Origin of the sequence: Streptomyces sp. NPDC017940 (assembly GCF_044328435.1) — a bacterium.
GTDB lineage: Bacteria > Actinomycetota > Actinomycetes > Streptomycetales > Streptomycetaceae > Streptomyces.
The window spans coordinates 1-113,007 of the sequence record NZ_JBIRHJ010000004.1; the positions used below are offsets into that span (position 1 = coordinate 1).

The following is a 113,007-nucleotide window of genomic DNA, read 5'->3' on the forward strand; positions in this document are numbered from 1 at the left end:
CCCCACCCACCCCCACCACACAAACCACCCACTAACCCCACCCACCAACCCGCATCCACCACAGGCCACAACACACAGACCACCACCCACCCACACCCCGCACTCCGCAACCACCCCCAGGCCGCGGCGCACGAGGGACGCCACGACCACCACACCAGCACCGCAGCACCACAGCACCACAGCACCACAGCACCACAGCACCACAGCACCGGCACCCGGCGGCCCCCACCCACACTGAGAACCGCCAAACACGTAACCACCACCAACAACCCAAACAACCACCCCCGGGCGGTCAACAACGCGCCCCTCCATTGCTCTTCCACCGAGGTCGGCCCGCGCGAATAGGCAGACATATACGTCACCTTTCGAGTGACACCGTGGAGGGACCCGTTTCTCACCCCCTAGCGCGGGCATCCCGTGATCGGCATGACATCGACCCGGGGGCTGGGCCCGTTGGTCCGGCGTCCAGTGCCAACAAGCCAGGCAGGAACAACAAGCCGGGCAGGAGGTGACGGGATGAGGATCGGCGAGAAGCGGCGACTCCGGCGAGACCCGCTGGCCTACCTCGACAACCTCAGTCGCCGCAGCACGACGGGCCTGATCCAGCTGCCCTGGGGCGGTTGGTGCGTCAGCGATCCCGTTCTGGCACAGACACTGCTGCGCAGCCCCGAATACCATGCGGGCAAGTCAGGCTTCTTCGGCGATCTGCTCCCCACCCGCAGTGCCCAGGTCGAGGTCGGACATGCGGTACGCAACCTTCTGCGGGCGGGCATGCCCCACTACCGCGCCGCCCTGACCCGGGCGGTAGCGGAACTCCCCACGGCCAGTCGATGGCCCGCCGCCGGTACCCGGCTGTTATACCGGTGCCTGGCAGACCTGTTGCTCCATCCCGGAACACCCGCCGAGACGCGCAAGTTGCTGCAACGATCCGCGTACGGGGGCGTAGCAGTCCACGCACCGCACGTGTGGCAGCGAGCGCGAGCGGAAGTCTTACGCGCACGACTGCTCGCTGCGGTGACCGAACAGGTGGGACGCCGCCGTAAAAACCCGGTCGGCGAACAGCGCGATGTCCTGGACGCCGTGCTCAGCGCATGCCCCGCCGGGACACCCGACCGGACCGTTGCCGAGCTGCACTTGATGATGTTCCGGGCGATCATGTCCCCCCTCAGCACTTCACTGGCATGGACGGTGTTGCTGGCCTGCCTGCACCACACAGCACCCACACCATGGCCATGGCCCGCGGATCACGTCGTGCGCGAGGCACTGAGGCACCGCCCGGTCGCCTGGATGGTCGGCCGAACCCTCCCCCGCCCCCTCGACTTCGGTGGCACCACCCTGCCGCCCGGTGTTCTCCTCTCCGTCAGCCCTTACCTGCTCCACCACGACGAACACCTGTGGAGCGCTCCCCAAGCGTTCCAACCCGAACGCTGGGCCACCACACGCGAACACGGTCCCTACGTCCCCTTCGGCATGGGTCCTTTCATCTGCGCGGGCGCGGCGGTGGCGCACACCCTGCTCGCCGAGTCACTGACCGCCCTATGCGACAGCGCCCGCCTCACCGTCACCGGTGGAGACCCCCGGCCCGTCATGGCCGAAAGCACAGTCCCCCGGCCATTCACCCTCCACCGCGCTCTGACATCACCGACCACCACATGACAGAACGATGTGACAGAAGAGGAGGTGAAAACCTATGACCGCGATGCGACGCATCTTCACCAACAAGCCGGCGAGGCGCTGGTACTGGTACTGAGAATGACGAGCACACGACCAGGGCCGGACGTCATACTGGACGTCCGGGCCTGACCTCAAGCAGCCCGCAGGCAAGGGAAACCCATCCCTCAGGACAGTGACCCCGCGGAATCCAGCCTTCCTAAATAAGCCCCCGCCGCTCGCTTACGACCAACGCAGCGGCGCGGCGACCAGAACATGTAGACGCCGGGCTGACCGGCCATCGTTGCAATTTGGTCGCGATGCCCAGGCGACGGCACCCAGGGCGAAGGTGCGTACGCATCGCCCCGGACGCCTCAGCGCCGCGCGTGGCGGACCTTCAGACGTCCGTACCCCATGGTCCCGGAGATGCGGATCGTCGGCCCGCCGGGGCCAGGGTTCCGCCGGGGCTTGTAGAGCGAGACCTTCCACTCGGTGCGCAGTTTCTCAAGATCAACGGTCGCGTTGCGAGGCACCGTGATCCTTGCCTTGCCGGTGCCGAGTTGCAGCTCGATGTCGATCACCGGGTACTCGATGACCGCTCGGGACAGGTCCAGGTGGGCGCTTCCGAATGCGGACTCGACCTTGAGGGTCCGGGGTACCCGCCACGCGCCGCGCCGCTTGATCCGTCCGCTGGCGGCGGCGATCGTGGACGTGGTGCTCGGCTTCTCCGGCGGAAGCGAGGCCAGGGTCGGCGCGAGTTCGCCGCGCGTCTTGGCGGTGAGCACCCGGTGGAGGCCTTCGTCCATCTCCTCGTGTGAGATGTGCCCTTCGGCGTACGCCTCCTTCAGGCGCTGCACAGCCGTGTCACGGTCCTGTTCGCTGATCGATGACGGCAAGTCCTTCGGCAGGGGGGTCACCGTTTCACTGTAGGCCGTGCGCGCGAGCTATCGCGCCGAATCCTGTGCGAGGACCTCCGGTGAGGAGGCTGCAAGTGCTTCGGCCTCGGGGGCCAGAAGTCCAGCACCGCGCGGTATCAGCCGTGCCACCAGTCTCCGTGAGTGGCACTCAGCGAAACAGATGCCGATCCCTTCTGGGTAGAGCGTTCGTTCGCCGAATGCTGTGATGAGCGCGTCCGCCTCCCAGAAAGGGGCGACTTCCTCGGCGGACAGCTGGGCCACTCCAGGAACTTGCCCTGCCCCAGGAACTTGCCATGTTCCAGAAAGTTGCCATGTTCCAGGAACTTGCCGTGTTCCATGCACTTGCGCTGTTCCGGGCAATTGCCGTGCTCCACGCAGTTGACGTGCTGCTGGCAGTTGCGTGACGAGCGGCGCGAGGGGTGTGGACAGTAGCAGCATCTCGGTGACCAGATCCCGGTTTGCGGTGTCCACACATCGGCCCCGGCCGCGATCAGTGCGTGGACGCTGTCCTCATCCCTGGTGCAGACCGCGTACCAAGGTGGACTGTGTCCTTGGTCATCATGCGGGTCGGCTTGCGCACCGTGGGCCAGCAGGGCGGTAATTGCTTCAGCGACTCCCCGCTCCGCGGCTCAGTGCAGTGGCGTGCCCCCTTCCCCTCCGATGCGCGCGTCAGGTGGTGCGCCCGCGTGGAGCCGGTCCGGATCAGTGTGGCGTCCTTCCAGTTGGAGTAACCGACCCGATCCGCTGACGCTGGGTCAAGGGTCGGGCCAGGAGCTGAGGAGGTCCGCATATCTCCATCCTGCTGAGGGAACTTGGCTGCTCGTACAGGTCCGTTGGCTTGATGCTCGGCCAGATCTCGACTGCTTTCGCTGACGCGGCGTGCAGTGCCTCAGTGTCGATCGGGGGTGCGTGTCTCGGCCACGTCCTCGTAGCAGGTCACGCAGCGGCCGTCGCTGAACAGCAGCCGACGCGCAGCTCGGAACGGAGTGAATCAGTCGACCGGCGGTCCGTACCAGGCAGCGTCCTCTCCTGGCGCGCCTATGCGGGCCAACTCGGTCCGCTCGCCGAGTAGTTCTTCCGGTAAGACCAGGCCGTCGAAGAATCCCATGTACCGATTGTGGCAGAAGGGTCTGACACTGCCCGCACACCGCCGGTCCGCACACGGCACGGTGCAACAGTGGCTGAACCGAGCCGGACGCGGGGGTCAGCGCAGCCGGTCCTGTGAGGCGCTCGTACGACCTCAGACGGTGCGGCGCAGGGCGGTCTCCACCGCGTCGATCAGCGGATCGCCCGCGGTACGTGGATGCCGTGCGACGCCGAGTTCGACGTCGGGGAGAGCGGGCAGGGCGTCCGGGTCGTGGCAGACCATGCCCGGTTCGAGGTTCGCGGGCATGAGGGCCGCCACGCCGAGTCCGGCCCGTACCGCGGCAAGCACACCGACCAGGCTGTTGCTTTCGAACGTGACGCGCCAGTGGCGTTCGGAGTGTTCCAGCGATGCCAGCACTGACGTACGCCAGGAGCACGTGTTGGAGAACAGCACCACCGGCAAGGGGTCGGCGGTCACGTCCACGCCCTGACCGACCGCCCAGACCAGCGGACGGCGTACCGTCCAGCGCGGTGGCCCGGGGATGTGCGGCACCTCGTCGAGCACGAGTTGGACGCGGCCCGCTTCGTAGGCCTCGCGCATCTCGGCATTGGAGCAGCTCAGCACCTCCAGCGTGGCGCCCGGGTGCAGCCGCGCGAGGTCTGCCAGGACCTGCGGAAGCTGGGAGGCCGCGAGGTCTTCGAGCAGGCCGATGCCGCAGCGGCCGGTCAGCGTGCGGCCGGTTTCGGTGAGTGCCTGGGCGCAGAGGGAGAGGATGCGTTCGGCGTAGGGCAGGAGTTCCTCGCCCGCCCGTGTCAGGGAGACGCCGGACGGCGAGCGGTACAGCAGCGGACGGCCGACTGCGCTTTCGAGTTTGCGCACCTGCTGGCTGAGTGCGGGCTGGGTGTGTCCGAGCGTCGCCGCGGCGCGACTGATGCTGCCCGCCCGCACGACGGCGACGAAAGACCGCAGCAGTGTGATCTCAAGGTCCCTGGCCATAAATTCTCATTATGTCAGCTCCAGTAAAACAACCACTACCTATGGCATGACGAGTGATCTAGCGTCACACGGGTGACCAGATATCGACAGGTGCTCGCACTGCCGGGGATGGCAGCGCTGCTGGGGGTTTCGCTGGTCGCCCGTACCGCGATCACGGCCGATGTGACGGCGTTGACGATGTACGTCGTGCTGGACCTCGACATGAGCTATGCGGCGGCCGGGGGTGTGACCGCGACTCTGACGGCCGGACTGGCGCTGGGCGGGCCGCTCCTGGGCCGCGTCATGGATGCGCGAGGCCTGCGTACGGTGCTGCTGGTGACTGTCGCACTTCAGGTCGTGTTCTGGCTGAGCGTGCCGGTCCTGCCGTACGGGATGCTACTGGGCGCGGCCTTCGTGGCGGGTCTGCTGATGGTGCCCGCTCAACCGGTGACCAGGCAGGCGATCACCGCGTTGACGCCGCCGTCACAGCGCAGGGCCGCGTTCGCGCTGGAGTCGGTGCAGGGCGAGTTGTCGTACATGCTGGGCCCCGCGGTGGTGATCCTGTGTGCCGCGATCCTGTCCCCCGGTGTGGTGGCGTGGGGGGTCGGTGCCGCGATCGTGGTCGGCGGAATCGGCATCGCCTTGCTCGATCCGCCGCTGCGCACCGAGGACGAGTCGCTCGCCGGGACGGCCGAACGGCCTCCGCCTCGGGAGTGGCTCGGCGCCCGCATGGCCGCAGTCCTGACAGTGGGGTTCGGTACCACGATGCTGCTCAGCGGCGTTGATCTCGCCATCGTCGCCACACTCGACGAAGCAGATCAGTTGTCCTGGGCTGCCATGGTCCTGGCCACCTTCGGCGTGGCTTCCGTCGTGGGCGGGCTGATGTATGGCGCGTCGCACCGGCCGCTGCCCTCGTGGCTGCTGCTGGGGCTGCTCGGAATGGTGACTCTGCCCGTTGGGCTCGCCCCTGACTGGCCGTGGTTGTGCGTGGCTGTCGTCGGCACCGGACTGCTCACGGCGCCGACTCTTTCCGCCGTGGCCGACGCGGTGAGCCGGTTGGCGCCCGCCGGGGTGCGGGGTGAGGCGACAGGCATGCAGTCCTCGGCGCAGAGCGCGGGCTTCGCGCTCGGAGCCCCGGCCGTCGGGGTGGCCATCGACGTCTCCGTGCCGGCGGGCGGCTTCGCCGCGGCCGGACTGGCCGGCCTCGCTGCCGCCCTGACCGGATACCTACTGTCCCGCCGCCCGCCCACCCGAAGGCGGCCTCTGCCCAGCGAACACGATCTGGCCGAGGCACCGGCCGGGCGGCCGGGCGGGGCCGGCACTCGGTCCGGTGCGTGAAGTGCCGGGGCGGTGCCCTGCGTCGGCGGCCTGATGGTTCCCTGACGAACACCTGCTCAACGCCTGGCCCGATCCCGTCGTGCCGCTGACCGATCGGCAGCCTCGCGACACTTTCGACGACGCGGACATCCGCGCCAGCTGGGCAGACAGTCGCGGCCGCGAGCATGAGCGCGCAGCCGGAGTGGCGATCCAATGGCGCCACTTGTCGCGCTCGTAGCCCGCACGGGGCTCGTCAACGACGGGCAGCGTGGTAAGGGCGGCGTCTCGGACGGGCAAGCGCACGGAGTCGCCGGGGGCGGCGTGGGCGGCGGTAGCGGGGGCGAGTTGGACGACGAGTGCGACCGGGACGGGGGCGGCACCGCGGTGCCGCCCCCGTCCCGTGACGTGATCGGCACCGACCCGCGGGACGCACCGCAGCAACGTGCCCTTCGGCTTCCAGTCGTACGGGTTCTGGCCGCACAGGCGGTCGTCCAGGCGTGTACACGCCGCACTTGACCGTAGGCGGTCTTGTCCTGACCACGCCCCCACCCCAACAATGCACATGACAATCCGAAAGACCTTCGGACACACAGTCATCAGAGGGGTCCCCCATGAACAAGCCTCTCGTCGCTGCCGGCCTCACCGCGCTGCTCCTCGGCGCGACGGCTCTGCCAGCGACCGCCGTCAGCAACGAAGCGCCGGGAGCAGGCCAGCGGACGGCGATTCCGGCCGAGGCGAAGGTCAAGGCCAAAGCCGTGACCTTCGCCGGTACCGTGGCGCTCAGCAACTGTTCCGGTTCCGTCGTCCGGGCGCCTTCGTCGCAGCCCACCGATCCCGCGCTCGTGCTGTCCAACGGACACTGCCTGGAGACCGGGTTCCCTGGCCCGGGGCAAGTCATCGTCGACCGCCCCTCGACCCGCAGCTTCACGCTCCTGAACGCGAGTGGCGGCAACGCGGGCACCGTACGCGCCAGCAAGATCGCGTACGGCACGATGACCGACACCGACGCCTCGCTGTACCGGCTCACCAGCACCTACAGGGACATAGAGACCCGCTACGGCATCAAGGCGCTCGATCTCGAGGCCGCACACCCGCAGGCGGGTCGGGCCATCACGGTCGCGTCCGGCTACTGGAAGCGGATGTACAAGTGCAGTGTCGACGGCTTCGCGTACCAGCTCAAGGAGGGGCGCTGGACCTGGAAGGACTCCCTCCGCTACACCTCGCCCTGCCAGGTCATCGGCGGCACCTCCGGCTCACCCGTGATCGACGACGCGACCGGCAAGGTCGTCGCTGTCAACAACACCATCAACGAGAGCGGGCAGCGCTGCACCGACAACAACCCCTGTGAGGTCGACCAGAACGGCAACGTCACCGTCCGCCGCAGCATCGGATACGCCCAGCAGACCTACACCCTCGTCCCGTGCATCGGCGCCGGCAACAACATCGACCTGAACCGGCCGGGTTGCACCCTGCCAAAGCCGGTGGCCGCCGAGAAGCACCGCTCCCCTGCTGCGCGGTAGGCAGCCTTCCCACACGCCCGGTGCCGTAGCGCGAGCCTTCCCGGCACCGGGCACCGGTCCTGCTACCGCAGGTACGAGGCGTCCTGCACCCATTGGAAGCCACGGCAGGTTCGCGAAACCGTGCCGAGATCGCAGCATCGGAGGTGCAGTTGCAGCTCTGACAACCCGTCTGTAGCCACACGGGACCACCCGCGGACGCAGGGCCGACCGGCCTCTAGGACTTATTCGGCCGATCATGGCGAGCCCTTCCGCCATCGCCTGAATCCGTGGTGCGACTGTCCCACCGGACACGTAGAGTCCCTCTGTTCACAGGGGAGGGAACGAAGTCCGATGCACATGAGAAGAACGGCCCGGGCGGCCATCACGGTAGGGCTCCTAGGGATTTTCGCGGGATGCGCGCCGGGCGGGTCCGAGGCGGGGGACGCCGCGCAGGACACGCAGGAACCGAAGAATGCCCGCCCGGAAACAGGTGCCGAGGTCCGCTACGCGTCCGCTGGGCGGCTACCCGAACACATCGCCTCGGACGGTACGACGATCGTGGTGGGAAATCCCTCAGCCCGTTCGACCGTGCACGTGTACGAGGACCCGCGTTGCCCCGTCGTTGAGGAGTACGAGCAGACCGGAGCCAAGGCAGTCCACAAGCTGGTGCGCGAGGGAGAGATCAAGACCGAGTACACCTTCGCTTCCTTCCGGGACGACCGAGTCGGCGGTGACGGATCGAAGCAAGCCGTGAACGCGCTGCGCGCTGCACTGGAGAAGAAGAAGTTCGTTGAGTACCACGCGGTGCTCTTCAAGAACCAGACTGTTGTCGAAAGCAGCGGCGGATTCACCACCGAGCGCCTTCTCGCACTTGCTGAGAAGGTTCCGGGACTTCGTGACGAAGCCTTCGACCGGGCTGTCAGGAGGATGACGTACCGGTCGTTCGTCACCGCATCCCAGCGGGCATACCAGCAGACTGGCGACGATCCGATCGGCCCCGGTACGCCCACCGTCGTCGTCAACGGCCACACCATCGACGACGGGCTGCAACACGTCAAATTCGACGAGTCCCTCCTCGACCTACTGGTGACAGACCTTCATGAGCGTCCCGGTATGTGGGACATGGCCTACAAGCCCCTCAGGGATGAGGTCGAGGACGAGTCCACGGCGCCCTGAACGAGCGAGGGCGAGCCGCCGGACTAGCCCTGGGCCCTGTCCGGCTGCTCAGGTTCCGGGGCGGGGGACCGAAGCTCGTAGGGGTAGGAACGGCTGATGCAGGGGCCGCACGAAGGATCTCGGAGGCGTCGGATGATGCACGGCAGGAAGCCGCACCGCAGCAAGCCCGTGCTGGTAGTGGTCGGTGGGCTTCCGGCCACGGGGAAGTCGACCGCGGCGCGCACCGTGTCGCGGGAACTCGACGCCAGCTACCTGCGGATCGACACGATCGAGCAGTCGCTTTCCCGGTTCTCCGCGTACGGCGCGGACACGGCCGCGCTGCGTCACGCCGTCAGTTGGGGGCTGGGCTACGAGGTCGCGTACGCCATGGCCGAGGACTTGCTTGCCCAGGGGTTATGCGTGTTCGCGGAGTGCGTGAACCCGATGAAGGTGACGCGGGACGCCTGGGCGGCGGTGGCCAAGCGAACCGAGGCCGATCTCTTCGAGGTCGAACTCGTCTGTTCCGACCCGGTGGAGCATCGGGGCAGGGCGACGTCACGCACCGTGGACATTGCCGATCTGGAGCTGCCGACTTGGCAGGACATCGTCGACCGGGACTATGAACCATGGGACCGCGACCACATCGTCGTGGACACCGCGGGCAAGTCGGTGGAGGAGACCATCGCGGAACTCCACGACGTTTTGGACATCAACCGCTGAAAGGGTCGGGGCGCGGCGCCCGGATCGGCAGTAGAGCCTGCCCGGGTACGGCGCGCAGGGGCGCTTGGCCGTCCCGGGGCCGGTGGGCGGCGTTCATGGGAGGTCCAGGCGTACGGGGTACTGCCGCAGCCAGGTGTCGAGGTCGAGGACGAGTTCCGCGGCGTAGCGCATGTCCTTGGGGTCGGTGGCGGGGGCCAGGGCTTCCTTGATGGCGGTGGTGTCGAGGAGGTCGTGGACGGGCGCGGTGTAGTCGTCGGCGACTGCGGCGAGAGTGGTGCGCAGGGTGGTGGTGTACTGCGGGTCCTGGATGGTGGGGTAGGGGTTCTTGGGGCGGGTGCGCACGGCGTCGGGCAGCAGGTCAGCGACAGCGGCGCGCAACAGGCTCTTCTCCTGGCCGTCGAAGGTCTTCATGCTCCAGGGGGTGTTGAAGACGTACTGGACCAGCCGGTGGTCGCAGAAGGGGACGCGTACCTCTAGGCCGGTGGCCATGCTCATGCGGTCCTTGCGGTCCAGGAGCAAGGGCAGGAAGCGGGTCAGGTGGAGGTGGACGGCCTCGCGCATCCGCTGTTCGACCGGGTCCGCGTGTTCGATGTGCGGTACGTCGGCCAGGGCCTGGCGGTAGCTTTCGTGCCGGTGGGCGGGCAGGTCCAGGGCGCGGACGAGGTCGGGGTTCAGGAGGCGGGTGGACATCGGGGCGTCACCGAAGCCGGCCTGGGCGTAGACGTCGATGGCGGCGCGCCAGGGGAAGGTGTCGGCGTTGACGGTGTTCGGGTCGTGGAACCAGAAGTATCCGCCGAAGAGCTCGTCGGCTCCTTCGCCGGACAGGGCGACGGTGAGGTGCCGGCGTACGGCACGAAAGAGCAGCAGGGCGGAGATGTCGAAGTCGCCCAGGCCGGAGGGGAGGTCGCGGGCGGTGAGGGCGGCGCGCCGGTTGCCGGCGTTCATCAGTCCGTCGGTGGCCACGGTGATGTCGGTGTGGTCGGTGTTCACGTGCTCGGCCAGGGCGCGCACGAAGGGTTCGTCGCAGTCGACGTGCATGAGGTCGGGGGTGAAGTCGCGTGCCTGGTTGTCGAAAGCCACGGAGAAGGACCGTACCGGCGCGTCGCTGGCGCGGGCGGCCAGGGCGGTGAGGGCGCTGGAGTCCAGGCCTCCGGAGAGCAGGGTGCCCAGGGGGACGTCGGCGTGGCTCTGCTGGGCGATGGCGTTCTCGAGCAGGCCGCGTACGGTGGCGATGGTGGTGGCCAGGTCGTCGGTGTGCTCGCTTGCCTGTAGGGCCCAGTAGCGGCTGGTGGCCAGTCCGCGGCGGCTGAAGGTGTTGATGTGGCCGGGGCGCACTTCGCACATGCCGCGGTAGACGGCGTGGCCCGGGGTCTTGGCCAGTGACAGCAGTTCGCGCAGGCCACCGGCGTCGACGCTCGCGGTGACATCGGGGTGGGCCAGCAGTGCCTTGGGCTCCGAGGCGAACAGCAGCGCATCCCCGACCTGACAGTAGTAAAGGGGTTTGATGCCGAGGCGGTCGCGGATGAGGAGCAGTTCCTCGGTACGGGTGTCCCACAGAGACATGGCGAACATGCCGTCGAGGCGGGTGGCGAGGTCCGGCCCCCACTGGAGGTAGGCGTGCAGGACGACCTCGGTGTCGCTGGCGGTGGAGAAGCGGTGGCCCAGGCCGCTCAACTCGCTGCGCAGTGCGCGGTAGTTGTAGATCTCACCGCTGAAGGTAATAACCGCCCGGATGCGCCCGTTCTCGCTGACGCTCATCGGCTGGCTGCCGCCGGGCAGGTCGATCACAGCCAGGCGGCGGTGCCCCAGCGCGGCCCGGCGGCTGACCCACTCGCCCCCGGCGTCAGGGCCGCGGCAGTCCATGGTGGCTGTCATCGCGGCGAGGGCGGCGCGCTGCCTGCCGCCGTCCAGGTCCTGGTCGTAGGCGATCCATCCGGTGATTCCACACATGATCTCTCCTAGAGGCCGGAAGGCGGTACCGGCTGCCGATGCGGGCCGCCACTCCACGGGACCCCGCCGGTGCGAACGGGCGCGGCCGCTTCCGCCGCGGGCGGGGTACGGCGAGCACCGCGTCTTCGGTGGGGTGCGGAGCGGTCAGGCGCGGGTGAAGACGAGCGCGGCGTTCTGGCCGCCGAAACCGAAGGAGTTGCTCAGCACCGTCTCCACCCGGTGCGGACGGGGGGCACCGGCGACGATGTCCAAGTCGATGCGCGGGTCGGGGCGGGAGAAGTTCGCCACCGGGGGGATGAGCTGATGCTCCAGCGTCAGGACGCTACAGGCCGCTTCGATGGCTCCGGCGGCGCCGATCCCGTGACCGAGCGAGCCCTTGTTGGCGGTGACCGGCGCGGGGCGTGGGAAGAGGCGGCTCAAGGTGGTCGCCTCGTACAGGTCGTTGAAGCCGGTGGAGGAGCCGTGGGCGTTGATGTGGTCGATGTCGTCGTGCCGCAGGCCCGCCTCGTCCAGGGCGGCGCCGATGGCGGCGGTGGCGCCCTTGCCCTCGGGGTCCGGGGTGGTGGGATGGTGGGCGTCGGCGGAGGCGCCGTACCCGGACAGCCAGGCCCGCACCCCCGCCCTGCGGGCCCGAGCGTGGTCGGCCTTCTCGAGCACCATGACCGCCGCTCCCTCGCCGAGGACGAAGCCGTCCCTGTCGGCGTCGAAGGGCCGTGAGGCACGTGCGGGGTCCTGGCCTCGGCGGGAGAGCACGGACATGCGCGAGAAGCACAGGGCGACCATCTGTGAGGCCCGCGGGGACTCGGCTCCGCCCGCCAGGACGACGTCACAGCGATCGGCGGCCAGCAGGTCCTTGGCGACCCCCAGCGCCGTGGCTCCCGAGGCACAGGCGGTGGAGACGACGAGGTTGGGTCCGGTGACGCCCAGGTCAAGCGCGATCTCGCCCGCGGCCATGTTGGGGATGGAGCGCGGCAGGGACAGCGGCGAGACAGCTCGCAGACGTCCTCGCAGCAGCTTCTCCGTCTCACCTGGCCAGTGCTCCATGCTGGCGGCTCCCACCCCCAGCACCACGCCGACCCGCCGGTGGTCGAAGCCTCCAGGGGACAGGGCGGAGTCGGCGAGCGCCATCCGGGCCGCGACCACGGCCATCTGCATGAAGCGGTTGGTGCGCCAGGCGATGGTCTTCACACTGTCTGTGTCGAAGTCGGGGACCTGGCAGGAGAAGTCGACCGGCATGCCCTCGAGCGCGTGGTCAAAGGCCGCGGTGGACCTGCCCTGGCACAGGCAGTCCCACAACGCGTCAGGGCCTTCGCCCGCGGGTGTCAGCAGGCCCAGTCCGGTGACGGCCACGGGCTCGCTCATACGAGCCCTCCGGCCCGCTGGGCGGCCGGGTGGGCGCCGGGCAGGACCTTTTCGAGTACGGCGCAGATGTCGGCCAGGGTGGAGGTGGTGCCGAGCTGCCCTTCCGCGACCTCCATCAGTTCCACGTCGTACTCGTCCTCGTAACGAGTGATCAGTTCCAGGAGGGCCAACGAGTCCAGGCCCAGATCTTCGATCGTCGCCTGCGCGGTGGCTGTCTCCCGGTCGACGTTGAACGACTTCACCAGTTCGTCGATCAGGTGCGGGAGGAGGCTACTGGTGGTCATCAGGGGTTCCTTTGGTCGGCGTCGGCAAGGTCTGCATGGGCAAGGTCGGCATCGGCAAGAGCAAGGGCGGGGCAGGACGGGGCGGCGTCGGCGGGCGTGCTGCGGCGGGCACGGCTTCGCGACGCCGCTGTGGAAGGGTTCGGCCAGGTGACCGGCAGCGTGCGCAGGCCGCGCACGGTGACGTTGTCCTGGTAGGTGCGGGGTTCGTCGCGCGACATCGGCGGGTCGACGGCAAGGACGGACAGGGCGTGCCGGGCGGTCAGCCGGGCCAGGGCCGCCCCCAGGCAGAAGTGCGCGCCTGCCCCCAGGGCCAGGTGTCTGGGTTGGGCACGGTCCGAGGTGTGGGTACGCAGATGGCGCTGGGGCCGAAAGACGTCGGGGTCCTCGTACACGGCCGGATCCCGGTTGGCGAAGGCGAGCACGGGCAGCACGATGGTCCCCCGGGACAGCGCCACGCCTTGCAGGTCGGTGTCGCGCACCACCGCGCGAGGAGTGATCTGTACCGGCGACTGCAAGCGCAAGACCTCCTCCACGACCGCGTCGGCCGTCCGTATGTCGCGTGCCAGATCCCACCCCTGCCCCGACCGGTCACCGGCCAGCTCAGCGACCGCGTGCGACAACAGGCTCACGGTCGTGTCGTATCCGGCGCTGAGCAGCAGACTGCACGTGGTCACCACTTCGCGGACTTCGGCCACAGTCCCGTCGGGCCGGTGCAGCAGCGTGCTGACGAGGTCATCCGTAGGGGCCGCGCGCCGCGCTTTGACCTGCTGGTGGAAGTAGCGCACGAAGCGGAAGCGGGCCCGAGCGGTGGCGCGTTCATCGGTGACGCGGGCCGGTTGGTCCAGCCCCTGCACGACCAGCCGGGCATCACGCTGGAAAGCAGGGCGGTCCTCGTCCGCCACCCCCAGGACATCGCTGATGACCGACATCGCCAACGGCTCGGCCACATCCGTCACGAAGTCCCCGGGGCCTTGCCGGCAGTCGGCCACCAGCGCGCGGACATGGGCGGCGACACTCTGTGCCAGACCCTGCACGCGGCGCACGCTGAAGTGCCGTGCGACCTGACCGCGCAGCCGGGTATGGCCCGGCGCGTCGAGTTGCAGGAAGGACCGCGCGGGCAGGCCCAGCAGGGTCATCTCATACAGCTCGCCCGCACCGTGGCCGAAGTGCGCACCACGCAGTACCTCGGAACAGGCGGTGTGTCCCAGCACGGCCACCGCCCCGCCGGGCAGACGATGCACCGGCCGGGCGCGCATCGCAGGCGTCACACACTGGTGGGGGTCGGCCAGAAAGCGGGGATCCTCGATGTCGGCGCCGAGGAAACGCGCCAGCTCGCGTACCGCAATCCGGATCGGCTCACCTTCATGACCGGCCACACGCACGCCCTTCAATGGGTTCCGCTGGTCTACCTCACCGTGCGCCGGCGCATCGGCTACCTGGCTCCCGTCCGGTGGCAGGAACAGCCACTGAGGCTGTACCCGCGCCTTCTGGGCATCCGTCCCGCCGCCACCGAGTTCGAGGTCCGCTTCGGCAGTCAGGACCGGTCGCCGGAGGAGGCCCGCATCCTGTCCGTGTGCTGGGACACCGCCCGCGAGCGTCCTCGACTCCTGACCGGTGAGCAGCGCCGTCTGCTGGAGACATACCTGCACTCCGAGGGCCGAGGGCGCCGCACGGGACTGAGGCGATGGGGAGGCGGTCCCTTACCGAGGCGATCCCGCACCGAGGCGATCCCGCATGGAGGCGATTCTCACCTGCTGGATGCAGGACCGCCAGGTCCGGCCCATGCTCCACGGCGCATGGGCCTCCTGCTCAGCCTTGCTGAAGCGACGTCAGTACTGAGGTGCAGCGCTGAGTTACAGCCCTGAAGCGCAGTGCTGAGGCGCCTGCCTGGACGCACCGGACAGAGACCATGAACGGTCGTGACGCGATGGGGTCAGTCGTTGACGCAGACGTTTCCGAAAGCCGGATTGAGCAGACCGACGACGTTCGTACTACCACCACACAGATTGACAGGAATGTGCACCGGGATCTGAACCAAACCGCCAGTCAGCACACCAGGTGAGTTGACGGCGGCACCCTGTGCACCAGCATCGGCAACCGCGCCGCCGACAGAGCCGAAAGCAGCCGTACAGGCGGCAGCGGCGGTGATGCCGCACTTGGTCGCAAGCCTCATTGGTGACTCCTCCACGCAGGGTCCAGGGTCGTTTCGCAAGGAAACAAGGATCAAAGGCGATAACGGCAGCCTCCCTGCCGGGACACGCTGAGTCACCCGGTCAGGCTCTGAGTCAGACTTACGCCAGGTGCTGCTCGCTTCCTGGAAAGGTTGCGAACTGGGCGCTTCTCCGCGTTCGACGGCTACGTTTCCTCCTGGCGCAATCTGCGCACCGGGACCGGCGTCGTCGCCGCCCCCTCGCCCTCGCCCTCGCCCTCGCCCTCGCCCTCGCCCAGCGCACCGCGGAGCGGCAGAGGCTGAGTCGACTACCTACCCCAGTTGAGTACCAACGCTCAGGCGCGCCGTCCCGGCCCGCTCGTACCGTCCAGCCCATGCACATAGACCACGCTCCCGAACCGGTGCGCCGCCGGGTGGGCATCACCGCGGTGGCCTCCTGCCTGCCGGAGCTCGAAGTGACGTCCCGGCAGTTGCAGGAACGGATCGCCGCGGCCTCCGGGCTGGCCCTGCCGCCGCGGATGCTCGAACGGGTCACCGGCATCGCTTCGCGGCGGGCGGCCGCTAAGGACGAGTACGCCTCGACGCTCGCGGTGCGGGCGGCGCGTACGGCGCTGGACCGGGCCGGGCTCGCCCCGTACGACGTGGACCTGCTGGTGTTCGCCTCCGCCACGCGGGACGTCGCCGAACCGGCGACCGCGCACATCGTCCAGGCCGAAATCGGTTCCCGGGCACACGCCTTGGACGTGACCAACGCGTGCAACAGCTTCGTCAACGGGATCGACATGGCACGGTCGATGATCCTCGCCGGCCGCGCCCGCCGGGCGTTGGTCGTCACCGGGGAGACCCCGAGCCGCGCGGTGCGGCAGGACCCCTCCGGCCTCGACCAACTGCGGGACGGGTTCGCGGGTTACACCTTCGGGGACGCTGGGGCCGCGGTCGTCCTGGAGGCGGTGGAGCGGGGCGGCATCCTCGACGTGGACACCGAGACCCACTCCGAGCACTGGCAGGTCGGCGGCATCCTCGGCGGCGGTTCGCGCCATCCCAGAGGCGACGAGCACACGTACTTCCACGGCGACGGCAGCGAACTGCGCGAGGTGTTCGAGAAGGTCGGCACGTCGGCGCTCGACCGGATGCGGCAGCGCACCGGTCTGGCGTGGAGCGACTTCCGGCACATCCTCGTACATCAGGTCACGGTGCCGTACCTGGAACGGTTCGTGGAGTTCACCGGCGTCCCGCAGGACCGGCTCGTCGTCACGGTCCCCGCGCTCGGGAACATGGCCAGCGCCACCCTGGGTGTCCAGCTCGACCGCGTCCATGAGGGCCTGCGGGCCGGTGACCGGGTCCTCTTCGTGGGCCTCGGCGGCGGCGTGAGCATCATGACCATGGTCTGGGAGAAGGCATGAGCTCCCTGTGGATCGTGGTGCCCGCGCACCAGGAGGAGGCGCGCATCGGCGCCACCCTGGACGCGCTCGTGGCGCAGCGCGACCGTGACTTCACCCTCGTCGTCGTGGACAACGCCTCCACCGACGGCACCGCCGCGCTGGCCCACGACTTCGCCCGCTGGGCGCCCTTTCCCGTGCACGTCCTCAGCGAACCGGAGAAGGGTGTGGGCTGCGCGGTGGACACTGGCTTCCGGTATGCGATCGAGCACGGCGCGACGCTGCTGGCCCGCACCGACGCCGACTGCCTCCCGCGCCCCGCCTGGACGGCCAGGGCACGCGCCGCACTGGCGCAGGGCGCGGGCCTGGTGTGCGGGCGCATCGACGCGCGCCGTGACGAGCACGGACCGCTCGGGCGGGCCGCCTTCCGCACGCTGGTCCGCGTCGCCGCGTTCTTCGGCCGGATACGCCCCGCCCACCACCGGCGGCACGGCTATCTCGCCCCCTACCGGATGCACGCGGGCAACAACATGGCCGTCACCGCCGCGCTGTACGAAGCCGTCGGCGGGATGCCGCGTCGGCCCTCCCCCACCGACCGGCTCTTCCTGAACCGTGTGCGCCGCCACACCACCGCCATCGTCCACGCCCGCGACATGGTCGTGGAGAACTCCACGCGACGGCTGAGCGCCTACGGCTTCGTCGGCACCGCCCGCTGGTACCTCGACAAGGGCCCGGGCCGGCACGGAGAGGACCCGCGCTGATGCTCGACACCCTCGCCCGCACCCTGCGCCGCCACCCCGAACGACCCGCCGTCCTTACCACCACCCGCACCGGGGCCGTACGCACCAAGGCCACCCACGGGGAGCTGGCCGACCTCGCCGACCGCTACACCACTGCCCTGCACCGACGGGGCGTCGGACGCGGCGGCACCGTGGGCGTCGCCGTACGGCCGGGGCCCCGCGCCCTGGCGGTGATGCTCGCCGTGCACCGGCTCGGCGCCCGGGCTGCGGTGCTCGACCCGGGTGCCGGGCCGGAGGTGCTGCGTGCCCGCCTCGCCCTGGCCGGTCCCGACGTCGTCCTGGCCGATGCGACCGCCCAGGCGGTCGCCGGATGGGCCCGGCCGCTCGCCCGCCGGGCCCGCCTGGCCCTGCCGGACCTGGCGGGACTGGGGCCGGTGGCCACGGTCGGGCCACGGCTGCCCGGCTGCGCCCCCGCCCTGGATGCCGATGTCCGGGCCGTACCGCTGCCGCCCCCGGTGGACGAGGACGGCGACGCGGTCATCGTGTTCACGTCGGGCACCACCGCGCAGCCCCGCGCGGTGGTGCACACCCGCGCCTCGCTGGCCGCCGGCATGGCCACGGTGGCCGAGCTGGTACGCCCCGAGGCCGGGCGGCCTGTCCTCGGCGGCACCTTCTTCGTCCTCGTACCGTCCCTGGCGTGCGGAGCGCCGGTCGCGCTGCCCGCTCGCTCCGCTCCCGTACTGGGACGGCAACTGCGCCGTCTCGCCCCGCAGGCCACGTATCTGACGCCCCCGCAGCTGCGGCGGCTGCTGGCGGAGGGCGGCCGCTTCCACGGGCGGGTGTGGACCGGGTCGGCTCCCGCGAGCGCCGAGCTGCTCACCCGGGTCAAGCGGGCGGGCGCCGAGGAGGCGTGGGGCGTCTACGCGCTGACCGAGCTGTTTCCCGCCGCCGCGGTGGAACAGGCCGACAAGGCCGCGTTCACCGGTGCGGGCGACCTGGTCGGCTCGCCCCTTCCCGGAGTCGTGGCGAAGACCGACTCGTCCGGGGAGCTGCTGCTGTCGGGCTCCGCCGTGCGGGACCGCTACCTGGGTGAGGACCCGGACCCGTGGGTCGTCACTGGTGACCGGGCACGCATCGAGGGTGGCCGGATCGTGCTGGAGGGCCGCAGCAAGGACATGGTCCTGCGGCACGCGGAGAACATCTACCCGGGGTTGTACGAGCCGTCGTTGCACCTGCCCGGCGTCGAACTGGCCCTGCTCGTAGCCGTACCGGACGGTGACGGCGACGAGCGCCTGGTCGCCGTGGTCCAGCCGAGTCCAGGGGCGGACCGCAACGCGCTGCGGACGGCCCTGGACAGACCGCTGGGGCGCATGGGCGCCGCCCGCCCGGACGCGGTGCTGCTCGCCGACATCCCGCTGTCCGGCCGCTCGCTGAAGCCCGACCGCGCCGCGACCGCGCGCCTCGCCGCCCGGCGCCTCGATGGACGGCACCTCGATGGACGGGGCCTCGATGGACGGCACCTCGATGGACGGAGCCGGGGGTGACCGCGTCCGGCAGCGCGCCGCTGCTGTGGGCCGTGGTGCCCGCCTACAACGAGGAGGCCGGGATCGGGGCGACCCTCGCCGCACTCGCCTCCCAGACCGACACCGGTTTCGCCCTCGCCGTCGTCGACAACGCCTCCACCGACGCGACCGCCGCCGTCGTACGCCGCTTCGCCGCCACCGCGCCTTTCCCCGTGCACCTCGTCCACGAGGAGGAGCGGGGCACCGGCGCCGCCGTCGACACCGGCTTCCGGTACGCCGTCGCGTGCGGTGCCGCGCTGCTCGTACGTACGGACGCGGACTGCCTGCCCGCCGCCGACTGGATCGCGGCGGCGCGCCGTGAGTTCGCGCGCGGGACGGAGCTGGCCTGCGGCCGCAGCCTGCCGCGCCACGACGAGCGGCCCTCGCCCGCCGAGCGGTACCTGCTTCCGGCGGTCGTCAGGGCGACCGCGCTGTACGGGCGCTACCGCGCCGAGCACCGGCACCCGCGCTACCGCGCGCCCTACGTGCTGTGCCACGGTCACAACGTCGCCATCACGGCCGACCTCTACCTGCGCTGCGGGGGCACGCCCCGCACTCCGCTCCAGGGCCCGCCCGAGGACGTCGCCCTCCTCAACCGGGCGCGCGAGCACAGCCACCGGGTCACACGGGCCGAGCGCATGGTGGTGCACAGCAGCCTGCGCCGGCTGCGGGCCTGGGGCGCCCGCCGTACCCTCCTGTGGTGCTGGGACCGCCGCTACCGGCCCGCCGACCCGAAGCAGGTGCACGTCAGGTGACCACGGTTCCCGCCGCACCCGCCCTCCGTGCCGCCCGGCGCCGCGACCGACGCGTGTACACCCGCTCCCACCCCCTGCTGTTCGCCCTCCTCGCCGCCACCCGCCGCCGCGCGGTCACCCGCATCGGCGGCGCGGTGCTGGTGCACGGCACCGAGCCCTACCGGCAGGCCCTCACCCGTGTCCCGCTGGACCGCACCGCCGCAGGCACCACCGGTGGCGCCGCACGGGAACTGTCCGCGGGCGGCGCACTGTTCGACGAGGACGGCACCGGACACCGCGCCACCCGGCGTGCCCTGGCCGACGAGCTCGGCGCGGCCGGAGTGGAGCGGCTGCGCCCGGTGTGGCAGGACGTCCTGGACCGCCGTCTGGCCCCGCTCGGCGCGGGCCGCGACATCGACCTCGTACCGCTGGCCCGTGAACTGGCCGGCGCCACCGTGCGCGCGCTGCTCGGTGCGACCGGCGACCCGGTGGCCATCGCCTCCGCGGCCGCCGCTGCGGCGGCCGCCGCTGTACGCGACCACCTGCCCGGTCCCCGCCCGCCGGGCACGGCACGTGCGGCCGCCGCGGCGACCACACGGCTGGAGGCGCTGCTCGCCCCGGCATCCGGCGCAACGGCCGAGTCGGCCCTGCGGGCCGTGCTCGCGGTCGCCGCCGTCAACACCACTGTCGCCGCCCTCCCGCGCGCTGTCGCCTGGTGCGCCGACGGGGAGCTCTGGGAGCAGGCGGCCGACGATAGGCTGCGCCCCGCCCTGGTGGGCGAACTGCTGCGGGTGATCGCTCCCTCGCCGCTGCTGCCCCGCGTGGCGGCGGCCGACGCGGAGCTCGACGGCTGCCCGGTACGGGCCGGGGACCGCCTGATCCTGATCGCTCGGCACGCCGCCCGGGCCCACGACCGACTGCCCGACGCCCGTCACCCCATTCCGTCCGCCGCCCAGCTCGTCTTTGGCGCCGGCCCCCACGTCTGTCCCGGCGCCCGCATGGCCCGGGCCCAGCTCGACGACACCCTCGCCGCGCTCGCTCCCCACCGCCCCACCGTCCTGCGCGCCCACGTCGACCGGGGCGCGGCCCTGCCGGGCTGGCGCTCCCTCACCGTCCGGGCGGCCGACGCCCGTCGATCGCAGGAGAATTGATGACCACGATCGCCGTCACCGGGGCGAGCGGCTTCTGCGGCTCCCACGTCGCCACCACAGCCGCCGCGCGCGGCGCCCGCGTCCTGTGCCTCGGCCGTCGCCCCGGCCCGGTCGGGCGGCACATCCCCTGGGACGCCGCACGCGAGGTGCCGGACCTGTCCGTCGCCGACCTCGTCGTGCACTGCGCGGCGGCCGTCGGCGACCCGGTGCCCGGCTCCCCCGCCGAGGCCGCGATGCACGCCGTCAACGTCGAGGGCACGGCCCGGTTGCTCGAGTCGGCTGCCGGCCGGCCGGTGGTGTGGGTGAGCAGCGCCAGCGTCTACGCTCCCGGCCCCGGGCGCTCCCGCGTCACCGAGGACCATCCGGTGCGCGGCCACCTGAACGCGTACGGGCGCACCAAGGCCGCCGGTGAGGCGCTGGCGCTCGCCGCGGGCGCCGTGGTGCTGCGGCCGCGGGCGGTCTACGGCACCGGGGATCCGCACCTGGTGCCCCGGCTTCTGTCCCGCGTCCGCCGCGGGCTGCTCGTGCTGCCGGGGCCCAGCGTCCGCCTCAGCCTGACAGCCGTGGAGAACCTCACCGACGCCTGCCTGCTGGCCGCCCGCTGGCCGCCGGGCGCGTACAACGTCGCCGACCCGGTGCCGTACGACCGGGACGAGGCGATCCGGACGGTCCTCCGCGCACACGGCGTACGGGCACGCGTCCGCCACGTCCCGTTGCCGATGGCCCGGGCCGCGGCGGGCGCCGCCGAGGCGCTGGGCCGACTGCGCCCGCACGCGGAGCCGCCGCTCACCCGCTACGCCGTCGACCAGCTCGCGCACTCCGTCGTCCTGGACGTGAGCAGGGCCGAGTCCCAAGGATGGGTGGCTCGTCGTACGCTCAAGGACTACGAGGGCTCCGCCGGGAAGCAGGGAACCCCGTGCCGCAGAGCCGCCTGAGCGCGACGGCGCGTCAGCGTCAGGGTCCACCGACGGGTCGGGCCGTGCGGCAGTCGCCCCAGCCCCTTGATGGTCGGCGGGACTGCCCTCAACCCGTGGGGGAACTCCGCCTCGCTCATGGACGAGCAGGCCTGTGGGAGAGCGGGCGCCGGGGATCGCGGGATTCGACCGTGCGGACGAGGGCACCTGGAACTCATAACGAGTAGTCAGGAGACGTCAGGTGGTCATGACCTCCCGCCCCGGCCCCCAAGAGATCAGAGCGAAGCGTTGGGCTTGGGGCACGCTGTCCGTGGCGCTCCTGCTGAATGCCCTGGCACGCATCATGGAGATCCACGGGTTGTGGTGGGTCATTCTGCGTACGATCGTGCTGGTCGTCTTCATCGTGACGATGTTGCTGTACGTGGTCCTGCACATCCGACGTCTCCGAGATGATCGTCGCAGCGGGCGGTCCCGCAGGAGCGACTCGATGGATGCGCGCTGAGGGTTGTCCCGTATGGGGCTCGGCTCTGCACGATGCCAGGCGGTCAGTGCACAGGGCGCGCTGTAGAGGTCGCTGTCAGCAGCACGGAGCCACGGCGGACGGTGGCTGGACGCGGGCCGAGGCCGGTGCGGGGCCGTGCCGGACCGGCGCCCCTCAGTGGTCGTGGATCACTCCGGCTCGGGAGCGTGCGGGCTCGTCGAGGGCGGCGCGGCCGGGCGTTCCCGGCCGCCGTCGTGACCGGACGCCACCACGATGAGCAACCCCACCACGACGGCTCCGGCGGCAACCCGGCCGCAGGCCCGCACCGTCCAGCCGGGCAGCGACACGCCTCGGCGCCGACCCGGTGCGCCGAGGCTCTGGGCCCGCCGAGCGGGCCGCAGCAGGCGCAGCAACAACAGCACGGCGACCGGGAGTTGCAGCAGCCACAGCACGGTGCGCGGCCACTCGCCGTACCAGACGTTGGTGCCGTACAGCAGGGTGTGCCACACGCTCAGCACGTACACGACGATCACGAAACGGTGCAGGCGGCGCCAGGTGTTCGCGCCGATGCGGTGCCGGATGTAGAACAGCAGACCGAGCGGAACGGCCAGGTAGAGGGCCCCCTGGCCGATGGGGATGGCGAACCGGCCGGTGCCGGAGTCGTACCAGCCGGGCACGAACGAGTCCGCGAATCCCGCCCACAGCCGTTCGGCCCACGCCAGCTCGGTCTCGTAGCGTACGAGTTCGGCCGCGAACATCAGCGCGTGCGCGAACATCAGGGCCATCGTGGTCAGGCTCGTGGTGCGGTGCCAGCGTTCCAGGACCTGTCGGGAGACCGGCAGCCGGGCGGGCCGCGGCCCCGAAAGCAGCAGACCGAGCATGACCGTGCCCCAGGCCCACAGCAGGCCCGACCAGCCGAACGCCTGGCTGAGCAGGTACATCCAGTACGTATGGGGGTCGTCCATGAACGGCATGACCGCGACCGTCGCCGAGTCACCCGATTCCATGCGGACGTACAGGAACGCGAAGACGCCCGCCGTGACCAGGACCGCCGCGGTCGCGTCGGGCAGCGCGGCCCGCAGATCGGCGCTCAGGGCGACGCGGTCGGCCGGACGCCTGTCACCGGCGGACTGCGGGGGCGTGCCGTCGTCCGCGGGCGTCGTCTCTGGCAGCATCCTGGGCCTTCCCGGGCGCGGGACACCGACGGGCGGTGTGCACGTGTGGTCGGGCAACAAGTGTGGCCGAGTTGGCCGGGCAATACTGAGGCCGTATTCAGCCAGAGTGGCGTATGGGGGCCAAGTGAGCATCATCGAACGCCAACTCTCGCTCAAGAACGATCGCTTTCGGACAACTGCGAAAGCGCCCCCTGCCGCAGCGGCGCGGACGGCCCTACGCTGACGCTTGCAGTCGGTTCGTGCCTCCTGTCCCCCGGACACCGGTGGTGCGACGCAAGAGGGAACCCGGTGGGAATCCGGGACTGTCCCGCAGCGGTGAGGGGAACGAAAGCCGTCAACAGCACTGGGCCCGTAGCTGGATGGGGCCGGGGAAGCGACGGCCGGTAGGTGCCCGCCGGATCTCCGGTGAGCGAGCCCACGAGTCCGAAGACCTGCCACTGCGCCCGCGCCTGACGTGCGGGTTGTGCACGGTGACCTCGAGGACTGGGTCGGCGGTACGGACGGCCGCAGGGCATGTGCTGCGCCGCGCCTCCTTCGCGGTCCTCTTCGGGCTCGGGACCAGAGGAGGGCATGTCCGTGACCACGCGTGTTCCTGTCATCCGTGTCGGATGCCGGTCGGCCTGTCCGTCGGCGGACCGGACGGGACGGTGCTGACACCCTCCGGGGAGCCCGGTGGGACGCGGCAGGGGCCGGGCCCCACCGTGTCAGGCGTCTGCCACGGCACTCTGGGTGAGCTCTACCAGGGCCCGCTGCGGGCGGGATCCGAGCCGGACATCGCGGTGGTGTCCTTTCCCGTGGACCGTCATTCCTGGGTGCACTTCACCCCGGGGACGGACACGCCGAACCGGCTGCCCCTCGGGGAGAAGTCCGCGACGGCGGCCCGGCTGTTCCTGGAGCACTTCGGGCTGACGCTGCCACCGGGCCACTGGGACGCCCACTCCGACCTGCGGGTGGGGGTGGGGATGGCGAGTTCCACCGCCGACATCGTGGCGACCCTGCGCTGCCTGTTCCGGCTCTTCGCCCTGCCGTACGACACGGACGTGGTCCTCGGGATCCTGACCGCGATCGAGCGGGCCGACAGCGTCTTCCTCGACGAGTTCGCGCTGTACCTCAGCGGTCGGCACCGCGTGCTCCGTCGCCTCGGCACGGACATCGGATTCCACACCGCCTACATCACCGAGCCCGGGACGGTGGACACCGCCGCCGTCACCGACCTTCTCCTCAAGCACTACCGGCGGCACGGGGAAGAGTACGAGCGCTGCCTGACAGATCTGCTCAAGGGCTTCGCATCCGGCGACCCGGCCGCCGTCGCACGGGCGTCCACCGTCAGCGCCGCCCTGTCGCAGCACGTGCTGCCCAAGGCGGCCTTCGACAGCATGCTCGCCCACCGCGAGCGGTTCGGCGCCGACGGCGTCTTCGTCGCCCACACCGGCTGCATGATCGGCTACCTCTTCCCCACCCGCCTCGACGCCGACGGCAAGTCGGACCTGTCCGCCTACTTCCACTCGCTCGGCCACCAGTGTTCCTTCGCCCAAGGAGGCTACGGGTGATCCACCCCCACATCGCCGACGCCTTGAAACTCCCCGACCTCGTACGGCTCACCGACGGCGTCGTCCTGATCCGGTTCGAGTCGATGAAGATCTACTCAGCGCTCGCCGCCGTCCGCCACCTCCTGGAACGGGGAACGATCCGCCCGGGACAAACCCTGATCGACAGCTCCAGCGGCATCTACGCCTACGCCCTGGCACTGGCCTGCCACCGCTACGGCATGCGCTGCCACATCGTCGCGTCCACCACCGTCGACACCAGCACACGCGCCCAGCTCGAGATCCTCGGTGCCACCGTGGACCAGGTCAGCCCCTCGAAGAACCTGAAGCTGGACCAGGAGTTGCGCGTGCGGCGCGTGCGGGAGATCCTCGCCGAGCACCCGGGCTGGCACTGGATGCGCCAGTACCACGACGACATCCACTACCTCGGCTACCACGAGGTCGCCGACCGGATCACGGCCACGTTTCCCGAGGCCGCGCTGACCGTCGTCGGAGGCGTGGGCTCCGGGGCCTCGACGGGTGGCCTGGTGGAACGCCTGCGCGCCACGGACCCCTCGGTACGGCTGGTCGGTGTGCAGCCCTTCGGGAGCGTCACCTTCGGCAGCCAGGACCACCGCGACCCCGAAGCGATCATCGCCGGCATCGGGTCGTCGATCGCCTTCGACAACGTCCGCCACCACCTCTACGACGCCCTCCACTGGCTGGACTTCACCCACGCCATGTCCGGCACGATCGCGCTGCTGCGCGAGCACGCCGTCTTCGCCGGTCTGTCGACCGGCGCCGGGTACCTGGCCGCGACGCACGAGGCGCGTCACCACCCCGACCGGCTGCACCTGGTGATCGGCGCCGACACCGGACACCGCTATGTCGAGCGCGTCTTCGCCAGGCACCCGGAGGCCCTGGACCCCGCCGCCCTGCGACCCGTCGAGGTATCAGGACCGCAGGAGATGACCATGCCCTGGTCCACGATGCCCTGGCGGCGCGCGGCCCGCCCGGCCGACCGGAAGGAGCACGCGGCATGAGCGTCGTCTGCCTGGAGTCCCTCACCTTCGGACTCGGACACCTGGTACGCGCCGCCGACGCGCTCGGCGAGCGACTGGTGCTGCTCACCCGAGACCCCGCGTACTACGCCTACGAGCTGGAGCGGCTCGCGCCGGACGCCCTCGACGTCGTGGAGATCGACACCTTCGACGTGCAGCAGGTGGAGGACCTGCTGCGCCGGACTCCCGGGGTGCGCGGTCTGATCAGCTCCACCGACACCTGGACGCTGGTCGGCGCCGAACTCACCGGACGTCTCGGCCTGCCCGGCCTCGATCCGGCCGTCCTGCGCCTGACCCGGGACAAGGCGGCCGTACGCAACCGTCTGTACGAGAGCGGGCTGACGCGCGGACGAGCGGTCGACGTCACCGGGCGCGGCACGGAGGAGGCGCTGCTCAAGGAGGTCGGTCTGCCCGCCGTCCTGAAGGACACGGCGGGTACCGGAAGCCAGAACGTCTGGCTGGTCCACGACGAGCCGGAGCTGGTGGCGGCCCTGGACGAGGCGGCCCGGCGGGAGCTGAAGGGACGACTGTTCGCGGAGCCGTACTTCAGCGGACCGGTGTACAGCGCCGAGACGCTCACCTGGGCGGACCGGACCCGGCTCCTCGGCGTCTCCAGTCGGCTGATGTCCCCGGAGCCCTACTTCCGGGAGGAGATCACCGCGTTCCCCGTCGCCTTCCCGGAGGCGCGGCGGCACGCCCTGGAGCGGTGGCTCGGTGAGGTGCTCGCGGCAGTCGGCTACACCGACCGCTTCGCGCACCTGGAGTTCGTCCTGACGACCGACGGCCCGGAGGTCGTCGAGATCAACCCGCGGATCGGTGGCGCCCTGGTCGGCGAGGGCATGTGCCGGGCGCTGGGTGTCAATGTGTACGAGGCGATGGTCGAGGCCGCGCTGGGCCGGCGTCCCCGTCTGATGGACGTGGACCTTCCCGGCGGTCCTGCCGTCGCCTTCGTCCTGGGCTATCCGGCCGCACCCGGGGTGTTCACGGGCGTCGCCGGCCTGGAGCGCCTGGTGGACATGCCGGGATCACCGGCCTGGTACCCGGTCAGGTCCGCCGGCGATCCCATCGAGCACCTGGCCGACAGCCGCGGTTACGCGGGCATCGTCTACGCGGAGGCCGAGACCGCCGAGCTGGCCACCCACCACGCGGTGGCCGCCGCCAACGCCGTGCGGGTGCTCACCGAGCCGCTTTCGCCGGGCGGCGCCCCCGAGCGCGAGGCGTCCGGTGGGTGACCGCGCAGGCGGAAAAGGCTTGCGGGCCGCGCTGTTCCCGCTCGACGGACCGCTGCGCTTCCTGCTGCTCAGTTCGTTCCTGATCCCACTCGGCAGCTTCATGGTCCTGCCGTTCATGTCGGTGTTCCTGCACGAACGGCTCGGGATGGGCCTCGCCACGGTCGGTGTCGTGCTGGCCGTGGCGTCCCTCGTGCAGTTCTCCGGAGGGGTCGTGGGCGGGGCCCTGGCGGACCGGATCGGGCTGCGCCGCGCGATGCTGTGTGCCCTGCTCATCCGCACCGCCGGTTTCGTCGGCCTCCTGCTGGCCCTCCGCTGGCCGCCCCTGGCCATCTGGGCGCTGATGCTGACGTGCTGCGGCGCCGCACTGTACCTGCCCGCCAACAAGGCCTACCTCGTGCACGGCGTGGAGGACGAGCGCCGCCCGGCGTTCCTGTCGGCGGGCAATGCCGCCCTCAACGCGGGCATGGCGGTGGGGCCGCTGGTCGCCGGGCCGTTCGTGCTGTCCTCGCCCGGCTGGCTGTTCGCGTCCGTCACCGCTCTGTTCGTCCTGGTCACCGCGGGGCACGCGCGACTGCCGCCGGCGGCCGGGGCCCCGGAGTCCGGCGCGCGGCCGGCTGGGCAGGGGCTGTTGACCGGGGTGGCTGCCCTGCCGTTCGCCGCCAACATGCTCGCCTTCTACCTGTACTTCCACTTCCAGCACTTCCTGGCGGTGTACGCCGTCGAGCGGGCGTCCAGCACGTTCTACAGCCTGGCCCTGCTGCTCTGCTTCACGCTGGTCATCGTCGTACAGCCGCTCGCGTCCGACCTGATCCGGCGCATGCCCTACGCGACGGCCCTCGCGGTCGGCTTCACGGGCCTGGCCGCCGGGCTGGCCGTCCTCTCACTCGGCAGCCGGGCCGCGCTCCTCGCGGGCGGGGCTCTGATCACCCTCGGCGACATCGTCCTGTTCCTCAAGAACGACTTGGAGGCGCTGCACCGCAGCCCACGCTCGGACGCCGTGGTCTTCGGCCAGCAGCGGCTGGCCGCGGGGCTCGGCGCCTGCGCGAGCGGAGTGCTCGGCGGACAAGTGTACGACCACACCGCACAGGCGGGGAACACCGGCTGGTTCTGGCTGCTGGCCGCCGCGCAGTGCGTGTTGCTGCCCCCGGTCCTGCTGGCGCTGCGCGAGCGCGCGGGCAAGACCCCCCACTCGCATGACGACGACGAAGGAGCACTGAGACCGCATGGCACGAACGGGCGGGTTCCAGGACGATGACTTCTGGACCGAGTTCTACGACTTCCTCTTCTCCGAGCAGCGCCACGTACAGGCCGAGGAGCTGCTCGACACCTCTCCCCTGCTGTCCATCCCGCCCGGAGCCCGGGTACTGGACCTGTGCTGCGGACCCGGTGTGTTCACCGTGCCGCTCGCCCGCCGCGGGTACGACGTCACCGGGGTGGACCTGAGCCCGGCCATGCTGGACCGGGCGCGCAAGCGTGCGGCCGACGCCGGCACCCGGGTGACGTACGTGCGGGCCGACGCGCGCGAGTACGAGGCCCCGGGTGCCTTCGACGTCGTCCTCAACATGTTCACCTCGTTCGGGTACTTCGAGGACCCGGCCGACAACGCCCGCGTGCTGCGCACCATGCACTCCTGTCTGGCCCCCGGCGGCACACTCGTCCTGGACCTCGCCGGAAAGGAACTGCTGGCCCGCAGGGTCACCCCGCCCAAGGTGGTGCGGCGGGGCGAGGACCTGGTGGTGCAGACCGACACCGTGCTGGACGACTGGGCGAGGATGCGCAGCGACTGGGTCCTGGTCCGGGGCGAGCAGGTGACGCGGGCCGATCTGGTGTGGTTCGTGTACAGCGCGGTCGAGCTGCGGCACATGGTGGAGGAGGCGGGCTTCGGCCGGGTGGAGGTCTTCGGCGGCTTCGACGGCCGCCCCTACGACGAGAACGCCGAACGGCTGGTGCTGCGGGCGACCCGCGAGGCGTGACGGCCCGGCTCGGGGCGTGCGGGGGCCACACGTCGGCCGGGCCCGCCGGGCCGCCGTCAGCGTTGGCGCCGCCCCGAGCACCGGTCGTAGGCTTCGGCGGCTGGGACTGTGGTGGCAGAGCACCACCGGTGACCTGTGGCTGGAAATCCGGTTCGACCGCGCCCGGCCGCCGACCGGTGACGAGGGCACCCTCACCCGCGTCGGCGGCGACCCCTTCGACAAGCGGCTGCGCCGTCTGGCCACCTCGTTCGCGGGCACGGCGGTGTCCGAACTCCGCGCTTCCTAGGGTTGACCACCGCACCAGTGGTGCTACTGCCCGAGTTCCGGACCGCCCTGGGTACGGGGCGCTGCTTTGCGGCACTTGGCGTGGGCTGCGCCCGGCCGGGTCACACCGTGCGGAAGGCCAGTACCACGTTGTGGCCGCCGAATCCGAAGGAGTTGTTGAGAGCGGCGATCCGGCCCTCGGGCAGAGCCCGCGGTCCACCGCGGACGATGTCCGCGTCCACCGCGGGATCCAGGGCGTCGATGTTGATGGTCGGAGGGGCAAGCCGGTCCCGCAGCGCGAGAATCGCGGCGACGGACTCGACACCGCCGGCCCCGCCCAGCAGATGCCCCGTCATGGACTTGGTCGCGGACACCGCGACATGGTCGACGTGGTCGCCGAAGACCGTGCGCAGCGCGAGGATCTCGGCGACGTCTCCCCTCGGTGTCGACGTCGCGTGCGCGTTGACGTGCACGATCTCGCACGGCTTCACGTCGTTGGTGTCCAGTAGGTGGGTCAGCGCGGCGGCGATGCCGCGGCCCGTCGGCTCGGGCTGCGTGATGTGGTGGCTGTCGGCGGACAGCCTCTGTCCGACCGCCTCCGCGTAGACCCGTACGCCGCGCCGGGCCGCGTGCTCGGCCGCTTCGAGCACGACGACCCCCGCGCCCTCGCCCATGACGAAGCCGTCCCGGTCGACGTCGTACGGACGGGAGGCCGCCGCCGGGTCGCCGTTGCGCTTGGACATCGCCATCATGTTGCCGAAGGCGGCCATGTTCAGCGCGCAGATGGCCGCCTCGGTGCCGCCCGCGAGGACGATGTCGGCCCGGCCGGTGCGGATCATCTCGACGCCGTAGCCGATGGACTCGGCGCCGGTGGCACAGGCGCTGACCGGTGTGTGCGCCCCGGCGCGGGCGTTGACGTCCCTTGCGACCGTGGCCGAGGGAGTGCTGGCCATCACCATCTGCATGGCATGCGGGGAGACGCCGCGGGGCCCCTGCTGTTTGAGCATCTCGTACTGGTCGAGCAGCGAGGTCATGCCGCCGATGGCGGAGGCGACGACCACGCCGAGCCGGTCCGGGGCCACCGCGGCGTCCGGACCGGCCCGGCCGGTGAACCCCGCGTCGGCCCACGCCTCGCGCGACGCGATGAGGGCGAACTGGGTCGCCCGGTCCAGGTTGCGGGTGTCGGACAGCACCTCCCTCGGCTCCACGGCGGCCTCGGCGGCGATGCGCACCTCCACGTCGGCGGTCCAGTCCTGCCGCAGGGGCCGGACACCGGAGCGGCCTGCCAGCAGGCCCTGCCAGGTCGCGGGGGCGTCACCGCCGAGTGGAGTGGTGGCGCCGAGGCCGGTGACGACCACGGTGCGCTCGATCGCCCTCACAGGAACTCCTCCACGTCCGGGTCGGTCAGGGGCCGGGCGGGAGCGCCCCGGAAGGTCAGGGCCACGTTGTGCCCGCCGAACCCGGCGGAGTTCTTCACCGCGATGTTCTGCTCGCCGTCCAGCTTGACCGGGCCGGTGCGCACCAGGTCGAGGGAGAGGCCCGTACCGAGGCGGGTGACATTGCGGGTCGACGGCACGATGCCGTGGTGCAGGGCGAGGACCGTGGCGATCGCCTCGATCGCGCCGGCCGCGCCGAGGCTGTGCCCGGTCATGGACTTGTTCGCCGTGACCGCGGGACCCCTGCCCGCGTCCCCGAAGACGGCCTGGATGCCGTGCGCCTCGGCCGCGTCGCCGGGAAGGGTGGATGTGCCGTTGGCGTTGAGGTGCGCCACGTTCCCGGGCAGGGTGCCCGCGTCGGCGAGCGCGGCGCGCACGGCCGTGGCTGTCCCGGCGCCGGTCGGGTCCGGCTGCACCATGTCGTACGCGTCGGAGGAGAAGCCCACACCGGCGAGTTCGGCGTAGACCCGAGCGCCACGCGCCCGGGCGTGCCCCTCCGATTCCAGGACGAGGATGCCCGACCCCTCACCGAGCACCATTCCGTCGCGCTCGGCATCGAACGGCCGGGAGGCCGATGCGGGGTCGTCCACTCGTTTCGACAGGGCGCGCATGGCACCGAAGGACGCCAGGACCAGGGGGTGCAGCGGTGCCTCGGTGCCCCCGGCGACCACGACGTCCGCCTCCGCACGGCGGATCAGCTCGGCCGCGACGGCCAGCGCCTGGGTGCCGGAGGAACAGGCGTTGACGGTGGCGTGCACTCCGGCGCGCGCGTCGACGAGCAGGGCGACGGCGGCGGCGGAGCCGTTGCCCATGGACATCGGTACGGTCAGCGGCGGGACCCGGTTCCACCCCCGGCTCTTCAGCGTCTCCCAGCCGTTGATGATCGCGTTCATGTCCCCCAGAGCGGCCGAGACGACCACGGCCACCCGTCCGGGGCGGATCGAGGCGGTGTCGAGGCCGGCATCGCTCCAGGCCTCGGCCGCGGCGGTCACGGCGAGCTGCGCGGCGCGGCTGAGCCGCCGGCGCTGCTTGTGCTCGAGCCCGGGTCCGGGTTCGACCTTGACGCGTCCGCCGATCACCGGCGGCATGTCCTTGGTCCACGGTTCGTCGTCCAGCAGGCGGATGCCGTTCTCACCGCGCACCATCGCCTCCCACGTGGTGGCGACGTCACCGCCGAGCGCGGTGGTCTCCCCCAGGCCGGTGACGACGACTTTCGTGCGGTCGTGCTGAGGAATGGTCCTCGACATGACGTTTCCTGTTCAGGTTGTGGGCGGAAAAGTGGGCGGACGGCCGGCTGTGCCGGTGGGGGTGCGCCAGGGGCCGTGCTTCCGGCGGGTGTCGGGGGTGCGGGCGGGCGCCCGTCAGGGCTGGTGCCGTGCCGTCTGCGCGAGTTGCTCGGCGAGCTTGCCGGAGTCCTTCTTGACCTGGCTGACGAGCACCTTCCTCAGCAGGGACTTCGGCATGATCCCGAAGAAGTCCCCGGGCTCCACGTCGAACGTCCACTGCACGCCGGTGGTGCCGTCCGCGCGCTCGGTGTAGTCGTAGGTGCCGGTGTAGCCGAACGGCCCGTCCACCACGTGGAACCTGGACCGGCGGCCCGGCTCGAACTCGGTGATCTCGACCGTGAAGGTCATCTTCTTGCCGATCAGCTGGAAGGTGATCTCATAACGGCAACCCGCGCGCGCCGCGCCGTCCAGCAGCCGCGTATCGGTGCAGGCGGACTGCCACTCGGGGTCCCGGGCCGGGTCCGACAGCCAGGCGAAGGCCTCCTTCGGGGCCACCGGAAGGTCGAATGCGTACTCAGCCCTGAGTGTCATCGCTGTGTGCTCCCATGTGTGGTGCGATCGCCTGTGCGGCGACGGCGGCGTGCGGCGGATACATGACGGAGTTGTGGTCGCCCGAGACGCCGACCACATGGAGTGACCCCTTGATCAGTGCCTCCCAGCCGAGCGCAGGGCCGTAGCCGACCGCCTCGTCCACCGCGCGGAGCAGCAGCAGGTCGAGGTCGCGCGGCTCGGGCAGGTAGGTCTGCAAGGCGATGCCGTTGGCGAGGTACGCCTCGAAGTAGCGCAGGATCTGCGCGCGGTCGGCGTCCTCGGCGAGGACGCCGATGGCGGCGGCGCGCCGCAGGATGTGGTCGAACGCGGCGTCCCCGCCCAGGGCACGCAGTTCCTCCGCGGGGATGTGGAGGGTCTTTCCGTAGGGCACCGCGAGGTCCCGTGCGAACCACGACAGGATCGTCGCGTCGTCCGCGGTGTCGGGGATGTTCTCCTCGATCGGGGCTCGGCTGTCGATGGCGGCGAGCAGTTCGATCTCTTCGCCGGCCGCCCGCAGTTGTCCGGCCACCTCGTACGCGATCACGCCGCCGAAGCACCACCCGCCCAGGGCGTAGGGACCGGACGGCTGGATGTGCCTGAGGTAGTCGATATAGCGGGCGGCCATGCTCTCCACGCTCACCTCGGCCTCGCCCACGTTCTCGATGCCGGGGGCCTCCACCGCAAGGACGGCCCGGCCCGCGGGCAGGTGGCGGGTCAGCTCGACGTAGCAGAACACGGTGCCGCCGAAGGGGTGGAACAGGAACAGCGGCCTGCTGCCCGGCTCCCCCTCGCGCAGGGTGACGATCGGCGCCCTGGGGGTCTCCTGGCCGCCGCGCCGGACGACGGTGGCGAGTTCGGCGATGGTGCCGCGGCGCAGCAGTTCGGAGATCCGGATCTCCACGTCCCACTCCTCGCGGACGGCGGCGCTGAGCCGCACGGCGAGCAGGGAGTGGCCGCCCAGGTCGAAGAAGTCGTCGTGGACGCCGACCTCGGGGATGCCGAGGAGGTCCGTCCACATCCGCGCCAGGGTGATCTCCGTGGCGTCGCGCGGCTTCTCGAACGTGGCGTCGGAGGTCGCGGTGGGTACCGGAAGGCGGGCCCGGTCCACCTTCTTGTTGGCCGTCAGGGGCAGCTCGTCCAAGAGGACGACGAGGGCCGGGACCATGTACGGGGGCAGGGAGAGGGCCGCCGCCGACTTCAGTTCGGTCGCCCCGAGTTCGGCTCCCGGTTCCGGGACCACGTACCCGACGAGCCGGTCGTCGCGTACCACGACGACGGCTGCGGACACCCCGTCCACCGCCTGGAGCACGGCTTCGACCTCGGCCGGCTCGATGCGGTACCCACGCAGTTTCACCTGGTTGTCCAGACGGCCGTGGTGCACGAGGCGTCCGTCGCTGGTCCAGCGCGCCCGGTCGCCCGTGCGGTACAGGCGCTCCCGCGGAGCGGCGGGGAGGCCCGTGACGAACCGCTCCGCCGTCAGCTCCGGCTGGTCCCAGTACCCGATGGCGAGACCGTCGCCGCCGATCCACAGCTCGCCGGTGAACCCGGGTTCGGCCCTCCGGCCCGCGGGATCCAGCACGTACACCTGCGTGTTGGCGAGGGGGCGGCCGATGTCGATGCCCCGGGCGGGGTCGACCGGGCCTGCGGTGGACCAGATGGTCGTCTCGGTCGGCCCGTACACGTTGTGCAGGCTCGCCACCCGGCCGGTGAGGAACTCGGCGAGGTCCAGCGGGAGTTCCTCGCCGCCGCACAGGACGTTCAGCCGCGGGCAGCCGTCCCAGCCCGCGTCCCGCAGCATGCGCCACGAGGTGGGGGTCGCCTGCATCCAGGTCGCGCCGGAGCCCTCGATCCGCGTGGCCAGGCGCAGGCCGTCGGCGGCGGTCTCGCTGTCGCACACGACGACCCGGCCGCCGGTCACCAGGGGCATGAACAGTTCGAGGCCGGCTATGTCGAAGGAGATGGTCGTCACCGCGAGCAGGCTGTCCGAGGCGGAGAAGCCGGTGCTCTCGCGCATCGACAGCAGCAGGTTGACCAGGGCGCTGTGCGGGATCGCCACGCCCTTGGGGCGGCCGGTGGAGCCGGATGTGTACAGGATGTATGCCAGGTCCGAAGGGGTCGGCCCCGGCGGGTCCGCCCTCTCGCCCCCCTGCGGCTGCCGTGCTGAAGTGGCGACGACACCGGCCGCCAGATCGTCCAGGTACAGCACGGCCGGCCCGACGAGGCGGCTCTCCTTCAGGCTCCGCTCGCCGAGCAGCAGCCGGGCCCGTGAGTCCTTGACCATGTAGGCGAGCCGCTCCACGGGCAGTCGGGGGTCCAGCGGGACGTAGGCCGCGTCGGCCTCCAGGACGCCGAGCAGGGCGGCCACGAGCGGCGCCCCGCGCTCGGCCAGCACCGCGACCCGGTCACCGGCGGCGATTCCGGCCGCGCGCAGGGCCGCCGCTGTCCGGTCGGTCTCCGCCAGGAGCCGGCGGTAGCTCCACTCCTCGCCCCCGGCGACGAGCGCGGTCGCCTCGGGGGTGCGCCGTGCCTGGTCCCGGAAGAGTTCCGGGAGCCTGGCCGGGGGCAGTGCGCGCACGGGCCCCGAGCCGCGGGCGGCGAGTCGCGCCAGCTGCCGCTCGTCGCCGCGGGGCAGCCGGTGCAGCGGTTCGTCGGGGTGACCGGCGAGGGTCTCCACCGTGGTCACGAAGGTGGCGGCCAGCTCCCGGGCCGTGCCCGGTTCGAAGATGTCGGTGTTGTAGCGCAGAACGCCCGCGTAGGCGCCCTCCCGCTCGCCTCCCATCTCGATCCACAGGTCCGTCTGCCCCTCCTGCTGCGGCAGCGGGTAGGGGCGCAGCGTGGCGCCCGCGACGCTCAGTTCGGTGTCCTGACCCTGACCCGGTCGCAGCAGGAAGAACGCGTCCATGTCCTTCAGGAACGGCAGCCTGTCCCAGGCGAACCCGGCCTGGTAGAGCGGTGTCCTACTCGGGTCGCGGAGCGGGGCGAGTTCCCGCACCAGCCAGGGGAAGGGGATTTCCTGCGCCCGCATCGCCTCGAGCGTCCTGGCTCGGGTGGAGGCGAGCAGCGCACGGTAGGTCGTGTCCTCGTCGACCTGGCCCCGTACGACGACGGTGTTGACGAAGTTCCCGATGGCGTCGCGGAACTGCCGCTGGACGCGTCCGGAGGTGGGGGTGCCGATGAGGATGTCCGACTGGCCGCTCAACCGGCTCAGCAGCACGAAGTAGGCGGACAGGAGGACCATGTACGGCGTCGCGGAGGCCTCGCGGGCCAGGTCGCGCACCGCTTCGGTCGCGGCGGTCGACAGCGCGAACGGCACCGAGCCCCCGTCGTAGGTCGGGGCAGGCGGCCGGGGCCGGTCGCCGTACAGGTGCAGAGCGGGTGGCGCGTCCGCGAGCCGTGCCGCCTCGTTGGCAGCCAGCGCCCGGGCCCTGTCGGTGGTCAGGAACGTCTGCTGCTGCTCGGCGTACGCCGCGAACGCGGTGCCGTCGAGGGTGAATCGGTGGGGTACGCCTTCGAGTCGGCTGCGCACCTCGGAGAGCAGCAGCGCCAACGACCAGAAGTCGGCCGCGATGTGGTGGACCACGGCGGCGAACACCCAGGTGCGCTCGGCGGTGCGGTAGAGGTGCAGGCGCCACAGCGGGGGCCGGGTCAGGTCGAACGGTCGCCTGGTGTCGGTCCTGACGCGGTCCCGCAGCGTCTCGGGGTCCAGGTCCCGCGCGTCGGTGTGCCGGATGTCGAGCGGCACGGCTTCCCCGATCCGTTGCGCCGCCCCGTCCTCGCCGGGCCCGAAGCAGACGCGCAGTGCGTCGTGCTCGCTCATCAGGTCGTCCAGGATCTCCCGTACGCGGGTGCCCAGTTGCGCCTCGGCGGTGACCTCGGCGGCGAAGACGATGTGGTAGGCGGAGCACTGCTCGTCGGTCTGGTGGATGAACCAGAGCCCGGCCTGCTGCGAGTTGACGAGGGGCCGGCCGGCCGCCGTGGGTGCGGTGGTTGTCGGTGTCCGGTTCGTCATCGTCGGCCGTCCCCGGTCGAAGGCACGGGCTCGGCGTTCATCAGTTCCCAGAGCGCCGCGGTCAGCGCGTCGACGGTCGGGTGGTCCCACAGCAGGTCCACGGGCAGATCGGTCAGTCCGCAGGCGTCCTCGACCTCCATGCCGACGGAGAGCGCGGCCATGGAGTCGAGGCCGTACGAGGTGAAGGGGTGGTCGGTGGAGAGTTCCTCGGCGGGTATGCCGGCCTCGGCAGCCACTGCCTTGGTCAGTACGTCCTTCACGTCGTCGAACGTCATGTCAGTGGTGTTCATCGCGGTGGTGGCCTTCCGGTGTTCCGATGGGCAGGGCGTCGTTCACGAGGCGGCGGGCGGCTGGTCGCCGGGGTGCGCCTCGTGCGCGCCCGGACGGGCCTGGCGCGTGGTGCGGATGGAGAAGAACTGGTGGTTCTCGCGCTGGGAGTTCATGCGGTCCACGAGCTGCCGGGCGGTGGCCGGGTCGAGGTCGCCGATCCGGTACTCGTGGACCTGTTCACGGGCCAGGGCGGCCTGGAGCCAGGCGCCGTCGGTGAAGAACTCCTCGTCGAGGTGGTCACGGTTGTGGAGCCAGATGCCGAGGGCGGACACCTTGGCGTGCAGGGCGCACAGTTCCTCCGCGAGCCGCAGCAGCCGGGGCGAGGTGGTCTTCGCGGAGGCCGACGGCGGGGCCGTCCGCGCCGGGGCGCGGCGCTCCTGGTGGAAGCGCTGGAACAGTGCGTCGAGCCGCTGCCGTAGGTCCCGGGATCCGGTGCGCAGCGCGGTGAGGCGCTCCTCGTCGCAGCCCCCGCCAGGGGTGAGTCGGGCGAGGCGGTCGATCAGCGACGGGAGGCTGGCGAAGGTCGCGTCCCTGCCGCGGCCGAACACGCTCACCCGGGCGGGCTGGAAGCGGGGCAGTTCGGCCCGCAGGTCGTACAGGCTGCTCCAGTCCTCGTCCCTGGGGCGTTCGTGGGACTTGGCGAGGGCGGCCAGTTGCAGGGTGATGCTGTCCAGGCACACCGGTTCGCTTCCGTCGAAGACCGACACGACGGCTCCGTCGCGCAGCATCTTCTGGAAGATTCCCGCGTGTTGCTGGGCCCGCAGGTAGTACCGGGCTCCCAGCGTGCGGGCCAGTGCCTTGCTGGTGAAGTCGACAAGGCGTGCCACTTGGACCTTGGAGACGTTGCCCCAGACGCTGAACTCCTCGGTGTACAGATGCAGTCCGCGCATCGCCACCAGGCTCTCGCACTCCGCGACCAGCAGGCTGAGGTAGGCGTTGGCGAGGGACTCGGCAACGTAGGGGATCTCGCTCGCCGGGCCGTCGTAGAGCGTCCGGTCGGCGAGGAACCCGGCCACCGTCCGCAGCATGGTGTCGCCCGTGCCGAGGGACAGGCCGGTGCACAGGGTGCGGGTGATCAGCAGGCCCCGCAGGGAGAGTTCGAGCCCTTCGCCCTCGGCGCCCAGTCGGGCGTCGGTCTCCACTCGGGCGTCGTCGAAGGCGACTCCGCTGATGTCACAGCCGCGCAGTCCGTACGTGGGGACGCGGGGCACACCGGTCACCTCCCCGGAGACGACCTGCGCTCTGTCCACGAGAAACATGGACTGCCTGCGTTTGGCCGGCACATCGTTCCCCGTGGTGCCGAGCAGCACCACGTGGGTCGAGGTCCGGCCCCGGTTGATGGGCCATTTCTCACCGGCGAGCACATACGAGCCGTTGTCCGGGGTGGCCGTGAAGTCGTTGGCGGCCAGGTCGGCGCCGTGGCCGGGTTCCGAGTAGGCGAGACAGGGGATGACCCCGCCGCGCAGCACCGTGTCCGCCCACCGCGCCCGCTGCTCGGCGTCGCCGCCGATCCAGGCCAGCATCATCCACACCTGGGTGCTCTCGCTCACCGCCACGTTCATGTCGCGGCGCGCGATCACGCGGGTGAGCATCAGCAGTTGCTCGGTGTTCCTGAGGTCACCGCCGAGCCAGTCGGGGACGAAGTACCGGTGGAAGCCGAAGGCCCGTATCCGCCCGATTCCCTCGGCGGGCAGTTCCTCGCGCTCGTCGAGCTCCAGAGCACGGGCATATGACATGGAGTTGGAATCCACTTCCGGATCGCCGAGCCACTCCTCCAGGGCCTCTGCCGCAGCGACGGCATCCATGGAAGTTGACGTTCCGTCCACCGGGTCGCGCATTTCTTTCACTAATTCGCGCATGGAGCACTTCCATTCCACACATGACAAAGTCGGATCACGCATGACGCGCCAACGGGCCGGCACCGTATACGCACGGCGGCAGCTCGTCATCGACAGACGTGAAAGGAGTTCAACCAGCCCAGGGCGGCGCACAGCGTGACGATGGACCGCGCCGCCGACTCAGGCAGGGACAGCGCCGCTACCGGATCGCGTACGCGACCACCGGGCGCCAGGAAAATGGAAAATGACAGAACAACGACCTCGGCGTCTGCCCTATCTACGGCGACTGCCGAACGGAATGTGAATCATCTGCACGCCCCCCGTGACGTACTTATTGGACTCGGCACAGATCAGCCGAAGCCCTCCCCCGTGAAAATTCCCCCGGACCAACCGGTGGCAGCCGCCGCCCGCTCCGGGGCGGATTTCGCGCTGCACCGAAACTCTAGCATTCGTCGGAGATCGAAAACCTAGAAGCCAGTCACCATTCTGTAACTGCCCTTACTGAACATTTGGCTCCGCCCGGACGGCTCCATTCATTCTTTCCCCGACTACGGTCTGACGGGCTGACCGGCTGACCGGCTGACGGGCCGACCGGCTGCCGGACTGCCGGACTGCCGGACTGCCGGGCCTCGCGGCCCTCTGCCCTCCGCACAGCAGCGCACGCATGCCCGGCCGGGGTGACCACGGCCGGGCATGCGTGCGCTGCTGTGCGCTGGTGGGTCAGGACGGCGCACCCACCGGCTCCGGCCGCACATCGCCCTCCTCGTCGAGGTCCGGCGGGATCGTCGAGAGCGCACTGGCGTGGAGGTCCTTGGTACGCAGCATGAGGAATCCGATCAGTGCCGCGACGAACCCGAGGAGCGCGCAGAGGGTCATGGCGCCGTGGAAGGCGGACATGAACGCGTCGCGGCCCGCGGCCTCCACCTGCTCCCGCAGTGCGCCCGTGTTCGCGGCGACGGCGTCGAAGGCCCCGGCGCTGATGCCGTGGGACGCCTCCTCGGCGGCACTGTCCCCCAACTGCTTGCCGACCGTGGAGGCAGCGAACTCGTCCGTCACGCGATTCTGGAAGAAGGCGCCCACACCCGCGATACCCACGGCGATGCCGACCTGCTGGAAGGTCTCGTTGATGCCGGAGGCGACACCCGACTTGGCAGGTTCCGCGACGCCGATGGCCAGCGCGGCCCGCGCCGGGTTGAAGGCCCCCATGCCGAAGCCGGCGACGACCAGGCTCGGGATGAGCACGGTCCACGCCGAGTCGGCCTCCGCCAGGTTCAGGAAGAGCAGGCCGATCGCCATCACGAGGGTCGAACCGCCGAGCAGCAGCCGGAAGGGGACCTTGCCGATGAGACCGCCGCCGATCGCTCCGGCCACGAACATCGCGGCCGTCAGCGGCAGGAACCGCAGACCCGCGTCCCAGGCGTCCATGCCCAGCATGTTCTGGAGGTAGCTGGTCTCGAAGAAGACCGATGGCAGGGCACCGGCGTTGCCGATCATGGCGACGAGGGAGATGCCGACGAAGGTGCGGTTGCGGAAGAACGACAGGTCTATCATGGCGCGCTCGCCCAGGCGTCGCTCGATGAGCAGGAACACCACCAGGAAGACGGCGCTGGCCGCGTACAGGCCGAGGGTGGCGGCGCTGGTCCAGCCCTCCTCGGGTGCCCTGATGGTGGCGAACACCAGGGCGCCCAGCGCGATACTGAAGGTGACCAGGCCCGCCCAATCGGTGGGATGGGCCCGCCGGTTGAGCGACTCACGCACGCGCAGCGCGCCGACCAGGACGGCTGCGATGCCGACCGGCACGTTGATGTAGAAGATCCAGCGCCAGGACAGCGAGTCGGTCAGCGAGCCGCCGATCAGCGGACCGGTGGCGACGGCGAGGCCGACCGCGGCACCGAACACGGTGAAGGCCGTCGCCCGCTCCTTGCCGTGGAACTCGTGGCTGAGCATGGCGGGACCGACCGCGAACATGATGGCCGCGCCCACGCCCTGCACGGCACGGTAGAGGCTCAGTGACGTCGCGTCGCCGGCCAGACCGCAGGCCAGCGAGGCGATGGTGAAGATGACGAAGCCCACCTGGAAGAGCCGTTTGCGGCCGAGCCGGTCGGCGAGGGAACCCGCTGCCACCAGGAAGATCGCGAGCGTGAGGGCATAGGCGTCGAACACCCATTGCAGGTCGGCGAAGCTGCTGTCCAGGGACTCGTGGATCTGCGGCAGCGCCACGGCGACCACGCTCAGGTCGAGCATCAGCATGAACGTGCCCAGCGCGACGATCCCCAGTGTCCACCACCTAGTGGGCGACGGTAAGCGTTCTGCGGGCATGGCGGGCATGGCAGGGCTCTCCTATCAACCAGGTTTCTAGATAATGGAAAACTAGATGATTGAGAAGCCCGGGGTCAACCTTTCTCGCGGGGCGGCGAGGCGCGCGGGCCGCGGCGGGCGCCGCGCATGTCGGCGGACGGCGCGCTTATCGGCGGACGGCCCGTATATCGGCGGACGCCATACACGCCGACAGCGAGCGGGCACAGGAAAAGGGCGGGCCCGAAGGACCCGCCCCGTACCGCAGTAGCCGCCGGTCAGTCGCTGCACACCGACGCCGGCCAGCGCCCCGCGAGGATCCGGTCGAGTGTCCCTCGGAGCACTCGGCGCTCGTCGTCGGCGAGCATGCCGAAGAAGGCCGACTCGACCTCGGTGGCCACAGCGTCCGCCTCCGCCAGTGCCGCACGGCCGGAGTCGGTGAGGATCAGGTTGTAGCGCCGCCGGTCGGCGGGGTTGCGCCTGCGCTCCACGTGCTGGTTGCGCTCCATAGCGTCGATGACCGTCACGACCGTCGTCGGGTCGAGGTTGAGCAGTCGGCTGAGGTCCTGCTGGGAGAGCTCGGGCCCACCGGCCAGGGAGGCCAGCACGAAGAAGTACCGGCTGCGCATGCCGACCGTACCCAGGGCCTTCTCCACATCCTCGACCAGCAGCAGCGCCGCCTTGTGGAGCAGGTACCCCGGACGCTCGGCGATCAGGAAGTCCTCGCGGGGCCGCTGAGGAGCCCCGCCCTGCCCGGCGTTGCCACTGCGCGCCATGAACCGACTCCCTTCGACCACCCGGACTTTCTACCGTCGAACATACCAATGCTTCGAAGTCCGGACGCGTCCGGTCCACGACGCGGCGACGGGGAGGCGGTGGTGGTCGAGGTCGCCGCGGAGGGCGGGCCTGGACCTGGACCCGCACCGGTACTTGGGCCAACATCGTTCCCGGCCACTACGCACCAAGGAGGAAGAAGCAATGCAGCGCATCGGCATCATCGGAGTGGGCGAGATCGGCCGGGCCATCGTGACGGGCCTGTGCGACGCGGGCGGCGAGTCGCCCCAGGTGTTCCTCTCACCCCGGGGAGCCCGCACGGCAGCGGAGCTGTCCGCTCGCTACGAGGGGGTGCGGGTGTGCGCGGACAACCAGGAAGTGGTCGACCGATCCGAGCTGGTGATCATCGCGGTACGCCGCGGCGACCTGCACGATGCGCTTGCCGACTTGCGGGTGGCCGACGACAGGCTGGTGGTCGACGTCATGGCCGGTGTCGGCATCGACGAGCTGCGCCGGGTACTCGCCACCGACGCCCCGGTGGTACGGGCCATCCCCCTGCCCACCGTACGAGAGCGCCGCTCCGTCACGGTGACGTGCCCGTCGCATCCGGTGGTGAACGCCTTCTTCGAGCACCTGGGCGGGGCGCTCCCGGTCGAGGACGAGGCGGCCTTCGACGTCTTCTCGGCCCTGACGGGAACGCTGACCACGCACTACGCCTACCTCGCCACCCTCGCCACATGGGCCGCGGACCACGGCATCCCCGCCGACGACGCGGACAGCTACGTACGCAGTCTCTTCGAGGGGGTCGGCCGCTCCCTGGGCGACGAGACGCGCTCCCTGCGACAGCTCACCGCCAATCACGAGACCCCTAAGGGAAACAACGAACGCATCCGCACCACGTGGTTCGACCCGGCCAACGCCGAAGCCCTCCGCAAGGCCCTCGACGGCCTCCTGGCCGATCTGGGGTAACGCGCGGTCCGGTGGACGCGGGTCCGGCCCGAACGATCGGCAACCCCCCACATCTTGGGATACTCCTCCGCCGCTCGCCCCGTCACTGTTGCGTCATGGGCCGCACCGGCGAAACGGCACGGTCCGACCGGCAAGGAAGCGTTTCGCCGAGCGGAGTGTCCCCGCGTGTGCGGGTCGGCTGTGGCCGAACCAGGGGAAGGTGACTTCAGATGTGCGCATCGTGGCATGAGTACAACATCGCGCCGGAACGCAGCGCCACCGACACCCGCGGCATCACCGCGGTGTCGCGGATCTCCAGCAGCATGGAGATCTGGTGGACCGGCATCAACCAATCGGTGGAAGGCGCCTACTGGTACGAGGGCGGGCAGTGGACGCGCCACCGGATCGCGCCCGACGGCAGCGCCTCCGTCAGCGGCGGCATGGCCGCGGTGTCGCGGATTCCCGGCAGCATGGAGCTGTGGTGGATCGGCGTCAACGGCTCTGTGGAGGGCGCCTACTGGTACGAGGGGGGCCAGTGGACCCGCTACCGCATCGCACCCGACGGCAGCGTGAACGGCGAAGGCAATCTCGCCGCTGTGTCACGCATCCCCGGCCACATGGAACTGTGGTGGATCGGCGCCAACGGGTCCGTGGAGGGCGCCCATTGGTACGAGGGAGGCCAGTGGACCCGCTACCGGATCGCACCCGACGGCAGCGCCGCCGTGCGGGGTGGGGTGGCCGCGGTGTCGCGCGTTCCCGGCAGCATGGAGCTGTGGTGGATCGGCGCGAACGGGTCCGTGGAGGGCGCCTACTGGTACGAGGGGGGCCAATGGACCCGCTACCAGATCGCCCGGGCCCGCAGCGCCTCGGTCAACGGCGGTGTGGCCGCGGTCTCGCGGGCGCCCGGCACCATGGAGATGTGGTGGATCGGCGACACCGGCAGCTCCGTCGGCTCGGTGGAGGGCGCGTACTGGTACGACGGCGGCCAGTGGACCCGCTACCGCATCGCACCGAACGCGGGCGCGTCCCCCGGTACCGGGATCGCCGCGGTGTCCCGGATCCCCGGCAGCATGGAGCTCTGGTGGGTCGGCCCCCAGCGCGAGGTGCGGGGCGCGTACTGGTACGAGGGCGGCATGTGGACCGCCTACCAGCACTCCGCTTTCGGCAGCGGCGCGGCCTACGGCGGTGTGGCCGCGGTGTCGCGGATTCCCGGCAGCTTGGAGACCTGGTGGATCGGCGGCGCCGGCGCGCCCAAGGGCCCGGGCTCCGTGCAGGGTGCCTATTGGTACGAGACCGGGGACGAAGCGGGCTGACACCCCGCACAGCATGGCAGCCACCCTCGACCCCGGCCTGCCACGGCACCGCCGTCGACTCCGCTACCGGGCAGGCGAGATGACGCCGGGAGAAGGCTCGGCGGCCGCCGCGGCCCGCTGGCGCACCACGCGGTAGCGGAGGTAGGCGACGTTCGAGCCGAAGGTGCGCGTCTCGGCGAGTTCGAGGTCCACGCGGCGCTCGCACCGGGGAAAGAACGGGGTGCCGCCGCCGACGAGTACCGGGTGGACCACGGCCCTGTACTCGTCGATGAGACCCGCCGCGGCCGCCTCGGCGGCGAGAGTCGCACCGCCGATCGCGATCTCGCCCTCCCCCGGCTCGGCCCGCAACCGCTCGATCTCCTCCACCAAACCGCCGGAGGCCAGGCGGGCATTGCCCTGCACCTCGGACAGCGTCGTGGAGAACACCACCTTGGGAAGTGGCTTCCAGAGCGCGGTCCACTCGCGCGTGGCGTCGTCGAGCGAGGGGTCCTGGTCGGCGGTCTCCCAGTACAGCATCGTCTCATACAGCCGTCGCCCCAGCAGATGGACACCGACCTGACGGATGTCGTCGATCCAGAAGCGGAAGACCTCATCGTCGGGCTCCGTCCAGTCGAAGGTGCCGTCCGGCCCGACGATGTAGCCGTCGAGTGAGACGCCCATCGAATAGGTCACGCTGCGCATCGGGGGTCCTCCTCGGTGACGGGTTCGCCAGTACGGCGGCCGGACGTTGCTGGGCTCGTCGCGGCTCACGGGGGCCGGTCCCCCCGTCCCCGGGCAGGATCCTCCTGGGAACGGTGCCGACCCTACCGATTGGCGGCCAGCACTGCCGCTAGACCCTCTTGCAGATCTTTGACGAAGTACTCGGGAACCTCCAGCGACGGGAAGTGACCCCCGACTTCGGGCGTCCTCCATCGCACGATCTGTCGATACCGCTCCTGCGCCCAGGGGCGCGGGCACTTCTCGACGTCGCGGGGATACATGCTGAGCGCTGACGGGACGTCGACACGGAGGTCGGGGTCCAGCGAGTTGTGGCTCTCGTAGTAGATGCGGGCAGCCGACGCGCCGGTCCGCGTCAGCCAGTACAGGGTGACGTCGTCGAGGACCCTGTCCATGGAGATCTTTTCGAACGGGCTGTCTTCGGTGTCCGACCACTCGGCGAACTTGTCGAGGATCCAGGCGAGGAGCCCGACCGGGGAGTCGACGAGCGCGTAGCCGATGGTCTGCGGCCGGGTCGCCTGCTGCTTCGCGTACGCCGCACGGTGGCGCCAGAAGTCGCGGGTTTCCTCGGCCCACTCGCGCTCGGCCGCCGTCAGCCCGTCCGTGGTCAGGCCGGGCGGCGCCTCCGCGAACGTCGTGTGGATGCCGAGGACGTGCGCCGGGAACCTGCCGCCGAGGACCGTGGTGATGTTGCCTCCCCAGTCGCCGCCGTGGGCTGCGAACTTGCTGTACCCGAGCCTCCCCATCAGCTCCACCCAGGCGGCGGCGATCCTTTCCGTTCCCCAGCCGGTGGTGGTCGGCTTGTCGCTGTAACCGAAGCCCGGGAGCGACGGGACCACGACGTGGAACGCCGGCGCGTCCGCATCCCCCGGATCCGCCAACTCGTCCACGACATCGATGAACCGGACGATGCTGTCAGGCCAGCCGTGCGTCAGGATCAGAGGAGTGGCGTCCGCCCGCGCTGATCGGCGGTGCAGGAAGTGGATCCCCAGATCATCGATGGTCGTGCGGAACTGACCGATCCGGTTGAGGCGCTCTTCGAACGACCGCCAGTTGTACGCGGTGCGCCAGTGGTTCACGACATCGACGAGGTCGGCGAGCGGCACACCCTGTTCCCACCGGCGAGGGTCGGGCGCGGGGCGATGGACCGTCTCGGCCTCCGGCAGCCGCGCCGCGGCCAGCCGCGCACGCAGATCCTCCAGGTCGGCGTCAGTTGCACGGGTTTCACATGCGTGCACGTCGTCGCTCGTCGGACGGGACATGAGACCTCCTGGCCGTCGCGGAACCGGCTCCAGCCTGTCGTGAACCGGCTTAGACGGTTCTAGCAGTTCCCCGAGGCGCGCCGCAACCGGCTAAGGTGGTTCCATGTGTGCCGCGTTTCCTGATTTCCGCCTCGGCAGCGTGCTGGCGACCAGCTTCACGGGGACCCTGTCGGAGCGTCACGGCACGGCCGTGGAGCGCATTCCCACGCCGCACCGGCTCGTCGACTGGCTGACGGTGAGCGGCCTGGCCGTGGACTCCTGCACCACGGCCCAGCTCGACCTCGCCAAGGAACTGAGGGAGTCGATCCACGCCGCCGCGACAGCGGCCGCGACCCAGGAAGCTCTCCCTGCGTCCGCTGTCCACGTCATCAATGAGCGCAGCGCGCACGGTCGCGCGGCGGCCATCCTGACGTCCGAGGGCAAGCGGCAGTGGCGGCTCGGCTCGGCTTCCCGCGTGGAGGACGCCCTCGGCGTGATCGCCGCCGACGCGATCAGCATCATCGCGGGCGAACGAGACGGAAAGTTGGCCTTGTGCGCCTCACCGACCTGCCGAGCAGCGTTCTTCGACACCAGCCAGAGCCGTACCCGCAAGTGGTGTGACATGAATACGTGCGGGAATCGCCAGAAGAAGGCGCGCTTCAACGCCAACCAGCGCAAGGGCTCGAGTTCAGCGGGGTGATGGTGCCTCGGCGGTCGGCCCTGGTCGGGCGTGTGCTGGGGCTGTTGCGCCTTCCGCAAGATCATCCAGCAGCGTGAAGCCACCGGTAGCGGGCCGCACGGCGGCGGGCCGTCTGTGACATGTCGGCAAGGACGCCGGCGCCCACGCCCGGGGTCTCGTTCCAGGCACGGATCTTCTCCGCGACCCGCATCAGACGTGGGTCGCCGGGGCGGACATGGAGGTAGAACAAGGCCTCGTAGGGGCGGCGGTCGTCCCCGCCCCACCGGACAATGCCCTCCGTGTCGGCGAGGATGTCCCGGATGATCAGTAACTGACCCGGGGTGAAGCCCTCCCGTACGCTCGGCGGGTAGGAGCCGGGCCGGATCGCCACGGCGGTGCCCGATGCCTGGTTGGACTCCGGAAGCCTGCTGTCACGGACGTCCGACGGAGATGTCCAGCCTCTGACCGGGTCGGGCTCACCGGGTCGGCCGAGGGCGTCGATGTCGTAGTGGAAGCGGCGGATCACATGCACCAGTACCGCTTCCGGGGCACCTGTGCGCACGGCGACGTACAGGCCGGTGCCAGGCACGGGGCAGGTCGCGAGGGACATTCCGGTGTCGATGGCCTTGTGCATCTCCCAGCCGTTGGCGGAAGGGCGGCCGGTGAGGACACGGCGCCGACGGGCGTGGAGGCTCCGCATGGCTGCGTCCGGCTGCGGGCCCGTGGACTTCGGTACGGCTGCGGTGGCCCGGGCGGGGGGAGCGAGCAGGGTGGCAGCAGTGGATCCGGCCAGGGCGGTGCCCACGGCGAGGCCCACTCCCTGAGCCATGAGTCTGCGACGGGGTATGACGGTACCGGTCATAGTGGTTTTCCCTCTCCTTGAGGTGACGTACTACGACGGCGCTGCCGCGTGCGGAGGATGACTGAAGCGCCGCCGACTGCGAGTGCGGCGAGGAGCAAGGCGGCCATGGACGGGTTGAGGTAGCCGGGGACGACGGCGTCGAAGCCGGGCGCGCCTTTCGGCATGTGACACGTGAACCGCAAAGGGATGTAGCCCCCGACATAGGCGTCCACCTGTTTCGCCCGCTCGAAGCCGCCGGCCTTCTCGCACTCCTCGAACTTGTACTGGTCATCGAGGGAGGTCAGCAGGATCTGGGCACATCCCCACAGATAGAGGGTCAGCGCCCCCGTGCAGAAGGAGATGGCTACATCACGGCAGACCGTGGCCGGTGTGTACGCGGTACGCCGACTTCGCGTGAACGAGGACAGCAGATAGACGCCCAGCCCGAACAGCGCGGCCGTGCCGCATATCAGGATGGCCAGAAGCGCCCCGGAGTCATGGCTCTCGAGCGTGGTCGACGCTGAACTGATCATGCCGGTCAGGCCTCTCGGATGACGCGGGCGTACTTCTCGAAGATCGCGTACAACGTCATCCGCTTCCGCGCGTGCCTTTCGGCCATCTCGCCGAATCCCTGGTAGCGGCGCAAAATCTCGAACTTCTCGTCGTCGGTGTAGTCCAGAGCAGGGCGTCGCATCTTCGTCTCTTCGTGGCCGCTCACGTCACCCTTCTTGCCGTCCGCGCACCACAGCTGCACCCATGCCACGGTGCGGACGTTGAAGGGGTTGTCGGAGCGCAACCTGTCCCACATGGTGAAAATGTCGGCATCCTTGGCAGTATCCCGGATCTCTCCCCGGGTGAGGCCCGATCGGATGGCGTTGTTCCAGGCGACGATGCCGGTGTGTCCGAATATCTTGCCGATACCGGTACTGCTGTCCCGGACTTTGTTGATCCCGGGGAGGTCCTTGGCCCAATCCGGGATGAACCCCTTGTGGTAGTACCACACGCCTGCGGCACCCATGTGATCCACGTTGTTGTAGTGACAGAATTCCCAGTACGCCGTCGTCTGGATCAGGGCCTTGCGCATGCGGAGCCTACGGGCCATGGACGTGATGGCCTCGTCCTGACGCAGGACCTCATCCAGGCATAACTGCCTGCTGTACATGAGCTTGTCCTTGTCGCTCTCCATGGCGGATTCCATGAAGCTGACCGCTTCCGCCCGGAGGCTCTCCAAGTAGCTCAGGTGGAACCCGATGTCGAGCCTCTCAGCCGGAGTGGGGAGGAAGTCACCCTGGCCGGTGTCGCGTCCGGAGGCGATGTTGTTGTCGATCTCGATGGCGCCACTTCCGGAGCCGATCGTCTTTGTGACGATCTGGTCGAAGGCCCAGTTCTCCGGCATCGCGTACCCCAGGTTTCCAGAGAAACCGGAGGACATGTTGGATACAAAACTAGCATCCGCGTATCCCCCACTGGCGACGCGGGAGCACACATTTCGGGGCCCGTAGATGCCGACCTCGAAGGGATTTCCCAACTGGTGCATCTTCTCCGAGATGCTCCGGAAGTACGGCAGGATGTGTGAGGTGACCTCATCGTTGACCGCGTCGTAGTCGACGGCGAAGTAGATCCTGGTCCCGGTCCTGAACCCGTGATCCTCAGCCTTGGCCGCAGCGTTCAGGCAGTCCACGACGCCCTGTCGGGGGCTGTAGTAGTCGACAGACCGTGCCCATGTCTGGTAGATCGGAAAGCAACGCAGACCGTACTCCTTGAGGGTCGCCAGCTCGCCCGGCTGGATCTCCTTCTCCGGCAAACTGGTGCCGGAGTTGTACAGGTAGCGGCCTATGTACTTGATGCCGGCGTCCTTCAGCGTCTGCGCACGAGCGGGAGTGATCTTCGTGACGCCGTCGCACGCCTCTCCCTTGCGGGACTGATCACCGTAGGACACGAGCAGGGAGGACCAGGTCTGGAAGTCGCCCTTCCCGGTGACAGGCAGTTTGAGAAAAGACTGCAATTCCTTGGCCGCATTGGCATGTGCGGATGTGAAAGCGGTCGAGAAGGACACGGAGCGCCTATTGAGCACCATGGCCGCGGAGAAGAGCTGCACCCAGACGCCGGAGGACCCGGTAGACAGTGTGTGGCTCTTCAACCCGTTCTGCGTTCCGGGCCCGAAGACCCCGTTGGCGACACCGTCAGCCATGCCCAGTTCGTACTGGATTGCCAACAGCATCGACTTGGCCACGTCACGTGAGTGGTGTCCGTCGCACGGGATTGCGTAGTAGTCCTTCCGCAGGAGATAGCGGCCGTTGAGCCACTGCTGTATGGAACGGACGGTCTCCGAGCCCTCGTTGACGGTGACGTAGGCGTCCATGTTGAACAGGCCCTTGACCACCTTCGGCCAGAGAGAACTGCCCGGGTAGACCTTGTCCACGCCCATGTTCTCGTGCAACTTCACCACCGCGGCCTTGACCCGGGAGTTGTACTTGCCGTCGATCTCACCACCGTCGTAGCCCTTGCAGTACAGCGCGGACTGGATGATCCGGCAGAAGATCGCCGATGGAATCGTGCTCTCGTCCAGCTTGCCGTACTTCTCCTGGAGCGCGGCCAAGGTGCCTGGGCCGAAGTTGTTGGAGAGGCTGTCGATACCCAACTCGTACTGGAGCGCGCGGGTAAGGGCATACATGACCGTCCAACTGGTCCGGCCGTCCTCCTCGAGCTTGGGAATGCCGAGCGTGGCACCGTCGCCGTAGGTGGTGTTGATGAACCTCTGGGCGCGACGTACCAACTCGTCAGCCATGGAACTCTCCTCGCAGGTCGATGCAGGGGCGACGGACCACGCCGTGCACGGGCAAGTGCGGCCACAGGTCACCGGCCGTCGAAGAGCCCGCTCCCTGTTCTCCTGACTGAGCATCATCCCCGGCCGACGACTGCGGCGATCCCCTGTGCACCTGATGACTCTATGCGTGACATCAACCTTTGCGACTGTGCATTACGAAGATCACGTAGGACTGGCTCGAAAGTCGCACCGAGAGTGGAACGGCTTGCTTATGAGAATGTGACTGCCCGGTGCTGCGTGGCGTTCGCACGGGTACCTGGAAACGGAATCGTGCACAACTAGTCCTGGGCCGCAGTGGTTTGGCTGGTCTGCGATGGTCAGCCAGCCACTCCGCAGCCGGGGCGGGAGCAACCGTCGGGATCGAGCGCGCGTGCCGGGCGACCAGATCGACCACCAAGCCCGGGCTGGGGGTCGAACGGACCTCACCAGGCACGTTATCCAGCCATTGTCAGCAGGGCGGAGTCCCCCACTCCCACCTCCGCTTCCAGGCATGCACGCAATCTCGACCTGTACATTTGCTCCTCATATCCCGGGAGCAAATCATTCCGATCCCGGTGAGACTCTGAAGCCATCCATGCCCAACCTTTTCCATGAGCAGTCACAAAGAGCTGGACCGTGCTTAGAGTCATCCGGTGACCGCGCCCTGAAGCCACCGACGGAGTCCTGTCCCTCGGTCAGATCAGGACCTGCTCCGTCCACGCCGTCCGGCCGGGCTCCACACCACGGGCCACGTCCCGCTCCGTCGGGGCTCCCTGCCCACCCATCACTTGCGGAGGATCACCGTGCGCATACGCACTCGCATAGCCGTGTCCACTTCGGCCCTCGGTCTCACTCTGAGCGGTGTTGCCACAGCACCCGCCTACGGCGACGACACCGTCCCCGATGTTCCCAGTGCCGTCACCGGGACCCTCAGCCCGGAGGAAGAGGAGGAAGTACACCGCGAGTTGGACGACGCTCCCAAGGTGGACATGTGGCTCAACGGCCAGAAGGTGGACCCTTCCTCGGAAGACCTCCATGGCGCGGAGGTCTGCGCCGAAGTCTCGGAGGACGGCACCATGGAATGCTTCGACACCCCGGAGGCGTCCAACACGTACCTGGCACGGCACGCCCCTACGGAAGCGTCGAGACGGGGAGCTGCCGAAGCTGCGACCGCCCGTCGCTATCAGGACTGCCCCAGCGACTGGGTGTGCCTGTGGCAGCACGCCGATTACAAGGGGCGACGTCTTCAGTGGCCCACCTACCCGTCGGCGAAGACCCGCCACCTCGACCAGTACAGTCCCAGTTTCCGGGACAAGGCCTCGTCGGCCTACGTCAATCGCATGCAGCGCGGTGTGACGCTCTACGACTTCCGTACCGCCAGGCCGGATCCGAAGCTCATCCTCGCCTCCGGGCGCACTCTGTGGTCGAACTTCAAGAACTACGATTACGCCTACGGCGGCAACTGGAACGACAAGGCCGACGCCATCAAGTTCTGACCTCGCTCGCTCCGTGCCTCGGGCGCGGGGGTGGGGCGTATCCCGGCAAGGAGATGTGGCAGATGCGTACACAGTTCACCCGCCCTGTGACCGCGGCACTCGGCGCGTTTCTCGCCGTCGGCCTCGCCGTCGGTTGCTCATGGACGGAGAGCGAACCCGACGCCACATCCGTCGTGCCGTCGGCCTTACCCGACGACACGGACAAGTCCCAGTCGAAGAGGAACGCGGAACGGTTCCGCTCGTGGGTCGACGCCCATGGAACGAAGAGCCAGCGGGCGGCGGCGGCCCGTGTCGAGCGGGTCATCCGCGAAGGGGACGGCGGGTCCGGCAAGACGTACATCGCCACCGACATCAATGGTGGGCCCACTCCGGTGGAGGACGGCATGGCAACGGCCGACGACCTTGCCGCGGCCTTCGGCAAGTGGAAGGCATCCGAGGAGGGGGTCGTCTCGGTGTACGACGTCAACGGGAACGTCCTAGTCGCCAAGCGCGCCTGACGACGAAACCCGTACCGAGCCCGGGAGCGCTCGGCAGGCCTCCGGGCCCGTTCGGCTCGGGCCGTCGGGGGACAGTGCACCCCGCGTCGCAGAACGTCCGCACGAAGTGCCGCCGACCGTCAGTGGGGGGCGGCTCGGGCCCGCAACGGGTCGCGCCGCCCCCCGACCGCCCTCGGGCACCGTATCGACGCGGTGCCCGAGTGCGGTCGGTGCGAACCGGAGCGGCTCAGTGCTCGTGACCGCCCGTGGGCGGCTTCGCGTCCGGTGTCCACTTCTTCGCCGTCTTGCCGTTGAGGTCCCAGACCACCTGGCCCGCGCGGACGGTGAGCTCCGCGGTCAGCTTCTGCGTGCCGTCGATCCGGAAGCCGAAGCTGTCCACGTACCCGAACGTGCCCTGCTGGCGGGCGAGCACCGCGATGTCAGCGGGCGCTCCCACCGAGAGGTTGCCCAGGTCGGTGCGCTTGATCGCCTTCGCCGGCTTCCACGTCGAGGCGTTGATGACGTCCTTCAGCGGCATGTTGAGGGCGAGGAACTTGGACATGACGTTCGTCTGGTCCTTCATGCCCGAGTTCATGCTGCTGATGTGCAGGTCCGTGGAGATGGCGTCGGGCGTGAACCCTGCCTTCAGCGCCGGGACGGCGACCCTCCAGCCGAAGCTGCCGCCGCCGTGGCCGACGTCGTAGAGGACACCGCGGTCACGTCCCTGCTGCATCGCCGGGTTGAGCTTGCCGTCCTCGCCCAGCTCACCGCGGTTTCCGGAGTAGGCGTGCGAGTAGATGTCACCGGGGCGCAGCTTCTCGGTGAGCAGCGTCTTCAGGGGGCGCTCGGGGCGGGGCTCACCGAAGTCCACGAGGACCGGGACGTTGGCGTCCTTTCCGGCCTGGAGGGAGTTGTCGACCGGCGTCCATTCCGGTCCCTCGTAGTGCGCCGTCTTGATGCCGACGATCGTGTCGGGGTGCTGCCGGGCCTTCGCGACGGCCGGGCCCGGCTTCATGTCGCTGAGGTCCTGCTCCGCGGGGTTGCCCGCCATGCCCTTGCCCACGATGTTGAGGAAGGCCAGTACGCGGGTCTTGGAGCGGTCGATGGTGTTCTTCTTGAAGAGGTCGAAGTTCGCTGCGCCGGCGGATCCCGCGTCCACCGCGGTGGTGACGCCGGAGCGGAAGGTGAATCCGTCGGGGGCGACGCCGTTCTTGCCGTTCGCGTACGCGTCCTCGGGGCCGGTGAAGAGGTGGGCGTGCAGGTCGATCAGGCCGGGCGTGACGAAGTTGCCCTCCGCGTCGACGACCTGCTTGGTAGCCGCGGTGTCGATGTACGCGGCGACCTTGGCGATCTTCCCGTCCTTGACGGCGACGTCACGCAGGTCGTCGATGCCGTTCTTGGGGTCGATGACGTGACCGCGCCGGATGACGAGGTCGTACGCCTCCGCGGTGTCCGCCTTCGTGCCGGAGGACGCGCCGGTGGAGGGGGTGGCGCCGACGGTGGCGCCGAGGACCAGGGCGATCGCTGCGGGCAGAAGGAGTCGGTTGAGCCGGTGTCTCGTGGGCATGCGGATTCCCATCTCAGCTGACGGCGATGCGGTCGAGGCAAACGTGTCCAACAGGGAGCGAGTCAATCCGTGTTGAGGCCACCTAGGTTCGTGTTCCCGCACGAGACCACGCGATTCCGGCCACAACAGGAGGGATGCTGAAACACGGGTGCCGTGCTTTCGGACGGTGACTGTGTTCGGCATTCCAGGCCTCTTCGTGCCGTGCAGTCACGAAAGGTGAGCACCGGGTAGTCCTTGCAGGACATCAGCCGGTTCCCGTAGCGGATCCGACGCGACCGGGCATGAATGACAGCCTCGTTCGCTGCCGATGTCCAGCCGTCGTTGAACGCTCAACTCCCCCTTTGAGCATGGCTGTTGCCCGCCGGTTGCTGCCACGGACGCGACCGTCCGGCTAAAGCCACGCTATTGCATCCTGTGCACTTGACGGCTTTTCCCACACCTGGCTATTGCACCCTCTGCACCCGACAGCTTCTCCATCTCTCGGCTGTTGCATCCTCTGCACTCGGCGCCCAATGAATTCTGACCGGAAACACACAGCTCTCCCACAGGACCGAGGAGCGGCCTCGCCGTCGCTGCCGGTACCACCGCCCCGACGACAGCGAAGCCCACCGACGGCCGGACTCTCGTACACCGACTGTGACGGCGACCCGAGTGTGTCCCGGGCGTCGCGGCGTATGACGCATATGGGTACGAAGCGGAACCGGCGGCCCGGAGGTGGCACTTGCGGTGGCGCGCGCGTCAGCGCACCCACCCGGACGGCGCTTCGGGGCTGCGGCGAGTCACCTGCCGCAACCCCTTAACAATTCCGCCGACGTTTCTGTGAAATGTTGCCCCCGGTAAGCGTCTTGCGAGTCAGTGACGCGCCGAGTGATAGTTCCGGACACGGCGAGACCCCACACTCCCGTCAGGCAAGGGCCACCCCTCAGCGAGGCGGAGTCTGTGCATTCGCGCAACTCCATCGCGGGTTCCTGTCTGCTATTTGGAAGGAATGAACGTGCGCAATTCCCGTAAATTCGGCATCGCCGCGGTAGGCGTCGTCCTCTCGGCCTCCGCGGTCCTCGGGACCCAGACCGTGGCACAGGCGCAGGACTCGGTGTCCACTCCGCGCTACCAGCCCGAGATGGTACGGGCGCTCGCTGCTTCCCTCGGTGTCAGCGAAGAGGCCGCGATCGACCGCCTGGACCGGCAGGACGCACAGCAGGACAAGCTCGACGGTCTGCGGAAGAGAGGCATATCCGACGACGGGGCGTTCTTCGACGCCGCCGGCAAGCTGACCGTCAACGCCACCGGTGCCGACGACGCCGCCCGGATCGAGAAGGCGGGCCTCGACGCCCGCTCGGCAGCCCGCGGCCAGGACGAGCTCGACGAGATCAAGGCCGAGCTGGACGCCGCAGCCCGCGAACGCACCCCCTCGGGGGTCACCGCCTGGTCGGTGGACCTGGCCTCCGACAAGGTCGTCGTCAAGGTCAACAACACCCGGGGAGCCGCCGCCAAGGCCTTCCTCGCCGAGGCCGCGAAGCACGGCTCCGCCGTCAAGGTCGTACGGAACCAGAAGAAGCTCGAACCGCAGGCCGCGATCTACCCCGGCAGCAAGATGACGATCAACAACTCGTCGGGGTACTGCTCCGTCGGGTACGGGGCCCGGGACCAGTCCGGCAGGCAGTACCTCGTCACCGCCGGGCACTGCGTCGCCAACCTGCCCACCCTGCGGTTCGACGGCACCGCCTTCGCGAAGGGCACCAAGACCCGCTACGCGCTCGGCACCCGCAGCGTCGACATGGGAATCGCCACCATCAACTCCGGCCACTCCATCACCACCACGGTGGGCACCTGGGGTCAGGCCGGCAATGTGGCCGTCAAGGGCAGCAGCCGCGCCACGTCCGGCGCGGCCCTGTGCAAGTCCGGCGCCACCACGGGGTGGACCTGCGGCGCGGTCGGCTCGTACAACATCACGGTCACCTACACGGACCCCAACGGCGGCCCCGACACGGTGGTCACGGGCCTGGCGTCCTCCAGCGTCTGCACCGAAGGGGGTGACAGCGGGGGTGCCTACATCTCCGGGAACCAGGCCCAGGGCATGACCTCCGGCGGCCCGATCGGCCAGCAGTGCTCGGGCGTCAACTCCCGCGGCTCCTCCTACTTCCAGCCGCTCGACGACACCCTCCGCTACTACGGCCTGACGCTCAACACCAACTGAGCACCCGCAGCACGAAACGGGCAAGTCCCGCAGCACGGCCGACCACGGGCCGCTCACCCGTTAGGGTGGGCGGCCCCCGGCCGCTCCTCGCACCAAGACGGCCATCGAGCCGCCCGCTGGAAGAACGCATGCCGAACACTTTCGACGACGGGCCCGACGCGACGTTCGCGACCGTCTTCCGCCAGGCCCTGCGTCGACGCGGGCTGCCCCTGGAACGCATACGCGACCACCTCCAGGCCCATGGGGTCCACGTCAGCCTCGCCACCCTCAGCTACTGGCAGAGCGGACGCAGCCAGCCCGAGAAGGCGCAGTCCCTGCGCGCGGTGGACGCGTTGGAGCCCCTGCTCGGCTTCCCGGCGGGCACACTGCGCTCGTTGCTGGGTCCTCGTCGTCCCCGTGGCTGGGCGCCCCCGCACAACCCGACCGCCGTCCGCGACGTCTATGGCGAGAACTCCGACGTCGAGCAGGTCCTGGGTGAGAGCTTTCCGCAGTTCAACGCCGGTGTCCGGCATGTGGTCATTCACGAGACGGTCAACGTCAACGAGCACCGCTTCGTGGACGAGACGCGGGTCACCATGGTGGTACGAGCCGTGCGCAGCGGCGTCGGACACCTGACGGTCATCCACTCCCTGGACTCGCCGGAGGCAGAGACGATCGCGCTCAGCGTCCCCTGTGGACCGCCGCCGCCCATCCGGTTCCTGCCGGGGGTGGACTGCGTGGCAGCCGACCTTCCCCTCGCTCGGCGGCTGGCGGCGAACGAGACCGCGGTCGTCGAGTACACACTCCGCGCCGATTCCACCGCGGGGGTCTCCACTTTTCACGAGCGCCGGGTCATCTCGCCCTTGCGGTCCTATCTGCTCCAGGTGCGTTTCCACCCCCGGGCGGTCCCCTCGAACTGCTGGCACCTCTACCGCAAGCAGCTCGGCGACGAACCGCAGAGCCGTCACCGTGTGACCCTCGACGAATTCCACACGACGCATTTGTTGCCCACGAAATGCACACCCGGTGTGTACGGCATCGAATGGGAATGGCCGGACTGAGTGGCGACGTGAACGACGCCCGGGGCGCACGAGCTGCCGCCAGGCCGCCCCGGGGCGGACAAGCTGCCGCCTGGACCGTTACGGTCTCCGGGTGACCGAACTACAGACCTTGCGTGCCACCCGTGAGTCCTACGACGCCATCGCCACCACCTACGCCGAGCTGTTTCAGGACTCCCTGCGCGAGCGTCCTCTGGAGCGCGCGCTCTTGAGCGCCTTCGCGGAGCTGGTGCGTGCGGACGGCGAAGCCGATGCCGAGGTCGCCGACCTCGGCTGTGGGCCGGGGTACGTCACAGCCCACTTGCGGGAGCTGGGGCTGAACGCCTTCGGTGTCGACGCCTCCCCCGTGATGATCGGGCTCGCTCGCGAGTCGCACCCCGGGTCGCGGTTCGAGGTGGGTTCGATGGCCGCGCTGGACATCGAGGACGGCGCGCTGGGCGGGGTGCTCTCGCGGTGGTCCGTCATCCACACCCCGCCGCAGGACATGCCCGGCGTCGTGGCCGAGGTCGCCCGGGTGCTGGCTCCCGGCGGGCATCTGCTGATCAGCTTCCCCGCCACCGACGGCCCCCACGACGAGACGCAGGCCTACGACCACGCGGTGGCAACGGCCTACCGCTGGTCCCCCGACCGTTTCGCAGCGCTCCTGCACGACCACGGACTGACCGAGGCAGCCCGCACGGTGATCGAACCGAAGCCCACCGACAAGCGGCAGTTCCAGGAGGTCCAGCTCCTCGCCCGCAAGGCCTAGTCCCGGGCTGCCAGGCGCACTCCCTGCGGCAGCCGGGGCCCCCGGCGGGCGGCACAGGCACAGGCACAGGCACAGGCACAGGCACAGGCACAGGCACAGGCACAGGCACAGGCACAGGCACAGGCACAGGCACAGGCACAGGCACAGGCAAAAGCAAAAGCAAAGGCGAGGAGATGTCTCTCCTCGCCACTCTCAACTTATAGCGCACCAGGGGGCTTGCGGCAATACCCGGGTAGTGGCGCAAACTCCTCCTCCAAGGCCACAACCTGCGGAGATGAGGGCACGACGTGCGTGTGTTGTCGGTGTACGGGGGACGCGGTGGCGTCGGACCAGAGGTGGGATCCGCGGGCTCGGCAGAGCCTGGGACGCGGGTGCTGCGGCTCCGGGGGCCGGTACCGGACATTGCAACGCCGGTGCCAAGATGTGCGACACCGGTACCGGAACTTGCGACACCGGTACCGGAACTTGCAACGCCGGTACCGAGACCGACCACGCCGGTGCATCGATCGGCCGGTGCCGGGCGACGACGGAGCACGGCCGCCTCGGAGGTGGCGCGATGACCGGGCAGTACGTGCGGGGTCTGGAGGAGATCGACGAGTCGCAGATCGCGGTCGTCGGTGGCAAGGGCGCGCACCTGGGTGGGCTCTCACGGATCGGAGGCGTCCGCGTGCCGGCCGGCTTCTGCGTGACGACGGACGCCTTCCGGCGGGTCGTTGCGGACGCGCCGTCGCTGGCCGATCGGCTCGACCAGCTGTCGCGTCCGGACCCCGACGACCGGGAGACGATCCGTACGCTCAGCGCGGAGATCCGCCGGGCCGTCGAGGGAATCGGCGTACCCGACGAGATCGCGGCGGCGATCACCCGCAAGCTCGGTCGGCTGGGTGAGCACGCCGCCTACGCCGTCCGGTCCAGCGCGACGGCCGAGGACCTGCCGACGGCGTCCTTCGCCGGCCAGCAGGACACGTACCTGAACGTGATGGGGCCGACGGCCGTGCTCCGGCACATCAGCCGGTGCTGGGCGTCCCTGTTCACCGAGCGGGCCGTGATCTACCGCGTGCGGAACGGCATCGATCACCGTACGGTCCACATGGCCGTCGTCGTGCAGCGGATGGTTCTCCCGTACGCGTCCGGAATCCTGTTCACGGCCGACCCCGTCACCGGCAACCGGAAGGTCGCCACGGTGGACGCGGGCTTCGGCCTCGGTGAGGCCCTGGTCTCCGGCCTGGTGAACCCGGACGTCTTCAGGGTGCGGGACGGCGAAGTCGTCGCCAAGGAGATCGCCACCAAGGAACGCGCCGTTCAGGCACTTCGCTCCGGCGGTACGCAGGAAGTGGCGATCGACCCGCGGCGGCAGGGGCAGCCCGCGCTGACGGACGCGCAGGTCGTGGAGCTCGTGCGGCTCGGGCGGCGGATCGAGGCGCACTTCGGCCGCCCGCAGGACATCGAGTGGTGCCTGGCCGACGACGGTTTCCAGATCGTGCAGAGCCGGCCGATCACGACCCTGTTCCCCATCCCCGAGACCGAGGACGAGGACCCCCACGTCTACGTCTCCGTGGGCCACGGGCAGATGATGACCGACCCCATGAAGCCCCTGGGGTTCTCCATGTGGCAGCTGACGGCCATGGTGGCGATGCACGAGGCAGGCGGAAGGCTGTTCGTCGACGTCACCCAGCGGCTGGCCTCTCCCGCGAGCCGCGCCGCTCTCCTCGATGCCATGGGGAAGAGCGATCCGCTGATCAGGGACGCTCTGGAGACCGTCATCGAGCGCGACGGTTTCGTACCGTCGCTCCCGGACGCGGTTCCCGGCGGACCCGCGGCCCGGGGTGCGGCCGCCCCGATCGAGACCGATCCTGCCGTCGTCACCGAGCTGATCGAGCGCAGCCAGGAGTCCGTCGCCGCTCTGGAGCGCGACATCCGGACGAAGAGCGGACCGGCGCTGTTCGACTTCCTCCTCGAGGCATTCGTGGAGCACAAGCGAGTCCTCAGCGATCCGCTGAGCTATAGGGCGCTGATGGCGGGGATGGATGCCACGGAGTGGCTCAACGACAGGCTGCGGGAGTGGCTGGGCGAGAAGAACGCCGCCGACACGCTCACACTGTCCGCGCCCGACAACGTCACGTCGGAGATGGGCCTTGCCCTGCTCGACGTCGCGGACGTGATCCGTCCGCACTCGGAGGTGGTGGCGTTCCTCCAGGGCGTCGAGGGCGTCGAGGACGAGGACTTCCTGGACGAGCTGCCGAAGCTGTCGGGCGGTGCCGAGGCGCGCGATGCCATCGAGGCCTACCTCGACCGGTACGGCATGCGCTGCGTCGGCGAGATTGACATCACGCGACCTCGCTGGCGCGAGCGCCCCACGCTGCTGGTGCCCGCGCTCCTCGACAACGTCAGGAACTTCGAGCCGGGGGCCGCCGGGCGCCGCTTCGAGGAAGGGCGGCAAAGGGCGCGGAAGAAGGAACAGGAGGTGCTGGCACGCCTGCGGGCCCTGCCGGACGGGGAGCAGAAGGCCGCCGAGGCCAAGCGGATGATCGACCGGGTCAGAACCTTCATCGGGTACCGGGAGTACCCCAAGTACGACATCGTCAGCCGCTACTTCCTCTACAAGCAGGCACTGCTGCGGGAGGCCGAGGGCCTCGTGCGGGCCGGTGTGCTCCCTGTGCCGGAGGACATCTTCTACCTCACGTTCCAGGAACTCGGCGACGTCGTGCGCTCGCACCACGTGGACGAACGGCTCGTACAGGAGCGCAAGGACGCGTTCCGTGCGCACCACGCGCTCATGCCGCCACGGGTGCTCACGTCGGACGGTGAGGCCGTCACGGGGGCGTACCGGCGCGACGATGTGCCGGCCGGTGCCCTGGTCGGTCTCGCGGTCTCCGCCGGGACCGTCGAGGGGAGGGCCCGTGTCGTCCTGGACATGGCCGATGCCGATCTCGAAGCGGGCGACATCCTGGTCACGGCCTTCACCGACCCCAGCTGGTCGCCGCTCTTCGTCGGCATCGCGGGCCTGGTGACGGAGGTGGGCGGCCTGATGACGCATGGCGCGGTGATCGCCCGGGAGTACGGCCTGCCTGCCGTCGTGGGCGTGGAGCAGGCCACCCGGCTGATCCGGGACGGACAGCGGATCCGCGTGCACGGTACCGAGGGGTACGTCGGGATCCTGCCTTGACCGGGCCGGGCCACACCTGCGAAGCCCGCTGCGTGGCAGGCGCATGAATCTCTTGCTCCCTCCCATGTGTCACCCCCTACAGTGCACTTGCCGGTTACGGGCGTGATTCGTGGGTGGGAGAGGGAGGGTCTCGTGCACAAGCCGCGCGCTGGGCGTGGGGGGCGAGGTGTGCTGTTCGCGGTGCATGTGCTGCGCGGCCAGGCACAGGTCGTGTTCCTGCCGAACGCCCTCACGGGGGCGGTCTTCGCGATCGCGCTCGTCGCGGCGGACTGGTCCTATGCGGTGTACGGGCTGCTCGGCACGGCCGTCGGCACGGGCACGGCGCGGTTCCTCGGTGTGACGGGCCAGCGCGTGGCGGCGGGCACCGAGGGCTTCAACGCCTGCCTGGTCGCGGTGGCGTTCGCGGTGCTGCTCGGGCCCTCGCACGCGTCCACCATGGTCCTCGCCGCCGGTGGCTGTGTGGTGGTCACCGTCGTCACCGCGGCCACCGCCGGGCTGCTGCGCGGCTGGGGGCTGCCCACGCTCACGCTGCCGTTCTGCCTGACGGCCAGCGCGATGGCGATGGCGGCTCCGGGATTCCACCGGGCCTGGCACGGCGGCCCGAGCCCGGCGGCCCTCAGCGGCGCCGCCACGGGGTCGGCGCACCTGCAACTCGTCGACGTCGGGCGCGCGTTCTGCGCCAACATCGGCCAGGTCTTCCTGCTGCCGCAGTGGTACGTGGGGCTGATCCTCCTGGTCGGCGTGTTCGCGGCCAGCCGCCTGGCCGGGGCGATGGCGTGCGTGGGCAGTGCCGTGGGCACCGGCACCGCTTGGGGCCTCGGCGCCCCGGCGGACCGCATCACGGCGGGGGTGATGGGGTACAACGCCGTGCTCGTGGCGATGGCGCTCTGCGGAGTGCTGCTCGTGGCGGACCGGTGGAGCCTCGGGTACGCGGTCGTCGGGGCGGCGGCGGCCACGGTTCTGGGGCCGGCGGTGGAGGCACTCGCGTCTCCGGCCGGCGGCCACGCCTTCACCTGGCCGTTCGTCCTCACCACGCTGGTCTTCGTGGCCGCGGTGCCCGGCCTGCCACGGTTGCACCGTACGAGTACGCAGGTCGTCGCGGCGCCGCCCGGGAACGCCGACGCGGGGCGCACAACCGTCGTCTGAGGAGCTGGTCGCCGCCCTGCGACGAGTCGGCTCCCGCGTCTTTTCTGCCGACAGTTAATACCGGCCCGGCCCGGCCCGGTGATCGTTACAGTCCAGTCCCATGACGACGATCACGACGCGCACGGTCGAGTACCCGGCCGACGGTCTGACGATGACCGGGCACCTCGCGCTCCCGGCCGGTGTCGACCGCAGGCCCGCGGTGCTGCTCGGACCAGAGGGCACGGGTCTCAGCGACGTCGAGCGCCGCCGCGCCGACGCTCTCGCCGAGCTGGGATACATAGCGCTGGCCTTCGACCTGCACGGTGGGCGCTACTTGAGCGACCCCGAGGAGATGCTGGCTCGTTGCCTGCCGCTGCTCGCCGACCCCGACCGGATGCTGGGCATCGGCCACGCGGCGCTCGACGTGTTGCGCGCCGAACCGCGGACCGACCCCGACCGGATCGCCGCCGTCGGCTACGGCACCGGTGGCGCCGTCGCGTTGGAACTCGGGCGCGACGGCGTCGCCCTGCGGGCGATCGGGACGGTCAACGCGACCACCACGGGCCGCCCGGGCGAGGCGGCGCGCATGCGCTGCCCGGTGTGGGCCGGGGTCGGGTCGGAGGACCCGATCATGTCGCCCGCGCACCGGGACGCGTTCACCGCGGAGATGCAGGCCGCGGGCGTCGACTGGCGCCTCACGGTCTACGGCGGCGCCCTGCACGCCTTCCACCACCCGACGGTCGACCACCCCACGGTCCCCGGCGTCGGCTACCACCCCCAGCACGCGCGGCGAGCCTGGCGCGACGTCGTCGACCTGCTCGCCGAGTGCCTGCCCGTGCGGGGGTGAGACGGTCGCGTGCGGCTCGCGGCGCCGCCTGTTCCGTGCTCGAGCGGGCAATGTGGCCCAGGCGTGCCCTCGGCCGAGCTTCGGGCACGGGAGTTGTGGCACTGGCGGGCCCCGCGCTGAAAGCGGATTCTCCTGACGCGACGCGTCGATGGCGCGACAATGTCGGGAAGGTCGACCGACAGAGAATGCCGCCGTGGTGCCCGCCTCTCCGGACATCCCACGAGTGTGCCGGGAAGGGCAAGATGTGAGTGGGGTTCCGCAGCCGTCAGGCGTACCGAGCAAGCTCAACACCGGAGTCGCGCACAACGCACGGGTGTGGAACTACTGGATCGGCGGCAAGGACAACTACGAGGTCGACCAGCAGGTCGGTGACCAGGTCGCGTCGATGTTCCCCGTCATCCGGGACGTGGCCCGCGCCGACCGTGACTTCCTCGGCCGCGCGGTCCGCTTCCTGACCGCCGACCGCGGAGTGCGGCAGTTCCTGGACATCGGTACGGGACTGCCGACGCTGGACAACACCCACGAGATCGCCCAGCAGGTCGCGCCCGAGTCCCGGATCGTCTACGTCGACAACGATCCCATCGTGCTCGTCCACGCCCGCAGCCTGCTGATCGGCACCTCACAGGGAGCCACCGACTACATCGATGCCGACGTCCACCACCCGGACAGCATCATCGAGGGCGCCTCGGCGACCCTCGACCACGACAGGCCCGTCGCGGTCATGATGCTGGGCATCCTCAACTTCGTACTCGACACGGACGAGGCGCAGGACATCGTTCGCCGGATCATGGCCTCGGTCCCCTCCGGCAGCCATCTCGTCCTGACCCACCCGACCACCGACACCGACCTCGGTGGCCAGGGCAACGTCGAGGCCATGGAGTTCTGGAACGAGAACGCCACCCCACCGATCACCGCCCGCACCCGCGCAGAGGTCGGCGCCTTCCTCGAAGGCCTGGATCTCCTTCCTCCCGGCCTCGTCTCGTGCTCGCGGTGGCGTCCCGAGACGGACTCCGCCCCCGTACTCCCGCAGTTCGGGGCGGTGGCGGTGAAGCCCTGAGCGGCGAGCGCCGCCTCGCAGACCTGGTGGTTCAGTACTGCCCGTCGACCGGGATCCAGCCGGACCACGTCTCCGGCTGGTAGAACTTGCCGTTGTCGCCGTTGTAGCGCAAGGCCCGCAGCCGCACGTTCCCGTCCTCGCGGTAGTCCTTGTCGCAGGTCGCCCAGGTGTCGGCGCCCAGCCTGTTGACGCAGACCGCGGCAGGGCGGCCGTAGTCGGTGTAGACCCCGACAGCAGCCGACATGCCGTCCTTCTCCGTGTCGCGGGACCAGATGATGTCGCCGTGTGGCTGGAAGCAGCCCTTCGCGCCGTAGGCGGACGTCGCTCCTAGGCACGCTTCGGCTGCCGCGGCGGCCCGGGGCGTTCCGCCCAGGGACGGAACAGGGGTCCCGGCCGCCGGGACGACGCCTTCGACGATCTCCACATCCGCAGGCATCGGCACTTCCACCAGATGTCCCGTCGGGTCAGCGGCCGGCGCGGGCGGCGCGGCGGTGACCGGGAGCACAAGCGCTGACGCACCGGCGAGAACGCCCAACTTCCGCGAGGTCGTGCCCGGCGTCGAAGACGGCTCCGGTGACGTCGTGGGCCATGAGCCGCATCTGGGACTCGCTGCGGTCGCCGAGGAAGGCCGAGCCGCCGAGAGCGAGGACCGGGATGTCCAGCTTCTCCCGCGCGGCCCGCCGGTTCTGTTCGGCGTCGACGAGCATCGCCCGGTAGACGGAGAGCATCGCCCGGATGCCTCCGGGCATGGAGTAGCAGCGCACGTACTCGTCGATCGCGTCGGGAGTGGCGGTGTCGGGGTGGCTGCGCTCGGACTTGAGCATGTAGGTGATGAGTTCACGCTCGTGTCCGGCGATCAGCATCTCGGGTACGTCGGGCTGGAAGTAGAAGCCCAGGTGCCACAGGTGCATGCCGCTGGACACGTTCTCGGGGGTGAGGGCCGTGTGGTCCTCGAAGCCGAACCCGGGGAAGAGTGCCTCGGCGAACACGAGGGAGCTGACGTGGTCCCGGTGGCGGGCGGCGAGTTGATAGCCGATGACGGCGCCCCAGTCCTCGCCCGCCACGGCGTAGGTCCCGTGTCCGAGGTGGTCCATCAGCGCGGCGATGTCGTCGCTCATCGTCGCGGAGTCATAGCCGTCCGCGGGACGGGCGGAGTCGCCGAGACCGCGCAGGTCCGGTACGACGACGGTGTGCTGGGGCGTCAGCTTCGGGAGGAGGTGGCGCCAGTGGTAGCCGGTCTTGGGCACGCCGTGGAGCAGCACCACCGCGGGGCCGGTGCCGGCCGTCCGGTAGTGCAGGCTCGTTCCGTTGACAGCGGCACGCCCCGTGCGGACGGGCGTGCCGTCATGGTCGTACATCATGGTTGTCCAGCCTTCTCGGTGTGGTCGGGCTTGTGGATGTGCTGCTGGCTGCGGGTCAGCGGGCCCGGGGGGGATCGACCACGGTCACCAAGCGGCTCGGCCCGCTGTGCCCGTCCGCTCCCCCGGCCGCCCGGGTCACGGCGACGGGAGGCCCGGCGGGGCGCACGGTGACGTTCTCCGGGTAGAGCCTGCCGAGCAGGGCCAGGGCTACGAGGTCGTCCTGGCCGGTGGCGTCGAGAGTGACCTCGCCTGCTCGCGTCCACACCAGACCCGGGGCGCGCAAGGCCGCCCATATGTCCGCGGTGCGGGGCGAGTCCTCGGGGAGTGAGTCCCCCGCGTGTGCTCCGTATGCGGTCGCGTCACCCACGGCGGGGTCCGGCCGGTGGGCGAAGCGGTGGCCGCGCAGGGCCTGGCCGAGGTCGACGTGGACGGTACGGGTGCCGTCGGTGACCTCGATGTGGGCGGTGCGGGCCCCGTCGGGGGTGGTCGGTCCGGGGGCGCGGCGAGCGGTGAGCGGTCCTGCCGGGGCGGTGGTGGGCGGCAGGTGCTCGACGAGGGTGCGGGGTGCGGTGTAGTAGTCCGCCTCCTCGGCGACGTACGTGACTGGGTCGTCGGCGGCGTAGGTGAGGGGTTCGTCCGTGGCCTGGTCCGGGCGCCAGGTCAGCAGGTGCCGGGGCGCGGTGAGGGGTGACCGGTCGAGGACGGCGGGCAGGGCGGTGCCACCGGCGGCCGCGAAGCCGTAGCCGTCCGGGCCGGAGGTGCCGGTGACGACGTGGCGGGCGAAGTCCACGATGCGGGTGTGCCGGATCTGGCGTACGAGGAGTTCGGTGAGGAACGCGTCGCGGGCCGGCTCGGTGTGCCGCAGCCCGGTCGGGGTGACGGTCAGCGGCACGTCCTGCCAGTTGGTGAAGGGCAGCAGTGCGTCGCGCAGCAGGACGATCTGGTGCAGCCACTCGTTGTAGAGCTGCATGGTGACGGGTCCCCCGCGGCGACCCATGAGCAGGTCGGTCGCGGCGGGGGTGAGCAGGTGACCGTAGCAGCGGCTGCGGACGACCAGCGGGCCCGCGGGCAGGGGTGCCGGGTCGGTGAGCAGCCTCTCCAGAGCCGCGGTGGACCAGGAGGCCAGTTCCTGACCGATCCTCTCGGCCTGCGCGCCCAGTTCACGGGCGGCCGGGGCGCTGTCGGGGCCCACGAGCAGCGGCAGGGAGGTCTCCCTGGTGCCGAGGGCGAGAGTGGCGTGGATCTGCTCCTCCAACACCCTGCCGTCGGCGCTGGTGAGGGCGTTGTCGTCGATGATGCCCTGGAGCAGCGGCTCGGTGGCGGTGAGGAACCGAGCGGCGGTCAGGACGGTGCCGCCCGCCGGGAAAGCGTTCCAACGGCTGCCGCCGAGGGCGGGGGTGGGTGCGGGGTGCATGGGTCCTCCGTGGTGTCGGTGGAGCGGGGAGTGGAGCGGAGAGACGGGCTCGACGATTCCCGTGCGATGGCGGGCTCCGAGAGCTCAGGACTTAGGGCTCGGGCTTGAGACTTCACACTTATCTGGATCGTACGATCCAGATTTTGGGTAAGGAAAAATCACCCGATGGCGGCCACCGCGACCTCCACGACGGGTTCGAGGGCATGGAGGTCCGGCGTGACCTTCGAGGACACCAGGAGTCCGTTGAGGACGGTGACGAGGAACGCGGCGAGGGTGAGCGGGTCGTGTCGCGGCGCGATGTCGCCCCGCTCCACCGCCACGCGCAGCACCTCGGCCAGCGCGTCCCTGCCGGCGTCCTGCATGTCCCGCACGATCCGCCGGATCGACGCGTCCTCGGGGAGGCGCTCGCAGGCGGCGTTCACCGCCAGGCAGCCCCTGCCGTCGTGCCCGACGGCGATGCGGACGCGCTCCGTCAGCAGGGTACGGACCGCGGAGCGGGCGTCCGCGCCCTCCTCCAGGTCGCGCAGGGCGGCCGCCGCGAGGGTCGTGCGATAGTGCTCGAGCGCGGCTCGGTACAGGCCGTCCTTGTCGCCGAAGGCCGCGTACAAGGACCCCTGCCCGATGCCCAGGTGCCGGGTCAGGTCCCGTACCGACGTCGCTTCATAGCCGCGCGTCCAGAACAGCTCCATGGCGCGGCTCACCGCCGCTTCGGTGTCGAACTCCCGGGTCCTCGCCATGGGGCAACCGTAGCCTATCTGGATCGCACGCTCAAGAACGTCCGTGAGCGGTCGAGGCCGAGCCGGTCTCGGTCAGACACGGCAGCGGGCAGCGGGCAGGGGGGCGCGGGCAGCGGCACACCGTTGCGGACACCGGGGATTCCATGTGGCCACGTACCCGTTGTTCACGGCCACGGAACGTAGCAGTCGCGTAGCCCCCCGGCCCGGGGGGTACAGTCGGCTGGCTGCTCAGCCCGCGCCGGACCGGGCACTGCGGCCAGATGTGTTTTCGTCGCGTACCGGCCAGGGGATGTCATGACCCGTACACAGGAGCCGTCCGAGCTGCCGCAGCGGAAGTCCGACGCGCCGTCGGCGACCGACGCGCCGTCCTGCGATGCCCGTGTGGCGCGGATACGGCGGCGTCTGGAGCGGCTGATAGGAATCGCGGCGACCGAGGGCAACAAGCTCATCCCCCTGCGCAACGGGGATGAGATCTTCGCCGCGATGCTGGCCGGGATCCGCCGTGCCGAGCACACCGTGGACATGATGACGTTCGTGTACTGGAAGGGTGACATCGCCCGGCAGTTCGCGCAGACGCTGGCGGAGCGGGCCCGTGCCGGGGTGCGGGTGCGGCTGCTCCTCGACGGGTTCGGGAGCCGGCTCATCGAGACGGAGCAGCTGGACGCGATGGAGCGTGCCGGTGTGCAGGTGGCGTGGTTCCGCAAGCCGCTGTACCTCTCGCCGCTCAAGCAGAACCACCGTTGCCACCGCAAGGTGCTCGTCGTCGACGAGGAGACCGCGTTCACCGGTGGGGTCGGGATCGCCGAGGAGTGGTGCGGTGACGCGCGCAACGAGAACGAGTGGCGTGACACGCATGTGGAGGTCCGCGGCCCCGCCGTGGACGGGATCGCTGCCGCGTTCGCCCAGAACTGGGCCGAGTGCCACGACGAGCTCTTCGACGAGCGGGACCGCTTCGTCGAGCACCGTCCGCAGGGCGACGCCGTCGTGCAGGTGGTGCGCGGCTCGGCCAGCTTCGGCTGGCAGGACATGCAGACCCTGATCCGCGTGCTGCTCCAGTCCGCCGAGGAGCGCTTCCGCCTGGCCACCGCCTACTTCTCACCGGACGCGTACTTCATCGAGCTGCTGTGTGCGACGGCGCGGCGCGGCGTCGAGGTGGAGATCGTGCTTCCGGGGCCGCACACCGACAAGCGGGTGTGCCAGCTGGCGGGCCAGCACTACTACGAGGACCTCATCGCCTGTGGCGTGAAGATCTACCAGTACCAGCCGACGATGATGCACGCCAAGGTCATCACCGTCGACCGCGTGGCCACGCTCATCGGCTCGACCAACTTCAACCGCCGCTCGCTCGACCACGACGAGGAAGTCATGCTCGCCGTCCTGGACGAGGAGTTCACCGCCACCCTCGACGAGCACTTCGAGGCGGACATGGCGGCGAGCGAGCTGATCAGGGAGGGCCGGTGGCGGAGACGTTCGGTCCTCCAGCGGGCCCGGGAGGCCGCCGTCCAGCCGATCCGCCGCTTCCTGTGAACCCTCCCCGATCGACGGGGACCCGCGGTCAGCTCGGCTCCAACAGGATTCCCTCGTAGGCGAGCCACTGGGCGAAACTGTGCAGTCCGCGAGGCAGGCCCGTGGCGGGTGTCCAGCCCGGGGGCTGTTCGGCGACGCCGGCCGGGGTGTGCCACCCGGGCTCCTCGTCCGGCGTCTCCTGCAAGGGGACGGGTCGTACGTGGTCGTGTACGGCCTGAGCCAGTTCTGCCGCGGTGGAGGGCTTCTCGGGTGCGGCCGTCAGGTCGTGGTTCGCGGGGCGGGTGTTAAGCACCGCCGCGATGGCGTCGGCCAGGTCGTTGACGTGCAGGGGACGGACTTCCGCGTCCGGGGGGCCGGCGACCGTGACGGGACGGCTGCGCAACGCGTCCCACACCATGCGGCCGATGGGTGTGTGCCGGGAGCACCCTGGTCCGTACAGCTCGCCCACGGTCAGTGTGTAGGGAGTGGAGTCGTCGTCGGCGCGGACGGTGACCGCGGGCTCGGCGGTCCAAAGGCGCGTCAGGTCGATCACCGCGTCGGACGGCTCCCCCAGGTCGGCCAGTCTGCGGGCCAGGTGTTCGCCGAGGGGGTTCGCCGCCGCTCGCCATACGGGGCCGCCCCGCCGTCGTGGGCGGCGGCCCACGCGGTGGGCGGCGGCCTCACGTCCGGCGTCGAGCGCCCGGCGCGCCACCTCGGCCAGGGGCTCGCGGCGTCGTGCGAGGTGTTCCTCCGTGCTGGTGTTGCTGATGCCGCCGGTACCGATCGTGGCCATCGACTCCGCGTAGGCGGGCGACTCCGTGGACGGCGCGCGGAGTCCGGCGCGGGCCGCTTCGAAGCCCATGGCCAGGGCGGTCAGCCAGGTCCCGCGCACATCGGGCGCGGCCGGTCCGGGGCCGGGCGGGCGAAGGAGCGAGGCGGGCAGTCCGGCGCCGCGGAGGTACTGCTCGGTGTCCAGGTGCAGGCGGCGTTCGGGGCCGGGGCCCGGGACGCGGACCGCGCACTGCGCGACGCCGTACTTGAGGAAGGGCAGCGCGTCGGGGGCAGGGACGGTCCGGCCCTCCGCGTCCGGCCTGTCCCCCGGCAGGAAGCACACCGAACGGCGCGGGCCGCGGAAGGCGTTTCCGGAGAGGGAACCGTGGTCCTGGTGTTCAGCGAGGTTGGGGACGGCCACGTAGCGCGGGACGCCGGTCGCGCGGAGGAAGCGGTGCATCAGGATGTCGTCGGGCCAGCCGCCGAGCCGGGGCCGGGCGTAGGCGACGAAGCCCTCCGCGACCGTGCGGGGGAGCACGATGGCCACGCACGGGAAGTACTCGTTGACGGCGCCGACCCAGCGGGCGCCCGCCATCGATCCCCAGCGCACGGCCGCCCCGTTGCGGGAGTCCCAGAGGGCGAACAGGGCCAGGGCCGCCTCGGGGTGTGCCGCGATGGCGGACCGGACCCGGTCGAAGAAGTTTTCGGACAACGTCATGTCGTCCTGAACCACCAGTTGGTGGGTGGCTCCTTCGTCGATCGCCGACCAAGCGGCGAGCGCGGTGCGCAGCACCGAGGGGGTGCCGGTGGGGTCGGGGTCCATCACGACCCGCAGCAGCCCGGGTGGCGCGCTGAGCGTCAGCTTCTCGGCTGCCGCCCGGCGTCTGGGGTGGGTCATGACCACCGCGCTGAGTCGTTGAGGTGCCATCTGCCCTCCGTCTTCCGGATCGGTCGAGCCGTGCCGGCGCGAGTGCGAAACCCGCTGGTCCCGGACATTACGGAGGGCGCGGGCGCGCCGCAAGAGTGCCGAAATGGCCCTCTGGCAGGTGCAGGACCGAGCCACCGATCCTGAGGCCCGGCACGCCGAGCCCAGAGGTTCGCGTGCCTTCCTTCCTGATATCGGAAAGGGGCTCCCATGCCCGCATTACCCAGCCTGTCCGCTGCGGCCGCCACCGTCGACGTCGCCGAGGAGACCGTCCGCTCCCGGCTGGAGAAGCTCCGCGACGCCCGCGTCGTCGTGACGGGCGGCGGTGGCCTGGTCGGCAGCAGGCTGGTCTCCGTGCTACAGCGGTCCGGAGCCACCGTGACCGTCCTCGACCGCATGGACGCCTACCCCGAGCCCGGCCACGAACTCTTCGGCGTGGCACGCGGCGACGCCCGCCTGGTGGTCGGCGACGTCCGCGACGCCGACACCGTCGGAGCGCTGCTACGGCACGCCGACTTCGTGGTCCACGCCGCCGCCTACGCGGATGTCGCCGCCTGCACCCGACGACCCGACATCGCCTTCCGCGCCAATGTGGAGGGCACCCAGGTCGTCCTTGAGCAGGCCGCCCGGTCCGCCGTCGGCCGGCTCGTCCTTGTCTCCTCCGCGTCCGTCTACGGCGACGGCGCACCGGCCGCCGAGGGCCCGCAGGTCTTCCACGAGGACCAGCCGCTCTTCCCCATGTCCGTGTACGCCAACTCCAAGCTCTGGGCGGAGCACCAGACCCGCCTGATGCTGAACGCGGCCAGCGGTACCGAGTACGCGGTGGTGCGCTACTTCTCCGTGTACGGCGAGCCGCAGATACCCAAGAAGGGCAGCCACTCCTGGATGGTGCCCTGGCTCTCCCTCCAGGCGCGCCTCGGCCGGCCGATGCGGCTCAACGGCGGTGGCGTCCAGATCCGTGACCTCGTACACGTCGACGACGTCGCCGAGGCCACCGCGCTCGCCCTGACCGAGGAACAGATGGCCTCGCAGACCGTCAACATCGGCACGGGCGTGCCCACGTCGGTCCGCGAGGTCGCCGACCTGATCGCCCCGTACTTCCCCGGGGCACAGCGGATCGTCACCCCCCGGCCCGAGGGGGACCCGATCGGCGGCTACGCCTCGACGGGACGCGCCCGGGATCTTCTGCGCTGGCAGGCGGGCATCGATGTCCGCGAGGGTGTGGACCGGTATGTGCGCTGGCTGCTCGCCACACCGGACGCCACCCCGCGCTGGCTGGCCGGAGCGACGGAGGAGGTGTGAGGAGCCACGCCCGGACAGGCCCGCGGCACGCGGGTACGGCGACGGAGGAGACACGCACGGAATGAGTTACACCGGTTCGTACATCTGGTCGCTGCGCCAGAAGGTCGGCTCCAGGACGCTGTTGGTACCCGGCGCGCAGGTGCTGCTGATCGACGCGGCGGGCCGCGGCCTGTTCCAGCAGCGCGTGGACACCGGGGTGTGGGAGCTTCCGGCGGGCGCCTGCGAGGAAGGGGGTGACTTCGCGGACGCCGCGGTGCGGGAGGTCGCGGAGGAGACCGGTCTGCGGGTGGAACGGGAGGACCTGGTGGCGTTCGGGACGCTGTCCGATCCGCGGGTGCACACCCTGACCTACCCGAACGGGGACGTCACCCACTGCTTCGCTCTGTGCTTCGTCGCCCACCGCTGGTCGGGAGAGCTGTCCCCGGGCGCCGACGAGGTGCGCCGGGCCGTGTTCAGGCCGCTCGACGCCCCGCTCCAGCCGCTGCACCCGCCGACGGCGGTGGTGCTGTCCATGTACGAGAAGTTCCGTACGGAGGGAAGGTTCCAGGCCCGGTGAGCCCCATACATCCGATACGCGCGGTGGTGCCCTGCCGGGCCTGCCTGTCCGGCGAGGACCTGGACTGGCTCGGCGGCGGTCGCTCGGTCAGTCTCGCGCTCTCCCTGACGACGACCGTGGAGGCCGTGCCCGCTCCCGCTCAGGACGGACGGGCGGCGGACGACTGGTCGTGGGAGGTGTGGACGTTCCTGCGCGAGCGGCTGCCCGGCCTCGGTCCGCGCCCGCCCGCTGTCACCGTGCGCAGCGAGGCACCCGAGGCGAGCGGCCTTTCGTCGTCCACGGCGCGGATCGTGGCGCTCCTCCAGGCGTTCACGGACCCCTCGTTCACGGGTAGGAGCGTCGGCGACGACACGCTCGCCCAGTGGGCGTACGAGTTCGAGTTCGCCGTCTTCCACGGCGGCGGCATGGATCACCTGGCGGTCGTCGAGGGCGGCGCGCTGCTCCTGGAGGGCCGCGAGCACGGGCTCCCTGCCGTGCGGGAGCGGCTGGAGTTCCCTGCCGAGTGGCGGGTCCTCGTCGTGGACTCCGGGACCCGCAAGGACACCAGGCACCACATCCGCGACGTACGGGCACAGCTCGCGGCCCGCGACCCGGCGCTCGCCGTCTACCGGGCGGTGGCCGACGAGGCGTCGGGGCGGGTGTGGGAGGCGCTGCGCGACCGGGACCTGCCGGGGCTCGGGGCGGCGATGGTCCTGGCCCATGGGGCCATGCGGGACCAGCAGCGGATGTCGACGCCGCTCCTGGAGGAACTGCGGTCGCTCGCACTGCGCGCCGCAGACCTGCCGCTGAAGCTCAGCGGGGCCGGCGGAGGCGGTGCGCTGGTGGGTGTGTGCCGGGCCGACGCGGTGGAGGAGACGGCGGCGCGTCTGACGCGGGCGCTGAGCGTCGCCCATCCGCAGGCCAGGGTGCTCCCGGCGCACGCGGCCCCGGGCGCCCGCCGGGTGCCGGTGCCGGCGGGTGGAGACCGGGCGGAGCACGCCGCCTCACCACTGGCGCCGGTGTCGGCGACCGCACCCGCACCGGGAGGGAGGCAGCGGCGGGCCGCACCCTGACCACCGCCGGAGTGCGGCGGCGGGCGTTCGTGCACTGCGGCGGCGTCCGGTGCTTCCCCTTCCCCGTACATATGCGTACGGGGAAGGGGAAGCACCGGACGCCTTTGGCTGTCGGCTGTCGGCTGTCAGGTGTCGGCTGGCAAGTGCCAGGTGTCGGAAGTGTCCTGGCGGGGGGTCAGATGAACGGGTCGTAGTCCTGCTGGAGCGGAGGTCCGGCGGTCTCGCGCCGGTCGATGCGCTCCAGCTCCAGGTTGGAGCGGTGCCGTGCGCAGTGGAACCGGCAGTCCCTGCTGGGGTCGACGATGCCCCGGTCCGAGTCCTGCCAGATGTCGGCGAGGTCGTCGGTGACGGCGTCGCCGATCCTGGCCAGCGGGTTGCCGCGGTGGTAGGAGCACACGTACACCCCGGAGGGGGTGATGAGGGTGCGGAGCTCGGCTATGCGGCAGCGGTGGTAGTCCTTGGGCTGGACGGGGCCGACACGGGTGCGCAGGGAGGCGAGGGTGGAGGAGTTGACGAGTTGGAAGCGGTCGCTCTCCAGGCGGGCGGCGTCGGCCAGCTGGCGGTCGACGGACTCCAGTATCTCCGTGGGTACCTGCACGACGTGGTGGTCGTCGTCGAACATGGCCTTGGTCTCGAAGTAGTCGCAGCCGATGTCGTGGGCGAGTTCGGCCGCGCGCAGCACCTCGTGGTGGTTGGTGACCGTGCGGCCGTCGGGTTCCCGGCGTGACATCACGAGGAAGGAGTAGCCGAGAGCGCCCTTCTTCTCCGCGGCGAGCAGCCGCATGTTCCCGATCACCTTGTCGAAGACGCTGCGGCCCTTGCGGTCGGGGCGGAACAGACCGTACGTCTCCTCGGTGCCGGCGTCGACGGAGACGCGGACCCAGGTGGCGTACTGGGCGAGCTCGGCGAGGTTCTGCTTGATCATGGTGCCGTTGGTGACGACTCCCACGGCCAGGCCCGCCTCGCCGAGGATGGTCAGGACGCGGCGGGTGCCCCGGTGGGCGAGTGGCTCCCCGCCGCCGATGAGGACCACGGCCCGTACGGACAGGGCGACGAGTTCCTCGGCGAGCGCGACTAATCGTTCGGGGGTGAACCGGCCTTGGTTGAGGAGCTTGCCGCTGATGCACTCCGGGCAGGCGAGGTCGCAGAACGTGGTCGGGTCGAGGTCCACGACGAGCGGGGCTCGGGAGGGCTTACCGGAGGCGGCCTGGAGGACCCGGGGCCAGCCCGAGGGCTGGTAGAGCTTGCTGACGAGGTCGAGGCGGTCGTGCGTCACGGTGTTCTCCTCCACGGGGGTGGGACAGGGTGTCGCCGACGGGCCGCGCCGGGCGGGGTCGGGGGCTCAGCCCTTGACCGCTCCGCTGGCGAGTCCCGCGGCGATCTTGCGCTGGAGCACCAGGAAGAAGACCACGACGGGCAGGGCGGTGAGTGTGGCTCCGGCCATGAGACCGCCGTAGTCGGTGCCGAAGCTGGTCTGGAACGAGACCAGCCAGATACTGAGCGTCTGTTTCTCGGGAGTGGACAGCAGGACGTAGACGAGGACGTACTCGTTCCACGCCTGCACCATCGCGAAGACCGAGGTGGCGACGAGGCCGGGAGCGAGCAGCGGCAGGACGACGCGGACGAACGCGCCGAGCCGTCCGCAGCCGTCGACCATCGCCGCCTCCTCCAGCTCCACCGGGATGGCGGCGACGAAGCCGCGCAGCATCCACACCGTGAAGGGCAGGGTGAAGACGAGGTAGGTGAGGATGACACCGGCGAGGCTGTCGGTGAGGCCCGCTTCGTTCAGGAGCAGGTAGACGGGGATGATGAGGGCCGCGAGGGGGATCATCTGGACGGTGAGGATCACCATGACGAACGCCTTGCGTCCGGTGAACCGGAAGCGGGCGAGGGCGAATGCGGCAAGGGTGCCCACCAGCAGGGAGGCGAGGACGGTACCGGCACCGATGACGGCGCTGGAGCGCACGTTGGCCCAGAACGTCTCCGTGCCCATCGCCCGCGCGAAGTTGTCGAGTGTGGGACTGCTCGGCCAGAACTCCGGTGGCAGGCTGAGGATATCGGTGGCGGGCCGGAACGCGGTGAGGACCATCCAGTAGACGGGGAAGCCGACGACAGCGGCCACGAGGAGGCCGAGAACGTCGTAGCGGCGCCGCGGCGGGCGCCCGGGCCGGGCCTTGCGTCGCTGTCCTGATGTCATTCGGCCTCTCCAAGCCGCATCATCTGCCGCAGGTAGACCACGGCCCCGGCGAGCAGCAGGACGACGGTGACCACGGCGATGGCTGCTCCGGTGCTGTAGCGGTTGACGGCGAACGACTCGATGAAGGAGTACACACCGAGCAGGTAGTACTCGCGCTCGGGCTGGCCGCCGCGCATCAGCCACACCTGGTTGAAGACCCCGAAGTCCCAGATGGTCATCAGCGTGGTGACCACCACGAACACGGGCTTGACCGCGGGAAAGGTGACGTACCGGAAGACTTGTGACGGGCGGGCACCGTCTATGACGGCGGCCTCCTCCAGCTCCGGGGGGATCTGGGCGAGCGCCGCCCGTAGCGTGATGGCGGCGAACGGCAGCGAGCCCCAGACGACGACCGCGGCGATCACGGCGAAGCCCTGCCACGGGTCGGTGAACCAGTTGTGCCGGTCGAGGTCGACGCCGGGAAGCAGTGACAGCAACCAGTTGACCACTCCGTAGTCGGCGTCGAAGAGCCAGCGGAAGACGGCTGCCGCCACCATCACCGGCATCGCCCACACGGCGACGAGCACACTGGTGAGCACTGCCCGCACCCAGGGCGAGGCCCGCCGCATCAGCAGCGCGACGAGCAGTCCGAGCACCATGGTCAGGGTCACGCACACCGCGGCGAACAGCACGGTGCGCAGCACCACCGTCCAGAAGAACCCGTCGCCGAGGATCGTCCGGAACTGCCGCAGACCGGCCCAGGGCGGGGCCGCGCCGCTGAACAGCTCCTTGCGGGTCATGTCCTGGAACGCCAGCGTCACCATGTCGGCCAGCGGGTAGCCGAGCACCACCAGGAGTGCCAGCACGGTGGGGGCGATCAGGAGGTACGGCAGTGCGGAGCGCAGTCGGCGACGGATCGGTTCAGCGCTCATTGACCACGTCGTCGATCCGGCGGTCCGCCTCCCGGGCGGCGTCCCGGACGGACGCCTTGCCGGAGGCGATGCGCTCCAGCATCTCGGGCAGGATGTTGGACTTCTCCACCGAGGTCCACCCGGGGGCCAGGGGGGTGACCCAGCCGCGGGTGGCGGCCTGCGCCGCCGGGCCGTTGACTCCGTCGGCGGCGACGTCGGCCAGCTGGACGGTGTTGTTGGGCAGGGTGTTGGCGGCGATCATCTGCCGCTGGGACTTCCGGTCGGTGAAGAGGCGGATCCAGTCCGCGGCGAGGTCCTTGTTCGCCGACTTGGCGGGCACGGCGAGGGTGGAGCCGCCGAGGAAGGGCGGCAGCAGCTTGCCCGAGGGGCCGGGGAAGGCGAAGGTGGCGAACTTCCCCTTCAGTCCGGGGTCTCCGCCGGAGCGGGGGTCGGTGGCGGCCTGTGCCTCCCAGGTGTTGCCGTAGAACACGCCGACCTTGCCCTGCCCGACGACGGCGGGCTGGTCGCTGTTGTCCTTGGCGCGGTCGCCCTCGTAGTAGTCGTCCAAGAGCTTCTTCCAGGTGGTGAGGCCGTCGATGGACTTGGGTGCGGAGAGGGCGCCGTGCCAGCGGCCGTCCTTCTCGACCGCCATCTCGCCGCCTGCGTCCTTCACGAAGGCCATGGCGGCGTACCAGTAGCGGCCGGGCATGTAGAACGCGGAGAAGCGGGGGTCCTTGGAACCGAACTTCTCCTTCAGCTTGTCCAGGGCCGAGGTCAGTTCCGCATAGGTGCGCGGGGCCCGGGTGATGTCGGCCTGCTTGAAGTAGTCGTTGCGGTATATGCCGACGCGCGCACCCGCGTAGTACGGCACACAGTAGGTCCGGCCGTCGTGGCGGCAGGCGTCGGTGAGCGCGGGCAGCCACTGTCCGGAGTGGTCGAAGCCCTTCGGGTCCAATGGCGCGAAGGCGTCGTTGACGATGTAGTTGGTTGTCTCGCTGTTGCCCATCTCCACCACGTCGGGCACGTTCCGGCCGGCCAGGACCGCGTCGAGTTTCTGGTTCTTCGTCGTCCACTGCTGGTACTGGACGTCGACCTTCACCCCCGGGTGCTCCTTGGCGAACCGGCTGTTGGCGGAGGCGACCAGTGTCGGCCAGCTCTCCCTGGCGTCCACCGCGAGCCACACGGTCAGCTTGTTTCCGCCTCCTCCCCCTCCGCCGGAGCCGTCGTTACCGCCGGAGCCGCACCCGGCCGCCGTGAGCAGGAGGACGGCTCCCAGTACTAGGGACCGGCCGGGCATGCGCAGTGCCATCGGAAATCCTCCGTGCGTCGGGGCGTGTGAGGTCGGCGACCGCATCTTTCCTTACCCACCCCTTCGCGGGTCCGCGCGACGCGAGGGCAATTCGGCCGGAAGACAGCGGTAGGCACTTCCCTCGCACCCGGCACGTTGCGCCCTGTGCGCACCGTCCGTCCCAGGACACCAAGGGACCACACTCCGGCCACGCTGACGCGAACGCGACGTCGGGTGACGGAGTGGCTCTTGACGGTGACGGAGCGGGGCCGCAGGTTTGCCCTCAGCGGCACTTCCGCGACTTCGACCGGAGGGTCTGTACGTGACCGAACAGAGGACGACCGGATCCGACATCCCCGCCCGCCCGGTGCGGGTCAACTCTTGGAACGGCTGGGACCCACTGCGCCATGTCATAGTCGGCCGTGCGCAGGGCACCGTGGTGCAGGCCCCCGAGCACGCGGTGCGCAGGGACTACCCCGACGACGGCTTCCCGCTGGGCACGCACGGCCCGATGCCGGCCGACATGGTGGCGGAGGCCGATCAGCAGCTCGACGACTTCGCCGACATGCTGAGCCGGCGCGGCATCCGCGTGGACCGCCCCACACCTGTCGACTTCACCCAGCGGGTGAGCACGCCGGAGTGGACGCACGACTCGATGTTCGGCTGCATGCCACCCCGGGACCTGCTCCTCACGGTCGGCAACGAGGTCCTGGAAGCGACCATGTCCTACCGCAGCCGCTGGTTCGAGTACCTGTGCTATCGACCGGTGCTCCAGGAACTCTTCGAGTCCGACGAGCGGATGCGCTGGGAGGCCGCCCCCAAGCCCCGGCTCACGGACGCGTCGTACCACACCGGGTTCTGGGACACCTACAACGACCTGCCGACCGACGTGCAACTGGCCCGGGTCCGCGACTACGACCTGGTCCTCACCGAGGCGGAGCCGCTGTTCGACGCGGCCGACGTGGCACGGTTCGGCAGGGACCTGTTTGTGCAGCTGTCGTTCGTCACCAACAGGAGCGGCTTCGACTGGCTGCGGCGGCACTTCCCCGACCACCGGGTGCACGCGGTCACCTCGACCAACACGCACCCGCTGCACATCGACGCGACCTGGGTGCCGCTGCGTCCGGGGCTGGTGCTGCACTGCGGGGAGCGGCTCGCCGACGCCGAGCTGATGGAGTTCTTCAAGCTCAACGACTGGGAGATCGTCGAGGCGGTGCAGCCGGCGAGCTGGGACCACCCGCCGAAGCTGTCCTTCAGCAGTCCGTGGCTCGCGGGGAACATGCTGAACCTCGACGAGAACACCCTGTGCATCGAGGAGAAGGAGGTACGGCTCGCGGAGCAGTTGTCGGCGTACGGGTTCGAGATCGTGCCGGTGCCGTTCCGGGCGGTGGGGCCGTTCGGCGGCGGGCTGCACTGCGCGACCGTCGACATCGAGCGGGACGGCGCGCTCGAGGACTACTTCCCGCGCAGGTACGGCCGTTTCTAGGCCCGGGTCGCCGCTGGTGGACGGGGTGGGCGCGGTCGTCCTCGACTTCTACGGCACGCTCGTACGGATGGTGCGGCCGCTGCCCCCCGACCACCGCGGCATCTTCGCCCGCCGGGGCCTCACGCCCCAGGGGGAGCTCTGGGGTGACCAGTGGGCCGTGGGTCCCCGCGAGGGCGAGGAGCACTCCGCGTACTCGGCCGACGAGGTCACGTACACGGCGTGGGAGCGCGAGAGGCTGCGACGCCGGGCGCGGGACTGCGGGGTGCCGCGGGAGGCGCTCGACGGGCTGGTCGACGAGTTGGACCGGGCGATGAAGGCCATCAGGCTGGAACTCTTCCCGGACGTACGCGAGGTCCTCGGCGCCCTGCGGCGCCGGGGGCTGCTCGTCGGGGTGTGCTCCAACTGGTTCTGGAACCTGGAGGAGTGCGTCGAGGAGGTGGGGCTCGGTGGCGCCGTCGACGTGGTGGTGGGCTCCGCCAGGGCGGGGGCACGCAAGCCGCACCCGTTGATCTACCGCGCACTGCTCGACCGGTGTGCGCTGCCGCCCGAGCGGGTGCTCTTCGTCGGGGACATGTGGGCGCCCGACGTGCTCGGCCCTCTCGACGCGGGGATGCGGGCCGTCCACCTGCACCGCCCCGACCGGGCGGTGGACGGTCCCGCGCCGCCCCTGCCCGCCGGGGCCGCGCGGATCAGCGGGCTCGACGGCCTGCTCACCGGGGCGGTGGTGTCCGGTGTCGCAGCCGGTCCAGGAGGTTGCGGGTGACGCGGACGACGGCCGGGTCCAGTTCGTGTCCGCAGACCACGGGCCAGTCCGTGGTGCCGGCCGTGAAGACCGTGCCGCCTGCGGTGTAGAGGCCCATGGTGGCGGCACGGGGGCTGCTGATGGTCTTCTCGCGCGCGGGGCCGTTCCAGTGGCCCCACTCGATGTGGTGGAAATCCTCGTGCACCGGTTCGAGGACGTGAATTCCGAGGATGAGGAACGATTCCGGAGTTCCGTCCTCTCCGGTGGCACGGGCGATTCCTTCGGCGTCGTACGCGAAAGCGGCACCGTCGCATTCGTACCCGATGAGGGGGGTACCGGCACCCAATCGGTCCTGCGCTCCTCCTCCCGACCCGTCGCGCAGCCCCGTCCCTTCGTATATCCAGTGGTCGGCGTGTTGCACCGAGTAGCCGACTCGGGGCCGGTCCCCGGGCCATTCGGTGGCGGGCCACATTCCGCCGTTGCGGAAACTCACTCCGGTGAGTGCGTTCTCCGGCCTGCCGACGCCGTCGGGTGCGGGTACCCACCACTGGTCCGTGGCGGGCAGGTGGGGGTACTCCGCCCCGACGTGGTGGTCGGTGTCGGAGACGAATGCGGAATTGCGGTCCACCGGATGTGCCCGCCACCAGCAGGCGTTGGCACTGAGAAAGGCGATGTTTCCGCCGCCGCGGACGAATTCCTCCGCGTGGGCGCGCATCGCCCCGCTCCAGTACTCGTCGTGGCCGACGCTCAGCAGCAGGTCGTACGAGGAGAGCAGTTCCGGGTCCTCGTGCAGGTCGAGGTCCGTGCAGTACTCGACCGGGTAGCCGTGGCGCTCCAGCCACGCGACGAAGGGCGCGTCCCAGTACGCGAGGTCGATGACACCGCCAGGACGGTGGAAGCTGACCTTGTGACCACGGGGTTCGCCGTCCCCGCCCGCTCGGTGGACGGGATGGTCGTACAGGCTCGCGCCCCGTTGTGTGCCGGGCAGGTCGGCGCGGTTGTAGGCGTGCCGGGTGAAGGTGGACTTCTTGTAGAGGATCGCGGAGTGGCTGCCGGGGACGCGTGGGCGGACGACGAAGAATTCGCGTGCGTACCCTTCTAGATCCGCCAGGTCGAGGAACGGTGGGCCACCGGCCCGGTCGTCGTGCCCGAGCTCCACGAATTCGACGAGGTGAATTCCCGGCTGCCACTCCTTCGGTACGGTGAAGCCGAGAGGTGGCCAACTCCAGTCGTCTGCCGGTGAAGCCGTTCCGGGTATTCCGTCCGGGTGGGCGGGCGCCGCGTGCAGAGCACCGGGGTGGACGGCGGACTCACCGACGAAGACGAGTTCCCGGCCGAGCCGGTAGAACCGCAGCCGGAAACGGGCGGAGTCGGTGGAGACGTGCACCGTCATTTCGCCGCCGACGGTGACGCTTTCACGGCCGATATATCCTTCGATCATGTGAGGCATGCTAGGTGCCCGCCGAGGCGGCGACAACGGCGCGCCCAACCGGCCATTCGAACCCCTTTTCTGGACACAGTCGACGATCCCTGAATCCCCTGTGGATCTCTTGGGTACTGCGGAATCCGGCAGGAGAAGAAGGCGTCCGCCGAACGGTGAGGGGATCACATGAACAATGAATTCCGGGTACGGGAACTGCTTCTGGGCATCGAGGGGCTCGCGCTGCTGCGGCACGCGGTGGACGGCGACGACGCCTTCCTGCGGGCCAGGGTGGCCGACATCCGCCGTTTCGCCGCCGAGGAGCGCGGCCCGGAGGAGCTGCCGGGCGACGGGAGCGCGATCAGCGAACTCGACGCGACAGCCGGTTACGCGGCGTGGTCCACGGTCTACGACTCGCTGCCCAACTCCTACATCGAGGTGGAGGAGCCGGTCGTCGCATCGATCCTCGACGGCGTCGCGCCGGGCGTCGCGCTGGACGCCGCGTGCGGCACCGGGCGGCAGACCCGGGCCCTCACCGGCCGGGGCCACCACGTGATCGGTGTCGACCAGTCACCGGAGATGCTGGCCAAGGCCCGCGCGAACACCCCGGAGGCCGAGTACCGGATCGGGAACCTGGAAGAGCTGCCCCTGGCCGACGACTCCGTCGACTTCGCTGTCTGCTCGCTCGCCATGACCCACCTGGCGGAACTCACCGCGGGCGCCGCGGAACTCGCGCGGGTGGTACGGCCGGGCGGGCGGATCGTCGTCACCGATCTGCATCCGTTCGTGGTCGCCCTCCAGGGACAGTGCTTCTTCGTCAACGGCTCCGACGACCTGGCGTTCATCCGCAACCACGTCCACCTGCCGGGCCGCTACCTGGAGGCGTTCGGACAGGCCGGCCTGCGCGTGCGGGCCTGCCACGAACCGCTGTTCAACGGGCGGCTCGCACCCGGCGGATACGAGGAGTTCATCGGGGACGCGGCCCGCGCCGCCTGGGACGGGCTGCCCATCGTCATCGTCTGGGACCTCGAAGTCCCCGCCTGAGAAGGAGCTGGACCCGATGGCCCTGAAGTTGGTACGCCACTCCCGACAGCCCGAACTGTGGGACCGCATCCCGGACCGGTTCGCCGGCGTGGTGCCCGAGTACAACCTGCACGGCGACATCAACGGCGACTACTGGAACCGGCTGTTCGAGGACTTCCCCGACTACCAGTTCCTCCTGTACGACGACGAGCGTGACGTGATCGCAGGCGCGGGCCGCTCACTGCCGCGCAGCTGGGACGGCACGGCGGCGGATCTCGGCCCGGGCCTCGACGACTCGATCGCGCGGGCCTTCGCCGACCGGGACGCCGGCCGCGCCCCCGGGGCGCTGTGCGCACTGGGCATCGAGGTCGCCGCGGACCACCAGGGCCGGGGCCTGTCCAAGGTCCTGCTGGACGCGATGACCGAAACAGCCGCGCACGCCGGTCTCCCAACCGTCCTGGTGCCCGTCAGGCCCACGTGGAAGGAGCGGTACCCCCTCACGCCGATCGAGCGGTACGCGGCATGGACCCGCGAGGACGGAGCCCCGTTCGACCCGTGGATCCGCACGCAGGTGGGCGCGGGCGGCACCGTCGCGGCGGCATCCGGGCGCTCCTCGCGGATCACCGGAACGGTGGCCGAGTGGGAGAGCTGGACGGACATGGCCTTCCCCGAGGACGGGGACTACGTCTTCCCCGGCGGGCTCGCGCCGCTCCGCGTCGACAGGGAACGGGACCTGGGCACGTACTGGGAACCCGGAGTGTGGATCACCCACCGGGTCCCCGCCTAGAGCAGGGCCTCCCCGGTACGGACGGCGCTCAGCGCCAGGGCGGTCATCGCGCGGACCTCCTCCGGGCCCGCCTCGGGACGGCGCTCGGGCGACAGCCCGGCGGGTCCGGCGCCGGCGACGGCCGCGCGCCGCAGCCTGCTCACGGCGGCGTCGGGCACACCGGCCGGGGCGGGCCCCAGGCTGCGCGCGGCGTGGGCGGCCTGCCGCCCGAGCAGCAGGCAGTAGGTCCACAGCTCCTCGGCGAAGGGCCTGCCGAAGGTGTGCGCCACCCGGGCGGCGAGGTCCTCGGGCAAGTGCGCCTTCCGCACGGCGTGCACGCCCTCTTCCGTGAGGCCGGTCGCGGGCAGCGCCTCCCGCCAGGGGTGGTGGCCGCGACCGCCGTCGGCGTCCTTCTCCTGGCCGGGCAGCCTGATGTAGCCCTCCCCGTACCGCATGTACGGGATCCAGCCGGGCTCCTCCAGGACCCGCCCGTGGGCGAGCAGGGGGCCGGCGTCGGCGGCGGAGACGGGGCAGGCGGCGAGCCGGATGCCCTGCGCCGCGTGACCGTTGATGCTGCTCGTCCCGATGTGCTCGACGATGTTCGGCACGGCGAGCAGACTCATTCTGCCCCGCTCCCGGAAGAAGACGGAGAACAGTTCGTCGTCGTGCCGCTCGGCACTGCCCCGAGCGAATGACGTGAAGGCGGCGGCCGTCGTGACCGGCAGACACACGGCGAGGGACGGAGTGAACTCGTCGGGAACGGCCCGCACCCACGCGGCGCCCGCGAGAGCGGCGAGGCGGGCGGCACCGCCGTTGCGAGCGTGCCAGTTGGTGTAGAAGGCCAGTGCCTCGTCGGGGAACCGGGTGGCGGCCTCGGTGACGATCTCCAGGAGCTCGACGGGCGCTTCGATGTCGTCCTGGACCACAAGGTGGTGACTCGCACCGGGAGCCGCCGCGGACCAGGCGACCAGGGCGGTGCGCAGAGCGGAGGAGGGACCTTGCGGGTCGGGGTCGATGGCCAGGCCGTCGAGACCCAGCCGATGTGCGAGGTCCTGCGCCTGGACGAGACGGACGGGATGGGTCATGACGGCCGAACTCACGTGAGTTCCGGGCACCTTGGTCACATGGGCTCCTCGGCGGGGGATCGCCGGTCATGCTCGCAGAGTGCGGGCCGACAGGGGCCGGTGTGCCGGTACTTTGGCCGGATCAGTGGCGGTAGCGGCTGCCCCAGTGGGACCGGGCGAGGGGCTCACTGCCGGTGGTGAACCGTACGGCGCGACGACGGCCCGCACCGGGCGTGTCGTCGACCAGCGGGTCCGGGTGCCGGTGGCGGAGGAGAAGGGTCGCGACGACGAACCAGCACAGGCCGACGACGACGTCGGCGTACAGGGCCATGGCGAACGGCAGGTGCGCGACACCGTGTACGGCCGCCACCGCGAGGATCGAGACACCGGTGTCTACCGCAAACAGCAGATTTCGCCCAGTTCGCCGCACTGTGAACGCCTCTCGTCCGTCGTACCGCTTCCGAGCGCACCGCTCGCGAGCAGTGAACGGCAGAACACCGCGCTTTGTGACGTCCCGTTCCAGCCAGGCTGATCGGGGCGCGAATTCACGGTTCCGCTGCACGGCGGACGGCGACCGGACCTCGCGTGCCGCGGGGACGGAGGCGGCACGCGTGCGCGTCCTGCCGCGGGGACGGAGGCGGCAGTACGCGTGAGCCTCGGCAGCCGGAGGCGCACGGATCGCGGCGTGGCGGAATCCGGCGAGCATTGCCGCGCCTTCCGCGGGCAACAGCAACGTAAGAGGCGACTGCGGGGCGTCGAACACTCCGCGGCGGCTCCCGGCGGCGCGACGCCGTGCTCACGCTGGTCCACCCCTGGCTCATTGGCTCCACTTCTCGCCCTGGAGGCACTGATGTCCCCTCATCCGGTCATGATCGCGGGCGCGGCCCTGCTCACCGTCGGCGCGGCCTACGCCGTGTACGACCGCGCGTGGCCGGCCGCTTTCGGGCTCGTCCACGGTGCCGGTCTCCTCGCCCTCTGGGCTCGGGGCGAGCGTGCGGCACACCGCCGGGCCCTCGTCCTCGCACAGCGCGCCGAACTCGCCGCGCGCCCCTGTCCCGACACGCCTCTCACGCCACAACTACAGGCCGAACTCAGGCGCGCGTGGGCGGAGTTGAACGCGGCCTGCTGCTTGCCCGCGGGGCTCTCGCACCACGCCGAGCACGACCCCGCACACTGCTCCCGGAACTGACGCGCCGGGGCGGTCGGGCGCCGGAGGACAGCGCTGCGGGCGCGCGGCGTCAGCCGATCATCGACATCAAAGACCGGTGCGTCGCGCCGTCCGCCGCCGCGACGAGTCCGCGGCCTTGCGGCCCCACGGGGCCGCCGTCGATCCCGGTGACCACGCACCCCGCGGCCCGGCACAAGGCGATACCGGCAGCGAAGTGCACGCTCCCGGGCAGGTCGCCGCCATCGGTGACGTACGCGGCGCGCTTGCCGGCGGCGACCCAGGCCAACGCGAGCGTGGAGGAGACGACGCGGGGCCGGAACCGCGCCACGAAATCCGGGTGTGCCAGCAGGTCGACGGCCCGGAACGCCGGGGCCCCGGGGAACGGCGGGTCCAGGTTGACGTCCACGAGGTGGGTCGAAGGCGTGGGCGCAAGGCGGACGTCGGCGCCTTCGTGCCGTACCTGGGCGGTCTCGCCGTCGGTGGCGAAGACCTCGCCGCTGAACGGGTCGGCCACCGCTGCCGCACCGCCGCGCAGCGCGACGTTGACGGCCACCAGCATGTTGCCGACGGCGTAGTTCAAGGTGCCGCACAGGGGGTCCACCAACCACTGGCGTGCCGCATCGGCGTCACCCTGCCGGCCGCCCTCCTCGCCGAGTACGGCGTCGTCGGGCCGTGCGGCACGGATGACGCCGAGTATCGCCTTCTCGGCCTCCACGTCGGCGGTGGTCGCGAAGTCCCCGGCCCCCTTGTCGATACGGTCGAGCCGCCGACCGTACAGGGAGCGCACCACGTCCGCGCCGGCGCGTGCCGCCGCCGTCGCGACGCCGACATCGTCGAGGCCCGCATGTGAGGTGATCATTCCGCGCATGATAGCGACGCCCGAGTTCTCGCCTCTTCCGGGCGCCCACCTTCCCCTCTCCCGCGGGACGCCGTCCGGAGGCGGTCACACAGGGGGCGGTCACGCAGGGGGGAGTCACGCAGGGGGCAGTGACGACTCAGCGGCGGTGGACGCTGACGGCATAGCCGCCGCCCTCGTACGGGTGGGCGGCCCAGGTCGCGAAGCGATCGACGAGGGAGAGGCCCGCCGCGGTGCAGCAGGCGTCGTACTCCGGCAGGGTGATCCCGGGCGGCACGGGCAGGTGGGCTGCGTCCAGGCCGAACCCGGCGACCAGGACACCGCCCGGGCGCAAGGTCGCGGTCAGGCGGTCGACCACTGTGGCCTCGGTGCCAGGGGCGAGGAGCGGGAAGATGTTGCCGGCGGCGACCACGAGGTCGAAGTCCGCGGCCACACCGTGTGCGGCCGGGTCGAACTCGGCCAGGTCCGTCTGGATCCAGGGCAGTTCCGGCTCCTGCTTGCGGGCCACCGCCAGCATGGAGGCGTCGAGGTCGACCCCGACACAGTCGTACCCGAGCTCCGCCAGCCGGATCATGACCCGTCCGGTACCGCACCCGGCGTCCAGTACCCGTGCTCCCGGGGACACGAGCGCGGCGCAGAACCGTGCCTCCCCGTGCATGTCCCTACCGTTGCCGGCCAGGGCGGCGAACCGGGCGGCGTAGTCCTCTCCGGACGTCCCACCGGTCAGTTCTCTCCATCGGTTCATGGGGGAAAGGGTAGGTCCAAGCCTAAAGATCCGTCGCGCCGCTCCCGCTCCCGCACCCGCACCCGCACCCGCACCCGATCCTGATCCTGATCGCGGCCACCGTGCCGTCGCCCCGCAGAGTCAGTGCGCCCGGGCCTTCATGACGTACGCAGTCCAGGCGGCCCAGGGCTGTCCCCGGTCCGTCAGGGCCGCCGACGGAGATGCCCTCGGTGACGGCCACGGCCAGGAGGGTCTCGCCCGGGGCGCACGCCGGCTCCACCGTCTCCGCTGTGTCCACGGTGACGATCCGCACGTCTGCCCAGGCCCGGCCCCTGCGGGTCATCACATTCACATTGCGCACCGCGCCCGCCACCAGACGGCAGTCCGTGACCGCGTCGCCGGAGAAGGCGAAGGGGCGCAACGGTCCGACCTGGTGCGGGGCGCCGTCCACGGTCAGCAGCATGCCCTCACCCTCGACCAGGGTGATCACGCGGTCGACCCCGGCGAAGGGCGAGAAGGGGCCGTCCGCGTCCACGTCCGCGACACTCACCCGCCAGTCGAAGCCGTCCGCCAGTTCCTCGCCCGACGCGGGCACGTGGACGAGGCCTGACGCGACCTCCCGGGTCAGTCCGCCACCGTTCCTCCACGGCACACCGCGGTAGTCCCCCCGACGCAGCACATCACCGCCCACCCGGCAGCGCCTCCCCTCTTCCCTCATCGTCAGCCTACGGGCAGGGGCTGGGGGCAGGGGGACCCGCCGGGTCCGGGTCCCCCACCGAACAGCAGAGAGCGGTTCGGTCCTACTTCCACGGGTCGGTGAACGACCTGCCGGGCACCGGCTTGGCGATGAGGGCCACCGCTATGAAGAAGTTGACCTGCCCGATCGCGAACATCAAAGTGGCGAGCGCCTTGTCCTCGTAGTGCTCGGCAGCCTCGGCATACAACTCGTCGGAAACCCGCTCGCCGTCCGCGGACGGCTGCAACACGGCCTCCACCAGGGCCAGGGCGGCGCGCTCCGCACCGGAGAAGTACGGCGAGTCCTGCCAGGAGGACACCGATGTGATCCGCTCCTGCGACTCCCCCGCCTTGCGCAGGAACCCGGTGTGCAGAACGGTCAGGTAGGTGCTGCCGACGATCTGGCCCGCCCGCAGCTGGACCAGGCTGATCGTGGAGCGCGGCACCGAACCGTTGCCGGTGACCTTGAACAGTGCCGCCGACACCGCGGCCAGCTCGGGGACGAGCTGCGCGGGGTCCTCGCTCATCCGCGGAACCATCGGGACCTCAGCCGTGATCGAACGTGTGCTCATCGTCGTCTCCTTATGTCCTCAGTGCACCGCGAGGTGCTGTCACTGTCCTGACGGACCGCGGCAGGAGAATGTGACCGATGGCGGGCAGCGGAATGTGATCGATGACGGGCAGAGGGCGCGGCGACGTGCGCACGATCTCCTCGCGCAGCGAGGTGACGGTGTCGAAGTCCAGTTCGCCGGACAGGCATATCACCACCACGGCCCGGCCCAACGGGACTTGACGGATCACCAGCCGGGGTTCGGCGTCCTGCTCCACGGCAGCTGCTTCCTTCTCTGCCCGCGGGCGGTGCGGCGCCCGCCCAGCGGGCGACCAAGATCTCCCTCAGGGCGCGCACTGGGCCGCAGCACCCGCGTTCCGGAGCGCGTCACTCAGATGCGCCTTCCGAGGCGCGTCACTCGGATTCCCCTTCCGAAGCCCGCCGCCCCCGCGTGAGCGCCAGCACGCTTCCGACGACGGCGATCATGGCGATGGCCAGGGCGATGCTGATTCCGCCCTCGGTGTCCCAGTACACGTCCTCCAGGCTGATCAGCAGGGCCGCCTCGTCGACGACGAGGGCCAGGCCCACCCCGTAGGCCAGTCCCATCCAGGCGCGCGCCCGCGCCGAGCGGTCGGCAAGACCTGCCGCGCCCACCACCGCGAGCAACAGGATTCCCCACACGTAGTGGTGGATGTGCACCCCGCCGGCCTGCATGTCGCCGACCCCGGCCACATCGATGTGGATGAGCCAGGTGAGCAGCCGCATGCCGCCGAAGGTGAGGGCGAACCCCCACCAGGCGAGGACCAGGCCCCGGCGCTTCGGGGAGATGCCGGGCAGCAGGCGCAACCAGGGCGAGGGTCGCCCCGGGCGGCCGGAGGATGCGTCGCCGGAGGATGGGCGGCTGGAAAATGCGCGGCCGGAGGATGGGCGGCCGGACGTCTTGCGGGATCTCATCCTGGCCTCTCCGCCGTGAACTTCTCGATCAGTGCGGCCATGGCGTCCGGCGCACTGTAGTGGGCCGCGTGCGCCGCGCCGGGGACGTCCTGGGTGTGCCCGTCGGCGACCAGGCCTGCCACTCGCCGAGTCCATGTGCCGGAGGCGATGGTGTCACCCGCTCCCCGTACGACGAGCGTGGGCGCGCGGACCCGGGAGAGGTTCACCTCGAACGACGTGGCCGCGTCCCGCAGTGCCTGCCGGAAGGAGGCGGCACACCGCAGCGGGCCGGTCACCAGATAGTCGAACGCGGCGAGGGAGAGCAGCCCGAGAGGCTCCCTGGGGGCGTCCGCGACGAGCCGGCCGAACTGACGCGAGGCGGAGACGCCCGGTTGGAGCGCCGGACCGACCAGCACCAGGCGGCTCACCAGGCGGGGGTGGCGTGCGGCCAGCGCCGCCGCCACCTGGCAGCCGACCGAGTTGGCCACCAGCAGGCTCGGACCCGGGCAACGCCGCTGGAGCAGACGGGCCAGGGCGTCGGCGCACTGCCCGACGTCGGGCGCGCGGCGCACGGCGGCCCGTGAACGCCCGTTGCCCGGCAGATCAGGCACCAGCACGCTCGCCCCGCCCACGGCCAAGCGGCGCGCGAGCGGCACGAAGTACCGGCCCGAGAGTCCGAGTCCGTGTACGAGCACCATGGCCGGGCGGTCCTCGCGTGGCGGCGGACCGTATCCGCGGACGAAGAAGCCGTCATCAGTCATGTGATCCACCTGTCCGCCACCGTCCGGCGCAACCCGGGTCCGCCTCGATCGATCGAGCACCGAGTATCCCTGCGTGACGGGCAGGCGGGCGCGCGCAACGCACACGCACCGATCAACCGTCCAGGTGTTCCCGCACGGGCGGGTGCCGTGCCTGCTCGACGTGGCTCACCAGCAGGTCAGCCGACTGCTTCGGCCCGGCGATGAGGACGCGACGGCTGCCGGGGGCTCGTCGGGAACGGCGCCGGGACGCACGCGTGCGAGCCCGCGGGAGAAGGCGGACGGGGTTCAGGAGCCGCCCGTCTCCGGCGCCTCGTCCGCGGCCCGGGCTTCGACGACGCTCAAGACGGTGGGCGTGGAGCAGACACGGGTCAGGCGCAGGCCCGCCTCGGCCAGCAGCGCACGGAAGTCCTCGTGCGTGCGCTCGCGGCCGACCAGCGAAGCCATCATCAGCAGGTCCAGGTCCTTGGCCTGGTGAGGGCGGTTGTCGGGGGCGATGACCGCGTCCACGACCAGGACCCGCCCTCCCGGGGCGAGCGAGCGGCGGCAGGCGCGCAGCAGGCGGACACACTGGTCGTCCTGCCAGTCGTGCAGGATGCGCTTGAGGAGGAGGATGTCGCCTCGGGGTACGTCGGTGAAGAAGTCGCCCTCCGCCGTGGACCACCGGTCAGCGAGCGCCGCGTCGTCGCCCAGCCGGTGCCCGGCCACGACGTGGGCCCGGTCGTACAGGACGCCGTTGAGACCGGGGCAGGCTCGCAGGACGGCGGCGAGGAACCCGCCCTGGCCCCCTCCGACATCCACGACGGTGCCGGTCCTCGGGAAGTCGTAGGCGTCGGCGATCGGTCCGTTCTCCACGCCGGACATGGCGGCCATGCCGTCGTGGAAGACGGCGGCGGTCTCGGCGTCCTGGGCGAAGTGGTCGAAGAACGGTTTGGCGAAGATGTCCTCGAAGACGGAGCCGCCGGTACTGAGGCAGTGGTCCATCCGCCCCGCGGGGAGCCAGAACGTACGGTCGGTGATCATGAGGATTCCGTCCCGCACCGATCCGGGAACGTCGGACCGCAGTGCTTGCCCTGCCGCCTCGAGACGGAACCGGCCCTGTTCGTCCTCGCCGAAGATTCCTCGTGTGGCGAGGAGCCGGAGCACCCGGGTCAAGGCCGCCGGGTCCGTGTCGGTGGCGGCGGCCACCTCGGCGGGTGTGCGGGGCCCTTCGGACAGGTGGTCCGCGACGCGGGCAAGAGCGGCGGCTCGCAGCGCGGCCGGGAACACGAAGCCGAGCGCCGCGTCGATGAGTGCGGCGCCTCCCCCGTCTCCGTCGTGCGCCCCGCCCGCCGCCCGCTCACCGGCAGTGCCCATGTCGCCCATCGCCCGGCTCCTTCCACTCCCGCGCCCGGTCGAGCACACCCGTGCCCACGGGCCCGCCGCCTCAACCCCGGTCCGTGGAGTGCGGGTTGCCCATGGCGCATACTGTGCGCTGTCCGGCCGGGTCAGGGCGGGCAGCGCGACGGCAGCGGTCAGTAGATGATCGACACGATCCGGCAGGCCGTGCCCGCCAGTTCGCGGTCGCCGTCGACGCGGGCCCGGGCGAGGGCGGTGTCCGGCTGGATACCGCGGGTGCACAGGCGCCAGGCGGTCTCCGTGTCCAGCTCGACGAGCGCGGCGGGACGTTCGACGGTGGGTTCGGCGAGCGACCAGGAGGGGCCGGTGGCCGTCACCGCCCAATGGCCGCCGCCCGGCCCGTCGACGCGTACCCGGACCTGCGTGCCGACGGGCGCGGTGACCTCGCGCAGGGTGTGGGGCAGGGCCCGCATAAAGGTGTCCAGGACCACGGAGAGGAACCAGGGGTCGGGGTCGGTGCCCTGACCGGCCGCGTGGCGGATCTGCTGACGATGGGTCCAGAACTCGGTGAGGTCGCGGGCGCTGTCCAGCCACATCGGCGCCGGGTCGACCCCGGCCCAGGACACTCCCCGCGACGGGGCGCCGGGTTCCACGGCCTGGAAGTACCGGGCGACCTGCCCGCCGACCAGGTCGAGGGTCTCGGTGAGCGCGGCCGGACTCACCCGGCGATGGGCGTCGACCCACTCCTGGTTGCTGCGGTGGATGAACGCTTCCAGGGTTTCGTCCGGAGCGGGGGAAGGGCCTGTGCGGTGGCCGTCGCGGTCCCGGGCGAGCCGGCCGTAGAAGTCGCCCAGGAGGTGGGCGGCGAGATCGCGGACTGTCCAGCCGGGTACGGCTTCCTCGGCCCAGTCGGCGGGTGCCAGGCCGCGCAGCGTGGTCATCAGCGCGGCCTGCTCCGGGGCGAACAGCGGGCGGGCGTCGATCGGGGCTCCGAGCCAGGAGTGGCTCGGCACGTCAGCGGCCTGGGCGTCGTCCATCGCTCAACCCTGCCCACCGGATGTTGTGACGGCCACCGAATTTCGGTGCTGCGCCCATCCGGACGACTTGCCATTGGTATGGACATGACTAATGTGTCGAGCTAGTCTCGGACTTGGTCTAGACCGCGTCGGACGCGTGTCCTCCGGTTGTTCCTCACTGCCACTCTGTCCACACACCGTTCGGCCGGGCAGAGGCGGTGCGCCGAAGGTGTTCGTCCGCCCCCTTCCGCAACCTCGGACCACGGGAGCACACCATGCGCAGGAAGCTCACCTCGTTACTCCTCGGCCTCGGCCTCGCCGGATCGACCGTGCTCGCCACCAGTGGCAGCGCCCATGGCCACGGCTACACCGACTCGCCGGTCAGCCGCCAGCAGTTGTGCGGCAACGGCACCGTACGGAACTGCGGGCAGATCCAGTGGGAGCCGCCGAGCGTCGAGGGTTCCAAGGGGTTCCCCGCGCGCGGGCCCGCCGACGGGCACATCTGCTCGGGTGGCATCGGGCGCTTCTCCGAACTGGACGACCCGCGAGGCGGGAACTGGCCCGCCACGAGCCTGACCGCGGGCCAGAGCCACACCTTCGTCTGGCGCATCACCGCCCGCCACGCCACCACTGACTTCCGCTACTACATCACCAAGGACGGCTGGAACCCCGCCAAGCCGCTGACCAGGGCCGACCTGGACCCGCAGCCGTTCCTCTCCGTACCCTTCGGCGGCCGTCAGCCCGGCGCCACGGTCACCCACGCGGGCGTCCTGCCCCAGAAGACCGGCCGGCACCTCATCCTCGGTGTCTGGACCATCGCCGACACCGGCAACGCCTTCTACGCCTGCTCCGACGTACGCTTCTGACATCCCTGGACGCCCTCCGGGACATCCCCGGGCCGGGGCGTGCGCACGGTCGACGGCCGCCCGCCCCGCCGGATGCGACGGGGCGGGCAGTCGTCCGCGCGGGTGCTCAGTCGAGACAGAACTCGTTGCCCTCGACGTCCTGCATCACCAGGCACGACTCGTTGTCCTCGTCGGCGACCAGGAGTCGTACGCGTACCGCGCCGAGCGCGATCAGCCGTGCGCACTCGGCCTCCAGCACGGCCAGGCGCTCTTCGCCCACGAGCCCCGTGCCGACCCGCACATCGAGATGAACCCGGTTCTTGGCGGCCTTGCCTTCGGGAACACGCTGGAAGAACAGTCGCGAACCCACACCTGAGGGATCACTACAGGCGAACCACGCATCCCGCTCCTCGGACGGCAGGGACAGGTTGTAGGCGTCCCAGGTGTCGAACCCCTTCGGCGGCGGCGGTGCGACGTACCCCAGCACCTCGCACCAGAAGCGAGCGACGCGCTCGGGTTGCGCGCAGTCGAAGGTGACTTGGAATTTCCTGATCACAGACATCGGCGCACCATACCAGCGGGTTTTCCTGTTGCTCACGCCCGCTGTACGGGTCGTGCGGCGCCGGGTGCCCGCTGTCGGTACCGCCGCGGTCACCGTGCCGCCTGATCGAAGCCCGGACGTGGCGCCGCACAGGGCGTCTCACCCGGGCCTGTTCCGCTCCTCGCGCCGATCCGGCCCGGCCGCCCCCGCGCCTTCAGAGCGGCCGGGAGCCGTGCAGCCGCCGCAGGTTCGCGCTGAGCGCGAGGGCGGCGCGCTGGGCCGATGCGACGGCGGCGGTGAGTCGGCGATGGTCGGGAACCCCCACCCCTATGGCGGCGACGACCCGGCCCGACGCGGTGTGCACCGGCGCCGCGAGACACACGCACCGAGCGTCCCCCTTGTACTCATGGACCTCCGCGCCGCGTTCACGCGCACGGACCAGACGGCGCGCCCACTGCGCCGCGGTGTGCCCGGGCGCCGGGTCCGCGGGCTGCTCGAAGGCACCGAAGACGACGTGTGCCGCACTGTCCGGTGGAAGGACCTGCCCGGGCAGGTGCGGGAAGCACTCACGCAGGAGCCCGGGGATCCCGTGCACGACCGTCATGCCCGCGGCGGACGGGGCGACCACGCACACAGTGGCCGCCGTGGACGCCGTCAGCTGACGCAGCGGCAAATCTGCGGCCCTGCCCAGCAGGCGGTGGTGGTCACGGGTGCGGCCCAGGCGTACGAACGTCGGGCCTATGCGATAGCGGCCCCTGTGCTGCTCCACCGCGCCGAGACCGGCCAGTTGGCACAGGAGGCGGTGCACCGTGGCCTTCGGCAGCCCCGTACCCTCCGCGAGATCGGTCAGCCGTGCCTCACCGAGTCGGGCGAGTTCCTCCAGCAAAGCGAAGGCCCCCTCCAGCACCCCGCGCCCCGCCGGGGTGCCGGTCCTGTCGTGCTGGGGCTCCGAGCGCCGGTACTCCACTGCCCTCCCCTTCCTGCCGCCGACCGCGGAGGCGCGGGCTCCGCCGGGCGCGTCCGCGAGTGCCTGAGCTGCCGCTCCGAGAAAGCCGTATCACGAGGCGGAGCCACCATCCTTGCCCCTGGCGCCGGTTGACCTGTAACCAGCGGATACAGGGCGGGTATGCGACGCCGGGCGTGCGTTCGCAGACCCGGCAAACACTTGACGCAGCAAACACCCGACACGGCGTACGTGTGACACCGCGTCCACGGGTTGCCGCGTCCCCGGGGCTCTCTCAGCCGGAGTGCAGAACCCGAAAGCGTTCGGGTTCCGCCGGGTCGCGGTCGACGACCTGGACCGGCGGCCGAGCCCACTGCCACACATCGGTGCCCGGCGTCCGGGAGAACTGGATCCGCCCACGGGTGCCCTCGACGGCGACGCTCGGCCACGCCGCGGCGACGTCCGCCCGGTCCACGCCGTGCGAACGCAGCACATCGGCGATGACGGCAACGGCGTCGTAGCCCTCGAAGGCGACGAAGGAGGGTGCTTCGGCCAACTGCTCGCGCAGTGCCCGCTCGACTCGTACTCCGAGGGGGCTGAGACGCTCGGGCAGATAGCGCAGGAACGGGACCGCGGCACCCTCGCCGCCCAGTGATGCCACCCACCCGGCGAACTCCGGCTGCCCGGCCGGTGCACCGATCATGACCTCGGTGAGGCGCTGGTCACGGCGTACGGACGTGACGATCGACGCCGCCGGTTCCGGGAGGCCGACCAGGAGGAGGAGGGCCGTCACGCGATGTTCGACCAGGGCGTCGCACACGTCCGTGGGCGCGAGCTCGCGCGTGTCGAGTTCGACGACGGTGCCGCCGCGCGCAGCGAGGTGGTCCCGCAGGATGCGGGTCCCCGAAGCCCAGTAGACACTCGGCTGGACCGCCACGGCGATCCGGCTGTGGCCCGCGCCCAGGAGGAAGTCCGCGTAGATCCGCCAGCCGTGGGACTGCGGCGGTGCGAGCCGCGCGACCCGTTCCGTCGGCTGTTCGGTGAGCGCGTCGATCACCGCTGACGAGCAGAGGAACGGCAGGCCGAGGGAGTCGGCCCTGGCGGCGGCGGCGCGAGCGACGACGCTGTGGTACTCCCCCACCACGGCGGCCACCCCCAGCCGGGCCAATTCGTCCACGGCTGCCGCCGCCCGCTGCGGGTCGGCGGCGGTGTCTCTGACCACCAGCTCGAGTGGTCCTCCCCGGACCCCGCCGGCGTCATTGACCTCGCGAACGCCCAGCTCCAGGCCTGCGAGCAGGTGGTGGCCCGCCTCGACCCAGCCGGGCTCGGTCAGCGGAACGAGAGCTCCGATCCGGACGGGCGACGCATCGGCGTTCATCTCATCCTGCTGCGGCGGGAGCACCTGGGTGACCATGCCGGACATTGCACCCACCGTCACCGTCGGCGCACAACCGATTATTGCCGCACCACCGAGCAACGGCCTGTGGTGCGTGGGGTCCACGGCACCAGGCACACCCCAGGTGGACAGCGAAACAGGGCGCACCCCGCCCTCGCTGGTTGCCAGGGCGGGGTGGCGTACGGGGCGGGGCGAGGTCAGTCGGTGCTCGCGCGCCGGTGCCGGCGGAGTACGACCGTCCCGCTCACGAGGGCGAGCGCCGCGCCGGAACCGCCGACGAGCAGCGGGGTGGAGGCCGACACGCCGCCGTCGTCCTCACGCTGTGGGCCAAAGCCGCTGGAGTAGCCCGTGGTGTCGTACTCCGAGCCGGGCAGTTTGTCGGCGTACCGGGCCTTGACCAGTTGCTGGTAGTCGGCGAGCGATACCGAGACCTGGCCGTTCAGTCCTTCCCTGGCCTGGTCGTTGAGCGGTTCGACGGTGTTGAGTCTGAGCTGGTACCAGCCGCGGATCTGGGGTTCGGTGAAGACCAGCGTTCCCAGGGTGGCCTTGCCCGCGTACGCGGCGTCGCTGTCGCCGTCGCGCACGGCCGCCAGGTGCCAGCCGCCGCCGCGGGTGGGGGCGAGCATGACCGTGGCCGTGCGGCCGTCGACGGTGGCGCTCAGCGAGGAGACCAGTTGCGTCAGCTTGATCGCTTCCGTGGGCAGGGGCCTCGCGGTGCCGGCGACGAAACCGGGGGTGATCTCGTTGAGGGCCAGCGGATCCTTGATGGTGAAGGTCGGCAGGCCACGGCACGGTTCGGCGGTGTCGGGGATCGACTGCACCGGCCCGCCGGTCCCGGTGGGCAGCGGGGTGCGCAGGAAGCGGCAGACGGCGTTGCGGACGGCGGTGGACTTCACCGCGTCCAGGGCGGCCTGGTAGTCGGGGATGTCCGCGGGCAGCGGGTCCTTGGCGGGGCCCGCGTGGGCCGGGCCGACGACGGACAGCAGGGCGGACGCGCTCAGGGCGAGGACGATGGACAGACGGGAGGAGCGGGAGCGCGCCCGCCCGGCGGTCGTTCCGGTGTGGCTGGTGTCGCGCATGTCGCCTGCCTTAGCGGGAGATGCCGATGCGGGAGTGGGTCCACTTGGACGAGCTGTTGCTCACGTAGTCGTTGTAGTTCCACCACGTGTACGTGGCGGTGTCCGGCCACGGGTCGGCGACGGCGATGGTGTTGTTCGACGTGTCGAAGCCGTAGACCACGTTCATGTGTCCGCCCCCGGATGTCCATCCGATGCGGGCTGCGACCGGTCGGGCCGCCTTGACGTCGGTGTAGACCTGGTTGAACGTGGCCGCGCTGTTCAGACCCGAACCGGTGTGGGCCAGGCCGAGGCTGCTCCAGCCCTTGGCCATGTCACCGAGCGTCGCGGGCTGGTTGTTGCAGCCGTAGGAGGGCTGGGCCCGGTTGCAGAAGTCCGTCTGCGTGGACCCGTAGCCCTGGAACTTGGCGATGGTCAGCCCGGAGGCGACCCAGCACCACTGGGTCTTCTCCTGCTTGTACATGCCGATGTTGTCCTGGCCCGCTTCCGCGTGCGCCGTGCCCGCCGCGGCCGAGAGTGTTCCCAGAACGGCCAGCCCAACGGCTGACGCCGCGGTTCCGTACCTGAATCTGCCCATGATCCTGCCTTCCCCTGAAGGGTTCAACGAGACGAGCGGGGCGATCTGGCAGGGATATGACAGCGCAGCATGACGGAGGCATCCAAGGGCTACGTACACCTTTGACCCGTATTGATTATTTGTGTGGTCATCATATGAATGAGTGCGATGTGGGGGTGCAGGGGCTCGGCCGGGAGGGCGATCTCGGGGTCGAGGCCGTGACGGTTCGGTACGCGGTGGGGGGATGGGCGACGTCGGCACCTGCCAGGCGCGGATCCCCGCCCGGGGGGTCGCTCCGCGGGGCACGCCCGCGCCCCGCACGGCCTCCTCCCGGCGCCCCGGGGCTCGCCCGGCGGGCGACGGACCACCCGGTCACAGCACGTAGACTCGACGCCTGTGGCGGACACCCAATACGAAGACTTGTTGCGGCTGGTACTCACCTCCGGGACGGCCAAGGCCGACCGGACGGGCACCGGTACCCGAAGTGTGTTCGGGCACCAACTACGGTATGACCTCGCGCAGGGGTTTCCGCTGGTCACCACCAAGAAGGTGCACCTCAGATCCATCGTGCACGAGCTGCTGTGGTTCCTGAACGGCGACTCGAACGTCCGCTGGCTCCAGGAGCACGGCGTCACCATCTGGGACGAGTGGGCCGACGCGAACGGCGACCTCGGCCCGGTCTACGGCGCCCAGTGGCGCTCCTGGCCCGCTCCGGACGGCAGGCACATCGATCAGATCAGCGAGGTCCTCGACACGCTGCGCCGGAACCCGGATTCCCGCCGGATGATCGTCTCCGCCTGGAACGTCGCCGAGCTCGACAAGATGGCGCTCGCTCCGTGCCACGCCTTCTTCCAGTTCCACGTCGCCGACGGCAGGCTCTCCTGCCAGCTGTACCAGCGCAGCGCGGACCTGTTCCTCGGCGTCCCGTTCAACATCGCCAGCTATGCCCTGCTCACGCACATGGTGGCGCAGCAGGTCGGCCTCGAACCGGGTGACTTCATCTGGACCGGCGGTGACTGCCACATCTACGACAACCACGTCGAGCAGGTCACGGAGCAGCTCTCGCGCACTCCGTTCGACTTCCCCGAGCTGCGTCTGCGCCGAGCCGACTCGCTCTTCGACTACGCCTACGCCGACGTGGAGGTGCTCGGCTACCAGCACCACCCGGCCATCAAGGCGCCGGTCGCGGTATGAACGTCGGGCTGATCTGGGCGCAGACCCCGGCCGGTGTGATCGGCGCGGACAACGCGATTCCGTGGCGGCTGCCCGAGGACATGGCCCACTTCAAGGCCACCACCCTCGGCCACCCGGTGGTCATGGGGCGCAAGACGTGGGATTCGCTGCCCCCGCGGTTCCGTCCGCTGTCCGGCAGGCGCAACATCGTGGTGACTCGGGACCCGCGGTGGGCGGCCGAGGGCGCGGCGCGTGCCGGTTCCGTCGCGGAGGCGCTGGGTCTCGCGGCCGAGCCGTGGCAGGCAGGGGCCGCGGCGGCCCCCGAAACGACGCCGTCGGAGCCCGCCGCCCCCGCCACGGCATGGGTGATCGGCGGCGGTGAGATCTACCGTGCCGCCCTGGAGTACGCGACGACCCTCTCGGTGACGGAAGTCGACGCAGCGGTGGACGGCGACACCTACGCCCCGACACCGGACGCGACGTGGGAGGCCGCCGAGGACACCGGCTGGCTGTCCTCCACGTCCGGGCTGCGCTACCGCATCCGTACCTTCACCCGATGACGGTCGTCGTTCCCGCAGGCCACCCCTGGTGCGAAGAATGATTCCCAAACTCGCCTATCCCATTACCGGCTAAGCCGGAGATCAATTGCGGAGAGATCCCCAGTCGATCGGCTCTTGACAAATCTTTCAGCCGGAAGAAGTATGGTGAATCTTGAACTGGCGGGCGGAGAGCCAGGGGAGGCCGTGAATGTCCATCACGGATCAGCCGCCGATATCGCGACTCTAGGCCGATCTCTTCCTCCTGCACGCGCCCAGTGTCTATGACTTCCGTGAGCGCGACGACATGCTGTTCGCCTATTTGAGCGACAGCGACAGCGTCAATGTCACCTCGGTCTACGAAATCTATCCCATCGGCTGGTTCTCCATAAAGCAGCGTCTAGCCGATCACGGTTTCGAGACAAAGATAGTGAATGTCGCCTCCTTGATGCTCATGCATCCCGAAATGGATGTCGAGCGATTACTCGGCCGCTTCGAAGCACCGGTCTTCGGTTTCGACCTGCACTGGATGGCGCACTGCCACGGCTCGGTGGAACTCGCGGCCGTCGTGAAGAAGGTGCACCCCGAGGCGCTCACCGTCTTCGGCGGCATCTCGGCGACCTACTACGCCGAGGAACTGATCACGTACCCGAGCGTCGATGTCGTCGTCCAGGGTTACGACACCCTCGACCCGGTCACCGAGCTGATCACCAGGGTCCGGCAGGGCAGCAGGGACTTCCGTTCCATTCCGAACCTCCTGTACAAGGTGGGCGGCGAGGTCCGGAGAACCGGCTTCTCGCACACGCCGGACAACAACTACAACAACGTGCGCAACGACTGGTCGTACTACCGCGAAGCGGCCGACGGCGGACCTTCGGCGCTTAAGCTCATCATGACGTTGCCCCAACACCGGATGCGCGCACGACTGCGGCTGGTGCGGCGGATCACGGTTCGCCTACCGCAACATCATGGGTGTCCGCAGGACCCTGGTGCAGAAGGACAACGATCTCGTCGTCGAAGAGCTGCGTACCATGCGGGAGGCGGCGAAGCGCACCTCGATCTACGCGCTCCAGTGCTATTCCGAGAACAGAACGCGGATGCACCAGTACCTGGACGCCGTGAAAGAGCTCGGATACAAGAGCGTCCACTTCGAGCAGTTCAGTCTGACGCCACCCGACGTCCTCAAGAAGATGGGTGAGGCAACGGATTCCTACATCATGCTCTCCCCGGAGTCCCACGACCTGAGGATCAGCAAGGCGGCCGGTCGCGGGAACTACACCATGGAGCAGATGGAGGAGTGGATTCCGCGCGCCCTCGATGCCGGGGTGAAAGGCATCATGATCTGGTTCTTCATCGGCATGCCCCACCAGGACCGGCAATCGGTCATGGACACCATCGCGTACTCGGAGCGGATCATCCGGAAGTTCGGAGGATGGGCCGCCCTGCCGCTGATCTGCCCGATGGTGCCGTTCCTCGACCCCGGGTCGCAGTTCTTCGAGGAACCGGACAAGCACGGCTACCGCATCCACCACCGCACCCTCGAAGAACACCGCCGGGCCATGGTCGAGCCGCTGTGGTACCGGCGGCTGAACTACGAGACGGACTGGCTGAGCAGGCGCCAGCTCCAGGACGTCTCCTACGAGGCGATCACGCGCCTGGTGGAGATCAAGGGCGAGTACGGGGTCCTCCCCGCCGGATTCTGCAAGGCCGTCCTGAAGACCATCGACGAGACACAGGAACTGCTCGGGGAGATGGAGCGGGCGCTGCTGCTCGACCAGGAGCTGCCGGCCGATCTCCGGGACGCGGTACTGCGCTACAACCGCAAGGTCCTGTCCTATACGAACGACCAGATCATGCCGGTCCCCCGGCCGCTCGGCGGCCGGTGGTTCGACGATGCCACGGTCCCGCCACAGCTGATCCAGGACGTTCTGGCGGCGTCGGCCGGGCGGACGGCGCGGGTACGGTCCTGAACGGCCGCGGGGGCACCCGGTGCGGGGGAGGTCGAGGTGCGGATCGCTGTGATCGGTGGTGGTCCCGGTGGGCTGTACTTCAGCGTGCTGGCCCAGCGGCTCGGCCCCGCGCACGAGATCACCGTCTGGGAGCGGAACGCGCCCGACGAGACCTTCGGGTTCGGGGTGGTGCTGTCCGACCAGGCCCTCGGCGGGATCGAGCACGCGGATCCGACCGTCGTCTCCGGGATGCGCCCGATGCTCGCCCGGTGGGACGACATCGACGTGCGCTTCCGAGGCACGACGTTCACGGCGGGCGGGAACGGGTTCGCCGCGATGAGCCGCGCGGGGCTGCTCCTGACCCTGCAACGCCGCTGTGCCCGGCTCGGCGTCCCGGTGCGCTACGGCAGCGAGGTCACCGACGTGGACGCCCTCGCCGCCGATCACGACCTGGTGGTGGGCGCCGACGGAGCGGGAGTGGTTCGAGAACATCGACCGCTACACCCACCAGGACCCGCAGCAGTTCGCGGTGAACCTCCTGACCCGCAGCCGCCGCGTCTCCTACGCCGGCCTGCGCCGGCGCGACCCCGAGTTCATCGCCCGCGCGGAGCGGTGGTTCGCCGGCGCGGCGGGCGCGGGGGGCGCGGCGGGCGCGGGGGGCGACCGGGCGGCTGGACCCGGCCAGGTGAGCGGGCCCGGCCGGACGGCTCCGCTCCGCCGGGCGGACCCTCCCCGCGGGACGGATCCTCGCCGCCGGACGGATCCTCGCCGCCGGACGGATCCTCTCCGCCGCGCGGATCCTCCCCACCGCACGGATCCTCCCCACCGCACGGATCCTCCCCACCGCGCGGACCCGCCGATGCTCCAGCCGTTCACGCTCGGTGGGCTGCACCTCGTCAACCGCGTCGTCGTCGCCCCCGGCGGGGCGGCCCCCGGCGAGGCCTTCCCGGGCCGCGACGGGGTGCCGGGCGACCTCCAGCTGGTGCGTCTGGGCGGTGCGGCGCTGGACGGAGCCGGTCTGGTGCTGACCGGTCCTGTGTCCGTCTCCGCGGCGGGCACGGCGCTCCCCGGCGGTGCCGGTCTGTACACCGGCGAACAGGCCGCCGGGTGGCGGCGGGTGGTGGACTTCGTCCACGCCCACGCCCCGGCGAAGATCGGCGTCCGGCTCGGCTACTACGGCCCCGACGGCGCCACCAGGCCCCTCGGCGAACTACAGCGCGAGTTCGCCGCCGCGGCCCGGCGCGCCGCCGCCGGATTCGACCTGCTGGAACTGGACTGCGCCCACGGCAGTTGGCTCTCCGCTGCGCTGTCCCCCTCGGACGAGCGGGCTCGGCACAACGGTTCACCGGGTAGGAGCGGCGCCTCTCAGGCACGGGGCGGCGCATCGCTGCGGAACCGGTTCCGCCGCCCCCTTGCGGTGTTCGGCGCGATCCGTGCCGTCTGGCCCGCCGAGCGGCCGGTCGGCCTGCGCGTCGCACCGGCCCGGTGGTGCCCCGGCGAGGACGGCGTCGACGCGGCGGCCGAGCTCGCGAACGAGTTCGCTGCGCGCGGCGCGGAGGCCGTGCACGTCCGCGCCGGGACGGAGGCCGACAGGGACGTGTACGCGGACCGGATCCGCAACCAGGCCGGGCGCAGGAGCGGGTTCGCCGTGCTGGCCGCGGGCTCGATCGCCGTGTCCGACGTCGACACGATCGTCCTGGCGGGGCGTGCGGACCTGTGCGTCGTCGACCGGGCGACGGTGCACGCGCCCTGGCCCTCCCCGCGCGGGACACCGGATCGTGCCACCTCGAAGAGTGGCCATGACGGAGGAGGATGCCGTGCTCCCTAGTGCGGATCTCAACCTGCTGCCGGAGATCGCCGCCGAACACCATGGCGGGGCCACCCTGTGCGCGGACACGCCTTGGGGGTCGGCTTCCCGCACCCCGACCACCGTGCGTGACTTCGCGGCCGTCGTCGCGGACTACGCCGACCGGTTGTGGGGTGCGGGAGTGCGGCCGGGCGCGGTGGTCGCCCTGGTCAAGTCCAATCACTTCGACATCCAGGCGATCCAGTGCGCGATCGTCCGCGTCGGCGCGCTGGGCAGGCGCGGTCCAGCTCAGCGAGCCCGCAACCCATCAGGTCACGCGCCGTTCCGGCTCGGACCGGACCCTCATCACGCACTCCTCCGGTACCACCGGGAAGCCCAAGCTCCTCGTACACACGGTGGACTCCCTCTACGCCCACGTGGCGCCGCAGATGGGTGTGGTGCAGTCACTCGACCACGCAGGGATCAGCGCGAAGTGCCTGTCCTTCGTGCATGTGCGGATGTCGTCCGGCCTCCTCACGGTGCTCAACACCGGCCTGCCGTTCCTCGGGATCTCCTCCCCCGACCCGGCCCCGGCGCGCGAGGCGCTGCTGCGGTACCGGCCGGAGGCCCTGGAGGCGCAGCCGAACATGTTCCTGCGCTGGGAGGCCCTGGCCCGCGAGACACCGAACCCGTTCAGCTCGGTCGAGCGCTTCATCAGCAGCTTCGACGCGATCCACCCGCGGACGCTGCGGACCCTTCTGGAGGCGTCCGACCGGCCGGATCCGACCTTCGTCCAGGCGTACGGGCAGACCGAGACAGGGCCGGTCACCCTCCTGATCACCACCCGTTCCGACATCCGCGAACCGGGTCGGTTCAACTCCCGTGACGTGGGCACGGCGTTCCCCGGCATGGAGATCCGCGTCGTGGACGACACCGGAGCACAGCTTCCGGCCGGCACCCCCGGCCACATCGAGGTACGTACCCCCGCCCGCGCCGAGTCGATGATCGGCCGCCCGCCGCTGCCCAACCGTGACACTTGGTGGCCCATGGGCGACATCGGCGCGCTCACACCCGAGGGGCACGTGGAGCTCCACGACCGGCAGGTGGACCGGGTCCCCGGTGTGCCCAGCACCCTGCGCGCCGAGGACGTCCTGCTCGACGAACTGCCGGAGCTGGCCGAGGTCGTGATCATCGCCGTGGAGGGGAAGGCCACCGCGGTGGTGGCCACCGCCGACGGCAAACCGGTGGACGACGACCGCTGGCGGCACGCCCGCGGAAGGGCGGGGCTGCCCGAGAACACCGGGGTCGACCACCGGCCCTGGGACGAGTTCCCGCTCACCGGCACGATGAAGGTCCGCCGGCACCGGCTCCTACCGCACGGAACCACCGGATGAGCGGCTCCCCGACACCGGCGGCGGCGCCGAGCCGGTTCCTGCCGACGGAAAGGAGAGCCGCGGCGCTCGTGCTCGGCGCCGCCTTCGTGCTGCTCGCCGACACCTCGATCGTGAACGTCGCCGTCCCCAGCCTGCAACGGGACCTCGGTGCGGCCGGCCGCGCCGAGGCATCGGACCGAAGCCTCATGACCAGGAAGGTGGCAGCGTACGTGGACGGATCCTCGCCGTCAGGTGCCCTGACGATGCGGCAGAAGATGCTCGACGAGATAGCCGCCGGGGGCACCCCGGTTCCGGCCTATGTGGCGCGCCTGTCACTCCAGGTCGCCACGATGGAATGGCACGCGGGGTTCGTCGCGGTCACCTTCCGCATCCCCGACGATCTCTGTGTGGAACCGGACGTGGCCTTCGGCGGACATGTCGCGGGCATCCACGACCAGGCCGCGGGGTTCGTCCTGTGCGGCCTCCTCGACGACGACATGGTGTTCGCGACGACCCGCCTGGATGTGCGGTACCTGACGGTGACACGCCCCGGGGAAGTGCGCGCCGAAGCCACCCTGCACACGATGAACGGCCGTTCCGCCGATGTACGTGTCTCGCTGACGCAAGCCGGAAGGGTGACGAGCGAGTCGCTCGTGACCGAAGCGATCAGGAAGGCCGGAAGGTGAATGCCGTGGTGACCGACCGGCAGGTGCAGGAGCTGGTGGCGGGCGTCCTGGAGATCGACGTGGCCGATGTCGGGATCGACAGGTCCTTCTACGCGGAGCTGGAGATGGACTCGCTCCACAAGGCGGAGTTCATCGTGGCCCTGGAGCGTGCCTGCGGTGCGGAGTTCGCCCCGGCGGACGCCGCCCTGATGGACAGCGTGGGCGATGTGATGCGGCTGCTGCACGATCGGCGCCGAGTGACATGAACGCCGCCACCGGCACCGCGAACCCGGTCGAGTTGCTGCTGCTCGGCCATCCCCGCGACCGCCGCTGCGGGGTGGACGGCCGGGTCGGTGCAGTGACCTACGGCGATCTGCTCGGCGCGGTGACGGACCGCGCCGGGAGGCTGCGGGCTGTGGGGGTGCGGCCCGGCTGCCGCGCGGTCGTCGTCTCCGACGACTGCGTCGCAGCGATCACCGCCGTTCTCGCCCTGTGGTGGCACGGGTGCGTGCCCGTCGTGCTGCACCCGCTGCTCCGGCCCGCGGGTCGCCTTCGTCGCACGGGACAGCGAGGCGGAGTTCGCCGAACTGAACGTCGTCCCGGAACACGCGGCGGCCCTGCGGAACGAGCTGGGCGCGATCGACGCCGAGAGGCGGGCGGCAGGGCGCCCCGGGCTCCGCACCGCACTCGGCCCCGCACGTGCGGTCGGGCCCACGCCACCGCCTGCCCGTTTCGGCGCCACCGACGAGCTGCTGGTCCAGTACACCTCCGGCAGCACGGGCAGGCCCCGCGGGGTACGGCACTGCCTGCGGGCGGTGCACGCGATCCTGCGTGGCGTCGGCAGCCTCCTGGACCTGACCCCGGACGACGTCGTGCTGTCCACCGCGAAGCTCTCCTTCGGGTACGGATTCGGCAACTCGCTGCTGTACCCGTACGCGGCGGGCGCCAGCTCGGTGCTGCTCGAAGGGCAGGCGGACGCGTACGGCGTGGCAGCGGCCCTGGACGCGCACCGGCCGACCGTGCTGTTCTCCGTACCCTGGCTCTACGCCGGTCTCCTCGAACTCGCGGCGAAGGGCAAGGCGGTCGAGACCGGCTCGCTGCGCCTGGCCGTGACCACCGGGGAGCATCTGCCGGCCGGTCTCGGCGCCCGTATCACCGAGGCGTTCGGCGTGCCGCTGATCAACGGGTTCGGCGCGACCGAGGTCCTGCACACGGTCGTGGCTGCCGCCGTGGGCCGGGGCGGGGCCGCCGGTCCCGGATCGATCGGCTTCCCGGTTCCCGGGGTGACCGCGACCGTCCGCGACGACGCCGGCAGCCCGGTGGAAGACGGGACTCCCGGCCGGCTCCACCTCGCCACGGAGTCGGCCGCGCTCGGCTACCTCGACCGGCCCGGTGACACCGCCCGCGCGTTCGCCGACGGCGGCGTCTACACCGGTGACATCGCCTACCGCGCGGCAGGCGGCGACCTCTGCCACGTGGGCCGCGCCGACGACATGCTCCTGCTCGGCGGCTACAGGATCGCGCCTGCCGAGATCGAGCGCGTGGTCCGGGCGGCCCCGGAGGCCGCGGACTGCGCGGTCGTGGGCACCACGGACCGGACGGGGCTCGAGCAGGCCACGGTGTACGTCGTGCCGCGGGACCCGGCCCGCCCCGACGAGGCCCGCAAGGCGGTCAGGTCGGCACTGCGCGCAGGCCTCGCCCCGTACAAGAGGCCGTCCCGCATCGAGGTCATCGACGAACTCCCGGTCACCGCCAACGGCAAGCTGGCCCGCTTCCGGCTCCGCCCCGGGCCCGGCGGCCCCGTCAGCAGTCCGGAGGGCGGCGGCCCCGTCAGCAGTCCGGAGGGCGGCGCATGAGCTGGGAGATCGCCGGGATGAGCGCGGTGTGCGCGCTGGGCGACACCGTCGCCGGTATCCATGGCGCCCTGTGCTCGGGCCGCTCCGGACTGGCGCCGCTGTCGGCGTTCGACGTGTCCAAGTACCGCGCGGGGGCGGCGTACGAGGTGCAGGACCGGGTGCGCCCCGGTGTGGACGAGCCGCTGTGGGTGACCCGCTGGCTCGTCCGCGTGGTGCGGGAGGCCCTGACCGACGCGGGCCTGCCGGAACCGGAGCCCGGGCTGCCGGTCCTGGTCGGTACCACGCACCGGGAGATGCGGACCGCCGAGCTGTGGTGGCGGCACGAGGGCCCCCTCTCCCCCACCGACCTGCACTTCACCGCGGCCCTGCGCTCCGCCCTCGGTCTGCACGACGTGCACACCGTCGTGAGTGCCTGCGCGGCCTCGCTCTACGGCTTGGGGATGGCCACCGACCTCATCGCCCTCGGCGAGGCGGACACCGTGGTGGTGGCGGGCACCGACGCGATCCCCGAGAGCTCCTTCGGCGGGTTCGACCGGATCCAGTTCCCGCCGCCCGACACCATCCGGGCCTTCGACAGGTCCCGCCGCGGCATGATCATGGGAGAGGGCGCGGTGGCGGTGGTGCTGCGGCGCGCGGGTACGCACCCCGGCCGGGTGCACGGCCTGGTCCGGGGCGTGAGCATGAACTGTGACGCGACCCATCCGAAGACGCCCGATCCGGCGGGGATCCGCCGGGCGATCGAGGACGCGCACGCGCGCGCGGTGGTCGTGCCCGATGACATCGACCTGGTCATCGTGCACGGAAGCGGCACGGCGCAGAGCGACCTGGCCGAGGCGGTCGCGTTGCAGGACGTGTTCAAAGCCTCCGATCCCGGCCCCCTCGTCACCGCGGTCAAGGGCGGCACGGGCCATATATCCGGTGGGGCGGGCCTGTTGAACCTCGTCGTGGCCCTGGAGTCGATGCGCTCCCGGACCCTGCCCGCGGTCAGCGATCTCACCGACCCGATCGAGGAAGTGAAGGAACTGCGGGTCGTCTCCGGCCGCCCTGCCACGGGGCCGTTCCGCACGGCGCAGGTGCACGCCGTCGGCATGGGCGGGATCAACGCCGTGGCGATCGTGGAAGGGGCGACGCGATGAGTGGGCGGGGCGATGCGGCCGGCGCGAGTGGTGCTGCGGCCGGTGCAAGGGACGACGCGGCCGGTGCGAGGGGCGACGCGGCCGGTGCGAGGGGCGACGCGGCGAGTGTTCCGGCTGCCGTGCGGACCGCGATCACCGGTGTGGGCTGGGCGGTGGCGGGACCCGGCTTCGATCCGGTGACGGCCCTCGCCGTACGCGGCATGCGGCACAAGGCCCGGTCGTCGCGGTTCGCGGTGCGGGTGGCCCGGGGGACGCTCGATGACGCCGGGCTCATCGGCGCGCCGGAGCTCGACGGTGCGGCGGTGGTCGTCTCCAGCAACTTCGGCAATCTGGACGCGGTGTGCGACTCCGTCACGACGATCGCCGCCGGTTGCAGCAGGGACGTCAGCCCGATGCGCGTACCGCACCTCTCCAGCGCCGTCGCAGCGGCCTGGATCGCCCTCGACCACGGCATCCGCGGCCCCAATCTGACGCTGTGCAACGGCGCTTCGGGCGGGCTCGACGCCGTGGCCGCGGCACGGAACCTGATCGCGGCGGGCCGGGCCACGGTGGCGCTGGTGATAGGCGTGGAACCGAGCACTCCGCCCGTGGCCAGGCTGCACGGGGAGAGCGCGGGGACCCGGTGGATCGACGGGGCCGTGGGTCTGGTGATCGAGCCCGTGCGGCACGCCGTGCACCGCGGTGCCCGGATCCGCGCGGAGATCGCCGGATACGGCAGGGCGGCCGACGAGCGGTCCGCCGTCCGGGCAGCGGGCGCCGAGGCGGTCCGGCGCCTGGACGCGGATCCGACCGCACGGTTCGGGCGGTGCTCGGGCGCGCTGGGGGTGGTGCAGTGCGCGATGGCCGTGGAGCAGCTGGAACGGGAGGCGGTGGCGGGGGGTGCGGATGCCGGGGCGGGAGCGGGGTTGCCGGTGGGTGGGGCCTCGACGGGGCAGCCGGTGGGCGCGGCCTCGGGGGGCCGGACGGCGGGGGCGGTGCTCGCCGTCGCGGGCGCCGGGGCCGGGGAGAGCGACGGGACCTCGGTCTCGGCGCTGGTACTCGCACCCCCTGGGGAAGCAGAGCGCATGCCCCCTCGGGGAGGCGTACGCACGCCGACCGTACGTACGCCCCCTCGCGGGAGGGACACATGAACCCGTTCGACGACGACCCCCGTGTCGTGATCACCGGTCTGGGTGCGATCTCCTGCCTGGGCACCGGGGTCGGCGCGTACTGGAACGGCCTGCTCGCGGGTGGCGGGGAGCCGGAGGCGATTCCGCTGCCCCACCTCAACATGCGGACCAGGAAGATGTATCTGGTCGACCGGGCGGAGGTGCCCGCCGAGCCGTCCTGCCATGCCGGCGTGGAGCTCGGCAGCAGCCCCCGCCTGGCGATCGCCGCGGCCGAACAGGCGCTCACCGACGCCGGAGTGGAGGACGGGGCACGCGAGACCGTTCCCGTGGTGCTCGGCGTCGAGCTGGGCAACTCGGACATGCAGGAGCTCCAGCGCAGCGCGGGACGGACGACCTGGACGACGCTGACGCCCGCGGCCGCCGTCGTGGGGACGGCGATCGGCTCGCGTGCGGCGCAGACAAGTGTCGGCAACGCCTGCTCGGCCAGCGGGTACGCGCTCACGATCGGGCTCGACATGATCCGTGCGGGTGAGGCGAGCACGGTCCTGGTCGGCGGGGCCGAGGGGGCCACACGGGCCAGGATGGGTGCTTTCAACCGGCTGGGGGCCGCGGATCCGCGGCGCTGCCGGCCGTTCGACCGGAGCCGGGCCGGAACGATGTTCGGCGACGGCTCGGCCATGATCGTGCTCGAAGCGGCCGATCACGCCCGGCGGCGTGGAGCCGTACCGTACGCCGAGCTGGCCGGTGCGGCCTGGAGCTGCGACGCCTATCACGCGACCGCCCCCGACCCCTCGGGCGACCAGATCGTCCGGGCGATGTTCGACGCGCTGGCCGACGCGAAGCTGAGCGGTGCCGATGTGGGCTGCGTCATCCCCCACGGGACGGGAACACCGCTCAACGACGTGGTGGAGAGCCAGGCCCTGCACCGGGTGTTCGGGCCACGGATGCGTGAGCTGCCGCTCTTCTCGCTCAAGGCGATGATCGGTCACACGACCGGTGCGGCAGGCGCCTTCGCCTGCCTCACGGCGACCCTCATGCTGCGCCACCGGCGGGTCCCGGCGAACACTCCGATCGACCAGGACCCGGAGTGCGACGTCTGGCTCCCCCAGGAGCGTCCCGTGCCGCCGGCCGCGCCCGCCGTCCTGGTCAACACCTACGCGTTCGGCGGCAACAACACGTCTTTCGTGGTCAAGGGCCTCGTCGACGGCGAGGGCGACATCGAGGGCGAGAGCATCGTCGAGGGTGTCGGTGCCGGTGTCGGTGTCGGTGCCGGTGCCGGTGCCGGTGCCGGTGCCGAGGGTGTCGGTGGGGAGGCGTCGCAGTGGTCACGGTGAGCACCGGTGAACTGGCCGTCGTCGGCATGGGCATGGCGGCGCCGGGCGTCTGCGGGCCCGCGGACGCGCTGGCTCCCGCCGGGGCGGCGGCCCCCGGCTGGTTCGAGGCGGAGGTCGCCCTGCCCGGGCGCGGCTACCGGCGGCTGCCCGATGCGTGCAAGTACCTCCTTGCCGCGTCGAGGCTGGCGGTCGGTGACGCCGGGGGCCGGTTCGCGCGGACCGAGCGCGAGCACCGGGGCGCGGCGGTGGCCATCAACAACACCGGCGCCGCCCTGCTGGAGGCGATGGACCGCACGATCATGCGGGAGGGCGCCGCGCAGATGTCTCCGTCCAGCAGCCCTTTCATCGCCATGAGTTCGTTCGCCAGCAGGCTCTCGATGGAGCACGACATCACCGGCTTCAACCTGACCGTCAACTCCCCTGTCACGGCCGGTCTCGAGGCGTTGCAGATCGCGGCTCGCGCCGTCGCGGCGGGCCGGGCCCGTGCGGTCCTGGTGGGCGCGGTCGAGGAGGCCCTCTCACCTTCTCAGGCGCTGCCGCCCGCCCCTGGAACACCGTGGCAGCCGCCCGCCACTGGAGCACCGTGGCAGCCACCGTCCCCTGGAGCGCCGTCGCGGGCGCCCGCCTCCGTGCCGCCGTCGCAGGCATTCGCCCCCGGAACGGAGGCGGGCGCCGCCGTGCTGCACTGCGAACCCGCCGCGGGGGGACACGCGCGCTACGGCACGTGCCGGGTACGGAGTGCCTTCCTTGCCCCCGGTGCGGCGACGCACGACGCCCACGCCGTCCTCGGCCCGCTGGTCGGCGACGCCCCACCGGGCCGGGTCGACGCGGTCCTCGACGACTCCGCAGTGGGGACGGCCGCCGCACGGTGGCTCGACCACCTGCACGGCGCGTGCGAGGTCGTCGTCGTCCCGGCACCGGCGCAGGCCGGTTGCCTCACCCCGTTGCGGCGCGTCGTGGGCCTGTTCGCGCAGGCGCACACGGCCCCCACCCGGCGCGCGGTACTCACGGCCTCCGCCCAGGGCACGCTCGCCTACGCCGAGCTGACCGTCGCACCACGAGGCGGGAGTTCACCCGGACCGCGCGCGCCGCGGGCGGCGGCCGCCAAGGGAGGAGAGTGATGTTCGTTCCCCTCAAGGGTTCCTGGGCCCTGGTCTTCGGCGTGTCCAGCGGCATGGGCAAGAAGACCGCGCGGGCGCTGGCCGAAGCGGGCTGCAACGTCATCGGGGTGCACTTCGACCTGGCCGAGGGACAGCAGCGGCGGGCGGAGCAGTATGCCGAGACCCTGGGCGGGCTCGGCGTGGAGGCACACTTCTTCAACCGCAACATCGCGGCGCCCAGGGCTCGCGCGGAACTCGTCCCCGTCATCCGGGACCTCACGTCCGGTGTCGGGCCCCGGATCGTCCTGCACTCGGTCGCCTACGGGACGCTCACCTCCCTCCTCCCCGCGCGGACCGGCCAGGAGGAAGAGGTGCCCGAGGTCACGCAGCAACAGTTGACGATGACGGTCGACGTCATGGCGCACAGTCTCGTGTACTGGATCCAGGACCTGGTGCGGGCGGCGCTGCTGCCGCGGGGGGCGAAGGTCTTCGCGATGACCAGCGCGGGCGGGTCCCGGGTGCTGTCCGGCTATGCGCCCGTCGCGGCGGCGAAGGCCACGCTGGAGTCCCATGTCCGCAACCTGGCGGTGGAACTCGCCCCCCGGGGCGTGGCGGTGAACGCGATCCGGGCGGGCACGACGATCACCCCGGCACTGTTGAGGATCCCGGGCAACGAGAAGCTCGTCGCCCACTGCCGGGGCGTCAATCCGGGCGGTCGGCTGACGCGCGCCGAAGACGTGGCCGAGGCGATCGTCGCCCTGTCCGTCTCGGACTCGCCCTGGCTCACCGGAAACGTCATCGGGGTCGACGGCGGAGAAGCACTCGTCGTCTGAAGCGAACCGGGGCCGAGCGTCAAGAGCGACACCACAAGGGCCAGATCGAAGGAGGACGGCACCGTGTCAGGCAACCCGACAGCAGGCGTCAACCGCGAGGACCTGCGCGCGCTGATCGCCGAAGAACTCGAACTCCCCACCGAGGAAGTCACCGACGAGGCCAACCTCAGGACGGACCTCGCCGTGG

General features: G+C 70.7%; 102 protein-coding genes, 3 pseudogenes and 1 riboswitch (1 of these 106 only partly in view). Of the genes and pseudogenes, 57 read left to right on the top strand and 48 right to left on the bottom strand.

Features of this window, described 5'->3' with window-relative positions:
- The first annotated feature begins 516 nt into the window (after window positions 1-516).
- The gene (locus tag ACH4DX_RS14505; RefSeq protein WP_398155287.1) at window positions 517-1,656 is read left to right on the top strand and encodes a cytochrome P450; all 1,140 of its coding nucleotides are present in this window, start codon (window positions 517-519) and stop codon (window positions 1,654-1,656) included.
- A 368-nt stretch (window positions 1,657-2,024) separates the two neighbouring features.
- Here ACH4DX_RS14505 and ACH4DX_RS14510 read toward each other — a convergent pair whose 3' ends face one another.
- Window positions 2,025-2,567: a DUF1707 domain-containing protein gene (locus tag ACH4DX_RS14510; protein WP_398155288.1), complete on the bottom strand. Its 543-nt coding sequence runs from the start codon at window positions 2,565-2,567 to the stop codon at window positions 2,025-2,027.
- A gap of 1,240 nt (window positions 2,568-3,807) precedes the next feature.
- Entirely contained in the window at window positions 3,808-4,650 is an 843-nt protein-coding gene (locus ACH4DX_RS14515; protein WP_398155289.1) for a LysR family transcriptional regulator, read from the bottom strand.
- A gap of 72 nt (window positions 4,651-4,722) precedes the next feature.
- Here ACH4DX_RS14515 and ACH4DX_RS14520 point away from each other — a divergent pair, with 72 nt between their 5' ends.
- The 4 genes from ACH4DX_RS14520 (at window position 4,723) to ACH4DX_RS14535 (ending at window position 9,320) form a co-directional block, all read left to right on the top strand.
- Window positions 4,723-5,967 (top strand): MFS transporter, encoded by a 1,245-nt coding sequence (locus ACH4DX_RS14520; protein ID WP_398155290.1) that lies wholly within the window; start codon window positions 4,723-4,725, stop codon window positions 5,965-5,967.
- A 590-nt stretch (window positions 5,968-6,557) separates the two neighbouring features.
- Window positions 6,558-7,466: a serine protease gene (locus tag ACH4DX_RS14525; RefSeq protein WP_398155291.1), complete on the top strand. Its 909-nt coding sequence runs from the start codon at window positions 6,558-6,560 to the stop codon at window positions 7,464-7,466.
- 330 nt (window positions 7,467-7,796) lie between these two features.
- Window positions 7,797-8,621 (top strand): thioredoxin domain-containing protein, encoded by an 825-nt coding sequence (locus tag ACH4DX_RS14530; protein WP_398155292.1) that lies wholly within the window; start codon window positions 7,797-7,799, stop codon window positions 8,619-8,621.
- 132 nt (window positions 8,622-8,753) lie between these two features.
- Window positions 8,754-9,320 (top strand): AAA family ATPase, encoded by a 567-nt coding sequence (locus tag ACH4DX_RS14535; RefSeq protein ID WP_398155293.1) that lies wholly within the window; start codon window positions 8,754-8,756, stop codon window positions 9,318-9,320.
- Between the two features lie 93 nt (window positions 9,321-9,413).
- On the opposite strand, the gene asnB is transcribed toward ACH4DX_RS14535, so the two are convergent.
- The 5 genes from asnB to ACH4DX_RS14560 all read right to left on the bottom strand — a co-directional run bounded on the left by asnB (window position 9,414) and on the right by ACH4DX_RS14560 (window position 15,089).
- Entirely contained in the window at window positions 9,414-11,270 is a 1,857-nt protein-coding gene (gene asnB, locus ACH4DX_RS14540) for an asparagine synthase (glutamine-hydrolyzing) (RefSeq protein ID WP_398155294.1), read from the bottom strand.
- 144 nt (window positions 11,271-11,414) lie between these two features.
- Complete coding sequence (locus ACH4DX_RS14545; protein WP_398155295.1) at window positions 11,415-12,632, bottom strand: beta-ketoacyl-[acyl-carrier-protein] synthase family protein; 1,218 nt, start codon at window positions 12,630-12,632, stop codon at window positions 11,415-11,417.
- The gene (locus ACH4DX_RS14550) at window positions 12,629-12,916 is read right to left on the bottom strand and encodes an acyl carrier protein (protein ID WP_398155296.1); all 288 of its coding nucleotides are present in this window, start codon (window positions 12,914-12,916) and stop codon (window positions 12,629-12,631) included. The genes ACH4DX_RS14545 and ACH4DX_RS14550 overlap by 4 nt, the downstream gene beginning before the upstream one ends.
- The gene (locus ACH4DX_RS14555) at window positions 12,916-14,292 is read right to left on the bottom strand and encodes a cytochrome P450 (protein WP_398155297.1); all 1,377 of its coding nucleotides are present in this window, start codon (window positions 14,290-14,292) and stop codon (window positions 12,916-12,918) included. The genes ACH4DX_RS14550 and ACH4DX_RS14555 overlap by 1 nt, the downstream gene beginning before the upstream one ends.
- Window positions 14,293-14,849: 557 nt before the next feature.
- Window positions 14,850-15,089, bottom strand: a complete 240-nt coding sequence (locus ACH4DX_RS14560; protein WP_398155298.1) for a chaplin — start codon at window positions 15,087-15,089, stop codon at window positions 14,850-14,852.
- A 371-nt stretch (window positions 15,090-15,460) separates the two neighbouring features.
- Between ACH4DX_RS14560 and ACH4DX_RS14565 the strand changes: the two genes are divergently transcribed.
- The 7 genes from ACH4DX_RS14565 to ACH4DX_RS14595 all read left to right on the top strand — a co-directional run bounded on the left by ACH4DX_RS14565 (window position 15,461) and on the right by ACH4DX_RS14595 (window position 22,068).
- Window positions 15,461-16,489 (top strand): 3-oxoacyl-ACP synthase III family protein, encoded by a 1,029-nt coding sequence (locus tag ACH4DX_RS14565; protein ID WP_398155299.1) that lies wholly within the window; start codon window positions 15,461-15,463, stop codon window positions 16,487-16,489.
- Window positions 16,486-17,226, top strand: coding sequence for a glycosyltransferase family 2 protein (locus ACH4DX_RS14570; protein WP_398155300.1), 741 nt, complete (start codon window positions 16,486-16,488; stop codon window positions 17,224-17,226). The genes ACH4DX_RS14565 and ACH4DX_RS14570 overlap by 4 nt, the downstream gene beginning before the upstream one ends.
- The gene (locus ACH4DX_RS14575) at window positions 17,226-18,749 is read left to right on the top strand and encodes an AMP-binding protein (RefSeq protein WP_398155301.1); all 1,524 of its coding nucleotides are present in this window, start codon (window positions 17,226-17,228) and stop codon (window positions 18,747-18,749) included. The genes ACH4DX_RS14570 and ACH4DX_RS14575 overlap by 1 nt, the downstream gene beginning before the upstream one ends.
- Window positions 18,746-19,522: a glycosyltransferase family 2 protein gene (locus ACH4DX_RS14580; protein WP_398122456.1), complete on the top strand. Its 777-nt coding sequence runs from the start codon at window positions 18,746-18,748 to the stop codon at window positions 19,520-19,522. The genes ACH4DX_RS14575 and ACH4DX_RS14580 overlap by 4 nt, the downstream gene beginning before the upstream one ends.
- A complete protein-coding gene (locus tag ACH4DX_RS14585; protein WP_398155302.1) occupies window positions 19,519-20,652 on the top strand; it encodes a cytochrome P450 in 1,134 nt (377 codons plus the stop codon). Before ACH4DX_RS14580 ends, ACH4DX_RS14585 begins: the two co-directional genes overlap by 4 nt.
- Entirely contained in the window at window positions 20,652-21,587 is a 936-nt protein-coding gene (locus tag ACH4DX_RS14590; protein WP_398155303.1) for an NAD-dependent epimerase/dehydratase family protein, read from the top strand. The genes ACH4DX_RS14585 and ACH4DX_RS14590 overlap by 1 nt, the downstream gene beginning before the upstream one ends.
- A 220-nt stretch (window positions 21,588-21,807) precedes the next feature.
- A complete protein-coding gene (locus ACH4DX_RS14595) occupies window positions 21,808-22,068 on the top strand; it encodes a hypothetical protein (RefSeq protein WP_398155304.1) in 261 nt (86 codons plus the stop codon).
- A 167-nt stretch (window positions 22,069-22,235) separates the two neighbouring features.
- Here ACH4DX_RS14595 and ACH4DX_RS14600 read toward each other — a convergent pair whose 3' ends face one another.
- Window positions 22,236-23,222 carry a ferric reductase-like transmembrane domain-containing protein gene (locus tag ACH4DX_RS14600; protein ID WP_398155305.1) on the bottom strand — a complete coding sequence of 329 codons (987 nt, stop codon included), beginning with the start codon at window positions 23,220-23,222 and terminating at the stop codon, window positions 22,236-22,238.
- Between the two features lie 247 nt (window positions 23,223-23,469).
- Window positions 23,470-23,676: riboswitch (cobalamin riboswitch) on the top strand.
- A gap of 247 nt (window positions 23,677-23,923) precedes the next feature.
- On the opposite strand from ACH4DX_RS14600, the gene ACH4DX_RS14605 reads away from it, so the two are divergent.
- The 6 genes from ACH4DX_RS14605 to ACH4DX_RS14630 are packed head-to-tail and all read left to right on the top strand — an operon-like array spanning window position 23,924 to window position 29,300.
- On the top strand, window positions 23,924-24,772 hold the full coding sequence (locus tag ACH4DX_RS14605) for a hypothetical protein (RefSeq protein WP_398155306.1): 849 nt from the start codon (window positions 23,924-23,926) through the stop codon (window positions 24,770-24,772).
- A complete protein-coding gene (locus tag ACH4DX_RS14610) occupies window positions 24,769-25,791 on the top strand; it encodes a cysteine synthase family protein (RefSeq protein WP_398122462.1) in 1,023 nt (340 codons plus the stop codon). Before ACH4DX_RS14605 ends, ACH4DX_RS14610 begins: the two co-directional genes overlap by 4 nt.
- Window positions 25,788-27,041, top strand: coding sequence for an ATP-grasp domain-containing protein (locus ACH4DX_RS14615; protein ID WP_398155307.1), 1,254 nt, complete (start codon window positions 25,788-25,790; stop codon window positions 27,039-27,041). Before ACH4DX_RS14610 ends, ACH4DX_RS14615 begins: the two co-directional genes overlap by 4 nt.
- A gap of 19 nt (window positions 27,042-27,060) precedes the next feature.
- Entirely contained in the window at window positions 27,061-28,296 is a 1,236-nt protein-coding gene (locus ACH4DX_RS14620) for an MDR family MFS transporter (RefSeq protein WP_398155308.1), read from the top strand.
- The gene (locus ACH4DX_RS14625; protein ID WP_398155309.1) at window positions 28,265-29,014 is read left to right on the top strand and encodes a class I SAM-dependent methyltransferase; all 750 of its coding nucleotides are present in this window, start codon (window positions 28,265-28,267) and stop codon (window positions 29,012-29,014) included. The genes ACH4DX_RS14620 and ACH4DX_RS14625 overlap by 32 nt, the downstream gene beginning before the upstream one ends.
- A gap of 16 nt (window positions 29,015-29,030) precedes the next feature.
- On the top strand, window positions 29,031-29,300 hold the full coding sequence (locus ACH4DX_RS14630) for a hypothetical protein (protein ID WP_398155310.1): 270 nt from the start codon (window positions 29,031-29,033) through the stop codon (window positions 29,298-29,300).
- Window positions 29,301-29,400: 100 nt separating this feature from the next.
- Here ACH4DX_RS14630 and ACH4DX_RS14635 read toward each other — a convergent pair whose 3' ends face one another.
- The 8 genes from ACH4DX_RS14635 to ACH4DX_RS14670 all read right to left on the bottom strand — a co-directional run bounded on the left by ACH4DX_RS14635 (window position 29,401) and on the right by ACH4DX_RS14670 (window position 41,779).
- Window positions 29,401-30,657 carry a beta-ketoacyl-[acyl-carrier-protein] synthase family protein gene (locus ACH4DX_RS14635; protein ID WP_398155311.1) on the bottom strand — a complete coding sequence of 419 codons (1,257 nt, stop codon included), beginning with the start codon at window positions 30,655-30,657 and terminating at the stop codon, window positions 29,401-29,403.
- On the bottom strand, window positions 30,654-31,961 hold the full coding sequence (locus tag ACH4DX_RS14640; RefSeq protein ID WP_398155312.1) for a beta-ketoacyl-[acyl-carrier-protein] synthase family protein: 1,308 nt from the start codon (window positions 31,959-31,961) through the stop codon (window positions 30,654-30,656). The genes ACH4DX_RS14635 and ACH4DX_RS14640 overlap by 4 nt, the downstream gene beginning before the upstream one ends.
- A gap of 114 nt (window positions 31,962-32,075) precedes the next feature.
- The gene (locus ACH4DX_RS14645; RefSeq protein WP_398122469.1) at window positions 32,076-32,531 is read right to left on the bottom strand and encodes an SRPBCC family protein; all 456 of its coding nucleotides are present in this window, start codon (window positions 32,529-32,531) and stop codon (window positions 32,076-32,078) included.
- Entirely contained in the window at window positions 32,515-36,540 is a 4,026-nt protein-coding gene (locus ACH4DX_RS14650) for an amino acid adenylation domain-containing protein (RefSeq protein WP_398155313.1), read from the bottom strand. Before ACH4DX_RS14650 ends, ACH4DX_RS14645 begins: the two co-directional genes overlap by 17 nt.
- Window positions 36,537-36,830, bottom strand: coding sequence for an acyl carrier protein (locus ACH4DX_RS14655; RefSeq protein WP_398155314.1), 294 nt, complete (start codon window positions 36,828-36,830; stop codon window positions 36,537-36,539). Before ACH4DX_RS14655 ends, ACH4DX_RS14650 begins: the two co-directional genes overlap by 4 nt.
- 42 nt (window positions 36,831-36,872) lie before the next feature.
- On the bottom strand, window positions 36,873-38,675 hold the full coding sequence (locus ACH4DX_RS14660; RefSeq protein ID WP_398155315.1) for an acyl-CoA dehydrogenase: 1,803 nt from the start codon (window positions 38,673-38,675) through the stop codon (window positions 36,873-36,875).
- Window positions 38,676-39,428: 753 nt separating this feature from the next.
- Window positions 39,429-41,027 carry an MFS transporter gene (locus ACH4DX_RS14665; protein WP_398155316.1) on the bottom strand — a complete coding sequence of 533 codons (1,599 nt, stop codon included), beginning with the start codon at window positions 41,025-41,027 and terminating at the stop codon, window positions 39,429-39,431.
- A gap of 254 nt (window positions 41,028-41,281) precedes the next feature.
- Window positions 41,282-41,779 (bottom strand): MarR family winged helix-turn-helix transcriptional regulator, encoded by a 498-nt coding sequence (locus tag ACH4DX_RS14670; RefSeq protein ID WP_398155317.1) that lies wholly within the window; start codon window positions 41,777-41,779, stop codon window positions 41,282-41,284.
- 202 nt (window positions 41,780-41,981) lie between these two features.
- Here ACH4DX_RS14670 and ACH4DX_RS14675 point away from each other — a divergent pair, with 202 nt between their 5' ends.
- On the top strand, window positions 41,982-42,746 hold the full coding sequence (locus ACH4DX_RS14675) for an NAD(P)-binding domain-containing protein (RefSeq protein ID WP_398122475.1): 765 nt from the start codon (window positions 41,982-41,984) through the stop codon (window positions 42,744-42,746).
- Window positions 42,747-42,955: 209 nt separating this feature from the next.
- The gene (locus tag ACH4DX_RS14680; RefSeq protein ID WP_398155318.1) at window positions 42,956-44,038 is read left to right on the top strand and encodes a hypothetical protein; all 1,083 of its coding nucleotides are present in this window, start codon (window positions 42,956-42,958) and stop codon (window positions 44,036-44,038) included.
- Between the two features lie 63 nt (window positions 44,039-44,101).
- Here the strand turns inward: ACH4DX_RS14680 and ACH4DX_RS14685 are convergent, their stop codons facing one another.
- Entirely contained in the window at window positions 44,102-44,719 is a 618-nt protein-coding gene (locus ACH4DX_RS14685; protein WP_398155319.1) for a dihydrofolate reductase family protein, read from the bottom strand.
- A gap of 122 nt (window positions 44,720-44,841) precedes the next feature.
- Window positions 44,842-46,017: an epoxide hydrolase family protein gene (locus tag ACH4DX_RS14690; protein WP_398155320.1), complete on the bottom strand. Its 1,176-nt coding sequence runs from the start codon at window positions 46,015-46,017 to the stop codon at window positions 44,842-44,844.
- 103 nt (window positions 46,018-46,120) lie between these two features.
- Between ACH4DX_RS14690 and ACH4DX_RS14695 the strand changes: the two genes are divergently transcribed.
- Entirely contained in the window at window positions 46,121-46,696 is a 576-nt protein-coding gene (locus ACH4DX_RS14695; protein ID WP_398122479.1) for a CGNR zinc finger domain-containing protein, read from the top strand.
- 61 nt (window positions 46,697-46,757) lie between these two features.
- Here ACH4DX_RS14695 and ACH4DX_RS14700 read toward each other — a convergent pair whose 3' ends face one another.
- Genes ACH4DX_RS14700 through ACH4DX_RS14710 form a run of 3 tightly spaced genes read right to left on the bottom strand, consistent with a single transcriptional unit; the run spans window position 46,758 to window position 50,304 of the window.
- Window positions 46,758-47,537 (bottom strand): hypothetical protein, encoded by a 780-nt coding sequence (locus ACH4DX_RS14700; RefSeq protein WP_398155321.1) that lies wholly within the window; start codon window positions 47,535-47,537, stop codon window positions 46,758-46,760.
- Window positions 47,534-48,049 (bottom strand): hypothetical protein, encoded by a 516-nt coding sequence (locus tag ACH4DX_RS14705; protein ID WP_398155322.1) that lies wholly within the window; start codon window positions 48,047-48,049, stop codon window positions 47,534-47,536. The genes ACH4DX_RS14700 and ACH4DX_RS14705 overlap by 4 nt, the downstream gene beginning before the upstream one ends.
- Window positions 48,050-48,054: 5 nt before the next feature.
- The gene (locus ACH4DX_RS14710) at window positions 48,055-50,304 is read right to left on the bottom strand and encodes a glycoside hydrolase domain-containing protein (RefSeq protein ID WP_398155323.1); all 2,250 of its coding nucleotides are present in this window, start codon (window positions 50,302-50,304) and stop codon (window positions 48,055-48,057) included.
- Between the two features lie 821 nt (window positions 50,305-51,125).
- Here ACH4DX_RS14710 and ACH4DX_RS14715 point away from each other — a divergent pair.
- Window positions 51,126-51,818: a peptidase inhibitor family I36 protein gene (locus ACH4DX_RS14715; protein ID WP_398122483.1), complete on the top strand. Its 693-nt coding sequence runs from the start codon at window positions 51,126-51,128 to the stop codon at window positions 51,816-51,818.
- Between the two features lie 62 nt (window positions 51,819-51,880).
- Window positions 51,881-52,315, top strand: coding sequence for a hypothetical protein (locus ACH4DX_RS14720; protein ID WP_398155324.1), 435 nt, complete (start codon window positions 51,881-51,883; stop codon window positions 52,313-52,315).
- Between the two features lie 226 nt (window positions 52,316-52,541).
- Here ACH4DX_RS14720 and ACH4DX_RS14725 read toward each other — a convergent pair whose 3' ends face one another.
- The gene (locus ACH4DX_RS14725; protein ID WP_398122485.1) at window positions 52,542-53,861 is read right to left on the bottom strand and encodes an amidohydrolase/deacetylase family metallohydrolase; all 1,320 of its coding nucleotides are present in this window, start codon (window positions 53,859-53,861) and stop codon (window positions 52,542-52,544) included.
- A gap of 988 nt (window positions 53,862-54,849) precedes the next feature.
- Between ACH4DX_RS14725 and ACH4DX_RS14730 the strand changes: the two genes are divergently transcribed.
- From ACH4DX_RS14730 to ACH4DX_RS14760, 7 genes are all read left to right on the top strand, one after another.
- The gene (locus tag ACH4DX_RS14730; RefSeq protein WP_398155325.1) at window positions 54,850-56,058 is read left to right on the top strand and encodes an alpha-lytic protease prodomain-containing protein; all 1,209 of its coding nucleotides are present in this window, start codon (window positions 54,850-54,852) and stop codon (window positions 56,056-56,058) included.
- A 128-nt stretch (window positions 56,059-56,186) separates the two neighbouring features.
- The gene (locus tag ACH4DX_RS14735; RefSeq protein ID WP_398122487.1) at window positions 56,187-57,098 is read left to right on the top strand and encodes a hypothetical protein; all 912 of its coding nucleotides are present in this window, start codon (window positions 56,187-56,189) and stop codon (window positions 57,096-57,098) included.
- A gap of 91 nt (window positions 57,099-57,189) precedes the next feature.
- A complete protein-coding gene (locus ACH4DX_RS14740) occupies window positions 57,190-57,843 on the top strand; it encodes a class I SAM-dependent DNA methyltransferase (protein ID WP_398155326.1) in 654 nt (217 codons plus the stop codon).
- A gap of 556 nt (window positions 57,844-58,399) precedes the next feature.
- A complete protein-coding gene (gene rph, locus ACH4DX_RS14745) occupies window positions 58,400-61,006 on the top strand; it encodes a rifamycin-inactivating phosphotransferase (protein ID WP_398155327.1) in 2,607 nt (868 codons plus the stop codon).
- Between the two features lie 132 nt (window positions 61,007-61,138).
- Window positions 61,139-62,152, top strand: coding sequence for an urea transporter (locus ACH4DX_RS14750; RefSeq protein ID WP_398155328.1), 1,014 nt, complete (start codon window positions 61,139-61,141; stop codon window positions 62,150-62,152).
- A gap of 100 nt (window positions 62,153-62,252) precedes the next feature.
- The gene (locus ACH4DX_RS14755) at window positions 62,253-62,978 is read left to right on the top strand and encodes a dienelactone hydrolase family protein (protein WP_398155329.1); all 726 of its coding nucleotides are present in this window, start codon (window positions 62,253-62,255) and stop codon (window positions 62,976-62,978) included.
- A 244-nt stretch (window positions 62,979-63,222) separates the two neighbouring features.
- Entirely contained in the window at window positions 63,223-64,035 is an 813-nt protein-coding gene (locus tag ACH4DX_RS14760; protein ID WP_398155330.1) for an SAM-dependent methyltransferase, read from the top strand.
- 31 nt (window positions 64,036-64,066) lie between these two features.
- Here the strand turns inward: ACH4DX_RS14760 and ACH4DX_RS14765 are convergent, their stop codons facing one another.
- From ACH4DX_RS14765 to ACH4DX_RS14780, 4 genes are all read right to left on the bottom strand, one after another.
- Complete coding sequence (locus ACH4DX_RS14765; RefSeq protein ID WP_398155331.1) at window positions 64,067-64,570, bottom strand: hypothetical protein; 504 nt, start codon at window positions 64,568-64,570, stop codon at window positions 64,067-64,069.
- Window positions 64,500-65,396 (bottom strand): alpha/beta hydrolase, encoded by an 897-nt coding sequence (locus ACH4DX_RS14770; protein ID WP_398155332.1) that lies wholly within the window; start codon window positions 65,394-65,396, stop codon window positions 64,500-64,502. The genes ACH4DX_RS14765 and ACH4DX_RS14770 overlap by 71 nt, the downstream gene beginning before the upstream one ends.
- A 55-nt stretch (window positions 65,397-65,451) precedes the next feature.
- Window positions 65,452-66,810: a hypothetical protein gene (locus tag ACH4DX_RS14775; protein ID WP_398155333.1), complete on the bottom strand. Its 1,359-nt coding sequence runs from the start codon at window positions 66,808-66,810 to the stop codon at window positions 65,452-65,454.
- Between the two features lie 158 nt (window positions 66,811-66,968).
- Window positions 66,969-67,547, bottom strand: coding sequence for a TetR/AcrR family transcriptional regulator (locus ACH4DX_RS14780; RefSeq protein ID WP_398155334.1), 579 nt, complete (start codon window positions 67,545-67,547; stop codon window positions 66,969-66,971).
- Window positions 67,548-67,841: 294 nt separating this feature from the next.
- Between ACH4DX_RS14780 and ACH4DX_RS14785 the strand changes: the two genes are divergently transcribed.
- Window positions 67,842-69,074 carry a phosphatidylserine/phosphatidylglycerophosphate/cardiolipin synthase family protein gene (locus tag ACH4DX_RS14785; RefSeq protein ID WP_398155335.1) on the top strand — a complete coding sequence of 411 codons (1,233 nt, stop codon included), beginning with the start codon at window positions 67,842-67,844 and terminating at the stop codon, window positions 69,072-69,074.
- Window positions 69,075-69,102: 28 nt separating this feature from the next.
- Here ACH4DX_RS14785 and ACH4DX_RS14790 read toward each other — a convergent pair whose 3' ends face one another.
- Complete coding sequence (locus ACH4DX_RS14790) at window positions 69,103-70,752, bottom strand: hypothetical protein (protein ID WP_398155336.1); 1,650 nt, start codon at window positions 70,750-70,752, stop codon at window positions 69,103-69,105.
- A 207-nt stretch (window positions 70,753-70,959) separates the two neighbouring features.
- On the opposite strand from ACH4DX_RS14790, the gene ACH4DX_RS14795 reads away from it, so the two are divergent.
- The 3 genes from ACH4DX_RS14795 to ACH4DX_RS14805 all read left to right on the top strand — a co-directional run bounded on the left by ACH4DX_RS14795 (window position 70,960) and on the right by ACH4DX_RS14805 (window position 73,659).
- Window positions 70,960-72,051 carry an NAD-dependent epimerase/dehydratase family protein gene (locus tag ACH4DX_RS14795; RefSeq protein ID WP_398155337.1) on the top strand — a complete coding sequence of 364 codons (1,092 nt, stop codon included), beginning with the start codon at window positions 70,960-70,962 and terminating at the stop codon, window positions 72,049-72,051.
- 61 nt (window positions 72,052-72,112) lie between these two features.
- A complete protein-coding gene (locus ACH4DX_RS14800) occupies window positions 72,113-72,607 on the top strand; it encodes an NUDIX domain-containing protein (RefSeq protein WP_398122501.1) in 495 nt (164 codons plus the stop codon).
- Entirely contained in the window at window positions 72,604-73,659 is a 1,056-nt protein-coding gene (locus ACH4DX_RS14805) for a mevalonate kinase (RefSeq protein WP_398155338.1), read from the top strand. Before ACH4DX_RS14800 ends, ACH4DX_RS14805 begins: the two co-directional genes overlap by 4 nt.
- A 175-nt stretch (window positions 73,660-73,834) precedes the next feature.
- On the opposite strand, the gene ACH4DX_RS14810 is transcribed toward ACH4DX_RS14805, so the two are convergent.
- The 4 genes from ACH4DX_RS14810 to ACH4DX_RS14825 form a co-directional block, all read right to left on the bottom strand.
- On the bottom strand, window positions 73,835-74,935 hold the full coding sequence (locus tag ACH4DX_RS14810) for a radical SAM protein (protein WP_398122503.1): 1,101 nt from the start codon (window positions 74,933-74,935) through the stop codon (window positions 73,835-73,837).
- Between the two features lie 66 nt (window positions 74,936-75,001).
- Window positions 75,002-75,856 carry a carbohydrate ABC transporter permease gene (locus ACH4DX_RS14815; protein ID WP_398155339.1) on the bottom strand — a complete coding sequence of 285 codons (855 nt, stop codon included), beginning with the start codon at window positions 75,854-75,856 and terminating at the stop codon, window positions 75,002-75,004.
- Entirely contained in the window at window positions 75,853-76,767 is a 915-nt protein-coding gene (locus tag ACH4DX_RS14820; RefSeq protein ID WP_398122505.1) for a carbohydrate ABC transporter permease, read from the bottom strand. Before ACH4DX_RS14820 ends, ACH4DX_RS14815 begins: the two co-directional genes overlap by 4 nt.
- On the bottom strand, window positions 76,757-78,055 hold the full coding sequence (locus ACH4DX_RS14825) for an extracellular solute-binding protein (protein ID WP_398122506.1): 1,299 nt from the start codon (window positions 78,053-78,055) through the stop codon (window positions 76,757-76,759). Before ACH4DX_RS14825 ends, ACH4DX_RS14820 begins: the two co-directional genes overlap by 11 nt.
- Before the next feature lie 301 nt (window positions 78,056-78,356).
- On the opposite strand from ACH4DX_RS14825, the gene ACH4DX_RS14830 reads away from it, so the two are divergent.
- Both ACH4DX_RS14830 and ACH4DX_RS14835 read left to right on the top strand, forming a co-directional pair.
- Window positions 78,357-79,520, top strand: a complete 1,164-nt coding sequence (locus ACH4DX_RS14830; RefSeq protein ID WP_398122507.1) for a serine/threonine protein kinase — start codon at window positions 78,357-78,359, stop codon at window positions 79,518-79,520.
- A 16-nt stretch (window positions 79,521-79,536) separates the two neighbouring features.
- The gene (locus ACH4DX_RS14835; RefSeq protein ID WP_398155340.1) at window positions 79,537-80,283 is read left to right on the top strand and encodes an HAD family hydrolase; all 747 of its coding nucleotides are present in this window, start codon (window positions 79,537-79,539) and stop codon (window positions 80,281-80,283) included.
- Here the strand turns inward: ACH4DX_RS14835 and ACH4DX_RS14840 are convergent.
- On the bottom strand, window positions 80,231-81,703 hold the full coding sequence (locus ACH4DX_RS14840; protein WP_398155341.1) for a N,N-dimethylformamidase beta subunit family domain-containing protein: 1,473 nt from the start codon (window positions 81,701-81,703) through the stop codon (window positions 80,231-80,233). The genes ACH4DX_RS14835 and ACH4DX_RS14840 overlap by 53 nt on opposite strands.
- A gap of 168 nt (window positions 81,704-81,871) precedes the next feature.
- Here ACH4DX_RS14840 and ACH4DX_RS14845 point away from each other — a divergent pair, with 168 nt between their 5' ends.
- Window positions 81,872-82,726, top strand: coding sequence for a class I SAM-dependent methyltransferase (locus ACH4DX_RS14845; RefSeq protein WP_398155342.1), 855 nt, complete (start codon window positions 81,872-81,874; stop codon window positions 82,724-82,726).
- 16 nt (window positions 82,727-82,742) lie between these two features.
- Window positions 82,743-83,492, top strand: coding sequence for a GNAT family N-acetyltransferase (locus tag ACH4DX_RS14850; RefSeq protein WP_398122511.1), 750 nt, complete (start codon window positions 82,743-82,745; stop codon window positions 83,490-83,492).
- Here ACH4DX_RS14850 and ACH4DX_RS14855 read toward each other — a convergent pair.
- Window positions 83,489-84,556, bottom strand: coding sequence for a hypothetical protein (locus ACH4DX_RS14855; RefSeq protein WP_398155343.1), 1,068 nt, complete (start codon window positions 84,554-84,556; stop codon window positions 83,489-83,491). The two genes, ACH4DX_RS14850 and ACH4DX_RS14855, sit on opposite strands and share 4 nt — an antisense overlap.
- Before the next feature lie 121 nt (window positions 84,557-84,677).
- Window positions 84,678-84,905 (bottom strand): hypothetical protein, encoded by a 228-nt coding sequence (locus ACH4DX_RS14860; RefSeq protein ID WP_398122513.1) that lies wholly within the window; start codon window positions 84,903-84,905, stop codon window positions 84,678-84,680.
- A gap of 480 nt (window positions 84,906-85,385) precedes the next feature.
- On the opposite strand from ACH4DX_RS14860, the gene ACH4DX_RS14865 reads away from it, so the two are divergent.
- Complete coding sequence (locus tag ACH4DX_RS14865; RefSeq protein ID WP_398122514.1) at window positions 85,386-85,724, top strand: hypothetical protein; 339 nt, start codon at window positions 85,386-85,388, stop codon at window positions 85,722-85,724.
- Between the two features lie 49 nt (window positions 85,725-85,773).
- On the opposite strand, the gene ACH4DX_RS14870 is transcribed toward ACH4DX_RS14865, so the two are convergent.
- From ACH4DX_RS14870 to ACH4DX_RS14910, 9 genes are all read right to left on the bottom strand, one after another.
- Entirely contained in the window at window positions 85,774-86,562 is a 789-nt protein-coding gene (locus tag ACH4DX_RS14870; protein WP_398155344.1) for an inositol monophosphatase family protein, read from the bottom strand.
- Between the two features lie 136 nt (window positions 86,563-86,698).
- Window positions 86,699-87,304 (bottom strand): class I SAM-dependent methyltransferase, encoded by a 606-nt coding sequence (locus ACH4DX_RS14875; protein ID WP_398155345.1) that lies wholly within the window; start codon window positions 87,302-87,304, stop codon window positions 86,699-86,701.
- Window positions 87,305-87,326: 22 nt separating this feature from the next.
- Window positions 87,327-87,935: a HutD family protein gene (locus ACH4DX_RS14880; RefSeq protein ID WP_398155346.1), complete on the bottom strand. Its 609-nt coding sequence runs from the start codon at window positions 87,933-87,935 to the stop codon at window positions 87,327-87,329.
- Window positions 87,936-88,083: 148 nt separating this feature from the next.
- Window positions 88,084-88,590 (bottom strand): carboxymuconolactone decarboxylase family protein, encoded by a 507-nt coding sequence (locus tag ACH4DX_RS14885; RefSeq protein ID WP_398122518.1) that lies wholly within the window; start codon window positions 88,588-88,590, stop codon window positions 88,084-88,086.
- A 10-nt stretch (window positions 88,591-88,600) separates the two neighbouring features.
- On the bottom strand, window positions 88,601-88,846 hold the full coding sequence (locus ACH4DX_RS14890; protein WP_398155347.1) for a hypothetical protein: 246 nt from the start codon (window positions 88,844-88,846) through the stop codon (window positions 88,601-88,603).
- A 136-nt stretch (window positions 88,847-88,982) separates the two neighbouring features.
- Window positions 88,983-89,414 (bottom strand): hypothetical protein, encoded by a 432-nt coding sequence (locus ACH4DX_RS14895; protein WP_398122520.1) that lies wholly within the window; start codon window positions 89,412-89,414, stop codon window positions 88,983-88,985.
- 104 nt (window positions 89,415-89,518) lie between these two features.
- Window positions 89,519-90,262, bottom strand: coding sequence for an alpha/beta fold hydrolase (locus tag ACH4DX_RS14900; protein ID WP_398155348.1), 744 nt, complete (start codon window positions 90,260-90,262; stop codon window positions 89,519-89,521).
- A 285-nt stretch (window positions 90,263-90,547) separates the two neighbouring features.
- Window positions 90,548-91,615: a methyltransferase gene (locus ACH4DX_RS14905; RefSeq protein WP_398155802.1), complete on the bottom strand. Its 1,068-nt coding sequence runs from the start codon at window positions 91,613-91,615 to the stop codon at window positions 90,548-90,550.
- A 158-nt stretch (window positions 91,616-91,773) separates the two neighbouring features.
- Window positions 91,774-92,634, bottom strand: coding sequence for a maleylpyruvate isomerase family mycothiol-dependent enzyme (locus ACH4DX_RS14910; protein WP_398155349.1), 861 nt, complete (start codon window positions 92,632-92,634; stop codon window positions 91,774-91,776).
- Between the two features lie 254 nt (window positions 92,635-92,888).
- Between ACH4DX_RS14910 and ACH4DX_RS14915 the strand changes: the two genes are divergently transcribed.
- Window positions 92,889-93,479 (top strand): lytic polysaccharide monooxygenase, encoded by a 591-nt coding sequence (locus ACH4DX_RS14915; protein ID WP_398122523.1) that lies wholly within the window; start codon window positions 92,889-92,891, stop codon window positions 93,477-93,479.
- A gap of 106 nt (window positions 93,480-93,585) precedes the next feature.
- Here the strand turns inward: ACH4DX_RS14915 and ACH4DX_RS14920 are convergent, their stop codons facing one another.
- The 5 genes from ACH4DX_RS14920 to ACH4DX_RS14940 form a co-directional block, all read right to left on the bottom strand.
- On the bottom strand, window positions 93,586-94,020 hold the full coding sequence (locus tag ACH4DX_RS14920) for a VOC family protein (RefSeq protein WP_398155350.1): 435 nt from the start codon (window positions 94,018-94,020) through the stop codon (window positions 93,586-93,588).
- A gap of 193 nt (window positions 94,021-94,213) precedes the next feature.
- Entirely contained in the window at window positions 94,214-94,966 is a 753-nt protein-coding gene (locus ACH4DX_RS14925; RefSeq protein ID WP_398155351.1) for a helix-turn-helix domain-containing protein, read from the bottom strand.
- Window positions 94,967-95,237: 271 nt separating this feature from the next.
- Complete coding sequence (locus ACH4DX_RS14930; RefSeq protein WP_398155352.1) at window positions 95,238-96,365, bottom strand: ABC transporter substrate-binding protein; 1,128 nt, start codon at window positions 96,363-96,365, stop codon at window positions 95,238-95,240.
- Between the two features lie 170 nt (window positions 96,366-96,535).
- A complete protein-coding gene (locus ACH4DX_RS14935; RefSeq protein WP_398155353.1) occupies window positions 96,536-97,417 on the bottom strand; it encodes a hypothetical protein in 882 nt (293 codons plus the stop codon).
- 10 nt (window positions 97,418-97,427) lie between these two features.
- The gene (locus ACH4DX_RS14940) at window positions 97,428-97,991 is read right to left on the bottom strand and encodes a papain-like cysteine protease family protein (RefSeq protein ID WP_398122528.1); all 564 of its coding nucleotides are present in this window, start codon (window positions 97,989-97,991) and stop codon (window positions 97,428-97,430) included.
- Between the two features lie 375 nt (window positions 97,992-98,366).
- On the opposite strand from ACH4DX_RS14940, the gene ACH4DX_RS14945 reads away from it, so the two are divergent.
- The 17 genes and pseudogenes from ACH4DX_RS14945 to ACH4DX_RS15025 form a co-directional block, all read left to right on the top strand.
- Entirely contained in the window at window positions 98,367-99,164 is a 798-nt protein-coding gene (locus tag ACH4DX_RS14945) for a thymidylate synthase (RefSeq protein WP_398155354.1), read from the top strand.
- A complete protein-coding gene (locus tag ACH4DX_RS14950; protein ID WP_398155355.1) occupies window positions 99,161-99,703 on the top strand; it encodes a dihydrofolate reductase in 543 nt (180 codons plus the stop codon). Before ACH4DX_RS14945 ends, ACH4DX_RS14950 begins: the two co-directional genes overlap by 4 nt.
- A 283-nt stretch (window positions 99,704-99,986) precedes the next feature.
- Window positions 99,987-100,304, top strand: a pseudogene (locus ACH4DX_RS14955) (cobalamin-dependent protein); the annotation flags it as partial.
- A gap of 343 nt (window positions 100,305-100,647) precedes the next feature.
- Window positions 100,648-101,649, top strand: coding sequence for a radical SAM protein (locus ACH4DX_RS14960; protein WP_398155356.1), 1,002 nt, complete (start codon window positions 100,648-100,650; stop codon window positions 101,647-101,649).
- Window positions 101,650-101,685: 36 nt separating this feature from the next.
- Window positions 101,686-102,099 (top strand): annotated as a pseudogene (locus ACH4DX_RS14965) (bifunctional salicylyl-CoA 5-hydroxylase/oxidoreductase); the annotation flags it as partial.
- A 388-nt stretch (window positions 102,100-102,487) separates the two neighbouring features.
- Window positions 102,488-103,456: a hypothetical protein gene (locus ACH4DX_RS14970; RefSeq protein ID WP_398155357.1), complete on the top strand. Its 969-nt coding sequence runs from the start codon at window positions 102,488-102,490 to the stop codon at window positions 103,454-103,456.
- Window positions 103,457-103,497: 41 nt separating this feature from the next.
- Window positions 103,498-104,808, top strand: a complete 1,311-nt coding sequence (locus ACH4DX_RS14975; protein ID WP_398155358.1) for a class I adenylate-forming enzyme family protein — start codon at window positions 103,498-103,500, stop codon at window positions 104,806-104,808.
- Window positions 104,805-105,473, top strand: coding sequence for a PaaI family thioesterase (locus ACH4DX_RS14980; RefSeq protein WP_398155359.1), 669 nt, complete (start codon window positions 104,805-104,807; stop codon window positions 105,471-105,473). Before ACH4DX_RS14975 ends, ACH4DX_RS14980 begins: the two co-directional genes overlap by 4 nt.
- 5 nt (window positions 105,474-105,478) lie before the next feature.
- Window positions 105,479-105,718 carry an acyl carrier protein gene (locus ACH4DX_RS14985; protein ID WP_398155360.1) on the top strand — a complete coding sequence of 80 codons (240 nt, stop codon included), beginning with the start codon at window positions 105,479-105,481 and terminating at the stop codon, window positions 105,716-105,718.
- A pseudogene (locus ACH4DX_RS14990) lies at window positions 105,715-106,774 on the top strand (AMP-binding protein); the annotation flags it as partial. The gene ACH4DX_RS14985 and the pseudogene ACH4DX_RS14990, both read left to right, overlap by 4 nt.
- Before the next feature lie 171 nt (window positions 106,775-106,945).
- Window positions 106,946-107,308 (top strand): hypothetical protein, encoded by a 363-nt coding sequence (locus ACH4DX_RS14995; protein WP_398155803.1) that lies wholly within the window; start codon window positions 106,946-106,948, stop codon window positions 107,306-107,308.
- On the top strand, window positions 107,305-108,444 hold the full coding sequence (locus ACH4DX_RS15000; protein WP_398155361.1) for a beta-ketoacyl-[acyl-carrier-protein] synthase family protein: 1,140 nt from the start codon (window positions 107,305-107,307) through the stop codon (window positions 108,442-108,444). Before ACH4DX_RS14995 ends, ACH4DX_RS15000 begins: the two co-directional genes overlap by 4 nt.
- 119 nt (window positions 108,445-108,563) lie before the next feature.
- A complete protein-coding gene (locus ACH4DX_RS15005; RefSeq protein WP_398155362.1) occupies window positions 108,564-109,574 on the top strand; it encodes a beta-ketoacyl synthase N-terminal-like domain-containing protein in 1,011 nt (336 codons plus the stop codon).
- Window positions 109,571-110,887: a beta-ketoacyl-[acyl-carrier-protein] synthase family protein gene (locus tag ACH4DX_RS15010; RefSeq protein WP_398155363.1), complete on the top strand. Its 1,317-nt coding sequence runs from the start codon at window positions 109,571-109,573 to the stop codon at window positions 110,885-110,887. The genes ACH4DX_RS15005 and ACH4DX_RS15010 overlap by 4 nt, the downstream gene beginning before the upstream one ends.
- Window positions 110,875-112,008, top strand: a complete 1,134-nt coding sequence (locus ACH4DX_RS15015; RefSeq protein ID WP_398155364.1) for a beta-ketoacyl synthase N-terminal-like domain-containing protein — start codon at window positions 110,875-110,877, stop codon at window positions 112,006-112,008. The genes ACH4DX_RS15010 and ACH4DX_RS15015 overlap by 13 nt, the downstream gene beginning before the upstream one ends.
- A complete protein-coding gene (locus tag ACH4DX_RS15020; RefSeq protein ID WP_398155365.1) occupies window positions 112,008-112,820 on the top strand; it encodes an SDR family oxidoreductase in 813 nt (270 codons plus the stop codon). The genes ACH4DX_RS15015 and ACH4DX_RS15020 overlap by 1 nt, the downstream gene beginning before the upstream one ends.
- Before the next feature lie 63 nt (window positions 112,821-112,883).
- Window positions 112,884-113,007: the 5' end (the start) of an acyl carrier protein gene (locus ACH4DX_RS15025; RefSeq protein ID WP_398122542.1), read on the top strand. 140 nt of this gene lie beyond the right edge of the window; 124 of the gene's 264 nt are visible here — the first part of the coding sequence; its start codon is at window positions 112,884-112,886; its stop codon lies beyond the right edge, outside the window.

Excerpts from the sequence above, each read along its gene's own strand:
- ACH4DX_RS14505 (WP_398155287.1), top strand. The coding sequence starts at position 517 with ATGAGGATCGGCGAGAAGCGGCGACTCCGGCGAGACCCGCTGGCCTAC.
- ACH4DX_RS14515 (WP_398155289.1), bottom strand. The coding sequence starts at position 4,650 with ATGGCCAGGGACCTTGAGATCACACTGCTGCGGTCTTTCGTCGCCGTC.
- ACH4DX_RS14525 (WP_398155291.1), top strand. The coding sequence starts at position 6,558 with ATGAACAAGCCTCTCGTCGCTGCCGGCCTCACCGCGCTGCTCCTCGGC.
- ACH4DX_RS14530 (WP_398155292.1), top strand. The coding sequence starts at position 7,797 with ATGCACATGAGAAGAACGGCCCGGGCGGCCATCACGGTAGGGCTCCTA.
- ACH4DX_RS14535 (WP_398155293.1), top strand. The coding sequence starts at position 8,754 with ATGATGCACGGCAGGAAGCCGCACCGCAGCAAGCCCGTGCTGGTAGTG.
- asnB (WP_398155294.1), bottom strand. The coding sequence starts at position 11,270 with ATGTGTGGAATCACCGGATGGATCGCCTACGACCAGGACCTGGACGGC.
- ACH4DX_RS14545 (WP_398155295.1), bottom strand. The coding sequence starts at position 12,632 with ATGAGCGAGCCCGTGGCCGTCACCGGACTGGGCCTGCTGACACCCGCG.
- ACH4DX_RS14550 (WP_398155296.1), bottom strand. The coding sequence starts at position 12,916 with ATGACCACCAGTAGCCTCCTCCCGCACCTGATCGACGAACTGGTGAAG.
- ACH4DX_RS14560 (WP_398155298.1), bottom strand. The coding sequence starts at position 15,089 with ATGAGGCTTGCGACCAAGTGCGGCATCACCGCCGCTGCCGCCTGTACG.
- ACH4DX_RS14565 (WP_398155299.1), top strand. The coding sequence starts at position 15,461 with ATGCACATAGACCACGCTCCCGAACCGGTGCGCCGCCGGGTGGGCATC.
- ACH4DX_RS14570 (WP_398155300.1), top strand. The coding sequence starts at position 16,486 with ATGAGCTCCCTGTGGATCGTGGTGCCCGCGCACCAGGAGGAGGCGCGC.
- ACH4DX_RS14575 (WP_398155301.1), top strand. The coding sequence starts at position 17,226 with ATGCTCGACACCCTCGCCCGCACCCTGCGCCGCCACCCCGAACGACCC.
- ACH4DX_RS14590 (WP_398155303.1), top strand. The coding sequence starts at position 20,652 with ATGACCACGATCGCCGTCACCGGGGCGAGCGGCTTCTGCGGCTCCCAC.
- ACH4DX_RS14600 (WP_398155305.1), bottom strand. The coding sequence starts at position 23,222 with ATGCTGCCAGAGACGACGCCCGCGGACGACGGCACGCCCCCGCAGTCC.
- ACH4DX_RS14615 (WP_398155307.1), top strand. The coding sequence starts at position 25,788 with ATGAGCGTCGTCTGCCTGGAGTCCCTCACCTTCGGACTCGGACACCTG.
- ACH4DX_RS14625 (WP_398155309.1), top strand. The coding sequence starts at position 28,265 with ATGGCACGAACGGGCGGGTTCCAGGACGATGACTTCTGGACCGAGTTC.
- ACH4DX_RS14640 (WP_398155312.1), bottom strand. The coding sequence starts at position 31,961 with ATGTCGAGGACCATTCCTCAGCACGACCGCACGAAAGTCGTCGTCACC.
- ACH4DX_RS14645 (WP_398122469.1), bottom strand. The coding sequence starts at position 32,531 with ATGACACTCAGGGCTGAGTACGCATTCGACCTTCCGGTGGCCCCGAAG.
- ACH4DX_RS14650 (WP_398155313.1), bottom strand. The coding sequence starts at position 36,540 with ATGACGAACCGGACACCGACAACCACCGCACCCACGGCGGCCGGCCGG.
- ACH4DX_RS14655 (WP_398155314.1), bottom strand. The coding sequence starts at position 36,830 with ATGAACACCACTGACATGACGTTCGACGACGTGAAGGACGTACTGACC.
- ACH4DX_RS14660 (WP_398155315.1), bottom strand. The coding sequence starts at position 38,675 with ATGGATGCCGTCGCTGCGGCAGAGGCCCTGGAGGAGTGGCTCGGCGAT.
- ACH4DX_RS14665 (WP_398155316.1), bottom strand. The coding sequence starts at position 41,027 with ATGCCCGCAGAACGCTTACCGTCGCCCACTAGGTGGTGGACACTGGGG.
- ACH4DX_RS14670 (WP_398155317.1), bottom strand. The coding sequence starts at position 41,779 with ATGGCGCGCAGTGGCAACGCCGGGCAGGGCGGGGCTCCTCAGCGGCCC.
- ACH4DX_RS14675 (WP_398122475.1), top strand. The coding sequence starts at position 41,982 with ATGCAGCGCATCGGCATCATCGGAGTGGGCGAGATCGGCCGGGCCATC.
- ACH4DX_RS14680 (WP_398155318.1), top strand. The coding sequence starts at position 42,956 with ATGTGCGCATCGTGGCATGAGTACAACATCGCGCCGGAACGCAGCGCC.
- ACH4DX_RS14685 (WP_398155319.1), bottom strand. The coding sequence starts at position 44,719 with ATGCGCAGCGTGACCTATTCGATGGGCGTCTCACTCGACGGCTACATC.
- ACH4DX_RS14690 (WP_398155320.1), bottom strand. The coding sequence starts at position 46,017 with ATGTCCCGTCCGACGAGCGACGACGTGCACGCATGTGAAACCCGTGCA.
- ACH4DX_RS14695 (WP_398122479.1), top strand. The coding sequence starts at position 46,121 with ATGTGTGCCGCGTTTCCTGATTTCCGCCTCGGCAGCGTGCTGGCGACC.
- ACH4DX_RS14700 (WP_398155321.1), bottom strand. The coding sequence starts at position 47,537 with ATGACCGGTACCGTCATACCCCGTCGCAGACTCATGGCTCAGGGAGTG.
- ACH4DX_RS14705 (WP_398155322.1), bottom strand. The coding sequence starts at position 48,049 with ATGATCAGTTCAGCGTCGACCACGCTCGAGAGCCATGACTCCGGGGCG.
- ACH4DX_RS14710 (WP_398155323.1), bottom strand. The coding sequence starts at position 50,304 with ATGGCTGACGAGTTGGTACGTCGCGCCCAGAGGTTCATCAACACCACC.
- ACH4DX_RS14720 (WP_398155324.1), top strand. The coding sequence starts at position 51,881 with ATGCGTACACAGTTCACCCGCCCTGTGACCGCGGCACTCGGCGCGTTT.
- ACH4DX_RS14725 (WP_398122485.1), bottom strand. The coding sequence starts at position 53,861 with ATGCCCACGAGACACCGGCTCAACCGACTCCTTCTGCCCGCAGCGATC.
- ACH4DX_RS14730 (WP_398155325.1), top strand. The coding sequence starts at position 54,850 with ATGAACGTGCGCAATTCCCGTAAATTCGGCATCGCCGCGGTAGGCGTC.
- ACH4DX_RS14735 (WP_398122487.1), top strand. The coding sequence starts at position 56,187 with ATGCCGAACACTTTCGACGACGGGCCCGACGCGACGTTCGCGACCGTC.
- rph (WP_398155327.1), top strand. The coding sequence starts at position 58,400 with ATGACCGGGCAGTACGTGCGGGGTCTGGAGGAGATCGACGAGTCGCAG.
- ACH4DX_RS14755 (WP_398155329.1), top strand. The coding sequence starts at position 62,253 with ATGACGACGATCACGACGCGCACGGTCGAGTACCCGGCCGACGGTCTG.
- ACH4DX_RS14770 (WP_398155332.1), bottom strand. The coding sequence starts at position 65,396 with ATGATGTACGACCATGACGGCACGCCCGTCCGCACGGGGCGTGCCGCT.
- ACH4DX_RS14775 (WP_398155333.1), bottom strand. The coding sequence starts at position 66,810 with ATGCACCCCGCACCCACCCCCGCCCTCGGCGGCAGCCGTTGGAACGCT.
- ACH4DX_RS14780 (WP_398155334.1), bottom strand. The coding sequence starts at position 67,547 with ATGGCGAGGACCCGGGAGTTCGACACCGAAGCGGCGGTGAGCCGCGCC.
- ACH4DX_RS14785 (WP_398155335.1), top strand. The coding sequence starts at position 67,842 with ATGACCCGTACACAGGAGCCGTCCGAGCTGCCGCAGCGGAAGTCCGAC.
- ACH4DX_RS14790 (WP_398155336.1), bottom strand. The coding sequence starts at position 70,752 with ATGGCACCTCAACGACTCAGCGCGGTGGTCATGACCCACCCCAGACGC.
- ACH4DX_RS14795 (WP_398155337.1), top strand. The coding sequence starts at position 70,960 with ATGCCCGCATTACCCAGCCTGTCCGCTGCGGCCGCCACCGTCGACGTC.
- ACH4DX_RS14800 (WP_398122501.1), top strand. The coding sequence starts at position 72,113 with ATGAGTTACACCGGTTCGTACATCTGGTCGCTGCGCCAGAAGGTCGGC.
- ACH4DX_RS14815 (WP_398155339.1), bottom strand. The coding sequence starts at position 75,856 with ATGACATCAGGACAGCGACGCAAGGCCCGGCCCGGGCGCCCGCCGCGG.
- ACH4DX_RS14820 (WP_398122505.1), bottom strand. The coding sequence starts at position 76,767 with ATGAGCGCTGAACCGATCCGTCGCCGACTGCGCTCCGCACTGCCGTAC.
- ACH4DX_RS14825 (WP_398122506.1), bottom strand. The coding sequence starts at position 78,055 with ATGGCACTGCGCATGCCCGGCCGGTCCCTAGTACTGGGAGCCGTCCTC.
- ACH4DX_RS14840 (WP_398155341.1), bottom strand. The coding sequence starts at position 81,703 with ATGATCGAAGGATATATCGGCCGTGAAAGCGTCACCGTCGGCGGCGAA.
- ACH4DX_RS14845 (WP_398155342.1), top strand. The coding sequence starts at position 81,872 with ATGAACAATGAATTCCGGGTACGGGAACTGCTTCTGGGCATCGAGGGG.
- ACH4DX_RS14850 (WP_398122511.1), top strand. The coding sequence starts at position 82,743 with ATGGCCCTGAAGTTGGTACGCCACTCCCGACAGCCCGAACTGTGGGAC.
- ACH4DX_RS14855 (WP_398155343.1), bottom strand. The coding sequence starts at position 84,556 with ATGACCCATCCCGTCCGTCTCGTCCAGGCGCAGGACCTCGCACATCGG.
- ACH4DX_RS14865 (WP_398122514.1), top strand. The coding sequence starts at position 85,386 with ATGTCCCCTCATCCGGTCATGATCGCGGGCGCGGCCCTGCTCACCGTC.
- ACH4DX_RS14870 (WP_398155344.1), bottom strand. The coding sequence starts at position 86,562 with ATGATCACCTCACATGCGGGCCTCGACGATGTCGGCGTCGCGACGGCG.
- ACH4DX_RS14875 (WP_398155345.1), bottom strand. The coding sequence starts at position 87,304 with ATGAACCGATGGAGAGAACTGACCGGTGGGACGTCCGGAGAGGACTAC.
- ACH4DX_RS14885 (WP_398122518.1), bottom strand. The coding sequence starts at position 88,590 with ATGAGCACACGTTCGATCACGGCTGAGGTCCCGATGGTTCCGCGGATG.
- ACH4DX_RS14900 (WP_398155348.1), bottom strand. The coding sequence starts at position 90,262 with ATGACTGATGACGGCTTCTTCGTCCGCGGATACGGTCCGCCGCCACGC.
- ACH4DX_RS14905 (WP_398155802.1), bottom strand. The coding sequence starts at position 91,615 with ATGGGCACTGCCGGTGAGCGGGCGGCGGGCGGGGCGCACGACGGAGAC.
- ACH4DX_RS14910 (WP_398155349.1), bottom strand. The coding sequence starts at position 92,634 with ATGGACGACGCCCAGGCCGCTGACGTGCCGAGCCACTCCTGGCTCGGA.
- ACH4DX_RS14915 (WP_398122523.1), top strand. The coding sequence starts at position 92,889 with ATGCGCAGGAAGCTCACCTCGTTACTCCTCGGCCTCGGCCTCGCCGGA.
- ACH4DX_RS14920 (WP_398155350.1), bottom strand. The coding sequence starts at position 94,020 with ATGTCTGTGATCAGGAAATTCCAAGTCACCTTCGACTGCGCGCAACCC.
- ACH4DX_RS14930 (WP_398155352.1), bottom strand. The coding sequence starts at position 96,365 with ATGTCCGGCATGGTCACCCAGGTGCTCCCGCCGCAGCAGGATGAGATG.
- ACH4DX_RS14935 (WP_398155353.1), bottom strand. The coding sequence starts at position 97,417 with ATGCGCGACACCAGCCACACCGGAACGACCGCCGGGCGGGCGCGCTCC.
- ACH4DX_RS14940 (WP_398122528.1), bottom strand. The coding sequence starts at position 97,991 with ATGGGCAGATTCAGGTACGGAACCGCGGCGTCAGCCGTTGGGCTGGCC.
- ACH4DX_RS14950 (WP_398155355.1), top strand. The coding sequence starts at position 99,161 with ATGAACGTCGGGCTGATCTGGGCGCAGACCCCGGCCGGTGTGATCGGC.
- ACH4DX_RS14960 (WP_398155356.1), top strand. The coding sequence starts at position 100,648 with ATGGGTGTCCGCAGGACCCTGGTGCAGAAGGACAACGATCTCGTCGTC.
- ACH4DX_RS14970 (WP_398155357.1), top strand. The coding sequence starts at position 102,488 with ATGCTCCAGCCGTTCACGCTCGGTGGGCTGCACCTCGTCAACCGCGTC.
- ACH4DX_RS14975 (WP_398155358.1), top strand. The coding sequence starts at position 103,498 with ATGGCGGGGCCACCCTGTGCGCGGACACGCCTTGGGGGTCGGCTTCCC.
- ACH4DX_RS14980 (WP_398155359.1), top strand. The coding sequence starts at position 104,805 with ATGAGCGGCTCCCCGACACCGGCGGCGGCGCCGAGCCGGTTCCTGCCG.
- ACH4DX_RS14995 (WP_398155803.1), top strand. The coding sequence starts at position 106,946 with ATGCTCCTGCTCGGCGGCTACAGGATCGCGCCTGCCGAGATCGAGCGC.
- ACH4DX_RS15000 (WP_398155361.1), top strand. The coding sequence starts at position 107,305 with ATGAGCTGGGAGATCGCCGGGATGAGCGCGGTGTGCGCGCTGGGCGAC.
- ACH4DX_RS15010 (WP_398155363.1), top strand. The coding sequence starts at position 109,571 with ATGAACCCGTTCGACGACGACCCCCGTGTCGTGATCACCGGTCTGGGT.
- ACH4DX_RS15020 (WP_398155365.1), top strand. The coding sequence starts at position 112,008 with ATGTTCGTTCCCCTCAAGGGTTCCTGGGCCCTGGTCTTCGGCGTGTCC.